The organism is Litoribacter ruber (assembly GCF_018449405.1).
In the GTDB taxonomy this organism is placed as follows: domain Bacteria; phylum Bacteroidota; class Bacteroidia; order Cytophagales; family Cyclobacteriaceae; genus Litoribacter; species Litoribacter ruber.
This window is the reverse complement of record NZ_JAHCMY010000007.1, coordinates 1-115,343: the sequence shown is the minus strand read 5'-3', so window position 1 is coordinate 115,343 and position 115,343 is coordinate 1. Positions and strand designations below refer to the sequence as shown.

Below are 115,343 nucleotides of genomic sequence, written 5' to 3'. Positions count from 1 at the left end.
GCCTTAATGGCCAGTTTGAATCCGAAACCGTAGTTTCAGAGCCTTTTAGGGTAGATGAACCCTATTACCTCAAACCGATATTCATCTTCTTGGTTCTGGTGCTCTTTTTGGCCTTAGGGTTCATTCTTAATACTTTGCTCAACCAATTTCGAAACGAGATGCTTTTGAGAAAAACCATTTCCCAAAAGATTTCTGAAATTCAGGTGGCAGAGGAGCAGTTCCGAAATGTTTGGACCAGTTCCAGGGATGGCCTTTGCCTTACTTTGGCTGGGGGGCAGATAGTAACCGTAAACCCGGCCATGGCCAAACTCTGCGGGGTTAGGGAGAAAGACCTGAAAGGTAAAAATATGTCTGTCATGTTTACAGACCTCAATTATTTTGATAAGCAGGGTGCTGAAATCTACCAGAAGTTGCAAGCTAATGGACAAAAAGGGTATTTGAAAGAATTGACCATACCTTTTGTCAGCGGTACCAAAACTATCGAGCTTTTCTCAACCCTCTTGGATATCAAGCACAAGCAGAAGCCGATGATCCTAAATGTGTTTAGGGACATCACCGAGAAGAAAAACAATGAATTGGCCCTACAGCATGCGAAGGACAGGGCGGAAGAAGCCAACAGGCTAAAGTCGAGGTTTTTGTCCAACATGAGCCATGAGATCCGCACGCCGTTAAACGGGATTTTGGGCAGTACCGAAAACATGATTTATACCCACAGAAATAACCCAGAGCTGCTTTCCCAGCTGGAGATAATCTTGGAAAGCGGGGAACGGTTGCTGAAGACCATCAACAGCATTTTGGACATGTCTAAAATTGAGGCAAACAAGCGGGAAATTCATTTTAAGGAAACCAACATCAATGACTTTATCTCCAAAGCCCTCATGCCGCATAAGGCCTTGGCCATGAAAAAGGGCTTATTGCTTACAGCCAAGTTTGAGACCAAATCCTTCATTGCCCCGATTGATAGGGAATCAATAGAATTGATTATCAACCACTTGGTGGGGAATGCAATTAAGTATTCGGAGACGGGCTTGATTCAGATAAAGGTAAAAAATATAGATAACTCGCTATTTATTAGGGTTCAGGATCAAGGGATTGGTATGAGTGAGGAATTTTTGCTGAAAGTTTTCCAGCCATTCCAGCAGGAAAGTGGGGGATATGCCCGTAAATTTGAGGGGACTGGACTGGGGCTTTCCATTACGAAAAGCTTGGTAGATTTGTTAAAAGGGCATATCTTACTGAAAAGTACCCAGGGTATAGGTACTATGGTGACGGTGGTGCTTCCTTTGGAGGCAGAAGTCGTCGTTCAAGACCCAACCGATAATTTTTCCTAAAATTTAATGATGAATCCTTTGAATATTTTAATAACTGAGGACGATACCGTCTCCGCATTACTGCTCAAAAAAGCGCTCGAGAAAAACAACCATAAGATATTAGCCATTGCGGATTCCGGTGAGGAGGCTTTGGAATTCCTGGAGCAGAATACCGCAGACATGGTGATGATGGATATCAACCTAGCCGGGGAGCTCGATGGGATCAGAACCACTGAGATCATCAATGAAAAATATGCCATTCCGGTAGTTTACCTCACAGCCAGCTCTGATGAGGAGACGCTCCAGAAAGTAGTAGGCACCAACCCAAGTGCCTATGTGATCAAGCCCTTTAATATCCGTGAATTAAATATGGTGATTGAACTTGCTATATTTAAGGACAGAAAAGAAAAAGAGCTCCAAAAACTGAATGAGCTTTTGGAGGAAAAGGTGAAAATAAGGACCGCTGAACTCAATGAAGCAAACAAGGAGCTTCAAAGAGCTCTTGAGAAGGAAAGGGAAATCAATGAGCTGAAATCCAGGATCGTTCTCAACGTGTCCCATGGTTTTAAGACCCCACTTACTTCCATCCTGAGTTCGGCCCAGTTGCTGCAAAAATATGCCCAAAAGGATCACCCTTTCAAAGCCAAAATGGCCAAGCATGCGGATAAGATCGAAGCCTCTGTAAGAACGCTCAACAGTCTTTTGACCAACGTACTCTTCTTTGGCAAAGCCGATGAAAACAAAATAGCTTACAAACCGGGCAAGCTTTATACTTCAGCGTTTTTCAATGAGGTGATCGATGTGGTACAGGCTGGGGTGGAAAACAAGGTCAACATTGTCACTAAAATCGAGAAGTTGCCCAAGACTATCTATTGTGATCAGGACCTGCTCTATCAAATCTTTGAAAATCTCTTAAGCAATGCTGCCAAATATTCCAAAGAGAATGGAGAGGTGCTTTTTAAAGTTTGGATGGAGGATAAGACCCTACACGCCTGCATTCAGGATGCTGGTATCGGAATTCCAGACAAGGAGCAGGCCCAACTGTTTGATAGGTTCTTTAGAGCCGGTAACGTGGGGATCATTGAGGGGTCTGGTCTAGGCTTGTCAATTGTCAAAAAGAGTGTGGATGTGCTCAAGGGAGAAGTTACTTTTAAGAGCGAGGTTAAAAAAGGCACTACCTTCTTTGTGAAAATTCCTTTAGAAAAATAAAATGCTGCATACCAAAAATATTCGCTTCCATTACGATACCAAGAATGCCTTCATTATCCCGGATGTGAATCTGGCCAGGGGTGAAAACCTGCTGGTGCTTGGACATTCGGGAAGCGGTAAAACCACCTTTTTGAATATTTTAGGAGGATTACTTGAACCCCATGGGGGCGATTTAAGGCTTGGCAACACTGAACTATATAAGCTCAAAGGGGCCGAGTTGGATAAGTTTAGGGGCAAAAATATCGGGATGATATTCCAGAAGCCTCACATTTTGGCGCCTTTAACGGTGAAGGAAAATCTTCAATTGGCCAATTACTTGTCCGGGGCTAAACCCTACGATATGGATGAAATCCTTTCAGACCTTAATATTTTGGATAAGAAAAACTCCAAAATCAGCCAATTGAGCGAAGGGGAGGCCCAGCGGGTTTCCATTGCCAGGGCCTTGGTAAACCATCCCAAGCTGATCCTCGCCGATGAGCCTACCGCATCACTAGACGATGCCAACGCCGAGCGGGTAATACAGCTCTTGAAAAAGCAGGCCGAAAAACTCAATTCAATCCTTATCGTGGTCACCCATGATCAAAGGGTGAAAAACCATTTCACTAACCAGATGACAGTAGGGAAACAATGAACATCTTCAAGTTAAGCTGGAAATACCTCATTTTCAAACCTCTCAATACAACCTTAAGCATCCTTTTGTTGGCCCTTGGCCTCTCTGTTATTACGGTGCTTTTACTAATGCAGAATCAGTTTGAGTCCAAAATGACGCGCGGAGCCGAGGGGGTGGACCTGGTAGTGGGAGCAAAAGGGAGCCCACTTCAACTGGTGCTCTCCAGCGTATATCATATAGATTTTCCTACAGGTAACATTCCCTTGAAAGATGCCCGTGGGCTTACCCGTAACAGGCTCGTCAAATCAGCCATTCCCATGGGTATGGGGGATAATTATCAGGGATTCCGAATCGTGGGCACTAATCACGATTATTTGGAGCTTTATAATGCAGGTCTTTCGGAGGGAGAATATTGGACTAAACCCTTTGAGGTGGTACTGGGTGCAGAAGTGGCCAAAAAGCTGAATTTAAGCTTGGGGAGTGAATTTGCCGGTTCACATGGGATCGCTACTGCCAGCCATGACCACGATGAACATGATTACGTGGTGGTTGGTATTCTGAAAGAAAGTGGGAATGTATTGGATAACCTGGTTTTGACCAGCTTGGAATCTGTTTGGTTCTCGCATGCGGAAGAGCATGACCATGTAGCTATGGGAGCCCCTGTGGTGACCAGTGGGTTGCCGGAAACGGATGAAGAAGGGGTTGAAATCACCACCCTACTGATCCAGTACAGAAACCCGATGGCCGCTGTACAGTTGCCAAGGTTTATAAATAGCCGGACCAGCATGCAGGCAGCCTCGCCGGCTTTTGAGCTAAACCGTTTGTTTGAATTGCTTGGAGTAGGGGTTACGCTCGTTCAGGGCTTGGCCATTGCCATTATTATCATAGCTGGCCTGAGTATTTTCATTGCCTTGTATAATTCCATGAAGGAGCGGAAATATGACCTCGCCGTCATGCGGACCCTGGGAGCCTCTCGCGGGCAGCTGTTCTTTCATATTGTACTTGAAGGGGTTATTTTAACGTTTATTAGTGCATGTGTGGGTGTATTGCTTGGGCACTTTTTTGTCCAGATCTTGGTTAGCCTCAACGAACAGGGGGCAATTGCCGGGATTTCGGCTTGGACCTTTATAGAAGAAGAGTTGTATATTTGGGCTTATGCAATCGGGGTGGGAATTGTAGCTTCCCTGATTCCAGCTTGGAATGCCTATAGGACAGACATTGCGACCCAATTGACGAAATAAATAATACCAAAATAATAGTATGATATTAGTAAAAAGATTTTTGTTGACATTCCTAGCCGTCGTGGCAGCGCAGGTAGCCTTTGCCCAAGATGTAAGTGTGTGGAGGGATCTTGCCAATGTGAGTTATAAGATTGGTGAAGATGATTTCGGCGAATTGTATGTGCCTGATTTTAGCGAGAAAATCAAAAGCTTGGAAGGGACTGAAGTGACCGCTGATGGCTATATCATCCCATTTGAAGGCATGTTTAAACCGGAGCATATCATACTTTCCTCACTTCCTTTGGCAGAATGTTTTTTCTGTGGGGCCGGTGGTCCTGAAACGGTGATGGAGGTGATGCTTAAAGATCCCATAAAATACACATCAAAGCGTGTCCAGGTGAAAGGTACCCTAGTTTTGAACGAGAAAGATCCTGAAAAGCTGATGTACATTCTCAAAGATGCCCAGCTGGTATCCAAATAAAATTGAGCTCCGAGAAATCGGAGCTTTTTTTATGTCGACCGCAGAATTGACGTGATGGAAAAGTCCTATGTTTTCATGGAAATTAGCAGAACAGGCGGGAATGTGTTAAGAATGTGGCCGACATCCTGCCTACATTCCTTAAGTATCCCTTGAGTATCCCTTGGATATCCCTTGGAAATCCTGCTCTTATCCTGCCTTTGTGATGCCTTTAGATCTAGAGTATATAGCGAGCTTCAGAGAAAAAGCCCCTTATGACATGGCAGGCATTGCCATAAGGGATAAATGATTTAAGGCAGTTTATTCCGAGCTGGTTTTTTCTAGGACACTAAACTTTTCCAGGAGCTGTTGGGTCATTTTGCCTGGTATGCCCTTGCCGATTTTTTGGTCATCTACCTGGGTCACGGGAAGGATTCGCTTCGTGGTGCTGCTCATGAATACTTCATCAGCCTCAAACATTTCCTCAAGGCTGATATCCCTAACCTGTGCCTCGGGAACCTGACTGAGGATGAATTTCCGGGTAACACCATGCAAAATGTTTTCTTTTGGGGTGACAAGGATGCCGTCTTTTACAATGAAAATGTTACTCCTGCTACTTTCTGAAATAATCCCTTTAAAATGATAAATCAGGTCTTCCACGTTGTTTTCCTTCCAGGTAAGGCTGGAATGCACCGCTTGGCTATAATTGGTGGTCTTCACTTCGGGAATGGGTCTCACATATTCTGAGGTGATGAGTTTTACACCATTTTCATATTTGGATGCGGCAGGCATCTGAAGGTCTTCACAAAAGATAAAGAAAGATCCTTCTGCCGGGCTAAAATGGTTGGGCGAAATTCCCCCTGACAAAACCATTCGGACTCCGCCCTCCTTTAGGTCGTTTTTTTCAATAAGCTCTGAAATGATCTCTTCAAGTTCTTTTTTGGAATAGTCCAGAGGAATTGCTGTGATCTTCGCTGATTTGGTAAACCTGTCCAGATAGTCGGAAAGCAAAATCGGCTCATGGTTGACAGTTCTGAAGAAATCAAAAATGGCATATCCTCTGATCAAGCCTATATCGGCAGGATGGAGGGTGGCCGACTGGCTAGGAATGATCTCATTTTTTGCAAAACAATAGGGTCTCATAGGCATGTTCAAGGAAGGGTGATCCATGTAATTTAAAGATTATCTAGACTTTAACTACAGAAAATTTTGTGGTTGAAAATTGATGTCTTATATTTGCAATCATGTTGCAGAAAGTGAAAGAAATAGCATTACTCAAATCCGACATCTTAGGGATGTCTGCTTCCTTCGTGTGCATGATCCACTGCATTTCTGCTCCAGTTATTATATCCATGGGTTATTTTTTCAATTTTTATACCCATAATCATACGTTTGATTTTGTCTTTTTCCTGTTGGCCTTGGTGGCTGTTTGGCTGACAAATAAAAGTACGCAATCTGTTTTAATTAAGGTAGCACTTTGGGCAACTGTTTGTCTTTTCGGTACCAGTTTGTTTTTGCATGACTTTATCCAATGGATGCAGTATGTTTCCCTGGTCTGTTCGGCTATTCTGGTATCGATTCATTACCTAAATTGGAAATATCAATTTAAGTAATGACCTAATGTGTTTTTATTGAGGTATTTTTTTAGGAATTTTGCCAATTCACTAGCCTATTAGCCATGCTTTGCAAATTTTCAACCCGAATCCTGCTTTTACTTCTAATCATTGGATGTTTTTCATGTGATGGAAAGACTTCCGTAAGTGAATCCGAGGATCATTCGGACCTGAAAGAGGAAGTTATCGCCATCCATGATGAGGTAATGCCTCAAATGGGCCGATTGAAAAACATGGAAAAACGCGTAACCTCCCAAAAAGATAGCCTTGTAGCTTTAGATTCTGCGGGCCATTCAGAGGAGATCGCTCACAAAGCCAGTATCGTCGATGAACTCAACCAGGCTTATGATGGAATGTTTGTTTGGATGAGACAATTCCGTCCAGATGATATAGAGTCTGAGGAAGAGGAAACCTACCTACTTGAGCAAAGAGAAAAAGTGCAGGAGGTAAATCGCCAGATAAAAGAAGCTTTGGCTAGGGCCGAGGCCGAAGTTGGGAGTTAATCCGCCAAAAATTTTTCCACATCTGAGGCGCTAACCAATCCCTCATCATTGCCCCATACATTGTAGATATAGGTCATGATCTGGGCAATTTCGATTGGAGTGAGCTGAGTGTTGGCTGGCATGTTTTGGTTATATTGCACACCGTTCACGGTGATTTCTCCTTTTATACCATATCGGATCAGCCGGGCAGTTCTGCCCTGATCTTCCAGCATGAAGTCAGCTTGGGCCAGTGGTGGGATAACCCTACCCAAACCAGTACCGTCGGATTGATGGCAATTTGAGCAGTTTTGCTCATACAGGGTTTTGCCCTCGATGGCATACTGCTTGGTTTTGGTGTCCTTGATGTGGGAAATGGATGAGGTGCTTTTTTCCGATTCGCAAGCGAGTGAAACCGTTCCCAAGAGAGCTAGGGCAATAATTTTTATTACATTCATGAATTGCTTAGCAATTTTGGGATGTCATTCATTAGTTTGTCTACCTGATCACTTTTGGTGCCGTCATACACCCCTCTGATATGGCCATTCTGATCCACCAATACAAAAGCGCCTGAGTGAAGAAATCCTCCTGGCTTCTCTTTATCTTCCATGGCGGTGGTCATGTAGCTGGTCTGTCCGATTTCAAAAATCTTTTCCTGATCACCAGTAAGAAAATGCCATGTGGAGGCGTCTTCCACACCAAGGCGGGCTGAGTAATCATTTAATAAGGCAACTGTATCAAATGTGGGATCGATGCTGTGGCTTAAAATCTTAAAACCAGGCTGGTCGCCAAACCTTTCATAAACTCTCAGCATTTCTGATTTCATCACAGGGCAAATGGTAGGGCAGCTGGTAAAGAAAAAGTCGGCTACGTAGACCTTGCCCTTCACCGTTTCGTTAGTGACGGTTTCGCCATCCTGGTTTTGAAATGAAAAATCAGCGATCTGGTGGTAAACCGTATCCGTTTTTGTTTCTCCATCCACCGTTCTTTCCTCAGCATAGCGGTGTCCCAAAATCGGAAGCTCGTCACTTTGACCATTCATGGGTCCGCAAGAGTTAAGAAAAGGGACCAGAATGATGGCCAGAGAACAGATATGACGTAATTTCATTGATTCAATATTTTTATAAGATACAAGGGGCGAAAGCTATTAGTTCCTCTCCCGAATCCTTTTGTAGATCCAGATTCCGGCCATAAGCAAGCCACTCAAAGCCACAAGGCCCACCAGTCCCCAAACCATATCCGTAAGATTTTTCAGCACAATCAGGAAAACAATTGCAAATAGCAAAACAGTTGCCGCTTCATTCCATAGCCTGAGCTGGTTGCTGGTCCATTTGACCACGCCATTCTGAAGCTGTTTATATATGCGGTGGCAAATGAGGTGATACATGTATAAAAGAGCCACAAAGGTGAGCTTGGCATGCATAAACGGTAATTGGGTATAGCCCCAGCGGTACGAGAGTACCCAGAAACCGAAGATCAAAGTTAGGATAGCAGAAGGCCAAGTAATGCCCATCCAAAGCCTTTTGGCCATCAGGTCCAATTGGGGCTTGAGGATGTTTCTTTCGACCTCAGGCTTTTCCAGGGCTTCCACTTGATAGATAAATAGGCGGACTATATAGAATAAACCTGCAAACCAGGTGACGATAAAAATTATATGAAGTGCCTTCAGGTACTCAAAAGCCATGTATACTGGGGTTGGGTAAATTGCAATGTTTTAATTGTCAACAAAGTTACTTCTCAAATTCCACTGGGCAAAACATTTTTGACGGGTTGGGTTTTTAACTTTATGAAATTGGCAACTTGTCAGGCTGAAGTTGCCAAAATCATATTTTTACTTTAAATCAAAACCTATAAGCGCATGAACCTATACAAACTGAAAAACTCCAACGGAATGGAAATACACGTCACCAATTACGGGGGGCGGGTGGTCAAATTACTGGCTCCTGATAAAGAAGGGCAGCTTTTGGACGTCGTGTTGGGGTTTGATGATTTGCAGGATTATAAAAAAAGCAGCGAAGCCTATTTTGGGGCGGTGATAGGACGATTTGCAAACAGGATTGCGAAGGGGAAGTTCACTCTGGATGGAGAAGAATTTACGTTGGACCAAAATAATGGGCCAAACTCCCTCCATGGTGGTGCGAAGGGGTTTCACCATGCCGATTGGGAAGTACTGAGTGCAGATACCGAGCATGTGGCGTTTCGGTATTTATCAGCGGATGGGGAAGAAGGTTTTCCTGGTAACCTTGAGGTCAACATGGTGTACACACTCACAGAGGAAGATGCCTTTCGGATTGATTATGAGGCCACCACTGACCAGAAAACTGTTGTCAACCTCAGTCACCATTCATTCTTTAACCTAAATGGAGCTGGCGAGGGAGATGTTTTGGATCACCAATTGGAAATCAATGCCAACGCCTTTACCCCAGTGGACGAAACCCAAATTCCAACTGGGGAGATTACATTGGTAAAAGACAGTCCTTTTGATTTTCATTCTCCCAGGGTCATAGGAGAGAGGATCAAGAATGACCATGTGCAACTTAAATTTGGGAAAGGCTACGACCACAATTGGGTGCTTAACAGGCCTGAGCCCGGCCTGTTGGAATATGCGGCAGGCATATGGTCGGAGAGATCTGGGATCAAAATGGAAGTGTTCACCACACAGCCCGGAATTCAGTTTTACACCTCCAATTTTTTGGATGGAAGAGTGAAGGGAAAAGGTGGGAAAACCTATCCCAAGCACAGTGCTTTCTGCTTGGAAACCCAACATTTTCCAGATAGCCCAAATCATTCCTACTTTCCAAGTACAGTATTGGAGAAAAGGGAGGTGTATAGGGAAACATGTGTTTATAAATTTTCGACTCTAGAATAGGTCAAAATCAAAAAAAGTCTCTGCATATTCATAACTTATAAAAGGTATTAAGGGATTTTTGAAGTTATTGTTTTAATTTCAGCCCTAATATTAAAACCTGTTTAACCTTTTGTTATGGAATTTTCATGGATTGACCAAGCTGTATTTATAATTTACGGTTTGGTTATCATAAGTATAGGACTTTATGTCTCCCGAGGAAAGGGGCAGACCTCCGAGGATTACTTTTTGGCGGGTAAAACCCTGCCTTGGTGGGCTATTGGAGCCTCCTTGATTGCCGCCAACATTTCTGCAGAGCAGTTTATCGGAATGTCAGGTTCCGGATTTGCCATAGGGCTGGCGATTGCCTCCTATGAGTGGATGGCCGCCCTAACTTTGATTATCGTGGGTAAGTTTTTCCTTCCCATTTTCATCAATAAAGGACTTTATACCATTCCAGAATTTATTGAAAAGCGCTATAGTACCAACTTAAAAACTATCTTGGCGATCTTCTGGATAGCCCTTTTCATTTTTGTCAACCTTACTTCCGTATTGTATTTGGGGGCCACAGCATTGGACACCATTATGGGTGCCGGTGACGGTGGTTTATTTTATTATAGTATAATAGGCTTAGCGCTTTTTGCTGCAGCCTATTCTCTTTATGGGGGACTTTCGGCAGTGGCTTGGACAGATGTGATCCAAGTTGTCCTGCTAGTGATTGGTGGTTTGATTACCACTGGTTTTGCGCTTCACTATTTGGCCGAGGGAGAAGGGATTTTTGCCGGGATGAAAATGGTCTATGAGCAAGTACCGCAGAAGTTTTCGATGATTCTTTCCAAAGGTGAAATCATCACCCCTGACGGCAGAGATGCCTGGTGGGATCTTCCGGGGCTGGCCGTCTTGCTAGGTGGAATGTGGGTTGCCAACCTTTATTATTGGGGTTTCAACCAATATATCATACAGCGAACTTTGGCTGCAAAAAGCCTTGGAGAAGCTCAAAAAGGGATTGTTTTAGCGGCCTTCTTAAAGCTTATCATTCCTATCATTGTTGTATTGCCTGGAATCATCGCCTTTGTGATGAATTCAGATGCTGCTGGCAACATCACCGCTGCTTCCGCTGACCCATCCTTTTTCAGTGCCACAGGCCGTGTGATCAATGACAACGCAGCCCCATGGCTGATCACCTCCTTTGTGCCAGTAGGATTAAAAGGTTTGGTGTTGGCAGCTCTAGCAGCAGCGATTGTATCTTCACTTGCCTCTATGTTGAACTCCACGGCGACCATTTTTACCATGGATATCTACAAGCCGTTTTTTGCAAAAAAAGGCGGTTCGGAGAAAAAACTGGTGACAGTGGGTAGACTTTCGGCGAGTTTGGCGCTTGTGATTGCCGTTATTTTGGCACCTCAGCTTCAGAATCTTGGCCAGGTATTCCAGTACATCCAGGAATATACTGGCATAGTCAGCCCGGGTATCTTGGCGGTATTCATGATGGGATTATTCTGGAAGAAATCCACCAACAACGCCGCAATCTGGGGGGTGCTAATTTCCATGCCGATTGCCGCTTACTTTAAAGTTGGACCAAATGAGTGGTCCGACAGCCCTTTGTTTGTGGTGTTGCCATTTATGAACCAAATGATGTGGACTTGGGTGCTTACCATGATTGTGATGGTGATTATCAGTTTGATCGAAAATAAGGGGCAAAACCACGAAAAAGGCATTCCTCTTACCAAGAGCCTTTTTGCCACCAGCCCTGCATTCAATATTTCATCCATAATAATATTGTTGCTGCTGACCATGCTGTATGGCTTGTTCTGGTAATTTGATTAAGATGTAAAAGGATTTGAATGGGCTTTCTGAAAGGAAGCCCATTTTTTCTAAATTTAGGGTTAGAATGAAGAAAACAATATTTGAGGAAAAAGTCGCACGTACTTTTAAGGAAAAATATATCACTACTCCCATCATGGTAAATGCTCCTGGAAGGATCAACCTGATAGGAGAGCATACCGACTACAATGAGGGCTTCGTCCTTCCGGCAGCAATAGACAAAGCCATGGTTTTGGCCATTGCTGAAAACGGTTTGCAGGAATGTAGGTTATACTCGCTGGATTTTGAAGAGGAATTTAGATTTAACCTAAATGATTTCGCTCCTCAGTCTTCCGGCTGGGCGAATTATTTGATGGGTGTTGTGGACCAGCTTCAGAAAAACGGCTTGGAGGTTAAGGGTTTCGATTGTGTTTTTGGAGGCAATATTCCGATTGGGGCTGGTCTTTCCAGCTCGGCAGCCTTGGAATGTGGTATAGCTTTGGGGTTGAATGAGCTCTTTGAGTTGGGCTTGAAAAAGGTCGACCTGGTCAAAATCGGTCAGCTTGCCGAGCATACCTTTGCCGGTGTACAATGCGGGATTATGGATCAATTTGCCTCAGTGTTGGGAAAAGAGGGTCATGTCATTCGCTTGGATTGCCGGTCTTTGGATTACAGCCTTTTCCCCCTCAAGCTGGATGAGCATGCTTTGATCCTTTGTGATACCCAAGTAAAGCATTCCCTGGCAGATTCTGCATACAATCAGCGAAGAAAAGAATGTGAAGAGGGTGTTGAGCTGTTGAAAAAGTATTTTCCAGCCATAAACAGTCTTCGGGATGTAGATTTGGATATGCTTGAAACCCATGAAGCTGAATTTGATCAAAAAGTTTATAAGAGGTGTAAATATGTGGTGATGGAGAACGCACGCGTTTTGAAGGCCTGCGAGGTTTTGGAACGGGATGATTTCAACCATCTTGGCCAATTGATGTATGCCTCCCATGAAGGGCTTTCCCAACTCTATGAAGTCAGCTGCCAAGAGTTGGATCTACTGGTAGAAGAGACAAAAAAGCTGGGTTATGTGCTGGGAAGCCGGATGATGGGAGGAGGCTTTGGAGGCTGTACGCTAAATTTGGTGGAAAAGGATAAGGTGGCTAAGTTTGAGGAAGAACTCAAAGTAGTATATGAAAACGCTTTTGGGATTACTTTGAAGACTTATGTGGTCAAAATTGATGAGGGGACACGCTTAATTTAAAACTGATGAAGACTAAATCTATATTTTACATTTTGATCTTGGTAGTCGGGGGGGTGGTTTTATGGATCGCCAAGGATACCTTTACTCAGCCTGGCGTTCAAGATCTCAGAGGGGATTACAAGGAAGTGGCGATGTACAGAAATGAAAACAACACTGGCCCAATTGTGAGGGTGTATGCTGTGGCAACTTCCGACACTCTATGGAATGAAATGGAGGATTACGGCAATTTCATGCCCCATACCAAGTATGGCAATACCAAGGTTTTTTTCTTCAACGCTACTGAAAATTACCCCAGTGAGTTGGCTCCTGCGGCACCTTATTTTCCCGAAGAATACCAGCAAGCCTGCATTGGCATGTATGAGAAAAGTGCCATGGGAGAAGTAAGCCTGAAAAGATACCCGTTTCGTCAAAGATAAATTTTTGGACATTGGTAAAAAGAAAGAACAGATTATCAGTTGAAGAATATGTGGAGGGGATCCTGGCTGGCAACAGGGTGGTTTTAAGCCGAGCGATCACGCTTGTGGAAAGCTCCCTAGCATCTGACCAGCATCTCGCCGAGGAGGTCGTCAACCGAATCATGCCCCATACGGGCAATTCCCTGCGGATAGGAATCACGGGAGTGCCGGGGGTGGGGAAAAGTACTTTTATTGAAAGCTTTGGGAAGTTGGTGGTGGATCAGGGAAACAAATTGGCGGTTTTGGCCATAGACCCCAGCAGCCAGAAGACGAAGGGGAGCATATTGGGTGATAAGACCCGTATGGAGGAGCTTTCACACAATTCAAATGCATTTATCCGCCCGACTCCTGCGGGGGCCGCCTTGGGTGGTGTAAGCGCCAAAACAAGGGAGTCCATGCTTCTTTGCGAAGCAGCAGGTTTCAATGTGATCTTCATCGAGACGGTGGGAGTGGGGCAGTCTGAAATCATGGTAAAAGGCATGGTGGACTTTTTCCTTCTTTTGATGCTTTCAGGGGCAGGCGATGAATTGCAGGGTATCAAAAAAGGCATTATTGAGATAGCAGATGCCATTGCCATTACCAAGGCCGATGGTGACAATATAGAAGCTTCCAAAAAAGCAAAAAGAGAATATAACAACGCCCTCCACCTTTTTCCTCTCAACGACAATGGGTGGCGGCCTCAGGTCAAGATATGTTCGGCTGTATCTAAAGATGGGCTGGCTGACATTTGGACCATGGTCCAAGAATACAAAACAGCCATGCAGGCCAATGGATTTTTTGAAGAAAACAGATCCAATCAGCGTGTCAGTTGGTTTGATGAGCATGTACGCTACCTGTTGGAAAGCCGATTTTTCCAGCAGAAAGAAGTAAAAGCAGGGCTAATAGATATGCTGCCCAAGATCAAAAACGGAGAAATGAGCTCCATATCTGTGGCAAGATACTTGGTGGATTATTTTCTAAAAGATATTCCGAATGATTAAATGCTTCAGAAATATTTCACTTATTTCTGTCATTTGTCTGTTTATAGCCTGTGAAGCGGCCAAAACCGAAGAGCAGACCGAATTACTCTATGAACTGACGCGTTATGATAAAGAGAACTGTGATGGGGATAAATGCGCCAAAGTATCCTTTTTATACCCATATTTTGACGAGTCTCACCCCCTCTCCCGCAATCTCAACGCCCACATTGAAGAACAATTGAAGATGTATTTGCAGTTTGGCGTTTTCGATGATTACGCTACTCTAGACGAGGCTGTAGAGCATTATTTTTCCCTCTTTGAACAGTCTGGGGATACCACCTTATGGTCTGTGGATGTGGAAGGGCAGGTTTCTTTCCAAAATGATAGGCTGCTCAGTATGGAGTTTGTCAATACCTCCCTGATTGGTCATGATCAGCCCAGCAATCACTTGATGTTTCTAAATTTTGATTTAGAAGACGGCACTTTGTTGTTAAGGGATGAAATAGTGCTGGATGAGGCTGTCTTGCTGGAAAAAGCCGAGCGAAAATTTAGGAGACACCATGCGGTGGCTGAGGAAGTTTCACTGGCTGAAGATGGCAGGTTTTTCCTAGAGGGAACAAGGTTTTTTCTACCTTTTTCCATGGGATATAGAGGAGCAGATTTCGTGCTTTTTTACAACTATTATGAAATCTGTCCTATTGAAATGGGAGCAACTGAAATCACTTTTCCTTTAGAAGATCTTGATGGAATAATTCTGACACAGAATTAATAAGATCTCATTTTAAATTTCTTCCTTTGGTCATTCACCGCATTTCTAAATGCTGTATCGGTTTCCATCAGGTCGTTGACCGTTTGCACGGCGTGAATTACCGTGCTATGATCCCTTCCACCAAAATGATAGCCAATTGACTTCAGGGAATGGTTGGTGAATTCTTTGGAGAAATACATGGCCACCTGTCTGGCTGTCACAATTTCTTTTTTTCGGGTTTTGGCCTTCAGGTCTTCCAATTTGATACCGTAATAATCTGATACGGTCTTTTGGATAAAATCAATCCCTACCTCAGTCTCAATATCTTTTACGATATTTTTCATGATGTTTTTGGCAAGGCCTAGATCAATGTCCACCCGGCTAAGGCTGGCATGCGCGATCAAGGAAATCAGCACGCCTTCAAGTTCACGTACGTTGGTATCTACGGTGTACGCCAAATATTCTATCACATCGTCAGGAATGAAAATCCCCTCAGACTGCATTTTTCTTTTGATAATGGCCACCCTGGTTTCAAAATCAGGCATGTGCAGGTCAGCCGTCAAGCCCCATTTAAATCTGGAAAGAAGTCTTTCCTCTAAGCCTTTCAGGTCTTTTGGAGGACAATCCGAGGTCATGATAATCTGCTTCTTGCTCTGGTGAAGGTGGTTGAAGATGTGGAAAAACATCTCCTGGGTTCTGTCTTTTCCAGCCAAAAACTGAATATCATCAATAATGAGCACGTCTACCTGCATGTAGAAATTGGTAAAACTCTTGACATTTCCATCCTTGATGGAGTCCATGAACTGGTTCACAAACTTTTCGGAAGAAACATAAAGCACAAACTTCTCTTCAGGGCCGTTCTTTATTTCGTTGCCGATGGCTTGCACCAAGTGAGTTTTTCCCAAACCTACACCGCCATACACCATCAGTGGGTTGAACGAAGTCACCCCTGGCTTGGTGGCTACAGCGTAGCCTGCAGATCTAGCAAGCCTATTACAGTCACCTTCTATATAAGTGTTGAACGTGTAATTTGGATTCAGGTGGGATTGGAGTAGTTGGTCACTGGCAAGGGAATCCATTTGAAATGGACTTTTGCTTTCCTCTTTTTCCGCCGTGGCCATGGCAGCCTTTTTCTTGGTCGCAGCCGCCACATTTCCTTGCGGATAGCTAACCACATAAGGCTGATTTTGCGAGTTGCCGCGGTCAACCACCACTGCGTATTCTAGTCTACCATTGGGTCCGAGGATGGTCTTGATGGCAAGCTTAAGCACTTGGACATAATTGTCCTCCAACCATTCGTAGAAGAATTGGCTGGGAACTTGTATAGTCAGGATTGAGCCATCCAACCTAACAGGGTTGATGGGCTTAAACCACGTAGAAAAGCTCTGCTCATTGACATGCTCTTCAATTACCCGCAAGCACTCATTCCAAACTGCTTTAGCCTCTGAACTCATTGATTATTAATTACTAGAAAACTTTTGTGTACTGCAATTCCCTATTCGAAGGGCATCAAATTTGGGAAAAATATATTTAAATAAAAAATCCAATTCATCTTGACTTTTCATTTAATTGCCGAATCTCATTCCTAAAGAGGGTTTCTTTGGCGAAGCGATATTTGAATCGTTATTTCCTTGGGATTTTACAGTTTTGATCACGGTAATAAAGTGAAATTTTTTTTAACCAAACGGATATCCTAACCTGGGTTTTAGGATTTAAGGGGTGAAAAAATGGATTGGAATAATATTGACCAATTTTTGGTGTAAAATATCAGTTATTTTAAAATATTTTTTTATCCATCAGATTTAATAAAGTAATTTGTTCGGCTACCAAGTTTGATTAAGGATTGTTGCTGGAAAAGTTTGCTTCCTACTAAATGGGTTTTGATGCGGGAAAGGGTTATTTTTGAGAACAGCGATTTTTGTCTAGCAATAAACCAAGATGACTAAATTATTTGAAGAATTTTCTCCTGTAAGCAAACAGGAATGGATTGAGCAAGCCACTAAAGACCTAAAGGGCGATGATTTTGAAAAGAAGCTGATTAGCCGCGCGATAGAGGGCTTTTCAGTTTTTCCTTTTTATACCCAGGAGGATCTCTCTGGCGTGGATTGGCTTAAAGGGTACCAGAATAAATTGAGTGCTCCTTCCGCCATACCAGGTGAGTCGCCCAGGATCTGGGGCAATGTGGCGGCCATCAAGACCTCTAATCTTCAGGAAGGCAATAAGGAAATCCAATCCGTGCTGGATAATGGCGTAGATGCATTGGTACTTGAAATTGGCGCCGATACGGATTTCAAGGCGTTGTTGAGAGATGTCCTGCCGCAATACATTCAGATCTGGTTGAAACTTTCCTCTTCTGTTAGCCCGAGCATAGTCTCGGCCTTCCTGGAATGGTTTGAAAGCAAAGGCCTTCGGGTGTCGGAACTTAATGGAGGGGTGATTTTTAATGATTTCCAAAAGGCCGTCTCCCTCCAACATGACAAAATTGAATACAGCTCATCACTTAAAAATATATTTGAAATCACAGCTGCATATCCCAATTTTAAAGGCGTGGGGATCGATGCTAGCTTATATCATAACAGTGGCGGACATGCGGTTCAGGAAATTGGTTTTGGGATAAGTCAAGCCATAGACCTGATCGATGAACTGACTGAGGCCGGTATTGAGGCTGAGACTGTTTTCCAAAATATGTTCCTGAGGGTTTCTGCGGGCGTCAATTATTTTACGGAAATAGCAAAATTCAGGGCCTTTAGAATTGCTTGGCATCGCTTGGCAGGATTGTACCAAGTGGAATTGGACCCAGCCTCAATTGTGGTTTTTGCCGAAACGAGTATGTGGGCGCAAAGCCCGATAGATCCTTATAACAACCTTTTGAGGAATACAACTGCGGCCATGTCTGCCATACTTGGTGGATGCAATGCTTTGCAGGTTTTTCCCCACAGCCAAACCTACCAGGAGGCAGACGGTTTTTCCAAACGGATGGCTAGGAACATCAGCAATATCCTAAAGGAGGAAAGCTATTTTGATAGGGTGATGGACCCAGTTGCTGGTTCCTATTATTTGGAGAATCTCACCTCGACCCTGCTGACGGAATCGATGAAGCTGGTCAAGCAAACTGAAGAAAACGGTGGCTGGTGGAGTAGCCTTGAAAAGGGAATCGTTCAAACAGCCATCAAGGAAACCCGTAAAACCCGATTTGCCTCCATGGCAACCCGCAAGGAGATAATGGTGGGCGTGAACCAATATGTTAATCAGGCTGAAAAAATCCAGATTGAATTCCAGGAGATTGAGGAGGGCCAAAAGGAATTGAAACCTCACTCATTCAGTTATCCAATGGTAAAGTTGAGGAAAAGAGTCCAAAGAGTCATTGAAAACCAAAATGCTCAGATCGAGGTGGTGATCCTGCCATTGGGAAACAACCCCAAGCAAAGAATAGGCTTTTCGCAGGGCTTTTTCCAAACTGCAGGTTTCGATACCCAGGTGGCTGAAGTAAGTATTGACGCAGCCAGTGCAATTGAAAAAGGAAAAAGCGCCAACTCCAAATTTGTGGTCCTTGCGGGAGCCGATGAGGATTATGAAGCCATGGCAGTGAAAATAGGTGAAGGCATGGCTGAGGAGGGCAAGATCTTGATCTTGGCAGGATACCCGGCTAACCAGATTGAAAACTTGGTTTCTGCGGGTGTTAAGCATTTCATACACCTCAAAACTGACTTGATCGCCACAATTGACCAATTATTAGAAGAAGCCCAATTATGAGACCTGATATAAATCAACTTTTAACTCCAAATAATATCCCGCAGTCCCAACCTAAGAAGGAAGGGGAGTGGATCACTGCTGAAAATATTCAAGTTAAGCCAATTTTTGAAGCGAGTGACATACAGTCCATAGAGCATTTGAGTTTTGCTGCCGGACTTCCGCCATATTTGAGGGGGCCGTATAGCACGATGTATGTGATGCGCCCCTGGACTATTCGGCAGTATGCGGGTTTTTCTACCGCTGAAGAATCCAACGCTTTTTACCGTAGAAACCTTGCTGCCGGCCAAAAAGGCCTTTCTGTGGCCTTTGATCTGGCCACCCACCGTGGATATGACTCCGATCATCCACGTGTGCAGGGGGATGTGGGCAAAGCCGGTGTAGCCATTGATTCCATTTTGGACATGAAGGTGCTTTTTGACCAGATTCCGCTGGACAAGATGTCTGTGTCCATGACCATGAACGGTGCGGTGGTGCCGATATTGGCATTCTACATTGTGGCCGCGGAAGAGCAGGGTGTGAAGCCCGAGCAGTTGTCTGGGACCATCCAAAATGATATTTTGAAGGAGTTTATGGTGCGAAACACTTATATCTATCCTCCTCAGCCGTCTATGCGGATCATCGGGGATATTTTTGAGTACACCAGCCAGAATATGCCCAAATTCAACTCCATTTCAATTTCTGGCTATCACATGCAGGAAGCCGGTGCCTCGGCAGATATTGAGTTGGCCTATACGTTGGCGGATGGGCTGGAATATTTGAAAACCGGGATAGGGGCCGGATTGGATATAGATAATTTTGCTCCCCGCCTGTCATTCTTTTGGGCAATCGGGATGAACCACTTCATGGAGATTGCCAAAATGCGGGCAGGAAGGCTGCTCTGGGCCAAGCTGGTAAAGCGTTTTAATCCCAAAAATCCAAAATCCCTAGCTCTTCGTACCCACTGCCAAACCTCCGGCTGGTCCCTTACCGAGCAGGATGCTTTTAACAATGTGGCTAGGACTACGGTTGAAGCTATGGGAGCTGTGCTTGGACATACGCAATCTCTGCACACCAATTCATTTGATGAGGCGATTGCGCTTCCGACAGACTTTTCCGCAAGGATAGCCAGAAACACGCAGTTGTATCTCCAGGATGAAACAGGTATCACCAAGGTGGTTGATCCATGGGGCGGGTCTTATTATGTGGAGTATTTGACCGATCAGTTGGTCAAAAAGGCTTGGGCGCTGATTGAGGAGGTGGAAAGTTTGGGCGGCATGGCCAAAGCGATCGAAGCGGGAGTACCCAAAATGAGAATCGAAGAAGCGGCTGCCAAAAAGCAGGCGAGGATCGACAGCGGTAAGGATGTGATCGTAGGCGTAAACCGATATCAGGCAGAAAATGATGCGGAATTTGATACGTTGGAGGTAGATAATGAGTCTGTGCGCTTGTCCCAGATTGAGCGTTTGAAGAAATTGAAATCTGAAAGAAACCAAGCTGAGGTAGATGTTGCTTTGGAAGCCATTACCGAGGCGGCTAGGTCTGGCGAGGGTAACCTTTTGGCACTTGCTGTAGATGCGGCTAGAAAAAGAGCTAGTTTGGGCGAAATATCAATGGCAATGGAAAAAGAATTTGGAAGGCATAAGGCCACCGTCAAAAGTATATCAGGGGTGTACTCTGGAGAGGCCAAGGATGATAGTTATTTCAAGGAAGCCCAGAAGCTGGCTGACCAGTTTGCTACACTTGAAGGCAGGCGGCCAAGAATCATGGTAGCCAAAATGGGCCAAGATGGTCATGATCGAGGAGCAAAAGTTATTGCCACTGGTTTTGCAGACCTTGGATTTGATGTGGATATCGGGCCCTTATTTCAGACGCCCGAGGAAGTCGCCCAACAAGCGGCAGAGAATGATGTTCATATTGTTGGAGCATCTTCATTGGCCGCAGGGCACAAGACTTTGATGCCTCAGTTGATCAAGGCCTTGAAGGATCTGGGGCGTGAAGATATCATGGTGGTAGCAGGGGGGGTCATTCCTCCAAAAGATTATGGTTTTCTCTTTGATTCAGGCGTAAAAGCTGTTTTCGGACCGGGAACGGTGCTGCCAAAAGCGGCGATTGAGATTCTGAATACTTTGATGGAGGAGTAAATTATAAAGATTTTATTGAGTAGGGTTGCTCAGTATTTGGTGTAAATAGCAATTTAAATACTTTTTAAATTGCTATTTTTATGTTTTAAAGAAGTTTTTTAATATGAAGAAAATCACGCTCTTATATGATGAATTAGAAAGTGAAACTGTTGAAGATAAAATTCTGCCCGCATTTGGGCATCATTTAAAACTTAAAATCCCTTTCAAGACCGATCTGAAGATTGAAATTGAAAGAGATGAACTGGTGGTAACTTATCTTTCAGATACACAGCTGAAGGAGTTTCTTCCCATTGCTATCGAAAAAGGATGGTGCTTGGGTTTTCTACCACATCCAGACATGCCTAACGCTCTTCAGGGAATGGGTGTAGACTCGAAGCTGTCAGAAGCCCTTGACCACATCTTAGAAAGTGAGACTACTATGAAGATTGATGTGTTGATGGCCAACGGGCTGCCGGTTTTCAACACCTTGGTAGCAGGTGAATCCATTAGCCTTATTTCTGGGGCTATGGAAGAGTCCCAATGGAGAGTGCGATGGGAGAAAGTAAAAAGCTTTTTTAGGCTTTTCAAAAATCTGCGGGCCCAAAATTATATCATCAGAGTAGAGGATGATAAAGAGGATAGGGAAGAAATTGATACAGCCGCCTTAGGGGTAATAACGGTTTTGCATAGAAAAAGCGCCTTGCTTACCCGAAAGGTTTTGGAGGAATCATTTATCAATGATGGCATGATGCATGTGCTGATTTTGGCGCCGAGGAGCCTTTTCGGCCTTATTGACTTCGGGATAAAAAGTTTTTTGAGGACCGCAAAGTCAAAAGTATTGCCTCCCCATGTGTCCCATATCAAAACAACCAAGGTCATCTTGGAAAGCCCAGAGCCCATCAACTATTCAGCAGATGATAAGCTGATGAGTGCCAAAGGGATTGAGCTGGAAGTGCTTCCCAAAATATTAAATATTGTCCCTGGTAAGCACTTGTTGGTAACTGACGAAGTCAAGAACAATGAAGTATTCAAGGTTCATAAGTTGCCCAAAGGGGAAATCAAGGAAGGTTTGTTGGCGCACCCCTTGCCATTAATCGACCACGCCAGTACGGAGGAATTTAAATGGCTTTTTACCATTTTGAGGGAAAATGCCAAAGCGAGTTCCAGTTACAAGGTGCTGATGGTGCTTTCCACACTAATTGCAACTTTTGGTCTTTTTGGAAACTCAAGTCCTGTTATTATCGGGGCGATGATCTTGGCCCCTCTCATGTCACCCATTATATCCCTTTCCATGGGAGTGTTGAGGCAGAATGAGCCCCTGATCAAGGAGAGCTTGAAAGCCATCATCATCGGGATGCTATTGGGATATCTATGTGCGCTGATTATTACCTGGATGACTCCGCTCAACGTTTACAACAATGAAATTACCTCCCGAATCAGGCCCAACCTTTTGGATCTGGGCATAGCCGTGGGCTCGGGGGTGGCTGGTGCCTACGCCCATGCCAAACGGGAAGTGGCCAAAACGCTTGCGGGCGTGGCGATTGCTGTGGCCTTGGTGCCGCCATTGGCCGTGTCGGGAATAGGTCTCGGCTGGATGGACCTCACTGTTTTTATTGGGGCATTTTTATTGTTGGTGACTAACTTGGCAGGAATGGTGTTGGCTGCTGCGCTTACCTTTTTGCTCTTGGGCTATAGCCCCGTAAAGCTTGCCCGGAAGGGGTTGTTGATTTCCCTGATTATTGTGATGACTATTAGTGCGCCACTGGCCTTTGGTTTTAACCAAATGGTGAAAGAAAACCGGATCATCCAGAAACTGAGCGGACATGAGATTGATGGGAAAGTGCTGAGGGAGGTAAATGTACGGTCGATCGATCCTTTAAAAATCAGTTTGAGGGTGGTATCCGATACTCCTTTGGATGAAGCAGAGCTGGCGCAATTGAAAGAAGATATTGAGAGATTCCTGGATGCAGAAGTGGAGCTTGAGGTCGCTGTGGGCATAATTCTTTAGCCGCAAGCATCAGAGTCTGAAATATAATGTATCTTTCGGCAGAATTTTGAACTTGATATTGATGAAATTGTCATATAAAATAAACCTGATACTTTTAACACTTCTTCTGGGAGCGGGAAACCTTGCTTTTGCCCAAGAGGATGAATACGAGCTCCGCTACAAGCTAAAATCTAAGCAGCAATACACCCTTAATGTAATCTCCCAGCAAGTAATAGAGCAGGATCTGGACGGTATGGCCCAGACTATTCATAACCTGTTTCAGAGCGATTTGGATATTTCGGTGGACAGGGTGATCAAAGATACCATTGGACTTTCTATTAAGTATAGAAATCTTCACTTAGAGGTGCAGGGGCCTATGGGAGAGGAAATGGTGCTCAGCAGTGAGGGTAACATGCAGGATCCTATCAATCAATTGATGCGTAAAATGATCAACCAGCCGGTGCAGGTGGTCATTAGTCCCCGCGGCGAGGTTTTAGATGTGGCTGGAGTAGATGAGATGATGGATAGCGTTATGATTGGGCTTGAGGAGCTGGATGAATCGCAGAAGCAAAGCCTGAAAGCAAGTTTGGACAATCAATTTGGGAAGGAAAATTTTAAGACATCCTTATTGTCAGGCCTGATTATTTATCCGGAAAATCCTGTGAAGGTAGGAGAGGAGTGGACATGCTCTAGGGAAGAGTTTGCCACAGTTCCGGTGGTGACGGAAACTTCTTGGACACTGAATAGGGTAAGAAGAGGGCTGGCTGAACTGACAGGGACTTCACAGCTCACTGGACTAGAAAAGAATGAAAATGATGAAGTCAAAATGGAAGGGACGCAAGAAATTACCGCCAGTGTCGACCTTTCTACAGGTCTAATGACGGAGTCGAATCAACAATCCGAAATTATTGGTGTAATGATCTTGCCACCTAATGAATATTTTGATGAGCCGGTTGAGATACCACTCTTGATCAAAACGGTGACCAGAACAAGATTAAACAAAAAATGAGGCTGGAAGGCCTCATTTTTTGTTTTAGTTAGATTCACCTCTAAGTTTGAATACCGCACCTTCCAATTCCTGGCTAATCCTTACCTGACAGGCAAGGCGGCTGGTTGGGGTAGGATTTGGCAGGTTATCAATTTGGTCAAGCTCTAGGTCAGAGGCATCACCCAAACCATCCTTGCCGTCCAAAACTTCCACATGGCAGGTGGCGCAGAGTGCCATTCCGCCACAGGTAGCCAACACAGGGTAATCAGAGGCTTTTAAAACCTCCATCAAACTCAAGCCCATGTCGTCTGGAGCTTCAATGGGGTGACGGGTGCCGTCTTCGTGTTCTACATGAAAAGTTACCATAGCTATATTAGAATGAGTTCACACCGTTTACGGTGGTGTATTTAAAGCTTAATTTTTGATCTGGGTAAACATATTTAAATGCGCTGTGCATCATGATGGCTGCTTCGTGGAACCCGCAAAGAATCAGCTTCAGCTTACCCTCATAAGTGTTGATATCGCCGATGGCATAAATTCTTTCCACACCAGTGGAATAATCGCGCGTATCCACCTCGATAGCATTTTTGTCGATAGTCAATCCCCAGTCTGCTATCGGGCCCAGCTTGGGGCTCAATCCAAACAATGGGATTAGGTAATCCGTGTTGAGTACTATTTCCTCTTTGGATTTATTTTCAAGGATGATGCTGTCTAATTTGCCATTACCGCCGAGCGACTTCAGGTTTGCGCTTAGGATAAGGTCAATTTTGCCGTTGTTGGCAAGGTCAAACACTTTGGAAGCTGAATCCGGAGCTCCTCTGAAGGTCTCGTTTCTGTGTACCAAGGTCACTCTTTCGGCAACGTCGGCAAGGAAAATAGTCCAATCCAAGGCAGAGTCTCCTCCACCTGCAAGCACTACTTTTTTGTCCCTGAACATCTCGGGATTCTTCACCATGTAAGTGATTCCTTTGCCCTCAAATTTTTCCAGGTTTTCCAATACTGGCTTTCTAGGCTCAAAGCAACCAAGACCGCCTGCGATCACAATTACTTGTGCATGTACCTTGGTCTTGTCATTGGTAGTCAACACATAGGAGCCATCTTCCTGCTTGGTAATGTGATCCACGCGTTCGCCTAGGGAAAAGGTAGGGTTGAACGGCTTGATCTGCTCCATCAGATTATCTACTAGCTCCTGGGCCTTCACTTCCGGATAACCCGGTATATCATAGATCGGCTTTTGGGGATATATTTCAGACAGCTGCCCACCTACCTGCGGCAGGGCGTCAATCAAATGACAACGCATCTTCAGCAATCCTGCCTCAAATACTGCAAAAAGACCCACCGGGCCAGCTCCTATTATGCAAATGTCAGTAGTAATCATGATGTTGATTTTTTTGAATAAACCCTAGCGGGCAAATTATGTTCGTACAAATATAGTTAGTATAACAACTATTTCCTCGGATAGGGTAAATTATCTATTCAAGGTTTTCATAAATAGTGTTGAGAATCCTCTTGAATTCCTGAAAATCCTTTTCGTCCAGGTTTTCCCAAGCCTTTTCTCTGATAGAAACGATCTGGGGTCTGAGTTCCGACACCTTTGCCTTACCATCCTCAGTGAGTAGAAGCTGAAAGCTTCGGCGGTCATTGGGGTGGGGAAGTCTTTCAACGTATCCTTTTTTACAGAGAATATCAATAATTCTGGTCAGGGTAGGGTGGTCTTTGAACACCAGCTGGGCCAGTTCGGTTTGGCTAAGCACGCCATTTTCAGAAAGGTTTTTGATGACCAGCCACTGATCTACGGTCACGTCAAAATTGCCGTTTTTAAACTTCTGCTGGGCATACTGCTTCACCCGGCGGGCCGTCCGGTCAAGGAGAAAGGAATATTTGCTAAATTGCTCGTATGTCATGCTAATAGTTAGTGTGACAAAGATAATTGGATTTTGATTTATTCACCGGGGTAAATCTGAAAATTATTGGAAATCATGGTCTTAATTGTAAACAAAACAGTTTGAAATCGTATATACTATTAGTATATTTGGATGTTATGAAAACACTTTCTCTCAAACTTGATGATGACGTATTTGAGGATGTAGAGTACATCACCAAGCGTAAGAAAATAGCACGCAACCGCTATATCAATGAAGCCTTGGAGTTTTATAATGCTTATCAAAAACGTCAAATTTTGGCCAAAAGAATTGCCTATGAGGCAGATTTGGTCAAAGAGGAGTCTATGAATGTTTTGAGGGATTTTGATAGCCTGATCGATGAGGATTAGGCAATTTGAAATCTGGATAGCTAATCTGAATCCACAAAAGGGCACCGAGCCGGGTAAGGTTCGGCCTGTCCTCGTGGTGCAAACCAACTTGCTCAACAGGATTGAATTCCCCTCCACTATTGTCTGCCCTATTACCAGTAATGTTTTAAAAAATTACGAAGGTATTCTACGAGTCAATATAAACCAGCCCATAGGCCGCCTTCAGAAGGAATCCGCTATACTGATTGACCAGGTACGGGCTATTGATAATGTAAGGTTGATAGAAAAACTTGGAGTACTGCCTGATAATTTGGCCTTGAAAGTTAAAGAAAACCTGAAAATCGTAATGGATTTGGAATAGGTTAGAGGCCTGATTTTTTTAATTTTTGGATCACTTCGGAAATACTATTGAGTTGGTAAATGTGTCCCTGATGATCAAGAGTAAAGTCCTTTTCGGAGTTAATGGTGATTTTTGTGAAGGAGTCTAGCCTTTCTAAATTTGCTTTTCTCAAAGCCAAGATCACCCACTTTCTCAATTCCATCACCCCGTCTATTACAACAGTTATCCTGTCAACGATTGGTTCAACTTTGCCCAGTTCTTTGCTGAATTGTAAAATGGCACTTGGTAGCAGAAGGTTGATCTTGTTTTTTAAAATTAAGTCCTCAGGACTTCCTGTAGACAATGGAGCGCCACACTGCATAATCCAAAATTGATCAGCTGTATCGATTGCTATGTCCAGATCATGGGTGACTACCAGGATTGCTTTGTTTTGGCGCTGGGCAATTTCCCTTAACAGGTGCATGACTTCATAGCGGTTTACCAGGTCCAGGTGAGCGGTGGGCTCATCTAGGATCATGAGCTCACCATCCTGGGCCAGCGCTCGGGCAATCATGACTTTTTGGAGCTGTCCATCACTAAGCTCGGAAAGCCTCCTGTCATGTAAATACTGGGTATTGGTGACAGATATGGCATTTTCTACGATCATTTTATCAGCGGGGTTCAGTCTACCCAGCCAGCCGGTATGTGGGGTTCGTCCCAGTCCCACCAGTTGCCCCACGGTTAAATTGGCGCTGCTTATCTTTTCCGTCAATACTACGGAAATCTTCCTTGCCAGACATCTTTGCTCAAAACTTGAAAGGGCTTTTCCCTCCAAAAGAACATCACCTTCCAATGGAGGGTTTTGTCCATGAATGGCTTTTAATAGCGTAGATTTTCCCACTCCATTGGGCCCCAACAGACAGGTCAGCTCCCCGGCTTTTAATTCAAAGGAGATATTTTCAGCCACCACTGTTTCTTTTGGGCCTTTTCTGTAACCCAATTTTAGGTTGTTGGCTTTCAATATGGTTTTTAAATCACTCAAAACTCCTTGCTAAAATTCCTTCTTAAAATTAACCAAATTACCATGGGTGCCCCAATCAAGGATGTCACCGAGTTGATGGGCAGGGTTTGGGCCGAAGAGGGCATCTGGCTGATGGCGTCACACAACAGCAAAACAGCAGCACCAATAATGGCTGAGGCGGGAAAAAGGATCCTGTGATCGCTAGTTTTGAAAACCAGCCTTGCCATATGCGGTACCGCAATGCCGATAAAAGCAATTGGCCCGCAGAAAGCGGTAGTCGCTCCAGCAAGGATTCCCGTGCTAATGATCATGGCCCATCGTAACCTGTGAATATTTACGCCCATGCTCTCTGCATAAGTTTCACCCAACAGCATGGCATTGTAGGATTTGAGAAAAATGAGGATGGGGATCGCCCCAAGTATTAAAGTGAGCAGGAATACCTTTAATTGGGCATAATCCATACTTCCAAGGCTGCCCATAGACCATATCGTAAAAGTCTTGAGCTGCTCGGCATCACTGAAATAGGCCAGTACACTTATAATTGCTGATGTGGCGCTTCCAAACATCAAACCCACGATCAGCAAAGTCATGCTGTCCTTTACTTTCCAGGCAGTCAAGCTCATCAGCAACAAAACAGAAATTGCTCCGACAGTAGCTGAAATGATGGTGGCCCAAACTCCCACGCCGCTTCCGAATAATGTCAAGCCGAAAGCGGAACCGGCCATTACCATGATTGCCACACCGAGCCCGGCCCCTGAGCTGATGCCCAATACAAAAGGTCCTGCCAGTGGGTTCCTGAAGAAAGTCTGCATCTGCAGCCCGCTGATAGACAATCCAATTCCCGCCAGTATGGCTGTAAAGGCCTTGGGAATCCTGTAGGTTTTGATGATGGTTTCCCAGCTGGATCTGCTGAATTCTCCGCTCCATATCCCTTTGAAAATCTCATCCATCGGAATAAAGACTGACCCGATACTGATATTCAGTAGGAAGAGAACTGCTATCAGAAGCAATCCTGATAAAATCAAGAGAGTGGAGGAGAGGCTTTTATCCATTTATTTTGGTATAAAAATACAACTGATAATCTGGCAAAAGTTCCGGGTGGAATATTTTGATCAGGTCTTTTAAAATCAAATCCGGACGCATATAGCCAAGTTCGAAATACTCCACCCCTCCGGTTTCCCCTTTTTTGCGCGTATAGGTGAAGACTTTTTTCTCCTGCACAGGCCTCAAGTTTGCATATCTTTTATCCGTATTGGTGATGTCGCTCAATGACTTGAAGTCGGCGGCACCGATCCAAAATTCCGCTTCTTCTGCTTTTTCCAAGACGTATTCATAACTCAGCTGCGCGCTGCCGGTTCCGGACTGGTCTTCAAAAATATATTGGCTGCCCGCTGCTTTCAAAAGTTTCGTGCCCCAAGAATCATTTCCTGGTGCATACCAGATGTCCTTGTACATTACCCCGCTCATCACCTTTGGAAATTCCGAACTGGGTAGGTTTTCGATGAGTTTTTCAGCCTCCAAATAATCCTTTTGAATAGACTGAAAAACCTCATTGGCTTTATCCAATTCACCCAAAAGGACTCCCGTGAACTTAATCCACTCCGCCCTACCCAAGGGGTTTTGTTCCACATACTCGCCGTTCAAAACAGCCGGGATGTTAGCAGATTGCAAAAGGTTGAGGTTTTTGATTTCATCACCCAGCGTGGAGATCATCACCCAGTCTGGCTCCAGATCAATAATCATTTCCACATTGCTCTGTGCCCCTCTACCCAAGTCGTTGACTTCCCCAGCTTTTATCTGCTTTCGTACATGGCTGGAGGAAATCAGGTCGAGGTTGGGAAAGCCGATGAGTTTTTGAGTGTGGCCAAGATAATCCAAATGTGGGATTTGGGTGGTGGAGGTCATCACTACCTTTTCAGCAGGCAGCCTCACGATACTGTTAAAGTTTCCCGAGGGTATATCCGCATTTTCATCTTCTTGGATCAGGTATAAGTAGGGCTGGTGCTTATCAGGAAATGCCTGTAAAACCTCAATAACTTTATACCCCTCACCCTGATAGATTTTGAACCCCTTGGCATAATCCAAGGTGATTTCTTCCAGCTCGTCTAATGAAAATCTTTCTTCTGAAGGTTGACAGGATTGCAATCCCCATAACATAATCAGGGCGGCCATGGTCAATAAATTTATCCTGTTCAGTATAATCATGAGTAAAAGTTTTGAGTGCGGAAGAAAGCTTGGATGAGCTTGAATTCAAAAACAAATCTTCAAAGAATATTTTTCCAAAGCAATTTTTGCCTTACTTTTACAAATGAAATTGGTTCACGGTTGTCGTTTCTAGGCAATCGAGATTAATAGGGAATCCGGTTAAATTCCGGAGCTGTCCCCGCAACTGTAATCCCGATCTGAGTACTCAGATCAAGCTTTTGTTCTACTATACCATTGTACGCCTCGGTGTATGAGAAGGTCGGCAAAAGTCGGGAAAGCCAGGAGACCTGCCTTTTTCAGACAATTCAAAGCTTTCGGGTGAAAGGCTGAGGTGGATACCATTTCAAAATTAACCGCAAAGGATGCTGAGTTTCACAAAGCGAAATCTTAAGGGTTATTTTGATTTTCAGTTAAATCTCAATTTTACAACTTGATATGGCTTTGGATTAAATATTTGGTTTTGTTCCATATTTAATTCAAAAGGCATTGTATTTCCAAACACTTACCAAGGTTGTATTGGCAGCCTGCTTTTTATTGCTGGCAAATGTCTCTCAGGTCAGGGCGCAGGATGCGTTGATGGATTTCTCCGCCGATACTGTTGCGTTGGAGGGGGTAGATGTGTTTGCCCCGGATTATCTTAAATATTCTCTGGGTCACACCGTCAAAAAATTGGCTAAGGACCACCTTCAGGAATTTCATGGGCAGGATTTGGGTGCCATGCTTCAAAAGCGGACGGGAATTTTTGTGCGGCAATATGGGCCGGGAATGCTGGCCTCCGTCACGATGCGTGGCGCCTCAGCTGGCCACATAGCCGTTTTTTGGAATGGCCTTCCCATCAATAGCCCTTCTTTGGGGCAAACCGATTTTTCCATCGTGCCGGTCAATGGAATCGACCAGGCTACCATTCATTTTGGAGGATCAGCGGCCCTTTATGGGACAGATGCCATCGGGGGATCCATACACCTGGACAGTGAACTCCAATTCAATCAAGGCCACCAAGTGGAGATCCAACAGGGGGCGGGGAGTTTTGGGAGATTTAACAGCCAAGTAAAGTATGGGTATTCCACAGAAAAACTGGCTCTTCGGACCTCTATTTATCGAAACTCCGCCAAAAATGATTTCCCTTTCAGAAACAGGTCCAGGATAGGCCAGCCCATGGAGCGGCAGGTCAATGCAGCAGTGGAACAATATGGGGTCAATCAGGATCTGGGATGGAACCTGGGTGCCAATTCTCAAATCAAAACCAGTCTTTGGTGGAACTTAACGGACAGGGAACTTCAACCCTTGATGGGGTCCAATGCACTAGAGGTTCAGAAAGACCAGAATCTGCGATGGGCACTGGATTATTTGCTTTATGGCGAAAAATCTCTTTTCAATGTGAAAGTAGGGGTTATCCATGATGAAATGATATTTGACCGGACTTCCAGAAATTTGGTGACCCAGTATCTTGTCTCCACGGATTATGAAAAAAAGGTTTCCGATAGCTGGGAATCCAAAAGTGGGTTAAGGTATACCTTAATTGATGGAAACCTGAGCAGTTACCATGCTATGGACAATAGGTTGGAGGCATATCATAGCTCCAGTTTTCGGATCACCGAGAGGTTGAGTTCTTCGGTGAATATGCGCCAACTTATCTATGAAGGCAACTGGGCACCCTTCACGCCCTCAGTAAGCGGGACCTATAGTTTTGTTCAAAGTGAAACCCACCACCTTGCAGCCAACACCGCTATTTCCAGGAATTTCAAAGTACCCACGCTCAACGACCGTTTTTGGCAGCCCGGCGGAAATCCGGATTTGTTGCCAGAGGATAGTTGGAGTAGTGAAGTTGGGTTGGTGCACAATTGGGAAGGTACTAGCACTCAGGTGGAAACCCGGGTGAATTATTACCGGATGAAGGTTGAAAATTGGATCATATGGTTGCCTACGGGTAATTTTTGGACGCCATCAAATATAAGAAATGTAAATAATCGGGGGGTGGAGGCTTTTTTTGAGGCAAATCAAAAAGTCGGACAGGGAACCGTCGGGCTTGACCTGAATTATGCCTATACCCGTGCCCAGATTTCCTCCGATGACAATGAGTCTACCATCGGCCGACAGTTACCCTACACCCCTCTTCACAAGGGAAATATACAATTGAGCTATAAATGGAAAGGTTTACGATTCTTTGCGGCTCAAACTTATGTAGACGAAAATTTTGTCACTACCGACAACAGTTTAGATATTCCTTCATACACTCTGTATGACCTCGGCGCTTCTTGGGAGGGACGGCTATTAGGACAGGCGCTTAGATTTCAGGCTCAAGTACACAACGTCCTTAATACAGAATACCAGGTGCTAAGGCAGCGGCCCATGCCAGGTAGAAATTATAATATTAATATCCATTTTAAATTTTAATTCATGAAAACCAATTTTAAAATCTCATTTGTCTTTTTGTGCAGTGCCCTAATTGCACTTGGTTCTTGTAACAACGATGCCGAAATCATCGAAAATGGCAATGTCCCATTTGGAGAAGGCATTTTTGTGGTGAATGAAGGCAACACCCAAACCAATACAGGCGAAATCACTTTTTTCAATCCCTCTACTGGAGATAAATCCCAAAATATTTTTTCCAAAGTGAATGACATGGATTTGGGTATCTATGTGCAGTCTATTCATGGGCATTTGAATAAAGGATACATTTCTGTTGACAACATGAACCGTCTATATGTGGTAAACCTGGATAATTTTGAACTGGAAGGAATAGTGGAGGAGATTGGGAAACCCCAAGGTTTTCTGGGACTGAATGAGCAAAAAGGGTATGTGTCGCTTTGGGGTGAGTCTGGAACCGGTACCGAAGTAGCGGTGATCAACCTTCAGGATTATACGGTCTCAAAAAGAATTACGGTAGGCACCGGCCCTAAAGAAATGCTTTTAAATGGCAATGATTTGATCGTATTGAATTCCGGTGGCTTCTCCAGCGCAAATAGCATCAGTATTATTAATACCCAAAACGATGAGGTGACCCAGACCATCACAGTGGGCGACAATCCAAACAGCTTAGTGTCTGATAGAAGCGGCAATATTTGGGTGCTCTGTGGGGGCAGGTACAAGTCAGATTGGAGCGGGCTGGAGACGCCTGGTCAGTTGCTTAAAATCAACGGATCCAATTATTCGATTGAAGAGGTTTTGGATTTTGAAAGCGAGTTTTCCCAACCGAGTAGGTTAAGAATAAATTCCGCGGGGGATGAATTGTATTTCACGTATGATGGACATGTCCGAAAACTGCAAATGGAAGGGGAACTAAGCCAGGGTGAAGTTCTCCTTAATAGAAGTTTTTATGGCTTTGCCTATAACCCTAACGATGGGATGCTTTACGGGACAGATCCTAGAGATTTCGCCTCATCGGGTTGGGTAATTCGATTTAGTCCCGAAGGAGTTTTGCAAGACTCCATCCAGGCAGGAATTATTCCGAGTCAATTGCTCTTCAATTATTGAGGTTCATTTGAGGAAATATCTAGGAATGCCTGGGTATTTCCATTATTTTCAATTAAGAATAAACATTTGTTTCCACGGTAAAACTTACCTAGGTTTAGACTTTCAAGTGAATAGAATTTAATGCCCTACACCCAAAACGATAAACCCATTAAAGTATCTTTAAGCTGGTCCGGCGGAAAGGACAGTGCATTTGCACTGTGGAAGCTTCTCCGGGACAAACGGTATGAGGTTGTAAGCCTGCATACCACATTTAATGATGAAACGAAAAGGGTGGGGCTGCATGGAACTTCTGAGGACCTCATAGAAGAGCAAGCCAAATCAATTGGTATTCCCCTGGAAAAAATATTCTTTTCCAGCAGTGCAAGCAATGATGCGTATGAAAATGCGATGCGGGCTTTTTATGATAAAATCAAATCGGAAGGGGTTCACCATGTTGCCTACGGAGATATCATGCTGCAGGACCTACGGGACTACCGGGAAGAGCAGTTATCAAAGGAATCTATCAAAGGGATATTTCCCTTGTGGAGAAGAAGCACCGACCGGATTATTCAGGACTTTTTATATCAAGGTTTTAAAACTATCATCTGTGCTGCTGATGGTGAAAAAGTGGAACTCGAATGGGTTGGCCGGACACTGGATAAAAGTTTTTTAACATCCCTGCCATCTTTTGTGGATCCCTGTGGGGAAAATGGAGAGTATCATTCCTTTTGCTATGAAGGTCCCATTTTTAATAATCCACTTGCTACGAAAGTTACATCAGTTGTTCCAAAGTCTTACTCAGTAAAACTTGAAAGCGGAAAAGTAGAGAAGAGGTGGGTTTGGTTTGCTGAAATGGAGCTCGAAAGTTAATTTGATTCCTCCTCGATTTTTTTCATCTTCCTCTCAAAGTTTTCCAAGTTGTTGATAAATTTCTTTGATGTCTTTTCCATTAAGGACTTGTTGACATCTTCATTGTAGAGAGGAGAGGCCTTGATCCTGTCGATGATCATCTCCAGCCAAGTTTCCCCATCATCGATCAAATCTGAATGAAACGCCTCAACAGTGAGATCCCTGGGCCCAGTAATTCCGGTGTGGCCGAGTTCCCTGAAATATTCCATCATGGTATTGAGGGCCATTTCATGGGTCAGTTCAAAAGATCGGATGATCTTATGCTCCAGCTTTTCCGAAAAACCCTTGCGCTTCAATTCATCCAGATAATCCTTCAGTTCTGTAAGGGCTTCTGAATAGTCTTGGAGTCTTTTATGCCAGTTTACCACGGGAGTTTTCATAGTCATTTAGGGTTTCAATAAAAATAGGGATTTATAAACAAGTCACCAAGAAAGTGCCTTTTTTAAAATAGGCACACCTCACCACATGGACAAGTAGCCCTTCAGTACAAGCTATATAAAGTAAGGAGTTGGTTCTGGTTCCATGGTGTTTGGCATTACAATACACCAGATATAAACGATTATTAAATATATCTATAGCCAAAGTTAAACCAATAACGGACTGTTTTAACACTGGTTTAGCACTGGTTTAACATTGGTGTAGGACTTGATTAGGTGTAAAAAAACCTTCGCTTGAGGGAGGCTCAACCGGAGGTTTTCAAGGACTAGATCACCGAACGTTGTAGGACTGCATGAAGCGCTGCCCATTAGGGGAAACACCTTCCAGAAGTAGGCGGCCACTGTATTTTTCCAGGAATTCCCCGATTTCGGTTGGATCTGTTGCAGGCTCCTTGTTGATATGGGTGATGATGAAACCATTGGCCAGACCCAGTTCACGCAGGTATCCCCTGGTCATACCAGTTATCTTGATGCCATGGTCAATATCAAGCCTGTCCCGTTCTATGGTATTGACTGCCTCCAGTCGCCCCCCTAGGATGTTGGAGCTGTAAAATTCCCTTTTGAGCACGCCGGTCCCGCCCTCAAGGTTCAGCAGGGTGACATTTGCAGAGTTTCTTCGGTTTTCGCGGATGTAATTGAATTTGATTTTGTCGCCAGGATAGAAATAGGAGATGGCCTCCTCAAAGCTGCCCTTTCCACTCACGTTGATGTCTTCGATCTGGAAAATGACATCATTTTTGCGCAGCCCGGCTCTTTCAGCGGCGCCGTTTCGCTGCACATGCGTCACGATCACCCCATCCATGGTCTGCAGGTTCATTTCCTCGGCAAGTTCAGGGGTGATTTCCACCACTTCCACTCCTGGCAGGGCTTTTTGTACTTCCCCAAACTTGATCAGGTCATTGGCCACTTTGATGGCAATGTCTACCGGAACTGCAAAGCCGTAGCCTGTGTAGGACCCCGTCCTAGAGAGGATGGCGGTATTGATACCCACAAGTTCTCCCTTGGTATTTACCAATGCCCCTCCGGAGTTGCCAGGGTTGATAGGAGCGTCGGTTTGGATAAAGGATTCCAGCGGGAAATCACCCCCTAGGATATTGATCTGCCTTTCTTTAGCGGAAACAATCCCCGCAGTTACGGTGGAAGTAAGGTTAAATGGGTTGCCAACGGCAATTACCCATTCCCCGATTCGGAGTTCCCGGCTGCTGCCCTGTGCAATTGCTGGCAGGTTTTCGGCTTCGATTTTAAGTACGGCGATGTCTGTGTTTTTATCGGTTCCGATAAGTTTAGCTTTATAAGTTCTTTTCTGGTGCACTACCTCGATGGTTTCTGCTCGGTCGATCACGTGGTTGTTGGTGACAATATAGCCATCACCGCTGATGATTACCCCCGATCCGGTGCTGACCCGCTGTGTGGGGCCGGTACCGAAAAAGTAATCGAACATACTGTTTCGACGTGGGTCTGAGCCCGAAAAGTTTTTGATAAAAACAACCGAGTTTTTGCTTCTTTCAGAAGCTTCCACAAAGGATACGGGAGGGTTGTAGTTAGCCGGTTCGTATAGTTCTGTTTTGCTTACCTGCTGGGAATAGTTTTCTGCAATGGGGTGATTGATCTGCAATTCTGCTTGAGGGGAAACTTGGCTGAAAAACCAGGCGCCCCCGATGCCGGAAAGAAAGGATACCACAACTATTTTGATGCTTTTCATAAACGGACTCGATAAATATTATACCTTATGTTGCCTTCATATACGCTAAAAGAAAAAGCCTTGGCTATCTTTTTGGAAAAAGAGTTTTAGGCCTGTTTTCGGTTTCAAATATAAATTACTAATCGGTGTCCTGCCGTTAAAAAGTGTCAAAAAACACAGGAAAAGTCTTTTAACCTTGTAAATTTGTTGGCATATTGGAAAACTTTTAGCTGGCAAATGCCATTTTAACTGCAATCAACTGAGTCCGAGAGATTAAGAATTACATGTCAGAAAAGAAAAGAGTAGCCATATTGGGCTCAACGGGAAGTATAGGAACTCAAGCGTTGGATGTGATTGAAAGCCATCCGGATAAATTTGAGGTAGAAGTCCTAACTGCCCAAAACAATGCAACACTCCTAATTGAACAAGCGATAAAATTCCAGCCAAATGCCGTGGTGATTGCCAATGAGCAGTTGTATGATGAGGTAAAGGAGGCTTTGTTCAGTCATGATATAAAAGTTTACGCAGGTAACGGTGCCCTGGCTCAAGTGGTGGAAATGGACAGCATCGATGTAGTACTTACCGCGCTGGTGGGATATTCAGGTCTGATGCCAACCATCAAGGCTATAGAAGCCGGGAAGAACATTGCCTTGGCCAACAAGGAGACCTTGGTGGTGGCAGGAGAGATGATCACCAAAATGGCTATGGAGAAAGGGGTGAATATCTACCCTGTGGATTCCGAGCACAGCGCCATTTTCCAATGCCTGGTTGGTGAATTTCACAACCCTATAGAAAAAATCATCTTAACGGCCTCAGGCGGGCCTTTTAGGGGAAGAGATAGGGAGTTTCTCAAGTATGTGACCAAGGAACAGGCGCTCAAGCATCCCAATTGGGACATGGGCGCCAAAATCACGATTGACTCGGCTTCCATGATGAACAAGGGGCTGGAAGTGATCGAAGCCAAGTGGCTTTTTGGGCTCAAGGCCGAGCAGATTGAAGTAGTCGTACACCCGCAATCTATAGTACATTCTTTGGTCCAATTTCGGGATGGATCAATAAAAGCGCAACTCGGGCTGCCCGATATGCGTATCCCCATACAATTCGCATTGAGTTACCCCGATAGATTTGACTCTACATTTCCGAGGTTTGATTTTCTGCAATATCCAAACCTTACGTTTGAGCAACCGGACTTGAAGACATTCAGGAACTTACAGCTTGCCTACGACGCCATGGAAAAGGGCGGAAACGCTCCCTGTGTGCTGAATGCCGCCAATGAGATTGTGGTTGCAGCTTTTTTGAAAAACGAAGTGGGCTTTTTGGAAATGTCGGATTTGATTGAGGAAACTTTACATGCGGTGGACTTTGTTAAAAATCCAACTTTGGAAGATTTTGTCGCCACTGACAAAACGTCAAGAATAAAAACTGAAGAATTAATCAAGAGTAAAGTATAAATAATGGATACATTGATCATGGCGGCCCAGTTATTACTGGGGCTGTCTATTTTGGTAGGATTGCATGAGTTGGGTCACTTGCTCACGGCAAAGATGTTTGGGATGCGGGTTGAGAAATTCTCCATTGGCTTTCCCCCAAAGATCATAGGTTTTAAGTACGGCGAAACTGAGTATTCCATCGGAGCAATCCCACTTGGGGGCTTTGTGAAGATCTCAGGGATGGTCGATGAATCCATGGATACCGATCAACTTGATTCCGAACCCCAACCTTGGGAGTTTCGTGCCAAGCCAGCCTGGCAGCGGCTTATCGTGATGCTGGGTGGTATCATTGTGAATGTGATTACGGGTATTGTGATCTTTACTTTCCTGATTTATGATCGAGGAGACACCTTCTATTCCCGCGACCAGGTTTTGGAGCACGGTATAGAGGCCCGTGCCATTGGTGAGGAAATCGGTTTCCAAGATGGCGATATTGTATTGGACATCAACGGACAGCCATATAAGCGATTTGATGATCTGAGCAGTGGAGAGGCTTTGTTGAGCAGCGGGGGATATTATACTGTTTTGCGTGATGGGCAGGAAGTGCGAGTAGAGATCCCAAGAGGTTTCATCAATTCCTTCTCTAATGAAGATGCACTCTCCAACTTTATCTCCTTGCGTTATCCAATGGAAGTCGGAGATGTGGTCAAAGGAAGCCCAGCCGACCAAATGGGTGTCAAACCAAAGGATAGAATAGTTGCGATTAATGATCAAGAAGTCGTTTATTTCAATGAAATTTCCAGTGCTCTCCAAAATCTTTCTTCAGGAGAGGCGAATTTCACAATCGATCGTGGAGGAGAGCTGATTACATTAAGTGGCTCGGTAAAATCTGATGGCACTATTGGCGTATATTTTAATCCACTATTGGAGCCAGTCAGAGAAAAGTATTCGTTTTTGGAATCCATCCCTAAAGGCACCGAAAGAGCATTTAGCGCGGTAATCATCAACGCGAAAGCTTTAGGTAGGATGTTTACCGGAGAGGTTTCTGCAAGAAACGTGAGCGGACCTATCGGGATGGCCAAAATTTACGGCAATACTTGGGATTGGGGTAAGTTTTGGGGTATCACTGGATTGATTTCCATGATTTTGGCCTTTATGAATCTCCTGCCGATTCCTGCCTTAGATGGCGGGCACGTCGTATTCCTTTTGTATGAAATGATCTCCGGTCAATCACCCTCTGAAAGGTTTCTGGAAAATGCGCAGAAAGTGGGAATGGTGCTGCTTTTGGCCCTGATGGTTTTCGCTATTGGAAACGATATTCTGAAGATTTTTACCGGTTGGTAAATTCCTATAAACTTTGAAAAATAAAAATGAGTTGAAGCCTTACTTCAGCTCATTTTTTTTATATAATTATTTTTTTGAAGCAGCTCTTGAGTCAGTATTTTGGCCATTTACTGCCAATTTGTGTTTATTATAACATTGGCATATCCATTGAGTTTTATAGGGGAAATGCCCTAATCGGGAATTACATAGCATTTACACATTATACATGGCAGTAAAAACTGTCAGTTTGTCTTTTATATGAATAAATTCGAAAACCAATTTTACCGATCGCTTATGTTAGGAGATTTTGCCGGAGAGGGAGATTTGATTCAGCTTATCACGGATGATGAGTCCGAAGAACTGGTCTCTCAGGAAGATTTCTCTGATGAGATTCCTATCCTGTCGGTTAGAAATACAGTACTTTTTCCTGGCGTAGTTATTCCCATTACTGTGGGAAGGCAGCGGTCCATCAAATTAGTCAAAAAGGCCCAAAAGGGAGATAAATTAATAGGTGTTTGTGCCCAAATCAACCCCAATGTGGATGATCCTTCTTGGGAGGATATTTATCAGGTGGGGACCCTGGCCAAGATCATCAAAATGATCGTGTTGCCGGATGGGAATACCACCATCATCATTCAGGGTAAAAAGAGGTTTGAGATCACCGAACAGGTGACCGAGGATCCTTATTTCATGGCCAAAGTAAATTACCTGGAGGAGACTTTTCCGGAGGGTAATAAAAAAATTGAGGCCCTCGAGGAATCCCTGAAGGATGCTGCGGCTAAAATTTTGGACTTAAACCCGGAGATCCCAAGAGAAGCCCAGGTGGCGCTTGAAAATATTGACAACACCCCGTTCCTTACCCATTTCCTATCTTCCAACATCAACGCTGCCGTGGAGTCCAAGCAGCGACTGCTGGAAATCAACGATGGCATAGAGCGGGCTACCCTGCTGTTGGAGTTTATGATGAAGGACATCCAGATGCTGGAGCTCAAAAGTGAGATCCACAAAAAGGTGCATACCGACATTGACCAGCAGCAGCGGGACTATTTCCTGCGTCAGCAGATGAAGGTGCTTCAGACTGAGCTGGGAGAAGAGGGACCTGAAAAGGAAGTGGAGGAGCTTCGCCTGAAAGGCAAAAAGAAAAAATGGCCTAAAGAAGTGGCCAAACATTTCGAAAAGGAGCTGGACAAGATTCTCCGCATCAACCCACAGGCTGCTGAATATCCCATTGCTTTGAATTATGCAGAACTGATGGTAGAGCTGCCTTGGAACGAGTTTACGGAGGATAATTTTGACCTCAAGAGGGCTAGGACTATATTGGATAAGGACCACCATGGCTTGGAAAAGGTCAAGGAAAGAATCATCGAGTACTTAGCTGTATTGAAACTAAAAAATGACCTCAAGGGACCCATTCTTTGCCTTTACGGACCTCCAGGCGTGGGTAAAACCTCATTAGGCAAGTCAATAGCAAAGGCATTGGGCAGAAAATATATCCGAATGTCACTGGGCGGTCTGCACGATGAAGCCGAAATCCGTGGGCATAGGAAAACCTATGTCGGCGCCATGCCCGGCAAGATCATCCAGAACATGAAGAAGGCCAAGTCTTCCAATCCCGTGTATGTATTGGATGAGATCGACAAGCTTTCCTCCGACTTTAGGGGAGATCCATCCTCGGCATTTTTGGAGGTCTTGGATCCGGAGCAGAACAACGCTTTCACCGACAACTACCTGGAAGTGGATTATGACCTCAGCAAGGTTCTCTTCATCGCCACAGCCAACTCATTGGATTCAATTCAGCCGGCACTTAGGGACCGGATGGAAATCATTGAGGTGACGGGTTATACCCTTGAAGAAAAAGTGGAGATAGCCAAAAAACACCTGATCCCAAAGCAGAGAAAAGAGCATGGGTTGAAAGGAAAGGACATCACCTTTGATAATAAGGCCGTGATCAAAATTGTTGAGGATTATACCCGTGAATCCGGGGTAAGGAACCTGGAAAGAAATATCGGCAAGGTGGTTAGGAATGTAGCCAAATCCATTGCTATGGAGGAGGAGTATTCCAAGCGAATTACACCTGCCTTGGTAAGGGAGATACTCGGCGGTGAGATTTTTGATAAGGAAATCTACCAAGACAACAGCGTCGCCGGTGTGGTGACGGGCTTGGCCTGGACTTCTGTAGGTGGTGAGATCTTGTTTATCGAAAGCTCCTTGAGCAAAGGAAAGGGCAAGCTTACCCTTTCCGGTCAGCTGGGAGATGTGATGAAGGAGTCTGCCATGACGGCTATTTCATATTTGAAATCAAAAGCTGAAAAGCTGGGGATCGACCACAGGATTTTTGATCAATATGATCTACACATCCACGTGCCTGCCGGAGCAGTGCCGAAGGATGGCCCTTCCGCAGGTATCACCATGATGACGGCCCTTGCTTCCCTTTACACCCAAAGAAAAGTGAAGGCAAAAGTTGCCATGACTGGAGAGATTACCCTAAGAGGTAAAGTGATGCCGGTAGGTGGCATAAAGGAAAAGATCCTTGCTGCCAAAAGATCAGGGATTACGGAGATTATCCTTTGCAAGAAAAACCAAAGGGATATTGATGAAATAGACAAAAACTATCTCGAAGGGCTTCAGTTTCACTTTGTCGACAATGTGGATGAGGTATTGAAAGTGGCGCTATTGGAGGAAAAGGTGAAGGACCAGATCGTTTTTTCTTTTGACAAGGAAAGAGAAACCCTGGAAACCAGAGTTTAAGTGAGTTTTAAAGGGAAGCCTTAGGATATCCCTTTGTACATACCTCATGGAGGTGAAAAAATGAACCCAATATTATGGATAAAATAAAGGATTTAACGCCAAGACAGATTGTTGCGGAATTAGATAAATATATTATTGGCCAGCAAAATGCCAAAAGGAATGTTGCGATTGCCTTAAGAAATAGGATCAGACGGCTTATGGTCAAGTCTGACCTTCAGAAGGACATTGTGCCGAACAACATTCTGATGATTGGCTCTACTGGTGTGGGTAAGACTGAGATTGCCCGAAGGTTGGCAAAGATCGCCAACGCACCATTTACAAAAGTGGAGGCCTCCAAGTTTACAGAAGTGGGCTATGTGGGCCGAGACGTGGAGAGCATGGTCCGTGATGTGGTGGAGCAGGCGGTTCACTTGGTGAAAACCAAAAAGAATGAGGAAGTGAAGGAGAAGGCCTCAGTGATCGTAGAGGACATTATTTTGGATATCCTGATCCCTCCAGTGAAAAGTCCTTCATTGGCCAAGTCATCCAGCAGCGAAAATGATTTCAATCCTGACACAGCTTCTGAAAATGAGCTGAATGAAAAAACAAGGGAGAGATTTAGAGAAAAGCTCAAAAACGGCGAACTTGAAGAAAGAAAGATTGAAATCAATGTCAAGCAATCCTCTCCCGTAGGAGTGGGGATGATTGGCAATGGTATGATGGATGATGCCAGCATGGCCGGTCTGCAGGACATGATCAGCGGCATGATGCCTAAGAAGACCAAGAAAAGAAAGCTGACCATTGCCGAAGCCAGAAAAGTGCTGATGGAGGAGGAAGCTTCCAAGTTGATCGACTTTGATGAGGTGAAGGAAGAGGCTATCCAATTGGCTGAAAACAACGGAATCATCTTTATTGATGAGATCGATAAGATTGCCTCCAAAAGTGGAAAAGGTAGCGGTGGGCCGGATGTAAGCCGAGAAGGGGTGCAGCGTGACCTTTTGCCAATTGTGGAGGGAAGCTCCGTTTCCACCAAGTATGGGGTGATCAACACAGACCATATCCTTTTCATCGCTGCGGGCGCCTTTCATGTGAGCAAACCCTCGGATTTGATTCCTGAATTGCAGGGCCGATTTCCAATCAGGGTGGAATTGAACAGCCTGACCCAGGGAGATTTCCAGATGATATTGAAGGAGCCAAAAAATGCCTTGACAAAGCAGTATAAAGCCTTGTTTGAAGCTGAAGAGGTTTATTTGGACTTTGCGGATGAAGCCATTGATGAGATTGCCCGATTGGCCTTTAAAATCAACGAAGAGGTTGAAAATATTGGAGCAAGGAGGTTACATACCGTGATGAGCCATTTGCTTAACGATTTCCTTTTTGATGTGCCGGACACTATCGAGGCAAATTCAAAAATCATGATCACCAAGGATATGGTCACCGACAGATTGAGCCAGCTGGTTCAAAACAGGGACCTTTCACAGTATATACTTTAAAACTAATCTCGCCTGCCCTTTTAACGGGCAGGCTTTTTTAATTATGGAAAATCTCATCATCATTACCGGTTGCAGCCAAGGGCTGGGAAAAGCGTTGACAGCGCTGTATTGTCAGGATGGCCGAAATAGGGTTGTTGGGGTTTCCAGAACTGGGCTGACCTTGGGTTTTGCCAACTTTGAAAATCTCAAAATTGACCTGTCTGACTTGCAAATGGTTAAAAGTAACTTGGATAAGATCTTTCCAAGAGGGGATTTTGACAATTTAGTTTTAGTCAACAATGCGGGATGGATAGGGGAGATAAGGCATTTTGGGAATTTATCTGCTGATGCCATTTCCCAAATTCACCAGATCAATACCGTAGCTCCTGCAATCTTAATGAATGAATTTGTCAAGCGTTATAAAGATTCTCCTTCAAGGAAGACAGTGGTGAATATTAGCTCAGGAGCCGCAGCCAAAAACATAGATGGCTGGTCGGGATACTCGAGCAGTAAGGCGGCTTTGAACCGCTATACGGAGATCGCCGAGGAAGAAAGTGAGATGAGCAATTGGGGGATCAAATTTTACGCCCTTTCACCCGGCATTATCGATACTGGTATGCAACAGGATATCCGCAGTGCCAAAGCCGAGGAGTTCAGCCGTGTGGAGGCATTTAGAGGTTTCAAGGAGAATGAAGAACTAGCCAGTCCGGAGGAGGTTGCGGAAAAGGTCAAATACCTAATTGATAATCGGGATAACTTTAAAGAAGTGTTGCAGGATGTCCGTCAATTTTGAGCTTCCGGGTTTTTGGGATAATCGTGCATCCAGAATTTAGCATTTTTTTTACCGACATCTCCCCAGTCTTCCACGTTGAAAGTGAAACCGAAGACCCCTGTCGTAGGTAGGTTTTCCAGGTCCTCGCCCAGCTCCACCACCAAATCGGTCAACCCTGGGTTGTGGCCAAAGATGAAAAGTGTATCCACAGTGTTGGGTGTTTTCCTGATATATTTGAGGATTTCCGTGGGGGAAGCATGATAGAGCTCGGAGGTCAGCTTAAAGTGATTTTTACCAATCCCAAGTATATCGGCAAATATCTCTGCGGTGTGCTTAGCCCGCTCGGCATCGGAGGAAATTATCATATCTGGGAAAATTTTTTTCGCTACCAGTTTTTGGGCCATGTCTTTGGCATTTCTTAAGCCTCTAGGCGCGAGAGGCCGTTTATGGTCCGCCAAAAAGGGTTTGTCCCAAGAGGATTTGGCGTGTCGGCAGATTAAAAATCGCTTCATAAAAGTTTTTCTTATATATTTTTTTGCATAATTTAACATAAATTTTTACATTTATTATTCATTTAACCACATATTTTAAAATTACATTATGCTTACTGGAACAATTAAATTTTACAACGATTCAAAGGGGTTCGGTTTTATCATTGATGACCAATCTCAAAGTGACATTTTCGTGCACGCGACTGGGCTTGTAGACAAGATCGCTCAGAATGACAAAGTATCTTTTGACCTCAAAGAAGGTAAAAAAGGTCCTAATGCCATCAATGTGAAAAAAGTCTGATTTTTTGAGCATTAGAGAGAAAAGAAAGAGTCTTGGATAAGGCTCTTTTTTTTTGCCCATAAAAAAAGGCAACCCGGAAGGATTGCCTTTCTAATTTATATTGTGGACTAAAATAGCCTGTACCTGATTCCAAAATTCATCCCGATACTGTTGAAAAACGTGGTAGTGACCAGCTCATCCATGGGTCTGTTTTGGTCCACGTTTGGATTGAAATCAGCATTATTGCTGGAGGAATTCAGTTCGGTGACGTAATTGGTTTCTCTTGAATAAGTGGGAAGGGCATCCAAACCATCTTGGCCTCCAACCCTAAAGGTGGTTGTTTCGGAGATCCTTCTTGGTACAGCTAAATGTATAGCTTCCAATTCCCCAAATAACTTCAGCCTGTCGTAGACTTCGTATTCAGCACCTAGAGTACCTGAGAAGCCTACAGTGAACTGGCCTCTGACCTCTTCCACCTCCAATATGGAGTTGCCACTGGTGGATAAGGATGCTGGAACGCGGTATTCCAGAGAAGTGACACCGCCGACTGGTAAAACCAAGCCAAGTCTTGAGTAAGCACTCAATATCTGATCGCTGCCTGTTGAAAATACAATTGCTGGATTGATCCTAGCCTGGCGTGTATGCCCCGATACAGCTAAGATATCATTTCCAGCCCTTAATTCTGATATCGAGACTTTATTTCCTATTAAATAGTTGAAGCCGATGTCGGCCCCCACATTTGGTGTGATCATATAACCAGCTCTAACCGTAATGGGTATTCCTCCCCCCAATTTGTTGTTTACAGCTTCAATACTTGTGATACTACCGTCTGGTCCAAGAGTAGTGAAATCACCGATTGCGCTACTGGAGGTGGGAAGTGCAAAACCACCCCCAATTTGGAGATAGGTGTCCTGAGCCATCAATTTTGAGCTGGCAAATACCATGGCTGCCATGGCAAGCATTTTCAATTTAAATCTCATATTTACTGAAATTGGTTTATTTCAGTAACTATGCAAAAACGATACAAAATTTGTTAAAATATTGAAAATCCGTGGCCTTGGGGTCTTTGATTAAAACTCATGGACTATCCGGATGGCTGGGTCAAGGGACATGCCGCCGGGGTTGAGGCCCAGCTCACCCTCCGGTATTTCCATGCCCAAATCCTGAAAATATTTCTCCCAAATTCCAAAAGTTTCCCCCGTATCTGGATCCTTGAAGGTCATGGGTTGGATTTCAAAAATTGGAGTTCCGAGGTTAGCTTTTTGGAAGGACATATGGATCAGCTCAGAACAATAATAAGCGTCATTGTTAAGGTCAAAGGCAGAATCATAGGGTTTGCCAATCAAGGTACTGGCGACATTGATGGCAGTGGGGATGAGGTATTTATATTCATCAATTACCCGCCCAACGACCACCCTTGGTTGTCCGGCCTCATCGGTGTGGCGGTCGAGGAATTCAAACAGGGGAGTCTTGGAAACCCCTTGTGAAATGGCCTCGATCACATACCAGTCTCCATTTTCAAGGATGAGAAGGCCATTATGGGAAAAATCCCTTCCATCATATCCATTGGTGACTTTTCGAATCGCTTCGCAGAAATCCCCGCAATCCCCATCTTGAAATAGAATATCACCCTCTTTCCAAGTGAATTCATAATTCTTTTGACATCCAGAAAGAAAAGAAATTAGGAGGGCGGAAATAAATAGTATTTTATTCATCAGACGGCTAAAATGAAAAACATGATCGATACAGCCAGGATTAAAGTCATCTTTTGGGCTTTCTCTTTCACACTGGTTTCAATTTTTCTTTTGCGCAGCACCAATACGGCGATACTCAATGCAAACATTTGAGCGGCAAGTCCTACCCCATGAACAATGTTGATGAGGTTGTTGGATGCGAATGGGCTGTAGTTTTGGTACAGGGGCACTAAACAAAGCACTATCCCAACCAGGCCAATAGCAAAAGACCTTTTTAAAAGTAGCGTTTCGTTTTTATCAAAATATCTCATTTACTCTCGGATAGGGTGATTATTGTTTGATTTTGGATTTCCTGTTTTCAAAATAGGCTTCCATCTCCTCTTTATTCAGGGCGTTTAAGGTCATATCCTTTGAAAGGCCACCTTTTCTACCTACCAACACGCCATAGTGCATATGGTTGTAGGTGTTTTTGTCGTGGGAATCTGGATTGATGGCAATTTTCACGTTTTGCGTCAGCGCATAGTGGACCCATCTCCAATCCAAGTCGAGCCGCCAGGGGTTGGCATTGATCTCAATGGCTACGTTGTATTTTGCGCAGGCATCAATGATGGTTTTATGGTCTATAGGATAGCCGTCCCTTCTGAGCAGGAGTCTCCCCGTAGGATGACCCAAAATCGTGGTGTATGGGTTTTGAATCGCTTTCAGCAAGCGGGCTGTAGCCTTTTTGGTGTCCATGTTAAGGACGCTGTGGATAGAGGAAACAATGAAATCAAACTTGGCTAATACCTCATCTGGGTAATCCAGGCTACCATCTCCCAGGATGTCACTTTCAATGCCTTTAAAAATCTTGAAGGGAGCCAATTCCTTATTCAATTCGTCGATTTCTTGGTGTTGCCTCTCAATTTTGGCCACATCCAATCCGCCTGCATACACAGCTGTCTGACTGTGGTCGGAGATGCCAAGATACTCATAGCCGAGGTCACGGCATTGTTCAGCCATTTCCCGAAGTGAGTGCTTGCCATCACTGTAGCTACTGTGGTTGTGGAGAATTCCTTTGAGGTCGCCATTTTCGACCAGCTTGGGCAGTTTGTTTTCCTTGGCTGCTTCTACTTCGAAGTATCCCTCACGGAGCTCTGTGGGAATATATTGCATTCCCGCTTCCTCATACGCCTCTTGTGGAGAGGAATAAGGTTTCTTCCTATAAAGGTGCGCCATGGTCTCCGTGTCGGTAATCGGCAGGTTAAGATGCTCTGGGCTGGAAGTTCTGATCAGGAATTCAGAAACCAAGGCGTTTTCAGTGCAGAGTCGGAACCTTAAGGTGATTTCGGGACTGGTTAGTTGGCCTACCCAGGTGTAAGGGGAGGAGAGTTTTCGGTTTTGGACAAGCCCTTCTATACTGTTTATTTGCTTATGCGTAGCCGGTCTATCTTCGCTAATTATTAACCACTCCAGATCACTGATGATTTCATGGTTTCTGGCATATTCCCCCACTTGAACCACATTGTTTTCTCCAAATCTTTCCTTGAGCAATTTATCCAAACCGGCCGAAGTTTCCTCAATTTCGGCGTAGAGAAATTTTCCCACATTTGAAGCTTGGAATTCCAATGCAGCGATGATGGTATCCTGCGTTTTCTGTCCAAAACCTTTGAGACCTGCCACTTGACCGGATTGGCAGGCCTCCATCAGTTCATGGGTGGAAGTGATGCCAAGCTCTTTCCAAAGCGTTTTGATTTTTTTAGGCCCCAACCCTTTGAGCTGCATTACTTCCAAAAGCCCTTCTGGAGTGTTGGATAATAATTCCTCCAACAAGGGGAAAGTGCCGCTTTTGATTAGGGAACGGATGACCTCGGCGATGCTCTTGCCGATTCCGTTGATCTTTTGCAGTTCATCCTGATCCAGCTCCACCAGGCTGATCTCCCCCCGGTCTATGGTGTTGACTGCCGACTGATAGCTCCTGATTTTGAATGGGTTTTCTTCGTGAAGTTCCATCAACTGAATGGTCAACTTCAGTTTTTTGATAATGCTCTTGTTGTCCAATTTTAAGCGGGTTTCTTTTGAAGGATAAGGCAAATGTCCACAATAAAAGTTTTAAATTAAAATCCTAAGATGTATCTTAATAGCTAGAAGCATAAAAATGTCGCAATGAAGCACTGGCTGGTTAAAACTGAGCCCGAAACCTATGGATGGGCAGACCTGGTATCCAAAAAGGAAGATATCTGGGATGGAGTGAGGAATTATCAGGCCAGGAATTTTTTGAAAGACATGGCAGAGGGCGATCTGGTGATGGTGTACCATAGTGGCAAGCATCGGGAGGTAGTGGGATTGGCAAAGGTCAGTGAAGAGTCATTTCCCGATCCTGCGGATGAAGAGGGGAAAGGCTGGGTTGCGGTGCGGTTGGCTGCGGAGAATGAGTTGAAGAGGCCTGTGACCCTGCAAGAAATAAAGGGTCAGGAAGAGTTGTCTGAGATGCTATTGTTGAAACAGTCGCGCTTATCAGTGATGCCATTAACAGCGAATGAGTTTGATTTTATCTTACAATTGGCGGAAAAATGAAGTATTTGTGTACAGTATTGATTTTGATTTTTTTATCTGTCGAAGGTTTTGCACAAATCCAGTTTGTGGAAAGGCTCGAAATTGAGACCAAACCGAATGAGGAGAATTTCATGATTTTTCCTTACAAAAGCGGGGTTTTGGGTTTTAGAGTACACGGAGACCGAGGGTTGGTGTTGAAGAGGAAGTTCCAATATTTTCTGGGATCAAACAATTTGGAAAAAAAGGATCTCCGCGAGGTTGAATTACCTGACTACCATGATCTGATTGCCTATGATTTTGAAGGGGAGTTTTTATATGTGCTTATTGGCCGGACCTCCATTGGTAAAGACCGAAAAATATACCGAATCAATCTGGAAAACTCCTCTCTTGAAAAGTTTGACGTCAGCAAAATCCTGCAATTTGACTTACAGGATTTTCAGGTGCTCGACGAAAGGGCCATCATGATGGGTTTGCTCGATGGAAGGCCCGTCGTGCAGGTTTTTGACATCGAGGAGGAAAGCGTTTTTACCCTACAGGGAATTTACGCCAATGATGCCAAAATAATCCAACTCCAAAAGCAACCCGAAACAGGGGTTTTTGATGTGGTGATGAGCCGTAGGGACATGTATAAAAACAAGCTGATTTCTGTACTCACATTTGACCTAGATGGGCAAAAACTCCGTGAAGTGAAGATTGACAAGCTTGATGATCCCAAGTATGAAATCTTGGAAGCTGTGCTAACGGAGCCAAGCGCCTATCGACAGGCTATGTTTGGGCCATTTGGGTTACGAAAAAAGGATGCCTTCCAAGGCATTTATTTTGCCAACATCAATGAGTTTGGTGAATATTTCAACCATTATTACACCATCGAAGATTTTCCCAACTTCTACAATTACCTTCCCGAACGGGCACGTAAGAGGAGGAACAAAAGTGTGGAGCGGGCGATTGAGCGGGAAAAAAGCATCACTATACCCAATGTGCTGGCCACCCGGGAGGTCATGGCGTTTGGCGACGGCTATTTGATTTACAACGATTACTTTTCTCCTTCCTCAAGCAGGTATATGTACAACCGGAATTTTTACCCAGGTTCTGAGGCTTACTTTAACCAGCATCAGCGGATGTATCCAGCTTTGGGTACAGGGATGACGGCTGGGGGAATGGGCAGGCCGATAAATTACCAATTCAAATATATGGCAGCCCAATTTATGTTTGTCGACAGCCAGGGAAAACTGCTGTGGGAAAACTCCCTGCCATTAGGCAACAAGATTACCCATTCGGATCAGAAATTCGGTCAGGTGAGCTTTGACGGACGGGATCTATATTTCCTTTATCTAGATAAAGCCGACCTGGTATTGAGCCATGTCAGGGAAGGGGAGGTTTTGATGGAAAATGAAAAGTTCGAAATTGAGCTTATCAACGACAAAGAAAGAATACGCGACACGCCGGAAAATTCTTTGTCCCTCACATGGTGGTACGATAATTATTATTTGCTCACGGGGACCCAAAAGGTCCGGTATCAGACAGAAAGTGGGAGGGAGGCCAACCGGCACGTGTTTTTTGTGACCAAAATAAAAGTGGACAACCAGCAGATGCAGTTTGCCGAAGACCGGTAAGCGCTCAATTGGTGGAGGCCCTTTTGAGTAAGGTGGCCGGCAATTCTTTTTTGACGATGTCCATATTGCCCTTTAACTGGGGCAGGATGATTTCCATTAAGTTTTTGGACAGATCCTCGATAGGTTGCACCAAAGCCGTAATTGGCGGGTCAAAGAGGCTGAAAAGCACATTGTCGTCAAAGGCAACTATGGCCAGATCTTCGGGTATGCTTCTCTTCAATCTTTTGATTGCTTTCAGCCCGCTGATGGTTAAATAATTGGTGGTAAAAAAAATGGCGTCCAGCTGGTCGTTGGTGACGATAAACTTCTCAATATCCCGGATTATGCCATCAGAATTAAAATTGTCATAATCTACCTCTTTGACTACCGGGCGGAGATCACTTTCAATCAATGCATCCAAGTAGCCGTCCATTCTGTCGGTCATCTGGGTTTGGGCACTTTTCAAAGTCACCAGCCCAATGTTTTTGTAGCCTTTGCCGATCAGGTAATTATTGGCGTCTTTGGCTGCCTGGTAATTGTTGATGCCCACGTAGCTGGTTTCCACCTCGGGAAAATATCTATCAAAGAGAACCACTGGGATTTTCTCACTGAGCAGCATATTAATATCCTCCTCCATGCCCTCCGTGGGCGTGATAATATACCCATCCACATGGCGGCCCTTAAACAGCCGAATCAACTCCTGCGCCTTTTCCTTTTTATTGTCCGTGCTGCAGTAGATAATCTTATAATCATTCTCGTGGGCTTTGCTTTCAATGTTTCTGGCAATATTGGAAAAGAAAGGATTGGAGATATCCTCCACCATAAACACAATGATTTTGCTTTTTCCGGTCCTCAAACTCTGGGCAAGCTGATTTGGCTTGTATCCGACCTTTTTTACATAATCAAGGACCTTCTTGGTAAGCTTCTCACTAATCCGGTTTTCTTTGGCTTTTCCGTTTAGGATAAACGAAACAGTTGTAATTGAAATGTTGAGTTCATTTGCAATGTCCTTGATTGAGTATTTCTTTTTTGCCATAGTGTTGGCAAATTAATTAATTATTTGCTTCAAAGGCCTGTTTTGTCGTAAAATCAGTCTGTTTTTCTGATTTTGTAACCATTCATTCCGAAAAACATGATGTACAAATAACAAAGCAAAGGGACAATGAAAGACCATTGCACGCTTCCCAAATAGTCAGCCACAACACCTTGAAGGGGTGTGATAATGGCACCTCCCACGATGGCCATCACCAACACAGAAGAACCCTGTGAGGTCGCGCTTCCCAATCCTGCGATGGAAAGGGTGAAAATGGTTGGAAACATGATGGAATTAAAGAGACCAACGGCTACCAATGTCCAAAGGGCCAGGTACCCCTCTGTAAAAATGGTAACAGAAAGCAGGCCTACGATCACCAAAGCAAATAGCCAAAGAGTCCTCTGAGGAATAAACCGGCCAATTGCTAGCACCAGCATGTTGAGCATAATAAACAGGCCGACATACAGGGCTGTTTGGGCTCCGTAAAGTGAAAATACCACCAGTACGGAGAGTGTCAAAATTCCCGCAATGAGGGTGTAATGTCTTTGTTGCAGGCTTTTTCCTGCCAATGCGATGGCTCCAAAGAACCTCCCTATCATCGCTCCACCCCAGAAAAGGGCCAAGAAATGACTCGCTTCAGCCTCATCCAAACCTGCAATATGTGGCAACCGGGCAAAGTTGATGATATTGCTGCCAATAGCCACCTCAGCACCAACATATGCAAATATGGCCAATACCCCCAAAACCAAATGCCGGTTTTGGGTTAGGGATGAACTGGTGTCCAAACTTGCGTCTGGTTTGATCTCGGGAAGCGGAAACCTTTTAATCAGTACGGCAAGAAGAACTAACAAGCCAGCTAGTGACAGGTAGGGGATTTTGACAGAGTCGGCACCGAGATTACCTTCTCCCACCGCTTGAAATATCAAATAACCCCCGATCACCGGGGCCAAGGTGGTGCCAAGGGAATTAAACGCCTGGGTCATGTTGAGTCGGCTGGAAGCACCTTTGGGAGGACCAAGGATGGCCACGTAAGGGTTTGCTGCAATCTGGATCAGCGTGATGCCGCAGGCCAGTACGAATAGGGCGAATAGGAAGAAGTTGTAATTGACCATTGAGGCTGCTGGAAGAAACAGGGCACAACCTGCCGCAGCGACCAACAAGCCAAGTACAATCCCATTTTTATACCCTATCCGGCCAATGGGGTCAAATTTCCAAACCGAAAAGAGGTAATATCCCAACGATACAAAAAAGTATGCACCGAAGAAGGCGGTCTGGATCAGCATGGCCTGCCAGTTCTTCAAAGTAAACACTTCCTGTAAATGCGGGATCAATATATCGTTCATGCAGGTAATGAACCCCCACATGAAGAAGAGCAGTGTTACCACTGCCAGTGGAGCGGAATAGGAGCCTGCTTTGTTTTTGGCTAGGGTAGTTTGACTCATTGGGTTTGGCAGTTATGGCTAAAGGTTGCTGCACCTACTATGGTGGCCCATTCTCCAAGTTCAGTGATTTTGATGGAAGTTTCGATTTTATTTTGCTTTAACACGGCCTGTGTGGCTGGCAAAAACAATTTATGGGCTTTGGAAATATTGCCGCCCAAGACGATGGTTTCGGGTTTGTGCTCTTCTATTTGCGGGATTAGAAATTCAGCCAGGTTTTTGCCGAATTCTTCAAAAAGAGCCCTTAAAACGGGATTTCTATCCGCCTTAAATGCCAATTCTTTTACTCCTTCAGCTTCAAAACCGGTGAGTTTTATATACCTGCCCAGAAACCAGGCGGTGGAGAAATAATCTTCAGCCATTCCCTCTTTAAAAGGGCTTTCCCACAAAGCCGCATCTGCGGCCTTTCCATCTAAAAAGAATGCGGAACCCAAACCAGTGCCCAAAGTAAGCCCAATGGCGGATTTGCTCCCTTTGGCTACACCACTGATCACCTCCCCTTGGAGAAAGCAGGCCGCATCATTGATGAATTTGATCTGGTATGCTCCAATATTCAATTGATCCGCTAGAAGGTTTTTGATGTTGAGGTTATAAAGGTGCTGGAATTTCCCCTGGTCTTTGATTTTGCTTATCCCGTTGGGATAGTCAAACGGTCCTGGGAAGGCAATTCCGATACAGCCGTCAAAGCCCTCTTCGCCGAGACTGGGCATGATGGCATTTGCCCAGGCGGAAATTATACCTTCAACCGAGCCGTTCGATTTCAAATCGACTCGGTTGAAGGTATGGGGGATGATGGCCAGGTTATGCAGGTTCACAAACCCGGAGGTGAAATGTGAACCTCCGATATCTATCCCCATCGTTTTCAGGTTACTCATTTAATAGGTTTTTATTCGTTGGCAGTGGATAAAGAATAGGGCAGGTCTTTTTGGCTTTTTTGGATATTTTCCTGCGGCTTGTCAGTCATTTCAAATTCAATATTCGCTCCATCCATTAGGTCAAAATAATTGAAGAACAATGGGGAATAAGCTTCTCCGTTGAAATTGACATTATGAACATATAGGTTTTCCCGCCCATTTTTAGGTGCGGAAATGACTACCTCATTACCGTTTTGTAAATGTAAAGTCATTTTCCTGAAAAGGGGAGCGCCCATTACATATTCATCGGTACCCGGGGCTACAGGATAGAAACCCATGGCGGAGAAAACATACCAAGCCGAAGTCTGGCCATTGTCCTCATCCCCACAGTATCCATCAGGGGTAGGTCTGTACATTCGGTTCATGGTTTCCCGAAGCCACTTTTGGGCTTTCCAGGGTTCTTCTGCATAGTTGTATAGGTAAATCATATGCTGGATAGGCTGGTTGCCGTGTGCATATTGGCCCATGTCGGCAATCTGCATCTCCCTGATTTCGTGGATCACACTGCTGTAGTAGCTCTCATCAAAGATCGGGGGCAGTTCAAAAACCTTATCCAGTTGGGAAACAAAACCCTCTTTTCCCCCCATGAGATCGATCAGCCCCGCTACATCGTGAAAGACCGACCAGGTGTAGTGCCAGCTGTTTCCTTCTGTAAACGCGTCCCCCCACTTGAAGGGATTGAAGGGAGACTGGAAGGTTCCGTCTTCATTTTTGCCACGCATCAGGTTGGTTTCAGGATCAAAAAGATTTTTGTAATTCAAGCTTCTCTTTTTATAAAGCTCAATTTCCTCCTTGGGTTTATTCAAGGCTTTGGCCAATTGGTAAATAGTAAAGTCATTGTAGGCATACTCCAAGGTTCGGGCAGCGTTTTCATTGATGCCCACATCGTACGGCACATAGCCCAAGTTATTGTAATATTCTACACCGGCTCTTCCTACGGCAGTCAACGGTCCGGCGTTGTTTGCCCCATGCAGCAGTGCTTCATAAAGGGTTTCGATATCGTAGGAATGTTCCTGACCGATTTTCAGGTAGGCATCCGATACAACAGATGCCGAATTATTTCCAATCATCACATTCCGCAATCCGGGGCTGGCCCATTCTGGGAGCCATCCACTTTCCTTATAGGCGTTTGCCAGACCTTCCTGCATTTGGGCGTTTAGCTCAGGATACATGAGGTTCAGGAATGGAAATAATGATCTAAAGGTATCCCAGAATCCCGTGTCGGTAAACATATATCCTGGCAAAACCTCACCATTGTATGGGCTGTAATGCACTACATTGCCTTCCTCGTCGTATTCAAAAAACTTTCTAGGGAAAAGCAAAGATCTATAAAGACAGCTGTAGAAGGTTTTAATTTGGTCCACTTCTCCGCCTTCTACCTCAATTCTGCTTAGTTCTTTGTTCCATATATCCCGGCCTTCCTTTTTCAGGTCGTCAAATCCTTTATCTGCTATTTCTGTTGTCAGGTTTCTTTCAGCCTGCTCATAGCTGATAAAGGATGATGCGACCCTTGCTTCCACGGTTTTGCCATCTTTGGAATCAAAGGTAATAACAGCTTTGGCATGCTCTCCTTCATTTTCATTACCCGACTTGGCGTCATTTCCTTCATAAACTTGAGCAGATGAAATTGGGGCATCAAAATAAATGACAAAGTAATTTCTAAAGTTTTCCGGCACTCCGCCGCTGTTTTTAGTCGTATAGCCAATGACTTTGTTTTCTTCAGGAATTACCTTGACATAGCTCCCGTCATCAAATGCATCAATGACCAAATGTGCCCCATCCGTTGCCGGGTAGGCGATTCTGAATCTTGCCGCTCTCTGGGTAGGCACTAATTCCGTGGTGACATCATGGTCTGCCAAGTAAACACGGTAGTAATATGGGCTGACCTCCTCCGATTTGTGGGAAAACCAGCTGGCTCGCTCGTCCTCATCAACTTTGATGTCCCCGGTGATGGGCATCAAAGAAAATTGCCCATAATCATTCATCCAAGGGGAAGGTTGGTGGGTTTGCTTGAAACCTCTGATTTTGTCGGCACTGTACTGGTAGGCCCAGCCGCTTCCCATCTTGCCCGTTTGGGGAGTCCAAAAATTCATGCCCCAGGGCAAAGCTATGGCTGGATATACATTGCCGTGCGATAGACTGGGCTTCGAGTCTGTGCCCATCAATGGATTTACCCAATCGATCGGGTCTTTGACCTCGTCCACTATTACCTTTTGCGAAAAGGCAGGGGAGACTATGATAAAACAGATGAAAAGAATTAAATGCCTCATATGGATAGTTTTCATTTTTTAAAGATATAAAAAAGACATAGCCCAAGGGACTATATCTTTTTTTTAGGTTTAGTCGGTTTATATAGGTTTAGTATCCTGGATTCTGCGTCAAGGCAGGGTTTCTCTGTAGTTCTGTTTCTGGTATAGGGAAAAGCAAATTGTTTTCAGTAAATGACCTGCCCCATCCGTTAGGCTGACCGATTACGTCCACATAATTGATTACGCCCCCTTCCTGGGTAATAGGGTATTGCCTGGTTCTCTGAATATCCGCCCAAAGGTGGAACTCAAAAACTTGTTCTCTAAACCTTTCTTTCCACACTTCCTGAATAAATTCGCCAGCGGAAAGTGCTCTCAAATCCGCTTCTATTTCCTCTCTGGTTTGGGTAAAATATGCTCTTGATCTCACATCAGCCAAATATCTCACGGCTTCATCCGTCACTCCTTCCGACTGGGCAATGGCTTCCGCACCCGTTAATAATACATCTGCATAGCGATATACGGCTACATCTTTTCCCGAGGCGGCTGTCTCTCTGATAGCCGTTTCATCATGCCACATATACGGGGCGGTTCCAAAGGTGAAAGTGTTTCCCTGATTGTTGGTAAATGAAGAGTGGAAATACTGTTTTTCCTGAACCCTCAAATCCTGTTGTGGGTCATAGCCGTTCAGGAACCTGCTCAATGGCTGGTAGGCACCGTTCGTGACACCATAGGCCGCTTCTGAAGTCACCGAAACCGGCATGGTGTACACCGGGTAGGTGTTGTTTGCTATACCTACCGTGTATTCTATAAAATAAATATATTCGGAAGGGGACACGCTTGCCCTTCTGATTTTGTTGTAGGCACTGTTTTCAGGGATTACATTTCCATCACCATCTCTATCGTGGTCCACTAGGGCATAGCTGCCACTGTTCACCACGCTTCTAGCCATCGCCGCAGCATTTTGATAATTGTCCTGCTGCAAAGGATAACCGCTCATTGTCAAATAGACATCCGCAAGCAAGGCCTGTGCTGTACCCTGAGCAATCCTGTTCCCGTTATTGGCCATGCTAGACTGTGAAAGCCCGCCTTCGTTGATCGCAAATTCGAGATCGGAAACGATCAATCCATAAATTTGCTCCAAAGGAGCTCTTTCCATATACAGGTTTTCCAAAGATTCATATGGGTCTACGATCAACGGGACAGGCCCAAACATTTTGGCCAAATAGAAGTAGGAAAAGGCTCTGAAGAACCGGGCTTCTGCCAACAGCATGGATGCCTCATTGGCAGGGAGGGCTTCTATAGTAGGAATATACTTGATCGCGTTATTGGCTCTAGCTATTCCTCTGTAAAGATCAGCCCAGGTATTGCCAAGATAGGTGGCAAGGTTTACCCCGTTTAGCGTCAGTTGTTGGGTGTGCTGGACATGCGGTTCCTGACCTCGGTATTCGTTGTCAAAATACCCGGACATATAATTTCCCAACATGGCTCTTGACCCCCCATAGGAGGCAGCTGAATTGATGATCTGCGGCGCTCCGTTTCGGTAAAGGGAGTTAACTGCATCATGCGCATGTTGTGGTATGGTAAAAAACTGTTCTGAAGACATTTCATCCCTGGGCTCCTCCTGTAGGAAGTCGGCGCAGGAAGAGCAAATGCCCGCTATAAGTATGGTATATATATACTTTTTCATGATTGTCTAAATTTAGAATTGTACACTTACCCCTAGGGTGAAGGTTCTAGGTCTCGGGTACTGGAAGAAGAAAATATTTTGCCCCCATTGGTTTCCAGCCCATGAAGAGGATTCTGGGTCAAATCCCTGGAACTCGTTGCTGGTAAGTAGGAAAGCATTTTGCACACTGGTATATACCCGAAGATGATTCATGTTCCATCTTGAGATCAATTCTCTGTCGAAAGTGTATCCAAGTGATATCACATTGCCTCGGATGTATGAGCCGTCCACTACCCAGTGGTCATCTATTTCACTATTTTGTCCGGAATATGCTGCGTTTCTAATTTGCTGAACATGGGTGTTTTGATTTTCTGGAGTCCAGCTGTTGTAAAGGGAGGTCCTTAGGGTGTTGGCAATGCCCGTTCTGTCCTCGATAGAGTGGAGGTACTGCTGAAGTACGTCTACTCCATATACAAACTGCAATTCAAGGCTGAAGTCCCAATTCTTGTAACGCAGGTTGTTGATCCAGCTTCCTGTCCAGTCCGGAAGACCATTGCCTATGATTGTGGGGTCTTCGGAACGCTTGGCCTCACCGGGCACTCGGCCCACTGCCGCAGCCTCTGCCGCCTCATGGGTGCCCCATGTGCCCAATCTTTGGAAGCCCCAGAAAGAACTTAGTGGCTCGCCTACTCTCAGAATGGTTTGCGAACCGGAAACCCAGTTTGGGCCAGGGAAAATATCTTCGTCATTTTCGCCGAGTGATTCAATTCTATTGACATTGTAATTAAAATTTAGAGTTGTTTCCCAATGGAAATCAGGTCTGTTGATAGGGTAGGCAGTAGCCAAAAACTCTATACCTTGATTTGAAATCGAGCCTATGTTATCCCTTACTGCCGAAAACCCCGTGTGGTAAGGAACCGGTCTGTCAAGTAGCAGGTCGGTGGTAAGCTTGTAGTAATAATCAAATCCTAAAGTCAAGCGACGGTTGAACAGTCCCATGTCAAATCCAACATCGAACTGGTTGGTTCTTTCCCAGCCCAGGTCTGGATTTGGCAGGCGGTTTATAAAGCTGTGGGAAGCTCTTGATCCATTGATTAAAACCGTTCCCGAGCTCACCGTGCCTAGGGATTGATACATGGGGATTTCGGTGTTGCCTGTAATACCAAAGCTTGATCTTAGTTTTAGCTCATCTACGCCCGTGGCATTCTCCATGAAAGGTTCATTGCTCAAAATCCAGCCTAAACCCGCAGAAGGGAATACCCCATATTTGTTGTTTTCCCCAAATCTTGATGAACCGTCAATTCTTCCCGTCAAGGTTACCAAATACCTGTCTTTGAGAGTATAGCTACCTCTCAAGAAATAGGAGTTCATAGTCCAGTTATTCCAGTTAGACTGTGGAGCTTCCGGCTGACTTGCCGCCTGAATTCGGTTGAACCTGAAGAAGTCATCTGAAAAGCCTCTGGCTTCCACGAAATTACCTTCAAAAGTTCTTCCTTGCCAGCTAAGACCTAGCACGGCGTTGATTCTATGATCACCCATTTCCTTGTTATATGTCAAATAGGTTTCTTCCTGCCAATAGGTGCTTCGTTGATTATTGATCGAAGCATAGCCCAATGGAGCTGATATGTTGATCAGATCGGTTGGCCCATAATCCTGGAATTTCCGCTCGTGGATGTCAAAACCAAATTGCGTTCTCAAATCCAAGCCTGGAGCCAAGTGGAAAGTCAGATAAGTGTTACCAAATATCTGGGTTCTGTCTCTTAATCTATCTTGAGTGGTCAAAACATGGACAGGGTTGGCCATTGGTTCAATATTGTAGGGATCACTGATCATGGCGGAGTTGCTCCAAGTGCCATCAGGGAAGCGTACGGGGAAGATTGGGGGCATTTCCAGCATGGTCCTTCTAGGAACCTGGCCACCGCCGCCCTCTTCCACTTCGTTTTCTTTGGTGTGGTTGACCATGAGGTTCATCCCGACGGATATCCAGTCTTTTGGAGTGGCATCATAGGTGATCTTACCGTTGATTCTTTCCATCCAGCTATTGAGCATGATGCCCTCCATTCTGGAATAGTTGACAAATGCACCAACGGAACTTCTTTCGCCACCTTGCTGGATTGAAATTTGGTGGTTATGGGATAGCGCTGTTCTGGTGGCTTCTCTTTGCCAATCCGTGTCATAAAGTGGATTTCCGTTGCTGTCAAACAGTCGGGGATCTTCCCTGCTGAATACCGGCGGCGTGCTGCCCGAATACTGCGAGTGGTTGGCAAAACCTCTCTCCACCACTTCCAGATACTCCTCGGAGTTCATCATGTCCATCCTGTTTGGCAGGACGCCCACATTGACAAAACCTTCATAGCCTACCACTATGCCGTCGGTTTTGGTGCCTCTTTTTGTGGTGATGAGGATCACACCATTAGCACCACGAGAACCGTATATGGCTGTCGCGGAGGCGTCTTTTAATACTTCAAGGCTTTCGATATCATTGGGATTCATAAACCTGATGTCTTCCATTACCACCCCATCCACTACGTATAGCGGGTCAGATGATGCGTTTACCGTGCCCAGACCCCGAATAATTACTCTTGGACTACTGGTAGGCGATCCGGAGTTGAGGCTCACATTCACCCCGGCAACTTTCCCTTTCAAGCCCTGAAGAACATTCCCTACAGGCTCACGGAGCAAGTCTTCAGACCCAACCGTTCCCACGGAACCGGTCAGGTCGGATTTTCTTTGGCTACCATACCCCACAACAACAACTTCATCCAAAGCGCTTGTGCCCTGATTCAGCACAACCTCAATGTTGGTTTCATTACCTATCTGGATTTCCTTGGTTTCAAGGCCAACGAAGCTAAAAACCAGGATAGCGGTTTCCGAAGGCACTTCTAAGGTAAATGCCCCGTCAATATCTGTCACCGTTCCAATTGAGGTTCCTTTAATCATAATAGAAACCCCCGGTAGAGTTTCACCAAATTCATCCCTAACAACTCCGGAAACCTGAATGTCATTTTGTTCTACATTCATTGTAGACGAAACATCCAAGCTCACCGCAGATGAGGTTGCCAATGCTTGTTGTAAAGGCACAAGAGTAATTCCTATAGCAAGGAATTTTCTCAGATGCCGCCAGCCAGCGGATTTCTGCTGGTCGGGTGATGTTAGTAGTTGTGTGTTCATGTCATTGTACTTTGGGTTTTACTAAAATGTTTTAGCACTGAATTATTAAAATTAAGATTTTGATGGGGTGCAATCGATTTCCTTTTCAGATCTAAAAAAATGTAGAATGTAACTGAAAGGTTTTAGCTCTATCATAGAATTTGATTGTTTCTTCATGTTTGCTATTGGGTTTTAAGGGATTAAATGGTTTTGAGACAGCTATACTACATAATATTTTTAAAAATTCACAAACCATTTGTCAAAAATTGTTAAAAATAAATTTTTAGAAAATGGGCTGTTCTATTATAAAGACCTGATCAAACGCCTCATAAACCGATTATCATGGGTTTTGAGAAAATTTTAGAATTTATGTTTGATTTACCTGATTGATTAAACATATTTGTTGTAAATAAAACGTTTTAGTATTTAGAAACTGATGGTCGATCGTCTGACCAGCCCAAAATAAACAATTATAGAGTATGAGTTTTGAGATAAAGGAAGGATCCCAGGAGTATGATGCAATTATAGTGGGATCCGGTGCGGGAGGCGGAATGGCCTCTAAAATACTATCAGAAGCCGGCTTTAGGGTCGCGGTAGTGGAAGCTGGAGGTGATTTTGATCCTGCAAAGGAAGAGCACCGAACACAGTTGCGGTTTCCTTGGGAGTCTCCAAGGAGAGGTGCCGGGACTATCCGGCCCTTCGGTGACTTTGATGCGGCTATTGGCGGCTGGCTGATTGATGGCGAGCCCTATACCAAAAGTGCAGGGACCCGTTTTGATTGGTTCAGGTCAAGGATGCTGGGGGGAAGGACCAATCACTGGGGGAGGATTTCCTTGCGGTTTGGGCCAAACGATTTCAAAAGAAGTAGTATTGACGGATTGGGTCATGACTGGCCGATTGGTTATGATGATCTAAAGCCTTATTATGATAGGGTTGATAAATTAATTGGAGTATTTGGTACAAAAGAAGGGATTTACAATGAGCCGGATGGCTTTTTCTTGCCTCCACCAAAGCCAAGGTTGCATGAACTTTTGATTAAAAAGAGCGCCGATAAGGCCAATATCCCCGTGATCCCTTCCAGGCTTTCAATCCTTACCAGGCCGATCAACAATGAAAGAGGGGTGTGCTTTTTTTGTAACCAATGTAACAGAGCGTGCCAGGCATATGCGGATTTTTCCTCAGGAACATGCTTGGTAAAGCCTGCGATGCAGAAAGGAAAAGTGGACTTGTATACTAACTCCATGGTTAGAAAAGTGACTACTAATGATAGGGGTGAGGCCACGGGAGTTTCTTATGTCAGCAAAGAGGACATGAGGGAATATAAGCTGAAATCACGTGTAGTGGTGCTAGGAGCCTCTGCTTGTGAATCGGCTAGGATTATGTTGAACTCAAAATCCAAAACCCATCCAGACGGATTGGGAAATCATAGCGGAATGGTGGGCCGATATCTGCATGATTCTACAGGAGCCGATAGAATGGCAGTAATCCCTGATTTGGTCGATCGCGACAGGTATAATGAGGACGGCACCGGAGGGATGCATGTGTATACGCCATGGTGGTTGGACAATAAAAAGCTTGATTTTGCCAGAGGTTACCATATTGAGTTTTGGGGTGGGATGGGCATGCCATCCTACGGTTTCGGGACCGGAATGGATACCCTGAGAAGCCACATCAAAGATGAGTTTGGTACGCCTAGCCCGAATGGTGGGTATGGGGCAGGTCTCAAAAAGGATATCAAGAGGTTTTTTGGAACCACCGTAGGGATGTCAGGACGTGGGGAGAGTATTCCGCGTTATGAAAACTACTGCGAAATTGATCCTTTGACGGTAGATAAATATGGTATTCCGGTATTGAAGTTCAATTACAACTGGACCGATCAGGAGCTTAATCAAGCCAAGCATATGCATGATACCTTTGAGGAGCTGCTTACGGGTATGGGCGGAAAGCTTCTAGGAACCAAGCCGGGTAAGGAAAACGAATACGGGCTGCATGCTCCTGGGCGAATAATCCATGAAGTGGGTACCACGCGAATGGGGAATGATCCGTCGAATTCTGTCTTAAACAGCAACTGTCAGTCTCATGATTGCAAAAACCTGTTTGTAGTGGATGGAGGGCCGTTCGTTTCTCAGGCGGACAAAAACCCGACTTGGACTATCCTTGCATTGGCCTGGAGAACTTCCGACTATATTGTGGATCAAATGAAAAAGCAAAATATTTAAGTAATATCGATATGAACAGACGTGAAAATTTGAAATTACTTTTTACTGGGGCCTCGGGCTTTTTGCTGGCGGGCTGCAGCGTGGAGGAGAGTTCGGTAGAAGAAGTTCCGGCCCCGTCGGGTTTTTCCACAGCCGGCAGAAGTCCCGAGGAAATAGCTATTGACAAGAAGTTGTTGTCGGAGACATTTTTTACTGAGAAGGAAGTGGAAAAGCTGAATTATCTGGTGGAGGTAATCATACCTGCTGATGAAGATTCAGGAAGTGCTCTGGATGCAGGTGTGCCGGATTTTATTGAGTTTATGGTCAAAGACATCCCGTCTTATCAAACGCATATGCGTGGAGGCCTGCGCTGGCTTGACAATCGGGCCTTGGATAGGTTTGATCAGGAATTTATGGATCTCTCCAATGATCAACGAATTTCGATCATTGATGAAATAGCTTATCCTGACAAGGCTGGTCCGGAAGTTGGAAATGGCGTGCGGTTTTTCAATATCTTGAGGGATTTGACTTCCACAGGCTATTTCACCTCCAAAATGGGTTTTGATGACTTAGGGTATGTGGGCAACCGGCCAAATGTATGGGATGGAGTGCCCGAGCATGTTTTGGAAAAATATGGGGTGGCATATGATCCCAGGTTGGAAGATGTATATCTAAAACCCGATCAGCGGGGAGTGGTAGCCCAATGGGATGACCAAGGGAACCTGATAGGGTAAAAATAAGCAGCATATTTAAGATGCATACTTGAGTTTTGGGTTTATTGAACAAAAATGGCTTAAGCTGTACTTAGGCCTTTTTTTATGCCCTTTAGTCAGCAAACTTTATTTAATGCCATCAAACCTGACGGCTGGTTTGTATCCTGAAAAAAAGCAGGATATATTTGTAGCCAAATTGAAATTATGCAAAAAAGACTTGTCCTTGACCATAATCAGATTGCAATCATTTTAAGGCGTTTTTGCCATCAACTGATTGAAAATCACGATGATTTTAAGAATACTGTTTTTTTGGGTCTCCAGCCCCGTGGTCCTATTGTTTTGGATAAGTTAGTTGCCCTGTTGGAAGAGATAAGTGGGGTGAAGGTGCCATTTGGCTACTTGGATGCCACTTTTCATAGAGATGATTTCAGAAGGAGGGATCTGCCCCTCACTGCTAACGAGACCAAAATCAATTTTTTAATAGAAGGAAAGAAAGTAGTTCTTGTAGATGACGTGCTCTACAAGGGACGATCGGTAAGAGCTGCCATGGATGCCATGATTGCCTTTGGCAGACCTCAGAAAGTAGAATTAATGATCCTTATCGACCGCAAATACACCCGAGACTATCCCATCAAACCCGATTATTTTGGACGACAGGTCAATACCCTGGAAACCCAGCATGTGAGCGTGGAGTGGAAGGATAAGGGGTTTGAACAGGACGCCATATGGATCACAGAAAAAGATAAAAGCTAAACATGTCACAGCTGAGTACCAGACACCTGTTAGGAATTAAGGATATCACTGAGCAAGATATCCATACCATCTTTGACACCGCTCAAAACTTTAAAGAAGTCATCAATAGACCCATCAAAAAAGTACCTTCTCTCAGGGACATCACCATTGCCAATATCTTTTTTGAAAACTCTACCAGAACCAAGCTGTCTTTTGAGCTGGCGGAAAAGAGGCTTTCTGCCGATGTAGTCAATTTTTCCTCCAGCAACTCCAGTGTCAAAAAAGGGGAAACGCTTATCGATACGGTCAATAACATCCTTTCCATGAAAGTGGACATGGTGGTGATGAGGCACAGCAGTCCGGGGGCGGCACATTTTCTTTCCCGAAATATCAAGGCCAACATAGTAAATGCCGGTGACGGAACCCATGAGCATCCTACCCAAGCACTTTTGGATGCTTATTCCATCAGGGAGAAATTAGGTGATGTGGCTGGAAAGAAAGTGGCGATCATTGGCGATATCCTGCATTCAAGGGTGGCGCTTTCCAATATTTTCTGTCTCCAAAAACTTGGGGCTGAAGTGATGGTTTGCGGACCCATTACCCTGTTGCCCAAGCATATTGCCAGTCTAGGTGTGAAAGTTGAATATGATGTGCAAAAAGCACTCGAGTGGTGTGATGTGGCCAACGTGCTAAGAATCCAGCTTGAACGGCAGCAGATTAAATATTTTCCATCCCTGCGCGAATACAGCCTCTACTACGGTATCAACAGAAAAATGCTGGACAGACTTGACAAGGAGATCGTGATTATGCACCCAGGACCAATCAACAGGGGGGTGGAATTGAATTCGGATGTGGCAGATAGCGAGCATTCCATCATCCTCCATCAAGTGGAAAATGGCGTGGCAGTAAGAATGGCCGTTCTGTATCTTTTGGCAGGAGCAAAATAAGCTGTAGTAAGCAAACTTGTTTTGAATAAGCGTTGTTGTAAATTCTGCAGATCAAGATAAATCATTGATTGTACGGAATATTATTTTTTAATTATCGAAATATTTAAATTGCAAATAAGGTAAAATAGAACATAATGATCTACAATTCCATCATCGAAACCATCGGCAATACGCCCATGGTCAGACTTAATAAGGTAAATGCCGGAATCAAGGGTGAAATCTTGGTGAAAGTCGAATACTTTAACCCTGGTAACTCCATGAAGGACCGTATGGCCATCAAAATGGTGGAGGATGCCGAAAAGGAGGGGCTTTTGAAGCCAGGAGGGACTATAATCGAAGGAACTAGCGGCAATACCGGGATGGGACTTGCTTTGGCGGCAATCGCCAAAGGCTATAAGTGTATTTTTACCATGGCCGATAAGCAATCTAAGGAGAAAATCGATATCCTTAAGGCTGTTGGCGCAGAGGTGATCGTTTGCCCTACTAACGTGGCTCCTGAAGATCCAAGATCTTATTATTCTGTAGCCAAAAAGCTTAATGAGGATATCCCCAATTCTTTCTACCCAAACCAGTATGACAACCTATCGAATTGGAAAGCTCATTATGAGACTACTGGGCCGGAAATCTGGAACGACACAGAAGGCAAAATTACCCATTATGCAGCCGGTGTAGGTACCGGAGGGTCAATGTCTGGTACCGCCAAATACCTTAAAGAGCAAAACCCTAATATTGTAACTGTTGGAATCGACACGTATGGGTCGGTATTCAAAAAATATAAAGAAACTGGGATTTTTGATGAGAAAGAAGTCTATCCTTACCTTACAGAAGGCATAGGTGAAGACATCCTTCCCAAAAACGTTGATTTTTCGGTTATCGATCACTTTGTGAAAGTTACCGATAAGGATTCAGCCGTGATGACCAGAAGGCTTTCCAGAGAAGAAGGTTTGTTTGTAGGCTGGTCTTGTGGCTCGGCCGTTCATGGAGCTCTCGAATATGCCAAAGAAAACCTCAAAGAAGGCGACAGAATGGTAATTATCCTTCCAGATCATGGTACCCGATATTTAGGTAAAGTTTACAATGACGACTGGATGCGTAACCATGGTTTCTTGGAGGACAAGAGCTATTCGACCGCCAGAGACATCATAGGTGGAAGAAACGGCTCCTTCGAGCTTGCAGTAGCCCAGAAAAGTGATAGTGTTCGCTCCGCCATTCATTTGATGAACCAAAAAGGTGTATCCCAGATTCCAGTTGTGGAAGATGGAAATGTGGTGGGAAGTCTCACAGACAGCAAATTGCTTAATAAACTGATAGAAAATCCGCAATTGAAAGATGCCCAGGTTTCTGATGTGATGGAAAATGCGATGAAGTTTGTTGCATTGGACAGCACGTTGGATGTATTATCATCTTTAGTTGAAAAGGAAAAGGCAGTTTTGGTGAGAGACCACCTAGACCAAATCCATATCATCACCAAGCATGATATTTTGGAGGCAGCTACCAAATAATTTTAATTAAACTTATGATATTCAAATGCACAGGAAAGTTTTCTGTGCATTTGTCATTTTCGATATATGGAAAAGAAGAACATAGAGAAACTCTTGGAAAGAGGGTACGATTTTGATATAAGGGCTGCATTTGAGAAAGCTTTTGAGATGTTTTCTCAAAATGCGATCAATTGTGTTGCCTATAGCATGCTGATCCTTTCTGTGCAGCTTTTGGTGGCCACATATGTGCCAGAGCTGACGCTCGTGTACAGCATATTCCTGTTTCCGGCCCTGGTTGGCGGGTTTTTCTTAGTCGCCAACAAGATCAGCCAAGGAGACGCTATTGTTTACCCGGATTTTTTCAAAGGATTCCAATATTACATTGTCCTTATCCTGATCAATCTGGTTGGGCAGGTTTTGGTGGCATTAGGCATTATGGCTTTGATCGTGCCTGGGGTGTATCTAATGGTGGGGTATATGTTCTCCTTCCTGTTTGCCATTTTTGCAGGAACGGATTTTTGGCAGTCTTTGGAATTGAGCCGAAAAGTAGTTCATAAGCGATGGGGGAAATTTTTTATACTGTTTTTGTTGTTGTTGGTTTTGAATATACTAGCTGCTCTGCCTGCCCTGCTGGGCTTGCTGGTCTCGCTTCCCGTCAGTGCCTTTGTTATATATAATGTATTTGAAACCGTAACAGAAGGCGCATATGAGGAAGAGGAGTAGCACTGGTATAAATATTGGGATATAAACTCTAAACGAGCGACTTGGATACTTCACACAATTCCTATAAAACTAGGGCAAGGGTAATTGCCGGATTTGTTTTGGCACTGGTACTGATCGTGGGTGTCAGCATGGTAACCTATTTTTCTGTCCGAAAGCTGCTGGATACCGTGGAGGCCCTAGCAGAACCAAGTGAAAGATTAAGGCACCTGAATGGCCTGCTGGCTGATATTTACCAGCTTGACAGGGCACAGGGCCGTGTGGATCAGGATACCCAAAATGGGAGCAATTATCTGCAAAAAATAGAAGAAAGGCTGCTACAGCTTCAAGAGTATGCCTCGGATAGCACCGAAATCGACCAGCTCAAGAAAATCAGTTACAATGTCAATGAGCTCTTACTAGTCCATAATGGCCTGGATGAGGTCAAGTTCAACCTGATTAACAGGAATTTCAGCTCTGAGGCTCTCAAGAACATTGAAACCAAGATCCGCCGGCAAGAGGAATTGAACAGGTTGCAAACCATTGGCCGGATAAAGCTTAACCAACCTACCACCCGAAGAGCGCTTCCGGATACCACCCGGAGGCCGGAGGGGGACACCTTACCCCCAAGAAGAATCCGAAGGGATACCACTGCTGGGATCAATGAATTACTCTCTTCGGAAGAACGCGCAAATCTGAGACAATTGCTTTCTACTCTAAATATCAACCCGGCCAGGGGGGATACTACCCGTGCGAGACTAAACCAGTCCCAGTCCGATTCCATCCTTTATGCCGTAAGAAGCACCATCCTTGATATTAATACCGAAGAGCAGCGGCTCAGGTCACAGCTTGCTGCCCTGGAATTTGATTTGGTGGAAAAAAATAAGATTATTATTGCCGATATACAGACGGTAATCTCCACCCTACAGCAGGAAGTGTTGGCAGAGGCAAGGTCCCAAAACGATGATGCCTACGAATTGACTTTTAAGGTTTCGATTTTGTTGATAATTCTTATCGTCATAGGCGTGATCGGTTCCACAGCCTTTATATATAGTATTCTTTCGGAAATCAACAAGGCGCAGGATTACAGGCTGCGGCTGGAAGAGGCGAAAAAGCGGTCTGATAATTTGGCGAAAGCCAAACAGTATTTCCTCGCCAACATGAGCCATGAAATACGGAATCCTCTTCATGCCATCCAGGGATACAACGAGGCCTTGAAGAAAACTCCTTTGGACGATGATCAGCAGAGTTATGTCAAGATGGTTGGCTTTGCCTCGCAGACGCTTTCTTCCATTGTTAATGACATTTTGGATCTTTCCAAGCTTGAGGCAGGCAAAATCACTTTCCACCCGGAGCCATTTAATCCCCATCTGCTATTCCGCAATATCAAGGACTTCTTCGAGTTAAAAATCAAGGAAAAGGGTTTAGAGTTTGTGTGGGATGTGGATTTGCCCCAAGATAAATGGCTGGTAGGCGATGAACTTCGGATCAACCAGATCATGAACAATCTGATCAGCAACGCTTATAAATTCACCGATAAAGGCATAATCAAGGTCGATGTGAGCTATGATGCGGGCAATTTGAGGCTTGCGGTCATTGACAGCGGAATGGGGATGACCAAAGAGGTGAGGGAGAACATATTCACAGAATTCAACCAGGGCGACAGTTCCATTACAAGGAAATTTGGCGGTACTGGCCTTGGGCTTTCCATAGTGAAAAAGATGGTGGACCTGCAGGAGGGAGAAATTACTTTCGAAAGTGAACTGGGAAGCGGAACGGCATTTTATGTAGAACTCCCCGTGCCTTTGACTGATGCTATAGAAGACAGTCGGGATCTGAATGCGCAGCTCACTTACTCAATCGAAGGCGTCCGGGTACTGCTTGTCGATGATGATCCCATTGGGATAAAGTTTGCCAAACTACTTTTGGAAAGCAATGGCGCCAAGGTTTCCAGCTATCTGGGTGGAGTGGATTTTCGGGATAATTTCCAGAAGGAACCTTTTGATATTGCCTTGCTGGATATCCAAATGCCGGAGGTGAGTGGCTATCAGGTACTGAACTTGCTGAAGGAAAATTATCATTACGACCAATTACCGATCCTGGCCGTGACAGCCAATGTATTTGCCGACGAAAGGGATAAGCTTAGCAATCATGGATTTGACGGTATTTTGCTTAAGCCGTTTAAAGAGAACAAACTGGTGGAAACCATTGCTTCATATCTTAACTTAGAGCCAACGAAAATGGAGGAAAAAATATCAAACAACGATCATTCAAATAGCAAGTACTCTTTGAGCGACTTGGAGAAATTCTGTATGGGCGATGAAGAGCTGCTGCAGGAAGTAGTGCAGGAGTTTTATGAAGAAACTGTGAGCAACCTGAGGGATATTCAACAGTTGGCAGATAAGGAGGATTATCAAGCAGTGATGGAAATTGCCCACAAACTTTCTAGCAGGCTTGGCCAATTAAGGATTGACACTGCTGAGCTGGCCAAGAATATTGAGATAAATGTAAAGCAGGATGATACTTCGGAAGTGCGTGCGATGGTAAAAGGGCTAGTCGAGCGGACCCATGTGGTGCTTGAGGAAATCCAGAAAAAAGAAAATATCTCTTCCGCTGGTTAGGAAGAGATATTGTACTTTTCAATTTTGTTGTAGAGCGTTTTTCGGTCCATATTGAGGATTTTGGCGGCTTTGGACTTGTTGAACTTTACCTCTTCAAGGGTTTGGATAATCAAACTCTTTTCTTTTTCCTCAAAACTGCTTTTCAGATCTTTGGCAGCTCCCGTTTCTTGGGTTGAGTTTTCAGGCAACAAAAGCTGAATCGGCAATACCTCCTTTTCCACCAATCCTTTTCCAGTCAATAAAACCGCTCTTTTTACGATATTCTTGAGCTCTCTCAAATTACCCGGCCAACTGTAAGTTTTAAATATTTCTTTTACCTCACTTGAAAAGCCGGTTACTGATTTGTTTAAATAGTTATTGCTTTCTTCCAGAAAATTGTTGGCAAAATCAAAAAGCTCCTCGCCACGGTCCCTCAAAGGAATCGCCTGAATGCTGAATTCATTGAGTCGGTGGTACAAATCTTCCCTGAATTCGCCGCGTCTGGAAGCCTCTATCAAATCTTCATTGGTAGCCACAATGATCCTTACATCAATGTCAATATCACTGTTGCCGCCTACTTTTCGGATTTTTCTTTCTTGTATAGCTCTCAACAGCTTGATCTGAACATCATAGCTCAGGTTCCCGATTTCGTCCAAGAAAATCGTTCCTCCTTTGGCACTTTCAAAGTTTCCAACTTTGTGGTCAAAAGCGCCCGTAAAAGCCCCCTTCATGTGTCCAAAGAGTTCACTGGCCGCCAATTCCTTTGAAAGAGCACCGCAGTCGATAGCTACAAATGGGCCGTCTTTTCTACTGGATTTTTGGTGGATTCTTTTCGAAATGTATTCCTTTCCCGTCCCACTTTCCCCGAGCACAATCACGCTCATATCAGTAGGGGCCACCAAGTCTATGTACTCTTCGAGTTTTCTGGAGGCTTCCGTTGTGCCGGCTACATAATGGTCGCCATGGGCCAATTGGGTTTTAGGGGAGGAGGGGGCTTCGGTAGGGGCTTTCTTTTTGTTTTTCTGCTTAAAGGCCTCCTTGACAGTAGCCAATAGCTCATCTGGATTCACGGGCTTGGTAATGTACTCGAAAGCTCCCATTTTCATGGTTTTCACCGCCGTGCGTATATCAGAATAATTGGTAATCAAGATCACCGGAACGGCCAGCTGTGAGTCAATGATTTTTTCCAAAATCTCCATTCCCGTACCATCTGGTAACCGATAATCGGTAATGATCAGATGGGGGGTGTTTTTCTCTATGGCATGCAGTGCCTCGGAGACTTTTTGAATGGACTGTACAGCATATTGATTTCGCTCTAAAAAATTTTTAATGATTTTTGAATAGGTGAGGTCATCTTCTATCAAAAGGATTCTTTTCATAAGTGCGTATTCGGGTGGTCTTCTTACTATTTCATGAATTTAGTAAAAATAAAATGGCATCAGTATTCCTACCGATGCCAATTTAAACAGAAATTGTGAGTATTTGGTTTAGTCTTCTCTTACTTCGTTGCCTTGGGCGTCATATTTTTTAGTCACCGCCTCACCTGCTTTATCAAAATGTACCTCATAATGAAGTTCGCCCTCCATATTGGTTACTTGATAAGCTTCAGTGATTCTTAGATCCCTCACATCATCTTTTTCGCTAATGGAGTTTCTAACTGCCTGGGGAAGATCATCTGGTGCGATCTTTACCCTGTCCTGATTGATCTCCGTCTGTGGCTCAGTGGGAGGTGTTGTGGTTTGGGCCTGTACACCGACAAAGGCAAATCCACAAAGGGCGAGTACTAACAATCCTTTTTTCATAGTTATGGTATTATAATAAGTGGTTAATGATAAATTTTATTTCCTTTTTGGTCGAATTTCACTGATTTGGTCCTGTTGCCTCCATAGCTGATGAAGGTCAGGTCATAAACCTGGGTATCCTGAACCTTGTATTTTATAATGTTGTTCAATTCCATATAGCGCAACCGCCTGTCGTTTTCAATTTTATCAACAATGGAGGCGGGCAACTGAATTAATAGCTTGTCCTCATACATATCGTTCGAGTCCACCTGCTTGACTGAATCCGAATCCGCACCGAAACCTGCTTTTACAAAATCAGGGTTAGATATATTCCCCTGACAGGAACCTAAGGCTATAAGCCAAATAATGGGTACATAAAACAGTTTTTTCATAATCGGTGTTGGTTTAAGGGTCGCTATCTATTCATATTCCATAGTTTGCTTTAATGTATATAGAGCACTATCCGAATCTTGATTTTGAAAGTTATTGTGTTCGAAATTCTCAAATTTTAAATAGGTCAGGAGAATCATAAAGACGAAACCAATAGCCATAAATAATATAACAATTAGCTTTTTCATACTTTTTAGCCGTTTCGTTATATTGTTCACCAATTGTGCCAGAAAAAAATATGCCGTTTTTAAGAAAAATTCAGAACTTAATGATAAAAAAATGGGTATGCCTTCTACAGGTTGGGGAAAATACTAGGTACAGATTATTCGTGGGTTAAAATCATCGCTTCGAGCCTATTATAAGATTTCTCTTTTAAATGTGCAATTTCCCCCTCATGGTTCCCGATTGGGACAATAGGCTTGGAGAAATACACATCTATGGTGCCCGGGCTCATCAAAAGGGAATCCCGTCCCATTAGTTTCCCAGCTCCAATGATGGCCATCGGCATGATTGGGACGCCAGTTTCCACCGAGAGCCGAAAAGCCCCATTTTGAAAAGGCATCAGCGAATCGCTTGGGTTTCGGGTCCCCTCCGGAGCTACCACCACGCTCACTCCTGAGTGTAGCACCTTTCTCAACCTTATGATGCTTTCTTTTCTTGATTCGGGGCTTTGCCTGTCTACCCATACGGCGATTTTGCTGATCATAAATCCAAACAAGGGGATCTTGGAAAGCTCTTTTTTGCCCAATGCGCGGATTTCCTGCGGTACGGCCATCGGAATGGCCGGTGCGTCGAGGTAGGAAGTGTGGTTGAAAATGTAAATATAGGGCTTGCCTTCTTCAATATGTTCCAGCCCGTGAATGTTGAATTTTACGCCAATAGAGAAAGACCACACCTTGGCCCAACAGCGGATGAAAAAAAAGGTCACATAGCCCCATTTGCTTGAGAGTAAGAGCGGGATGAAAATGAACGGGGCGAAAATTATCATGAAAATCCAAAACAGCAACAAGGCGTAAATGGTGTAAATCGTTTTGAGTATTTTCATTTTGGTCTAATATTTGGTACTTTTGGGTTATTAATTAAATTTCACTCTTTGCTTGCAAATAGCCCTTGGACGCGTGAGTTCAAGGGTTTCTTTTTTGCAAAAATATAAATTTCGCCCAAAATTCTCTCCCCAAACCCGGTTTGCCCCTCACGGCTAGTTAAAATTCTTAAATGAGCGACATAGTTGAATTATAATCGACAAATATAAGTTACCATATCGCCTGATCGGTATCAGGTTTACGGCAAAATCATTTACATTTGCAACTTCTTGTATAAAATCTAGCTACACCTAATGAGTGACCAGATCAAACACGAATGCGGGATAGCCATGCTAAGGCTTCGCAAACCTCTCCAATATTACATTGATAAATACGGCTCACCCATGTATGCCGCCAACCGGCTCTATGTGTTGATGCAAAAGCAGATCAACCGTGGACAAGATGGTGCCGGGCTTGCCAATATTAAAATTGACACTGCTCCGGGAACACGCTATATCAGCCGTTACCGCTCCATACAGCCCCAGGCAGTGAATGAGATTTTCGGAAAGATTTCCAAAAAATTCAAAAAAGCATACAAAGCCAATGGCGACCACGTGGCCAAAGACGGGGATTGGCTTAAAAACAATGTTGCTTTCAGCGGGGAAGTTTGGCTGGGCCACCTGCGCTACGGCACCCATGGTGAAAACAGCATCGAGACCTGCCACCCTTTCCTGAGGCAAAACAACTGGAGAAGCCGTAACCTGGTGATGGCCGGCAACTTCAACATGACCAATGTGGAGGAGCTTTTCAGCAAATTGGTGGAGCTGGGTCAGCACCCCAAAGAAAAGACTGATACAGTCACTGTAATGGAAAAAATCGGCCACTTTGTGGACGAGGAAAACCAAAGGATCTTTGATAAGTATAAGAAGGATTACACCAACCAGGAAATCACCGGAGTAATCGAGCGAGAGTTGGATGTAGCTCGGATCCTTCGAAGATCCTGCAGGGATTTTGACGGGGGATATGCCATGGCCGGAATCATCGGGAACGGTGCCAGCTTCGTGGTTCGCGATCCATCGGGCATTAGACCTGCCTATTATTATGCAGATGATGAGATTGTGGTAATCGCTTCCGAAAAGCCTGCGATAAAAACAGCTTTCAACATTGATTATAAAGAAATAAAAGAGATCCAGCCTGGCCATGCTTTGATCATAAACAAAGATGGTTCTTACGGTGAATATGAAATTACCCCGCCCCGAAAGAAAACCTCCTGTTCATTTGAACGCATTTATTTCTCTAGAGGAACTGATCCGGATATTTACTCTGAGCGGAAAAACCTTGGGAAACTCCTTATACCCCAGATACTCAAAGCCATTGATTTTGATTTGAAGAACACGGTTTTTAGCTATATTCCAAACACCGCCGAAACAGCCTTTTTGGGTATGATCGAGGGACTGGAAGATTATTTGAGTGCCAAGAGGAGGGAAGTGCTTTTGGAAGGAAAACCGCACCTGGGAGATATCGAAGACCTGTTGCACTTCCGTCCTAGGGTGGAAAAGCTGGTAAGTAAGGATGTGAAGTTGCGGACTTTCATTACCAACGATAGCGACCGGGATGAGATGGTTTCCAATGTATATGACACCACTTATGGAGTAATCCGCTCAGGAATTGATACTATTGTGGTAATCGATGACTCTATTGTGAGAGGAACTACCTTGGAGAAGAGCATTTTGACGACGCTAGATAGACTACAGCCCAAAAGGATCATCATTGTCTCCTCCGCGCCCCAGATCCGCTTCCCGGATTGTTACGGTATAGACATGTCCAAAATGCGGGAGTTCATCGCATTTAGGGCCACCTTAGAGCTATTGAGGGATCATGGTAAATCCCACATCCTGGATCAGGTTTACGAAAAATGTGTAGCCGAGCCGAATTCCCCCCACAACTTTGTGAAGGAGGTTTATGCACCGTTTACGGATGAGCAGGTTTCGGACAAAATCGGCGAGATTATCACTTCACCATCCATCAATGCCGAGGTAAAAGTTATTTACCAAACTGTTGAAAACCTGAATAAGGCCTGCCCTGAGCATTTGGGCGACTGGTACTTTACCGGTGATTTCCCAACTGAAGGTGGCATGAGAGTAGTGAATAAGTCCTTTGCCAACTTCATGGAAGGAAAAGTGGTGAGAGCTTACTAAATTTTAACCTTTAAGTATTTTGTTATGAAAAGAATCGCAAGCGTATTTTTATTGTTTTTGATCTCCTCAGGGGCTTTTGCCCAAGGCGAAGTGTTGATGTTTTTGGAAAACCTGCAGCCCTTGTGCGGCAAAACCTTTGAAGGAAAGCTGGTGTATCCTGAGGAAGGCCGTGAGCCCTTTTCCAGCAATCCACTTTCCATGACCGTGGCCGCATGTACAGAGGATACCGTTAAGATTCCTTTTATAGTAGGCACGGATCGGTCCAGAACCTGGGTTTTAACGCTCATGGAAGAAGGTTTGCAGCTAAAGCATGATCACCGACATGAAGATGGTACACCGGATGACATAACCAATTATGGTGGGGTAGCTTCTGATGAGAGCAATGCTTGGGAGGTTCATTTTCCAGCAGATGAAGAAACAGGCGAAATGCTGCCGAGATCAAAAAACGCGACTTGGTCCATGGTGATTAATAGAGATGCGAAAATTTTCAGCTATATCCTTTCCGTAGACGGTGAAAGATCTGTTCAGGTAGACTTTGACATCGATATGGGCATCGAAAGTGGATTATAAAAAGAAAGAGCGGCAATTGGCCGCTCTTTCTTTTTATAAGTTTTATAAATTTTGAATTACATTTAGCAATTCATCCGGGTTTATCGGTTTGCTTACATAAGCATCAGCCCCCAAGTCGATTGCCTTGTTGGCCACTTCTTGGTCTCCATATCGGGTGATCAAGATTACTTTGCTTACTTTATCTCCTTCTTTAATGCTCTCTAGAATGCTCAAGCCGTTGTCATCCGGAAGCCTATAATCCAATATAGCCAGGTCAAATGTTTGTTCTTTCAAAAGTTCAAATGCCTGCTTAGCAGATTGGGCATCCTTGGTTGTGTAGCTATTTTTCGTCAAAAACCTCGTCAGGAGTTTGCAGAACACCACGTCGTCCTCAACAATTAATATATTTTTTATCATGTTCATGTTAATTGATCGGTTAAATTAAACAATACTGGCTTCCTTATCAAATGTATGGATAGCATTTTGATCAATGGCATATACAGCCATAATACTCTGTATAAATCCTCGGATGAGTTCATCTATTCCAAGGCCCAAAAGTGCAAAGTTTCTCACATCAAATAGAATCAGGCGCTCGTCTGCGTATGTCCAGCCATCATCGCCTTTGATGGATAGGTTGGTGCCATATACTTCCCATGAATTCATGTCTTCTGGTAGGGGCTGGTTCAGGGGAAAGCCTGATTTTCGGCTGTAGATCGCCAGAGGCCTCATTCCGTCCTCCGTGGCATGCATCATCATTCTCAGGTCGAAAGCAAAACTTCTTCCCTTACTGTCCGGAATAGTGCCCAAGTGGTACCAGGTGTCTGCCGGGTCTTTACCTTCAGTGTAATTACTATGGATCAATTCCTGAATGATGAAAACCTCATCCGGATCATGGGCCAGTTCAGCAAGTGCAAAATCCATTTCTTTTTGGTTCACCACGGTGTATACGCCTTGACCTGCATTGGAATCAGGGACTTTGATTACCATGCTTCCTCCCATTTTTTCAAAATAGGATTGAAGCTCCCCGTAAGGCACATTTCTATAGGTTTTAGGAGTAAATATGCTGATACCTTTTGATTCAAACTCTTCATTAAAACGGTCATAGGCCTCACTGGCCACTTCTTTGTTGCGGCCACCTGCGAGGCAAGCCTCAATGGGGTTGAGCAAAAGTGTTTTGGAATGCTTGGGGATTCTGGTCCAAGGCTCCTGGGTGACATACCTAAAGGCAGCCTTAATCTCCACCCATTCTTCCTTTTCACCTCTGACAAACATTTTTCCATCCCGAAACTCTACAGGGGCGTCTTTATCACCCAGTTTGTATTGGGCCAAGTAAACGTTTTGTCCAAAAACTTCCGCAATAGTGGCGGCGTAGCCCACGTTTTCCATCGGGTTTTTGTCATAGATGACCGCCAAGGCACCTTCCTCCTGATGTTTTTCCACCATCGGCTTGAAAGTCTTTTCAATGAGCCTTCTGTAACCGCCATGCTCAAAACTGAAATCGAGTAAGGGCATGGACTTCTGCCCGCTTGGGCAGCTGTTTGTTTCAATTAGGGTAAGTTTTCTCAGGCCTTGATTGTTGGTCACGTGCATCAGGTCGGTGCCGGACCACCTGAAATATTTTGGCTGGTATTTCAATAGCTTCATGACCGTCTCATGGTCTGCTCTTGGGTTTAGCCTACAGAAGCGGGCAGCCATCTGGTCATGGTTCAGATTCAAAAATGCAGCCACCAAGGGGTGGATCTGGGAATTTAGTGCCCGGGGATACCAGTGGTCTGCCGGTTCAAAATCGCCGGGTTCAACTAGATGGACATTGGAAGATATGGAAAGCTTCATGTTTAAGGATATTTGATTCGTTAAGAAAATATATTTTGGGATTAGGCTCTATAAATAAGCTCTGCGATAAACTCTTTGTTTTGCCAAAGCATCAATACGCCACTGACTACCATGCTGGCCACCACTATTTTACGAAACAATTCATCTGACATTTTACCCAAAATCAGTTTCCCCACATAAATGGCTGACATGGATACTACACCAATCATGATTCCGTATTTGAGTACCTCGCCGTTGACATACCCCAAGTAAGCGTAAGAAATTATCTTGGTGAGGTGGAGTAGAATGGCATTTGCTGAACGGGTGCCTAAAAGGGACTCTTTGGAAATCCCGTAGCTCAGATAAGCGGAGTTCATCAAGGGGCCCACACCTCCGATCAGGCCGGATAAAAAGGAAACCCCCAAGCCCATGGGTGCAAAATGCCATGCTTTGATGCGGAATTTGCTCGGCTTGTCTTTTTTCTTGAACTGCATCACCGTGGAGACCAAAAGCAGTCCGATTAATATTTGCAGGTAGTCAGAAGAAAGCTCTGCAAACATTCTTGCCCCGATGATGGATCCGATGATGGTGGACGGGAAGAGCCACATGAATAATTTCCAGTCGATGTCTCTCCAAAAAAAGAAAACCTTGGAGGTACTGCTCATGCCGATGCTGATGGTCATTACTGGGGCCACGGCTTTCACTCCTACCACAACGGCTACCAGGGGCATCAAAAGAAGACTGGCGCCCCCGCCGCTCAGGGTGCTTAAGATGAAGATGATGAAAGCCCCAATAAGGACTAAAATGATTTGAATCATTGATTATGGCCTACAATAATTTGATAACTTTGATTTTGAAATACACTTGAAAAATATATGCCAGTTTCCCCACAAGGGCGTCATTATTGTAAATAGTTAACAAAAAAAATTACATCATTTTTTACCAAAAACTAGCTTAAATGAATATAGAACTATTAAAAAACGTATGTGAGAAGCCTGGAGCCCCGGGGTTTGAGGCACCGATAAGAAATTACATTTTAGAAGTTTTGGAAAACTTAGCCGATGAGGTCAAAGTGGACAATATGGGGAGTGTCATCGCCATAAAAAGGGGTAAAAATAACCCGGAAAACAAAAAAGTGATGGTGGCTGCCCACATGGATGAGATAGGCTTTATAGTTACCCATATCGATGATCAGGGATTCGTTCGGTTTCACCCCCTTGGAGGGTTTGATCCGAAGACCTTGACCGCCCAGCGGGTGATCATACACGGCAAGCAAGATATCATCGGGGTGATGGGTAGTAAGCCTATCCACGTGATGAGCCAAGAGGAGCGTGGCAAGCTCCCCAAGCTGACTGATTATTTTATCGATCTGGGCATGAGCAAGGAGAAGGCTGAAAAAGTAATCAAAGTTGGCGACCCCATCACAAGGGAAAGGCAACTTATCGAAATGGGTGATTGTGTGAACTGCAAGTCTATTGATAATAGAGTAGCAGTCTTTATCCTGCTTGAAACTCTCCGTACCGTTGGGGAAATGCCGTTTGATTTATATGCTACTTTCACAGTACAGGAGGAAGTGGGACTGCGGGGTGCCAATGTAGCCGCCCACCATATCAATCCAGATTTTGGAATTGCCCTGGACACTACGATTGCTTATGACGTACCTGGGGCCCAAGGACACGAGAAGATCACGGAACTGGGAAAGGGTACCGCCATCAAAATTATGGATGCCATGACCATCTGCGATTATAGAATGGTGGATTATATGAAAAAGACAGCGGATGAAAAAGCCATCTCCTGGCAGCCGGAAATCTTGACCGCAGGGGGGACAGACACAGCAGGACTGCAGCGAATGGGCAAGCAAGGCGCCATCGCCGGAGCTATCTCTATCCCGACCCGACATCTGCACCAGGTGATTGAAATGGCCCACAAAAAAGATATACAAGGCAGCATAGATTTATTGAATGCCTGCTTGGAAAATATGGACCAATACGACTGGACGCATTGATTTATGCGGTAGCTAGTATATTTGCACTAAATGGGCTGTCTGTATGGAAGAGACAGCCTTTTTATTTCAATTTCTTTCTCGGAATCTTTTTCCCCAAGTAGGAAGAAAGTTGGTCGTAATTGGTGTGCTCGTGATTGCTAAGACTGAAGGAAGTTTGATCGGCAAAAACAATGGTCATCTGCTTAAATTCGCGCTTGTTGGTCACGATCACCTCTTCCTGCCAAGCCAAAACCTCTTGAAGCTTATAACCTTTCTTAAGGCCTCTCAAGGGCAACCGGACTTGCAAACTTTCCTTTCCGGCAGAAATAAACCGGAAGCCGGCCATCATTTTCACCAAAATGATTAAGAGAACTACTGTAAGTAGGGATGCGCTGAATAAATAAAAAACGAAGCCGTATGTCTGCTTTTGGGCAAAATCAATAAGGATGTAGACCAAGCCTGAAAACAGGATGAGTACTACAATCGATAAAGAGAAATAAGTTCCGGTTTTGGGTTTGCAGTCAATCATACTTTTTCTTTCAGCTCTTCCAGGTGTTGCTTGGAGAATTCCACCAACTGGGGGAAAAACCTGTGGAAGGGAGCTTTGATTTCTTCATAATGTTCTTGTAGAAAAATATGGGAGGTCTCCATTTTGCTTTCAAAAGTCGTTCTGTTGGCCATTCCTTTCATCGCCTGCTTCATTCCCTCAATGGTGGTGTAGGACATCAGCCAGTCATTTTTGACCATCAGATCAAAAGCGATGTTAAACTTTTCGGGAAGGGGAAAAGGGTGGTCAATGGTGAATTGTGTCATAATCCTGTACACCTCTTGGGAAAATTCCTTGATAGGGGTGTCATGGTATTGGTCCCAACTTACAGCCAGGAAATGGTCGAAAAACATGTCCGAAATCACAGAGGAATAACGGGCGTAGGTGGGCTTTAAAAGTTCCTGGACGGCTTTTACCTCAGGGTGACTGTCGGTGTAGGCATCGATTGCCCTGTGCAGTTTCACTCCTGTAATCACTTCGGCATCGTAGGTTTTGGTCAGGTCTCCCCTTACAAAATCCGCTATGAAGTTGCCGATCAGCACCTTAGGTTCTCCAAAAGACAAGTATGCGTGAGCTAGAAAATTCAAAATTTACAAACTTAAGGTGTTGGTTATACTTTAGACAACCTAAATATATTAGTTTTCAAGACTAAAGTTACATTTTTATAAGAAATATGCTTGCAATTATTGTCTTGCCCCTCAGCTTTTTTTAAACTGCTTTTCTAATCAAGGTTGATTTTTGTTTGAGCTAGCTTTGAAACAGCGTTTCAAATCCTCATTCTTATGTGTCTTCAAAAATTTTGCTGTTCTTTACTTTTTCGAAAAAATAAATACTGATCCTTGAGCCGGAACAGGGCTTTGGATTCTACAAAGAAGCTTCAATGACATTACAAGAGGAATTGGAAAAATGTCTTGGTCTCCTCCAGATGGAGTGGGATGAGGACTACAAACAGTTTATCAAAAAGTCCCAAAACAAGTCCTTGCAGGAGAAAAAACAGGAAGGGGTGTGTCTTTATCCCCTGCAGCTCAAAAGCCAGCGATTTTTGATTGGTGAAAGGCTCATGCTGACCTTTGAAGGGGAGGGGTTGAGAGATGCCAACCAGTTCCAATCCGGCAAATCCGTTTCTTTATTTTGCCTCCAGGATTTTGTGACTGCTGATGAAGGCAGAATCGGGGGAGTGGTGAACTCTGCCAACAAAAATACCATCACAGTAACTTTTAATACATCCTATTTCCCAGATTGGCTTAAGGGAGGGAAACTGGGGATGGATCTACTTTTTGATCAAACTTCCTATAAAGAAATGCAGGCGGCCATGAAGGCGTTGCAAAAAGCAGAAAAGGGTAGGACTGCCGAGTTGCGGGATATTCTTTTGGGCCATAAAAAACCTTCTTTTTCATCGGAAACCATCTTCCCTGATCCCCATCTGAACAGCTCCCAGATAGAGGCCTTGCAGAAAATGGCCGACGCCCAGGATGTGGCCATCATTCACGGACCTCCCGGCACAGGCAAAACCACCACCTTGGTAGGGGCTGTAGAGGAAAATCTCAAGGTGAATTCCCAGGTTTTGGTGTGTGCTCCCAGCAATGCTGCGGTGGACCTGCTCGTGGAAAAGTTGCTCGACAGAAACATCCAAGTTGTACGCTTGGGGCATCCAGCCAGAATTGAGGATCGGATAATTGAGCATACACTTGATTACCAGATTGCCTCGCACCCCAGTTATAAAGACCTCAAAAAATTAAAAAGGGATGCGGGTGAATTCAAAAGTGTGGCCAGAAAGTACAAGCGGAATTTCGGCCATGATGAAAGGATGCAGCGTAAAAGAATGTTTGAGGCGGCGACCCGGTTGAGGGAAGAGGCATCTATGCTGGAAGACTATATCCTGCAGGATGTCTTGCAATCAGCCCAAGTGGTTGCCACTACCCTGGTAGGTGCCAACCATACAGTTTTGAAGGATAGGAGTTTTCCCGTAGCCTTCATCGACGAGGCAGGGCAGGGTCTGGAACCTGCTACCTGGATTCCCGTGCTCAAAACAAGAAAGGTGGTTATGGCGGGGGATCATTGCCAACTGCCACCAACTGTAAAAAGCTTTGAAGCCGGAGAAGCGGGGTTTAAGGTTACTCTTTTTGAAAAAACCATACAGCGGCAACCCGAAGTGGCCACCATGCTCACCCTTCAATATCGAATGCCCAATATTATCATGGGTTTTTCCAATGATGAGTTTTACAAGGGGCGCTTGATTGCCGAAAATTCCATTGCGGAAAGGACGCTTGAGGATGGAGAGCCAGCCATGCTGTTCATTGACACAGCAGGAAGCGGATTTGGAGAGCAGATAGAAAAAGACAGTCAAAGTAAGTTAAATGCTGATGAGGCCCACTTTACACTTTCTCAGCTGGAGAAAACCATTGAGAAGGTCAAACCTGAAAAAGTCAACCATCACCAATGGACAATCGGTGTAATCTCCCCCTATCGGGCGCAGGTGGCTAAATTGAAGGAGCTATTTGAGGATGAAGGCACCTTTCCTTATTTGAATGCGGTGAAGGAGAATATTACGATTGATTCTATTGATGGCTTTCAAGGGCAGGAGAGGGATATTATTTTCATCAGCTTGGTCAGGTCCAATTCTGAGGGGGAAATTGGCTTTCTTGCCGATACACGTCGCATGAATGTGGCCTTGACGCGGGCAAAAAGAAAGCTGGTCGTAGTGGGGGACAGTTCCACGATAGGAAACCACCCCTTTTACCAGAAATTTCTTAACTACACTGAACAGCACGGAATTTACAGGAGTATTTACGAATATGGTATTTTTGATTAGATACTTCCCCGCTTTTGGATTATTTCATCCACCAGCATCCTATTGCCGGCTGCAATGAAATCGTATTGTCCCTCCAATTCAAAGGTCATGTCAGTCAAATCCTGTCCGTTCAGGTCAGTCACTACGCCACCGGCGGCCTTCAGGATCGGAAATGCCAACAGGTTATAAAAATCCGAAAGTTTGCGGCACTCAATGGAAAAATCAGCTGCTCCCCGGGCGATTTCACACAGGTCCATACCACTGTTGTCAATGGCCCGGATGTCCTTTACCAAAGGATAAATCGGCCAGCAGTAATCAAAATGGGCTTTTGTTGCTGTATAACCCGGTTTTAGGTAGGCATGTGCGTCACCCAACTTGGCAGCGGCATTCTTGGTGTTGATCTCTATCTGCTTTTGCAGCAAATGGGAATCGAAAATAGCCTTTCCATTTTGGATATAATACCGGTCATGGGAATGGTAGCCACCGATGAAACTAAAGGAAAGATCACCAAATCTTAGCGACTCCTTCACTGGACTTACAGCTAGGCAAAATGATGGGTCTCCCACTCCTCGGTCCCAGTTTCTGCTCCCATCCACGGGGTCGATGTAAATATTAAATTCAGCGCTTTCTGTTTTGATTGCAGGAAAGCCTTCCATATAAATATTGACCGGTAGCTCCAAAAGCTCTTTCCTAATGACTTCGAAGGCCACCTCGTCAATTAAATGGGTTGCTTTCACCTCTTTGTCCGCAACACTGTTCAGCCCAAACAGGCCTTTCTCCCGCCTGTGCAGGTTGAGGTTTTCTTGGAGGGAAGAAAACAGGGTTTTGCTGATCTGAATAAAATCCATGGGTTATTTTATCGTTTGGAGCAGTCCGATCAGGGTTTTTGCATCATTAAATTCCTGAGCGGCCAGCCTCCTTTTTACATCTTCTTTGCTGAGAAAAACCAGCTCAATATGCTCGTTTTCCTCTTCTGCCCCTCCGCCCTGTTCTTTTTGGCGGTCCGAGCTGGTGTTGCAAAGATAAAGATGTATTCTTTCTGAGGTGCCTCCCGGGCTGACAAAAAAGGTGCTTAGATGAACCGGTTCGTCAGTCTCAAAGCCTGCCTCCTCCATGATTTCCCTTTTGAGCGTCTCGATTGGCTCCTCACCCTCCTCCACGGATCCGGCAACCAGTTCCAAAATCCAGCCGTTGTCAGTTTGATATGTAGGGTAGCGAAACTGCCTGGTGAAAAGGTATTCATCCTTATCCTGAATGTAAATTACCGCCGCCACCGAGTCACCCCTTTCAAAATTCATCCTTTCCATCTCCTCACTCCATTCTCCATTGGGGTTAGTGATCTGCAGGGTGGCTTTTTTGATTTTAAAGTGGTTGTCGAATACCGTTTCTTCCTTTATGATTTTGGCCTGATTGTCTTTCATCTTGTTTAAAGTTAGGTTGGGAAAATGGAACAAAATAGGGAGGTGTATGTTATGTTTTCATCAACTAACTAACCTAGAATCATGACCCAGACTAAAAATGAGGAGCTCAAAAGACTCCGTGAACTTATAGAAAAAATTGAATTGGCAATGATGGTGACTCAGGACGGTGAAGAGCTGCGGGCACGCCCGATGACCACCAGCCAAATGGATGAATCCGGACACCTCTGGTTTTTTACCAATGAGTTTTCCTCCAAAACGGGAGAAATTCTCGAACAGGACGAGGTAAATCTCAGCTATGCCGACAAGGAGTCCAATTCTTATGTATCTATCGGTGGGAAAGCATCCTTGGTACATGATCAAAATAAAGTAAACGAGCTTTGGAATCCTATATTAAAAGCATGGTTTCCGGAAGGAAAAGAAGATCCGGATTTGGCACTCATCAGAGTAATCCCCCATAGCGCTGAATTTTGGGACAGTAATTCCAGTAAAATGGTGCAGCTGTTCAAGATCTCTAAAGCCATTCTGAAAGGAGAATCTTACCAGCAACAGGCTGGAGATGATGAGAATGCGAAGTTGGATCTTTGAATGTACTAAGAGTATGATATATGAAAAAAAAGCCTTTCAGGTACACTGAAAGGCTTTTTTGTTCCCTTTGGGAAAATGATTTTTGGCAATGGTTTTATTTTTCCATGTAGACAAAATTCAAGTAGCCGAGTACGGCTCCGAAGGCCGATGTGGCTTTTTCGATCTCTTCGCTCACCGTTTTGCCGGTTAGCCTGGCCAAAAGCAGTCCGTAAATGCCGTTAAGGCAGATTTGTACCTCATGTCCGATATCCTGGCCATTTGAGGAAGAGATAAAATCAAGGATATGCGGTTTGGCTTGGTCATAGATCTGAAAATATTCTTTGTCTGTCTTCAAAAGCTCCCAGTGAAGCTCCGCAAGGGCCTTGACATAGGCCTGCACATCTGAAAGATGACCGGATTCTGCTACCCCCTCATCCTGCATCTTGTCTCCCAAATCCGAAAACCATTCGTAAATCTCTTCCTTTTTATCCTCCTGCACCGGATAGTGTGACACCACATATTTCTGGATATCCTCCATGTTAAACTGGTACGACCTGATTAGGTCCTCCATTTGGTACATGTATATAATGTATTCACCTATATTGGTACTCTTCTTCTTTTCCGCAATATCTTTCATAAATGTGTGATTTTTTTGATTATCTGCAATATTATGCCAGTAGCCTATTTTCCATTGATTGGCAGGACGGAAGACCGAAGACCGAATAAAGCGCCATCCTAGCATCAGGCCTAGAATCTTTCGGTCTCCCATCTTCCAAAACTACAAATTCCTACCTAGAAAGCTCCTTTTCAAAGAAATTGTCCCATTCTTTTTGCCTTTCCAGATCCCGCGGGTTGGTCGTTTCATAGTCATAGGCTCCCTCCATCTCCCTCCAATATTTATAATGTTCTTGCACCAGACTGTCAAATTGGTCCTGATACCTGCTTTTGTCAAATTCAAATGCTTCTATGGCATTTAGGATTTGCTTGCCTATGAGCTGGGCAATTTTGAAATGGCCGTTTTCATGGTTGAGTACAGCGTCTTTGGTGGCCTTGTCGGAGCGGGAGAGAAATCCCAGCGACACTTGTGTATGGTCCGGGTCAATGCCGATTTCCACACTGGGGTATATGCGGATTACTCCATTTTTTCCTGAGGTGGAATTGATCTTAGGCTGAATGTAAGTTGCAGTTCGGGCATTGATGGAGGGTTTGTTGCGTATGGTTTTTACCTGTTTGAAATCCCGCCAAACTAAATTTCGGTCCGGGGATAAGGTGATTCTGGACTTTTCCCGAAATGCCTGTGCGCCAAACGCCGCCAGAAAAACCAGCAGCAGGCCTGCAATAATATAAATGGTATGTTGCCGATTAAAACGCATTGAAGGTGGATTTACAGTTTTAAAACCTTCCAAAGCCTATGAAGTTAGAAATTAAGGGGAGAAATCAATGTAAAACCCTAACTATTTACTAATTTTGCCCTCAGAATGGATATGCAAAAAATAAGAAATTTCTGTATCATAGCCCATATTGATCATGGGAAGAGTACGTTAGCAGATCGCCTATTGGAGTTTACCCACACGGTGACCGATAGGGAGATGCAAAATCAGCTGTTGGATAACATGGATTTGGAGCGTGAGCGAGGCATTACGATTAAGTCTCATGCGATCCAGATGAAATATACATATAAAGGTGAGGAGTACACCCTCAACCTTATCGATACTCCGGGCCACGTAGATTTTAGCTACGAGGTTTCCCGTTCCATAGCCGCCTGCGAAGGTGCACTTTTGATCGTGGATGCTTCCCAGGGGATCGAAGCCCAAACCATTTCCAATCTCTATCTTGCCATGGGGCATGACCTGGAGATCATTCCTGTTTTAAATAAGATAGATCTCCCAGGTGCTGAGCCTGAAGTGGTGGCTGATGAGGTGATAGACCTGATCGGTTGTGACAGAGAGGATATCGTGTTGGCTTCAGGCAAAGAAGGACTAGGCATCGAGGATATTCTCAATGCAGTGGTTGAAAAAATCCCGGCTCCAAAAGGTGATCCGGAAGCGCCTTTGCAGGCCATGATTTTTGACTCAGTCTACAATCCATTCAGAGGAGTAGAAGTATTGTTCCGTGTATTCAACGGGACGATTAATAAGGGAGATAAGATCAAGTTTGTCAATACGGGTAAGGAATATGATGCCGATGAGATCGGGATATTGGGCATTCAGCAAAAGCCTCAAAAATCCCTTTCTGCAGGTAATGTAGGTTACCTGATTTCAGGTATCAAAGTAGCCAAAGAGGTAAAGGTTGGTGATACCATCACCCATATCAAGCGCCCTTGTACCACATCCATTAAAGGTTTTGAAAACGTAAAGCCGATGGTTTTCGCAGGTATTTATCCAGTGGATACCACGGAATTTGAAGAGTTGAGAGCTTCTATGGAGAAGCTGCAGCTAAATGATGCATCCTTGGTGTGGGAACCTGAAACCTCCGCCGCATTGGGCTTTGGTTTTCGTTGTGGTTTCTTGGGCATGCTCCACATGGAGATCATCCAAGAAAGACTGGAAAGGGAATTTGACATGACCGTGATTACCACGGTTCCATCCGTTCAGTTCCGCGCCATGATGAATGATGGGAATTATAAGGTTGTAAACGCCCCTTCCGATATGCCGGAGCCAAACATGTTTAAGCATATTGAGGAGCCATTTGTAAAGGCTTCGATCATCACCGCTGCTGATTATGTAGGTCCGGTGATCCAGCTGTGTATGGAGAAAAGAGGCCAAATCAAAAACCAGGTTTACCTAACCGCTGAGAGAGTTGAATTGACTTTTGACATGCCTTTGGCTGAAATTGTATTTGACTTCTTCGATAAATTAAAAACCATCTCCAGAGGATACGCTTCTTTGGATTATGAATTGAAAGGTTTCCAGCAATCCCATATGGTGAGGTTGGACGTGATGTTGAACGGTGAGGTGGTGGATGCCCTTTCTGCGATTGTACACAGAGACAAGGCTTACGAATGGGGTAAGAGACTGTGTGAAAAACTGAAAGAACTGGTGCCAAGACAGATGTTTGAAATCGCCATCCAGGCCGCAATTGGAACCAAGATCATTGCCCGCGAAACGGTCAAGGCTCTCCGCAAAAACGTACTTGCCAAGTGTTACGGTGGGGACATTTCCCGTAAGCGCAAGCTCCTTGAAAAGCAGAAAAAAGGCAAGAAGCGAATGAGACAAGTCGGCAACGTGGAGGTCCCTCAGGAGGCATTTATGGCCGTGCTCAAGTTGGATTGATAATCTTCATCATTCATCATTCGACGTTCATTATTCATTATTAAATGATGAACCCCGAATGATGAATAATGAATAATGAAGTTTAGAAAATGTGGGGCTTCCCACCTTTTTTATTCTCATACATTTTTTTATCCATTTACCTTAATTTTTTTATGAATCGAACATACGATCTGGAGGAACGGCTGATAAATTTTGCGGTTTTGGTTATTGACCTGACCGAAAATATTGAGCAAAGCAAAGCTGGGAATCATTTGGCTGGGCAACTCTTGAGGTCAGGAACCTCACCTGCTCTGAATTATGGAGAAGCGCAAAGCGGAGAGTCCAAAAGGGATTTTCTTCATAAGATAAAAATTGTTTTAAAGGAACTTAGGGAGACTTTGGTTTGCTTAAAACTAATTTTCAGGTCGAAGCTTTTTAAAGATGAAGCTTTGGTTACCAATACAATGAAAGAATGCAATGAACTAGTTTCTATTTTTGTAAAAAGCGTAGCAACTACTTCTAAAAACTTGACATAAAAAACATAAGTGTGAGGCAATCAAAAGGTTTCATTTCTCTGAGACCTCCGTGCCTCTGCGGTTATTTAATCCTTACAAATCAATCAAACCATGCCTACCATCATAGACGGAAAAAAGACTTCAGAAACGATCAAAAATGAAATTGCTGCACGTGTGGCGGAGATAAAGCAGGAGGGAGGAAAGGTCCCGCATCTGGCTGCCGTGCTGGTAGGGGATGATGGAGCTAGCCAAACCTATGTCAATGCCAAAGTAAAGGCCTGCGAGCAGATCGGATTTGAATCAACCTTGGTCCGTTTGGAAGATAATATTAGTGAAGAGGAACTGCTACAAGTGGTCGAGGATATCAATGAAAACCCAGCCATTGATGGCTTGATCGTCCAACTGCCGCTCCCAAAACACATCTCAGTGGAGAAAGTCACCGAGAAAATTAAACCCGAAAAGGATGTGGACGGCTTCACTCCCGCCAACGTAGGCCGCATGGCTCTAAACTGGCCAACTTATGTTTCCGCCACCCCAAATGGAATAATGGAGCTCCTGAAACGCTACGATATAGAAACTTCAGGCAAAAACTGTGTAGTAATAGGCCGAAGCCACATCGTTGGTTCCCCGATGAGCATCCTGATGGCCCGCAATGGAAATCCAGGAAATGCCACAGTTACCCTAACCCATAGTCGAACCAAAAACCTGCCCGAGATCGCAAAATCGGCTGACATACTGATCGTAGCTCTTGGAAAAGCTGGGTTTGTAACAGCTGATATGGTAAAGGAAGGTGCTGTGGTAATTGATGTAGGAATCCACCGAATTGAAGATTCAAGTAAGAAAAGCGGTTTCAGATTGGTAGGAGATGTCAATTTTGAAGAGGTTGCAGAAAAAGCTTCCGCTATCACGCCAGTTCCGGGTGGAGTTGGTCCGATGACTATTGCCTCCTTGCTGAGCAACACGCTGCTGGCAGCTGAGAAAAAGATTTATAAGTAAAAAGTAAGCGGTAAGAAGCTAGAAAAAGCTGCTTTATATCAGGGTTAATTTAGGTTAAACACGGGTTAAACACGTGTTAAACATGGGATAAACACGGGTAGGAGTTTACCAGATATAAACCTGATGAGGTTTTAAATACAGGATCCATGCAGTTGGAATTGGATAGGCTTACGGACCGAGAGTTCGACGCTTTATATCCCCTAAAGATTAATAAATTATCCTCTACCCATTGGACACCCATGGAAATTGCCAAAAAGGCCATTGGTTTTATGGTGAGAGACTCTGAGACAAGAGTTTTGGATATTGGCTCTGGGTCGGGGAAATTTTGCCTAGTAGCGGCAGGCTGTTCAACCGGTCAGATCTATGGGGTGGAAAAAAGGGAAAGTCTAATTCGCCTATCTCGAAAAATGGCTGCTCAGCTGGGCCTTCGCGTGAATTTCATTCATGCTGACATCAAAAGCATTAGCTTCAAAGAATTCGATTCTTTCTACTTTTTCAATTCTTTTGGTGAAAACCTTGATTTAACTGACAGTCTGGATCGCGAAAATTCTATCGATGAAAACGCGTATCAAGAAAATTGCAGATTTCTCCATGGTCTATGGGAAGAAGTCCCAAATGGGACGAGGGTGGTAACCTATTGTGAAGAGGAGAAAATAGTGCCAGATCAATTTATATTAATCAAGTCGGAGGCAAAAGGAAAACTCAAGTTCTGGGAAAAGAGATTTTAGGAAAAGTTTCACGCGACGGCGCTGCCTGTTGCTGCGATCGCCCCGTGAAATTTTCATTTGAAAGCTTTACCATGCCACCTTTTTCAAAAATGCTGGTGTGTTAAGCTTTACCTGCCGAGTTATTTTCTCTGTAAGGGTTTTGGGTTTTGACTCCATACTAGACTTCACCATCATATAGGCGCTAGCGACCAGGCCGGCAACCACCAAACCCCAGCCTAATGTGACACCGTCGTCTTTTTTCGAATTATTTTCAGGGAGCCAGCCCCCGCTGATCGTCGCCCTGCCATTTGTAGTGTACAGATTTCCGGTGGACTTTCCTGTTGAGGATTTTTTGAAGTGATCCTTAAGGATTTTCTTTCTGATCTGATGATCAAATTTAGGTGAGGAAGCATTCTTCAAAAGTTTGGCAACCTTACCCTGATATCCTACGACTACTTCTTTTTGAGGGTGGAGGACAAGATCAATAATTGATTCGGCAACTTTTTGTGCAGATATCACCGGTTCGGGGGCTTTGATCTCCTTGCCCATATAGTTGGCGGCGGATTGAAATAGTGGGGTATCAATCACGGATGGCAATACAGAGCATACATGGATGTCCTTCACATCAGAATATTCCTGCTCTAGGCTAAAGCTCAATCCTCGGATTGCAAATTTGCTTACGGTATAGGCTGCGGAGAAAGGCTGCCCTGTCAGTGCCACCATGGAAGAAACATTGATCAGGTTGCCAAAGCCCTGCTTTTTAAAAATGGGCATGACCGCATGTGCGCTGTTCATATATCCCATGACATTTGTTTCTATAACCTGCTTGCTGTCCTTAAGGGGTGTTTTTTCAAAGGGGCCGAGCAATGTGATCGCTGCATTATTTACCCACACATCAATTTTCCCATATTTATCAATAGCTTTTTTTACCACTTCAGCAAGTTCCTTTTCCCGGCATACATCGGCAGGGGCTGCCATTGCTTTTCCTCCATAGGATTCGCATTCATGGGCCAATTCTTCCAGAACGGTTTTTCTTCGGCTAACCAAAACGACAGTACCTCCTTGTCTGGCTATTTCCAGGGCGGTGGCTCTTCCGATTCCGCTTGAGGCTCCGGTAATTACGATTACTTTATCTTGGATGTTTTTCATGGTTGGACAGTTTTTGATATTATTGCTTCTTAAGTAAAAATCCCCTTTAAGAATTCAAACCCCGTTCCTTAATTTTTAGATAAAATTATAAAGGACAATAATCGCTAATGATTTTAAAATTGTATTATAATATTTTGTCAAAAATCTATATGCGGAAAATATGTTTGAGAGCTTGGGAGAAAAGGCAATGGGGAGATTATTTCAATATTTGGCAATGTGACGGGAAAGAAACAGATTGAGAGGGAATTAAGCATTTGTGGATTTAAGAAAAGGAATATTAATCGTACCTTTGCAGGCTTAATTATTCTAAAACCAGCGGTTCAATCACCCGCTTAATCAAAAATTGATATGCAGATCAAAGAAGCCGTGTCCAGCGGCACCATGCTTCCCGTGATGGAAGCTTTTTATACTATTCAGGGGGAAGGTTCATTTACCGGCCATGCCGCCTATTTCATCCGCTTGGGCGGGTGCGATGTGGGTTGCGTGTGGTGCGATGTGAAAGAATCCTGGGAAGCGGAAAAATGGCCAGTAAAATCCATTGAGGAAATTGTGGCGGAGGCAGAGCAGCATCCTGGCAGACTGGTGGTCATCACCGGGGGGGAGCCGCTGATGTATAACCTTGACCCACTTACCGAGCTATTGAAATCGAGAGGTTTCCAGACGAATATCGAAACCTCGGGAGCCCATCCTTTTTCCGGACAGTTTGATTGGGTTTGTTTTTCACCCAAAAAATTCAAGGAACCCCATCCAAGCATCTATCAGGTAGCCGATGAGTTGAAGGTAGTGGTTTTTCACAAAAGTGATTTTGACTTTGCTGAAAAACACGTTTCCAAAGTCAGGGAGGGCTGTGTTAAGCTGTTGCAGCCGGAATGGAGCAAAGCCTCAACCTTTACTGAGCAGATAGTAAATTATGTAAAAAGTAACCCAAATTGGAAAATATCGCTACAAACTCATAAATTTATGGATATTCCATAAATTATGAAGAAGTTACTTTTGCTTTTGGTGTTTATTTTTTCGGCCTTTTTTGTGCAGGCGCAAGATTATTCCGTAATCGATAGGCGCGCAATCAAACTGCATGAGGAGGGTGAAGAACTGGTATTGAAGCGAAGGTATGACGAGGCCATACAGAAGTTTGAGGCCTCTATTAATAGAAGTAGCAATTTTTTTGAATCTTACATCCGTTGGTCCCAGTTGCTATTGATGAAAGGGGATCCCGACCAGGCCATGGCTGTTGCTGAAAAAGGTGCCGCCCGGGTAAAGGACAACCCAAAGATCAAAGGTGATTTCGGCTGGCTGAAAGCCAACATCCTGATGAGAGTAGGGAAGTTTGAGCAAGCAGTCAATGTGTTTGATGAAAGTGAGCCCTTATTTACAGATCGGTTTAGGACAACTTCTCATTATAAGGAGTTTGTGGAGCAGCTCAATTTTATCAAAAAGCATATCGCTTCGCCTTTGGACATCACCAAAGAGAAGCTTCCCGCTCCCTTAAACGGTTTCAATCTTCAGTACTTTCCCGTGCTGACTGCCGATAGCCGCAAGATCCTCTTCACCAAAAGGGACGGTCTTTCCTTCCATGACAATGAAGATATATTTGTGAGCTACTATGAGGAAGACGGCTGGACGGAGCCGAGCCCTATCTCTACTACGGTGAACACCAACTATAATGAGGGTACCTGCACCATTTCCGCTGACGGCAATATCCTGATCTATACGAGTTGTGACGCTCCGGACTCCTTTGGCAGTTGTGATCTGTACGTGACATATAAAGTAAACGGCAAATGGCAAAGGCCCACCAACATGGGCAAAAATGTGAATTCCCGCCAATGGGACTCCCAACCCTCACTTTCGGCGGATGGGAGTATTTTGTTTTTCTCCAGCAATAGGAGAGGAGGGTACGGGGGGAATGATATCTGGTACTCTGTCCGTCAAATAGACGGCAGCTGGGGAGAGGCCAAAAACCTGGGTGAAGGGGTGAATACTCCGAAAGATGAGGTGAGTCCATTCATTTACTTTAACAATGAATTGTTATTCTTTGCTTCCAATGGCCATCTGGGTTTTGGGGGGATGGATATTTTTATGTCTAGGATGGAAAACGGTGTCTTTAGCGAGCCGGAAAACCTGGGCTACCCCATCAACGATCACCAAGATCAGCTTGCTTTATTCATTACCGCCCAGCGGGATTTTGCCTATTATACTGAGAACTCCTTTAAGGATGGAAGACTTGACGCCTCTTATCTGTATAGGTTTCCTTTCCCGCAGGAAATAGACCTAGGTGAGAAAATTCTTGTCACCGAGGGCAGAGTGCTGGATAGCAAGACTGGAAAACCAATTGATGCAAGGCTATCTTTGGTAAGCTTGTCCAATGACAGTACTATTTATCAGTTCCGCTCAGATGGGGAGTCGGGCAAGTTTATGATGCTGTACCCCAACAAGACCTTCTCAGGCTTATATGTGGAGAAGAAGGGTTTTCTGCCAAAGATCTATAATGTGGAAAAGGACAACCTGATGGACCGTTCTGGAATGGAGATAGAACTTACACCAGTGGCATCGGGCGAACAGTTTCTTTTTGAAAATGTATTTTTTGATTTTGACAAGGCCGACCTCAGGCCGGAATCCAAAAGCTCTATCGGTAGGTTACGGAATTTTCTACAGGAAAATCCTGAAGTCAATATCCTGATAGAAGGCCATACGGATAACGTGGGGAATCCGGGCTACAACCAGCAACTTAGTGAAAAAAGAGCCCTCTCCGTCAAGCAGGAGTTAATTTCGTTGGGGATAGCGGAAGCAAGAATTTCTACCAAGGGGTATGGAGATCAAAATCCTGTAGTGCCCAATGATACTTCCTCAAACCGCTCCAAAAACAGAAGAATCGAAATTGTAGTAGAATAGGTAATTTTTTAGACTTTACACAATAAATCCCGCCAAATACAAGCTTTTCTATTTATGCAATCGGTGTAATAGTACAATTTGGGTAATATGTTTAATTAAATTTATTTGACGTTGTGTTTAAGCAAAATTAAGCAATTTGCTTTGATGAGCGGTAGAACCTGTTAAAATGATTATATAATTTATATATTCTAATTTAATATCTGTAAAGTTATATTTGTAATGATTTTTTAATATTTTTTAATAGATAATAAGGGTATAGTATGAAATACGCTTATTAGTTAAATACAATTTGGATTTAACAGATTTTAACTTTCTTAAAGATTTCTTAAAAAAAAATTTTATTCTGATTATAAGGTTGTATTTCGTTTGATTTTTTTAACAAAGGAAATATGGTTTGATCTTTTGGTAGAATATTCTGATTTTTTCTACAATGGTTATTTTGTTTAGAAGTAAAAATAGTAGCGATATTGATTTAATTTTCCTCAGCTATTGGATTATTATAAGAGATGCGCTAAAATTGGGAATCGTTAAACCAAAAAAAATATTTTATGAGGAAAGTTTTACTTCTAGGACTTGTGCTCTTAATGGCAGCAGCTACGGCTTTTGCACAGGAGCGTCGAGTTACTGGGACAGTGACCTCGGCTGAGGATGGTTATCCCATTCCCGGGGCGTCTGTTGTTGTAAGGGGAACCACCGTCGGTACTGCTACTGACTTGGATGGTAATTTCTCCCTATCGGTACCACAAGGCAACAATGTGCTTGTGGTAAGCTTTATTGGTAATGTTAGCCAAGAAGTAACAATTGGTAACAGAACCAATTTTGAAATCGTAATGCAGCCAGACATTACAAGCTTAAGTGAAGTAATCGTAACTGGTTACGGCACGCAGCAGAAAAGAGAAGTAACAGGTGCTGTATCTTCTGTAAAAGGTGAATTGATCGAAAACCTGCCAATGCAGTCTTTCGACAGAGCCCTTCAAGGTAGAGCTTCTGGTGTTCAGGTAAGATCTGCAAACGGTCTTCCAGGTGGTGCGGTAAACATCCGTATTAGAGGTGTTGGTTCTGTTAACGCAGGTAACGAGCCTCTTTATATTGTGGATGGAGTTCAGATGAACAGTCAGGATAACGCTTCCATGACACAGGCTAACCCGCTTGCGTTCTTGAACCCTAACGATATCGAGTCTATGGAGATCTTGAAAGATGCTGCTTCTGCTGCTATTTACGGTTCTCAGGCTGCTAATGGTGTTGTGATCATCACAACCAAAAAAGGTAAGCAAGGTAAAGCAAGATTCGAATTCAATGCTTTCACGGGTGTGACTCAGCCGATGAAATACCTAGACGTATTGAATGGTCCAGAGTGGTATGAAATGAGAAGAGACTCATTCATTAACAGTGGAGTAGGTAACCCAGAGGCAAATGCCTTGAATAACATGGCTCGTCTTCCAGGCAACTGGCAGTCTCTTTCTAGAGAAGAGTTGGATGCTATCGGACAAGGACTACCTTCTACTGATTGGCAAAGAGAATTGATGGGGCAGGGCCGTCTTCAAAATTATGAGCTTTCTGCCACAGGTGGTGATAAGCAAACTCAATTTTATGTGTCAGGTTCTTACAACTATCAGGAATCTACTTTCCGTCCAGTTGACTTTGAAAGAGGTACATTCCGTGCTAGCTTGAAGCATCAGGCAAATGAGAGACTTAACATTGAGACAAATGTTAACTTAGCAACAGTTAATCAGACTATTCCTTTCTCCGTGGATGGTGCGTTCTTGGGTAATCCTGCCTTCTCAGCGTCTGCAATTCTTCCTCACAACCCAGTGAGAAACGAAGATGGTACCTATAATCAAGCAATTGGTGGTGTATTGGGTCAAAATATTGCCATGGTAAATGAATATAACAGTGGTAACAATAGAACCAATACTTTGGTAGGTAACGTAGTTGCAACTTATAAGCTTGCTGACAACTTGACTTGGAGATCATTGGCGGGTATTAATTATCGTACAATTCAGGGGGAAAGCTATAGAGATCCACGTACTCCTGATGGAGCGGGTGTTCAAGGAAGAGCTTCTCAAATGACTGACTTCAGAACTAATTTCATTACGACCCATACTCTAAACTGGAATAAGACTTACGCTAACGTTCACAACGTATCTGCAATCGGTGGTTTGGAATTCGTAAACGAGTCAAGAGAAGGATTCTCTGGAGCTGGTATCGGCTTCCCAACTTTCCAATTCAGAACAATCCAATCAGCTGCTACTCCTGAGAGTATCACAGGTTTCTGGACAGGTTACAGAAGATTCGGTGGTTTTGGTTCTGTAAACTATGACTACAACAAGAAATATCTATTGACATTGACTGCCCGTTATGACGGTTCTTCCCGATTCGGTGCCAATACTAGATATGGTTTGTTCCCTTCTATCCGAGGTGGATGGTATTTGAAAGAAGAGAATTTCTTGAGAGAAAGCTCTACGGTATCTGATTTGAAAATTAGAGCTTCTTGGGGTAGAACTGGTAACGACCAGATCGGTAACTTCGACGCAAGAGGTCTTTATGGTGGTGCAGGTAACTATGGTGGAGCAGCAGGTATCAGACCTTCTTCTCTAGCTAACTTAAACCTAGGATGGGAAACCAACGAAACCATTAACTTGGGTATTGACTACGGGTTATTCAATAATAGAGTTTCTGGTAGTGTGGATGTGTTTGATAGAAGAACCAAAGACCTTCTTTTGAGCCAGCCAATCCTTTGGACAAACGGATTCGGTTCTATTGCCAACAACGTAGGTGAGCTTCAAAACAGAGGTATCGAGGTTGAAATTTCAACTGTAAATATTGATAGAGGTGGTTTCAGATGGAATACAAGCTTCAACTTCACTTATATCAAAAACGAGATCGTATCTCTTTATGATGATCTAGACTTCATCCAAGGTGCTGGTGTCCTTAACAGACTTGCTGTGGGACAGCCTGTAGGTAACCCTGCATTCCCAGGTCAGTCTGCTCCAGGTGCTCACTTCAGAGAAGAGTATGCTGGTGTAAACCCTGCAACTGGTCGTCCGATGTGGTTGGATGCTAACGGCAACAGAACTTATATGCCAATAGCTGCCGACAGACAATACTTTGGAAGTAACTTGGCTCCTTATTATGGTGGTTTCAACAATACCATTTCATATAAAGGATTTGAATTGACTGCCTTCTTCACTTATGAGTATGGTGCAGTAGTAACAGACGGTCAGTATGGTTTCCTTTACGAAAACGGAACACGTTTGACGATTAATGCTTTAAGAGAGGTTAATGACAGATCATGGAGAGAGCCAGGTCAAATCACAGATGTTCCTAGAAATATTTCTGCGAATGGTGGTAATGAAGTAAGGTCTCTTAGCAGAAATACAGGTACTGCTCAATTGCTTAGCGCTGACTTCGTAAGACTTGCTCAATTGATGGTAGCTTATAACATTCCTACTACTGCAGTAAGAAGACTAGGCTTGAACAGAGCTAGAGTATATGCTCAGGGTGTAAACCTTTGGACTTATGCAGACTATCCAGGTTATGATCCTGAATTCGTAGGTGCTGGTACAGGCCAATTGCCAATGACCAGAAACTTCATCATGGGTGTTCAGCTTGGTTTCTAAAATATTAAAAGAAGATAAATATGAAATTTGTATATAGACTGGCTTTAGCGGCAATGTTAGGAGGTAGCGCAATGATGACTACCGGCTGCGAAGGCATTTTGGATGTAGATCCACGCCAATCTATCGATGCTGATGGAGCACTAAGCTCTCCTCAAGCGATGAATGCGGCGATGAATTCTGTCTATGCTAGATTAAGAGGTGTTACAAATTACGGTCGTGATTTGTTAGCGCTTTCTGATGCATTGGCAGATGTTGGGGTGACTACCAACAATTCTGGGCGATTGATCCAGGAAAATAACAACCAGCCAAGAGCCCACTTTAACTTATGGCAAAATAGCTATTATGCTATTAATGAAGCTAACCTTATTCTTGATGCGTTAGCCCAGGGAGTGGAAGGAGCTACTGCGAATCAAATTTCGGCATGGGAAGGTGAAGCGAAGTTTTTGAGAGCTTTGTATTTCTTTGACCTTGTAAGAGCCTACAGCTACATCCCGACTTATATTTACGAGCCAGGTTTAGTTGATAATGGCGGTATTCCTATGCCACTTGAAGGATCTATCACTTCTGAGGTTGCTCAGAATAGATTCTCTCCAAGAACTCCAGTTAATGAAGTGTACGCACAGATTTATACAGACTTGGAAGATGCAATCAGGCTTCTAAGTGCAGGCGGAAGAGGTCCAACTTACGCCTCTGGAAGTGCAGCCCACGCTTTGCTTTCTAGAGTGGCACTTTATAATGGAGATTATACCAAAGCCATCGCTGAAGCAACTGCTGCGCTGGAATCTCCTGTTGGAACCGTCATGAGCGGGATGGGTTATGTGGATGGCTGGAGATCGGAGCAGAACCCTGAGTCCATGTTTGAAGTAAGATTTCAAATTGCAGCTGAATCAATCGGTGTGAACGAATCTCTTCAGACAACCTACACTACTTTGCTAGATCTTACAGGTAGCAAAAACAGACAAGGTGGATGGGGTGATTTTGTACCTAACGCAACTGTCCGTGGATTCTTCGGTCTTTCTGCAGTTCAAATAGGAGATGATCCTGCTGATAACGATGACTGGGATGTAACCAGAAATGAAGATTACAGAGGTTATCTTTATACAACCGGTAACACGGTAAGAAACGCTGGCCGTCAAATCGAAAGTATCAAATTTGCTTCTAAAAGTGGATTTGCTTACGGTGATAACGTACCAGTAATCAGAAAGTCTGAAATGTTGTTGAACAGAGCTGAGGCTTATTACTTCAATAATAATCCAGGTGCTGCTTTGGCTGATCTTAATGAACTTAAGGCTGCTAGAGGTTTGACTGCTGTGGATTTGAGCGGAGAAGCTCTTTTTGATGAGATCCTTTTGGAAAGGTTCAAGGAGTTTGCTTTCGAAGGTCACAGGTTCTTCGATCTTAAGAGACATGGTAGAGCCATCGACAAGAGAAGCTACTTAGGAGCAAATGCTTTTGTTCCTGCGGATGACTTCAGAATCTTGCCTCCATTCCCTCAAAGAGAAGTGGACATCAACACCAACCTTAACCAAAACAGAGGATATTAATAAATAAGAATATGAAAAAATTAGTTTCTATATTTTCCCTCCTGTTGGTAGTGCTTCTAGGTTCTTGTATAGAGCAGGAATATGCCATCTGGAGAGGGTCAGAGGTAGAATTCCAATATGCGGTGGTTAACGCACCTGCTTCTGGAGTTACTTACCCTAGAATGGCTGTATCCAATACAGTCGGAACAGTGAGTCTACAGGTTAACCTTGTAGCTGAGCAGAGAACAAATGATGAAACCATCACGTATACCGTAGTAAGTGAGGGAACTACCGCAGTAGCTGGTACTCATTACAACGCATCTGGTTCTTTCGTAATCCCTGCTAATTCAAGCTTCGGCGAATTGCAGGTTGAGATCTTGGATACCGGTGCAGGTACTGAGGTAGTTGATCTTCTTTTGGAGCTTGAAGGAAACGCGACTATCGAGGCTAGCGAAAACTACAAGAGAGTTCAGATTAGAATCTCTCAGCCTGCTCCACCGGCTGAATAATCTAAGTATATGTTAAATATAAAGGTCGGCATTCTTTGCCGGCCTTTTTTAAAGTCCTGTTTATGAAAAAGATTCTTTTAGGTTTATTATTGTGTTTAGTAGGTAATTTGAGTTTTGCCCAACTGAGAGTCTACAACGATATGGCCTCAGGTGCTCCGGTAATGAAGGATGCCTTCACAGGCATTAATGGCGACCATTTTTTCCATGATTTTGCCGAAGGCATCATCATCCATAGTAAAAAAGATTCTGCCCAAAACATGCAGGTAAGGCTTAATGCTCACGACCATAGATTAGAATATCTTAAGCAAGGTGAGGTGTTTTCTTATGGAGCAAAAGATATTAGAGGGTTTATTGTAAATGAAAACGGTAGAAATACCTACTACACATCCGAGTATGTCATTCCCCACCTAAAAGACAAAGCCTTTACAAAAGTGCTTGCCGAAGGAGATGAGTACAAGCTTATCGAGTTCAAGCATAAGGTGATAGTAGATGATCCAAATGCAACGTATGGCGCTGCAGCCAAAAAGGCCTTCTCTGATAGGGTATCACACTACATAGTCAAAGATGAGGAGGTAAAACAGCTGAGCAACCGCAACAAGCAATTGAAGGAAGTATTTGGGGATGATTACGATCGGGTAAAGGAAATCCAAAAGAATTCTGGACTCAACCTAAAAGACCCTGACCACCTTCGTGTGGTAGTTAATTTCCTAAATGATGAGAAATGATAAAGGCAATTACAACTAGGTTGTAAACTTGTGTTTTTGCAAGGTTATAAAGGGTATAGAAGTTTTCTATACCTTTTTTTTTTGAGACGGAAGACAGAAGACCGGAGACGGAAGACGGGAGAGACTCTGGTTTTCTTTCCAATATTTTTCTTAACTTCATCTAATAAGCAGTATCCCCAAAACAACCCCCTCCATTCGGAGTTTATTTTGTGATTTCTATCAAACCTACATTTTGTCAGCATGGGAAAAACAATAATTGTTTCAAATAGGCTGCCCATCAGCCTGGATTATAAGGATGGGAAACCCGATTTTAAGACCAGTGCCGGCGGCTTGGCCACAGGGCTGGGATCCATATTTGAAGAGGCGGATAACATTTGGATCGGCTGGCCCGGAAATTATGTGGAGGATCCCGAGCAGCGTGCCGAGATTTTCCTGGAACTTCATGAGCATAAAATGGCCCCCGTATTTCTTACCCAAGAGGATATAGAGGAGTTCTATGAAGGATTCAGCAATGAAACCCTTTGGCCTGCCTTTCACTACTTCACCCAATACATTGCCTATGAGCGCCGCTTCTGGGAAGCATATGTGCGGGTCAATGAAAAGTTTTGTGAGGCCATTTTGAAAAAAGCCGATCCGGATGACACCATCTGGGTGCATGATTATCAATTACTCTTGTTGCCAAAAATGCTGAGGGACAAGCTACCCAATGCTACTATTGCCTTTTTCCAGCATATTCCATTTCCTTCCTACGAGATCATCCGGATGCTTCCTTGGAGAAGGCCCATCCTGGAAGGAATGTGTGGGGCTGACCTGATTGGTTTTCATACCTACGACGACATGCGTCACTTTCTGAGCTCTGTGGGGAGAATCCTCGGGCTTTCCAATGAAAGTGGTTACATTCAAGCAGAAAACAGGCTGATCAACGTGGATGCATTCCCTATGGGCATAGATTACACGAAGTACTCTGAATCAGCTGACAGCGAAACTACCATGGCTGTCGTAGAAAAATTCAAGAAACAGTTGGGAAGCCAAAAATTGCTTTTATCCATTGACAGGCTCGATTATTCCAAAGGGATTCCCCAGCGCCTCAAGGCATTTGATCAGCTATTTAAGCTTTATCCAGAGTATAAGGAAAAGGTTTCTCTTATCATGGTGGTGGTGCCCTCCAGGGACACCGTGAAAGAATACCGTGAACTGAAAGAAGAAATTGACACGCTGGTGGGCCGGATTAACAGTGCCTATAGTACCCTTAACTGGGTGCCAGTTCATTATTTCTATAGGGCCTTTCCGTTTGAGGAGCTCAGTGCCTTCTATAAGATGTCTAATATTGGGTTGGTGACCCCATTAAGGGATGGTATGAACCTGGTCTGCAAGGAATTTGTGGCCAGCAAAACCGACCAGCAGGGGGTGCTTATCCTTTCCGAGATGGCAGGTGCCAGCAAGGAGCTTCAGGATGCCATTTTGGTCAATCCCAATAATATGGACAAAGTGACCGAGGCACTGCACATGGCCTTGAACATGTCGGAAGAAGAACAGAAAACGCGTCTGGTATCCATGCAGGAAACCATCAAACGCTACGATATCCACAAATGGGTAAAAGTGTTTATGGACAGGCTGAAAGTTGTAAAAGATAAGCAGGAGGAGTTTCAGTCCAAAGAAATGGATGAAGAGACTATCCAGGAATTGATCGGATACTTCAAAAGTTCAAAGAAACCTATACTGTTTTTGGATTATGACGGGACTTTGGTTGGGTTTAAAAACAAACCACAAGATGCTTATCCGGATAGCGAATTGAAAGAGATTATAGAAAAGCTCTCAAAAAATGCGCAAGTGGTGATCATCAGCGGCCGGGATAAGGATACTTTGGGCAGGTGGTTTGAGGGACTTGATGTGGACATGATTGCAGAGCATGGCGTTTGGGTGAAAAACCGAAATACGGAGGTAGAGTGGGATGTGTTTTCCGATGTCGATAATTCCTGGAAAGAGGATATCCGAAGCGTGATGGATTATTATGTGCAAAGGACACCAGGTGCCTTTATCGAAGAAAAACATCATTCTTTGGTTTGGCATTACCGCAAAGTGGAAAGTGGCCTGGGCGTATTGAGGATGCGTGAACTTTTCAGTCACCTCAAATACATGGCAAGTGGCCACAATCTACAGGTGCTGGAGGGCAACATGGTGCTTGAAATCAAGCGTCCCGATATCAACAAGGGCCGGGCCGCTATGGCTTTTATGAAGGATAAGGATTATGACTTCATCCTGGCCATTGGCGATGACTGGACTGATGAGGATACTTTCAAAGCAATGCCCAAAAATGCCTACACGATACGCGTGGGGTATAACTATACCAAGGCTAATTATAACATCAAATCATCCAGTCAGGTGAGGGATTTGTTGAAGAGGCTTTTTTAAGGAGACGGAAGAACCCTTTGGGGAAAGAAAAGGGACACAGAGTTCCGCTGAGTTCTAATAGAGTTTCTCAGAGTTCCCTCATCGCGGAGAAATATGAAATGCTTGGAAAGAGTGTTAAGTAGGATTAGTCCGTAACAGGGAATTGTAAACCGCCAGAGGCGCAGCGGGCACAGAGAAAAATTTTCTCTGTGCCCGCTGCGCCTCTGCGGTTATTTATTGTTTGGTAACTACTTTTCGGTCTCCCGTCTCCCGTCTCCCGTCTTTTTCACAAAAAGCTCGGCCTATCAAGCTTGATGCCTATACGGTAGGCAGCGTTCATCAGTCCCACGTGGCTGTAGGCCTGGGGGAAGTTGCCCCATTGGGAACCGCTTTTTTGGTCCACATCCTCGGAGAAGAGTTTGAGGTGGTTGCAATATTTAATTAACGTCTCAAATCCTTCGATGGCTTCGTCCAGCCTATTTACACAAGCCAGGGCCTCGATGTACCAGAAAGCGCAGATCAGGAAGGTGGTCTCAGGCTTGCCGAAGTCGTCCTCATGCTTGTATCGATAAAAGAGGAAGTCCTTTGCCAAAAGCTCTTTTTCCAATTGCTTAAGATGGTTATTAGCCCTTTCTATGTCATTGCCAAAATAACCCATGTTAATCATCTTGAGCGTACTGGCATCCATATGCTTTACACCCACCGCCTGGGCGTAGGCCTTTAGTTCAGGGACATAGCAAGACTCTATTTTTTTGATGGCCCTGTCACGAAGTGATTCAGCTTGCTTTCTCAAACTCACATCCTCCAGTCTGTTGGCAATTTTGATTCCCGCACTTGCCCCGGCCCAGTGGAAGAGAAAGGTATAGCAGTGCTCCTGCTTGAGGTTTCTGAATTCCCACAGCCCAGCATCCGGCTCATCCATGGTCTCATCGATGCGGTCAAGGAGGGTTTTGATCATCGGCCTGGAGTGGCTTTTCTCTGATTCAATAAACCGTTTGTCAGCATAAAGCGGCAGCAAACTAACTAGGACTTGCCCATATAAATCGTTTTGAATGTGGGTGTAAGCCTGATTTCCGAATCTTACAGGCTGGTTTCCTTTATAGCCTTCCAGGTCATGGATGATCTCTGTGAGTTTGGCTTCCCCGGTTACCGAATACAGGGGTTGATACCTGCCGTTGGAGTTGGTAGCCAGGTTTTGGATGTATTCAAAGTATTTTTCAAGCTCCTCAAAGTGGCCGATATTGTTGAAGGCATTTAAGGTATAATAACTGTCCCTAATCCAGCAATAGCGGTAATCCCAGTTTCGGGTACTGCCTGGCGATTCGGGAAGACTCGTGGTGGAGGCAGCAATAATAGCCCCCGTGTCCTCAAACTGATGGATTTTAAGAATCAACAAGGAGCGAAGGACGTAGTCTTGGTGAAAATTTGTGATGCTGGTAGATTTCAGCCATTCCCTCCAATAGGCGGTGGTGGACTGGAGAAAATCTTCAGCGGTAACCTCAATTGGGGCTTCCAAGGGTCTTCCATAGGTAAAAACCAGATAGATTGGACGCTGGAGCATGAAGCTTTTTTCCTCAACCACATAATTGAGAGAGGCATTGGTGGTCAGCCTGATCTCCTGTTCCACGCCCATATAGCGGATATGGTTGCTCCCGAGGGTGGGAACGAGTTTCTTTTTTCCGTGTTCGGCCCTGGGCTGACATTTGATTTTTACTTTTGGTTCGCCTCTTACCCTTTCCACTTTTCTTACTACCATCAGGGGTTTGTAGTAGCGTCCATAGTTTCTGAATCGCGGAGCAAAGTCAGTCACCTTATAGGCATGTTCACCGTTGTATGAAATGGTTGTTTCTAATATATTGGTATTTTCTCGGTATCGTTGTTCGGAAGAGTATTCTTCCGATTCGGGAAGGATGCTGAATTCGCCACCTTTTTCCTTATCCAGCATGGAGCCGAATACAAAATCGCTATCAAATCGGGGAAAGCATAGCCAGCTGATATTGGTGTTTTTTTCGATATGGGCTAAATAGGCGCAGTTTCCGATCAGGCCACTGCCATAGGTGTGTTTGTCCATAAAACTAGTCTTAAATAGGTTTTAGGTTCGAGCAAATTTTGGGCATGGTTCTTAATCTGGGTGAAAATAGAATGTAGTACCACACTTTAATAATCAAAATCAAGGGTATGTGTTCAAAAAACAAACCATTTTTGATGTGAGGGGTGTGAAGTAAGCAGTTATTGAGAAGCCGAAGAGGTGCAGTGGGCACAAGATTTAATTTTCACCGCAAAGGTCGCTGAGGGACGCAAAGATGGAGTTAAAAGTGATAGGTACACTTTACGATAGCAATGGGCTTCAGTCTTTCATTTACCAATTATTCCAAGGCTATATAATAATTTAGAAGTTATGGCTATATTTACTAAGTTTCGGGACTATTTGGAATAAAATCCCGGGAATACTATTCAAACTAATACAGTATAACTATGAAAAAATCTAACATTCTGTTTATTGCCTTAATGCTCTTGGGCTCCAGCCTTGTAGTAAGTTGCGGGGAGAGAAGCAATGAGACCGAAAGGGATGGTGAAGAGGAGATTGTGGAAGATAGAAGGGAAGAAAGAGCCAGTCCATTGAGAACGGCCGAGGGTACGGTGAACAACCGGGAGATCCGCGTGCAATATGGTGCTCCGTCTGTGAAAAACAGAACGATCTGGGGAGATATCGCCCCGTATGATGAGGTGTGGCGTACGGGTGCCAACGAAGCCACGCATGTTGAATTCAAAGAAGAGGTTCAAGTGGAGGGTAAAAGCCTTCCAGCTGGCAAGTATTCTATTTTTACCATCCCTAAGCAACAGGGCCCATGGACAGTGATTTTTAATTCTGAATGGGATTTGGAGCACGGCCACTTCCAGTATAAGGAAGAAAATGACGTGTTGCGGGTACAGGTAAGTCCCCAGTGGGAGGATGACTCCCAGGAGCAGCTTGTCATCAAGGTAGAGGAACCGGGAATTGTCATCAGATGGGAAAAGCTGAGACTTCCAATCAAGGTAAGTTAAACCAAAGAGGCTTCGGCCTCTTTTTTCATTTTTGCACGCTCCTTATTGAAATTATCATTTAATACCTTAAATTGGTTCCTGCATCCAATATAGGATGAAAAATGGTCACGAAGGTCACAAAGTTTTAATGAGGTAGCACAAAGTGGACCGAAAAAAAGGACTTCTTTGAAACAAAAACAGGTAAAATAAGGCGTGAAGACATCGGTCATCCGACATCCGACATCGGACATCAGTCTTCCGACATCCGTCACCCAAACATCGTAAACACTATTTAATGAAATACATAGCTTTTTTAATTTCACTGATCATCACCCTGGTTTTGGCCGTGGCTTTGGCCATCAGTATCGGGCAGACACCGCCCCTGGGCAGACTTTTAGATCCCTACCACGGAGTGTGGCAGAATACTTATTCCGAGGATTATAGCAAAGACAATGAATTTAAAATTGCCGGGCTTTCTGCCCAAGTAGAGATAAAGTACGATACCAATCTAATCCCGCACATTTTTGCCCAAAATGAAGAGGACCTCTTCAGGGCTCAAGGTTTTGTAACGGCCCAGCATCGCCTTTGGCAAATGGAGTTTCAGACCATGGCTGCTGCAGGAAGGGTATCTGAAATTGTGGGCAGTGCAGCCCTGGATTTTGACAGGATGCAGCGGAGAAAAGGGCTGGGCTTTGGTGCCGAGGAAGGCCTGCAATACATCAGGGAAACTGATCCTGAAACTTTCAGCCTAATGGAAGCCTATGCTGATGGGGTAAATCAATACATCAATAGCCTTTCTTATCGAAATTTGCCTGTTGAGTACAAGATCCTCAATTATAGACCCGAGCCTTGGACTGTCTACAAAACTGCCTTATTTCTTAAATATATGGCGGATATGCTGGTGGGAGATAAGGATTTGGAATACACCAACCTACGCAAGCTCATAGGAGAAGAGCTGATGGCAGAACTTTATCCTGACTTTCCGGAGGATAATGACCCGGTAATCGAGCCTAATCGAAGATGGGATTTTACACCTATGCCAATAAATAGACCGGACAATATAATATACCCCGATGAAGAAATCTTGATTGACCCCATGCCAGCGCCTGAAGAGGGCGTGGGATCCAACAATTGGGCTGTGGCCGGATCAAAAACCCAAAACGGACATCCGATCCTTGCCAATGATCCCCACCTAAATCTAAATTTGCCATCTTTATGGTATATCATTCAATTGTCCACGCCGGAGTATTCGGTGAAGGGCGCCTCTCTGCCAGGTGCCTTGGGGGTGATTTCAGGATTTAATGAAAATATTGCCTGGGGTGTGACCAACGCCACCCGGGATGTAAGAGATTGGTATAGTATAAATTTCAGAAATGAGGACCGTACCGAATACCTATATAACGATCAATGGATCAACAGCAGCCTCCGGTTGGAAGAAATCAAGATCAAAGGGGAATCATCTTTTATTGACTCGGTGGTGTATACGCATTACGGTCCTGTGGTGTACGATCCAAGCTTCCGCGGAGAGAGCCAGCTGAAAAACTTCGCACTCAAATGGACAGCCCACTTGGGTTCCAACGAGCAAAGCACCTTCTTAAACCTCAATAGAGCCAAAAACCACGAGGATTATTTAGCCGCTTTGGAGACATTTGTTGCTCCGGCACAAAACTTTGTATTTGCCAGCAAAACGGGTGACATCGCGCTGAAAGTTCAGGGTAGCTTCCCTTTGAAATGGGATCAGCAAGGAAAGTATCTTATGGACGGGAGTGACCCTATTTATGAGTGGCATGACTTTATTCCATCCGAACAAAACCCAGCCACCAAAAACCCTTCACGTGGATTTGTGAGCTCGGCCAACCAACATTCGGTAGATCCTTCCTACCCTTACTTTGTATTTGATGACAGCTTCGAACATTTCCGAAACCGCAGGCTCAACAGCAGGCTGTCAGAGATGTCCAAGATCACGGTGGAGGATATGATGGATCTTCAATTTGACAATTTCTATTTGCACGCCTCAGAGGCTTTACCGTTGATGTTGGACTATTTGCTGGAAGATACCTTGATTTTGGAAGATGGCAATGTGCGGAGGATTGTGCAGGATTTGCAGAGTTGGAGTTTTCACACCCATCCTGAATTGACTGCGCCACCTATTTTTGAAATGTGGTGGAAGAATCTGGAAGAGAAAGTATGGGGCAAGTGGAGAAAGCCACAGGTGCCGATCGTAATTCCCAATAAATACCAAACCACTAAGTTACTGACAAACTCCCCTGACCACGAGGTTTTCGACAAACCCAATTCTGCAGTAGTGGAGACCGCCCGTGAACTGGTCAGGGAGAGTTTTGAGGCCATGTTGCAGGATTATGAAGAGTGGAAGTCCAGAGAGGATGAGCTCACTTGGGGCAATTACAAGCGGACGACCATCCAGCACTTGGTGCCTAACTTCAGGTCCTTTAGTGTGGAGAATGTGAGCACCGGAGGAGGCCGAGGCATACTCAATGCCACGAGTGAGCGCCACGGGGCATCTTGGAGGATGGTGGTGGAAATGGGTGAGCAGCCCAATGCTTTTGGGATCTATCCCGGAGGTCAATCGGGGAATCCTGGCAGCCGGTATTACACCAACTTGATAGGCAAATGGGCTAGGGGTGAGTACCTGGATGTTTCCCTTCGTCCTCAAAGCGAAGAACGGGATCTTTTATACACAGTAACTTTGAAGCAGAACTGATGTGAATGAGGCCACAAAGGCGCGAGGGCGCAAAGGAATGGCTAAGAAATTTATAATTTTGATTTAGAACTGATGAAATTTTTATTACTCTTTGTATTTTCAGTAGTGCTAGCGCTGATTTTGGGTCCATTTCTGCCATTTTATGGGTTGATGATTGCTATTGCCTTAATGGCAGCCCTAGTAGGAGGGAAGAGGATTGTGGCATTTGCCGCTAGTGGCTTGGGCGTTGGTTTGGTTTGGATTGCGGTGCCCATGTGGGTAACCCTGCAGACCGAGTCCGAACTTCCAGCCAAAATAGGCCAGATAATGGGACTTGAGAACCCAATTATTTTGGTTTTGGCTACCGGTCTGCTTGGTTTTTTGATAGCAGGATTTAGCGCTTTGACCGGGAACAGCTTCCGGAAGATCTTTGAGCAAACCGGTTCACCATATTATCGTTAAAAATCCGCCTATCTTTCTACATTAAAAATGGGCAAAAGGAATAGATAAATTCTTTTTACTAAATTTGCACCTTCAATTAGAAGGAGTATGATTTACGTTTGTAGGAAGGAACATTTCAATGCAGCTCACAAGCTGTGGAACCCCAATTGGAGCGAGCAGAAAAACAAGGAAGTTTTTGGACCTTGCGCCAACATCAATTGGCATGGACATAACTTTGAGTTGATCGTGACGGTGAAGGGCAAACCCGATGCCGATACCGGATTTGTGGTTGACCTAAAGCAACTCAGCAATGTGATCCGAGAACATGTCATCGATAAGGTGGACCACAAAAACCTCAACATGGATGTGGATTTCATGGCCGGCAAGATGGCCAGCTGCGAAAACCTCATCATGGAATTCTGGAAAATCCTCGAACCCAAAGTCCACCAAATTACCCCGCATGGGGGGTTGTATAAGTTGACGTTGTATGAAACGCCGAGGAATTTTGTGGAGTATTTCGGTGAGTAAGTTTTGAAAAAAAAATAACCGCAGAGGCGCAGAGGGGGATGAAATATTTAACCGCAAAGATTTTTAAGTTTCGCAAAGTTTTTATTCTGAGGGTCTATTTTTTATAGCGGTAAAATTGTAAATTGATTTATCATTTTTTTGATTTTTTTTAATTTAATATGGATTCATTCATGGATGAAAACCTCCTCTCAAATAAGATTATAGGACTGGCTATTGAAGTACATAAATCTTTAGGGCCAGGTTTGCTGAGAGCACCTATCAAGAATGCCTTTTTTATAAAATAACTCAAGCTGGGTTTAAAGTTGAAAAAGAAAAAAACTATGCCTGTCATTTTTGAGGGCATAAAAATTGACTGCGGATATAGGATTGATCTACTAATTGAAGATAAACTTATATTGGAACTGAAAAGTATTAAAGCCTTTGAGGAAATTCATCTGGCGCAGGTGTTAACATATTTAAAATTAAGTAACTTGAAACTTGGACTGCTAATCAATTTTAATGTGCCCTGGCTCAAGGACGGAATCAAAAGAGTTGCAAATGGAATGTGAGGTGTCTCCTTTAACAATATGGCTTTGCGCTACTTCTTATCTTTGCGGTTTATTATTGATTCATTAAGTAAATAATTAATTGTGGTTTTGAGGTATTATTTAATTGCCGGGGAACGGTCGGGGGATTTGCACGCGGCAAATTTGATCCACGAAATAAAAAAACTTGATCCGGCCTCTGAGTTCAGGGGTATGGCAGGGGATTATGCTGCCCGGGAGGGAGTGGAGTTAAGTGCGCATTATAAAGAAATGGCTCTGATGGGCTTTGTGGAAGTGGTGCTGGGATTCCGGAAAGTTTTCAAATACCTCAATCTGATCAAAAAAGACCTCCTCGAGTTCAAGCCTGATGCTTTGATATTGGTGGACTTTGGTGGGTTCAACATGCGGATTGCAAAATTTGCCAAGGAGAACAACATACTTGTACATTACTATATTCCTCCTAAAGTGTGGGCCTGGAATCAAAAAAGGGCACTGAAGCTTAAGAAATATACAGATCGAATCTATACCATACTGCCTTTTGAGCAGGAGTTTTTCAGCAAATTTGATATGAGTGTGCATTATGTGGGAAACCCGCTTTTTGATGAAATCAAGAAGTTTAAACCCCATGACTTTTTTCACCAGAAAAACCAGCTCAACTATCAGCCCATCATAGCCTTGCTGCCCGGCAGCCGTAAGCAGGAAGTGACAAATATGCTTTCCACCATGATGGGCGTGATCCCCAAGTTTCCCAATGCCCAATTTGTGATCGCAGGGGTGAAAAATCTAGATGGTGGGGTTTACCAACCGGCCTTGGATTTAGGAGTCAAAATAGTTTTTGACCAAACCTACGACCTGCTGCATCACGCCACCGCCGCAGTGGTCACTTCCGGAACAGCAACCCTGGAAACGGCGCTCTTCCGCGTGCCTCAAGTAGTGGTGTATAAAACCAGCAACATTAGCTACGCCATAGCCAAAAGGCTCATTAAAGTCCCATATATTTCATTGGTAAACCTTATAGCTGAAAAAGAAGTTGTAAAGGAGCTGATCCAGGGCGATATGAATGTTGACCAGGTGAGTAATGAACTGAATGCCATATTGGCATCGATTCCGAGAAAAGCGGAGATTTTGGACGGGTATACGCTAGTGAAGGATCGAATAGGAGGGAGAAATGCCTCTGAAGAAACTGCCAGACTAATTCTCTCAAAATAACCTATTAACCTCAATCCATAAACTATTCCCCCGTGCCTCCCCCGTATCAGTTACGGATCACCTACGGATCACCTACGGATCACTTACGGATCAGTTACGGATATTTCCGAAAATTGACTAGAAAATGGGCCGTAGGAGCTCGGAAACATCGAAAACGCTGGAATTCCGATGGGGCTTTCCGTAACTTTTCTTGGAATAGTTATATTTTTTTTTAAGCCTATTGAGAAAAATAGAGATCATGTTAAATGATTAGGTTGAATTAGTTATTATTTGTTTTGTTTTTAAAAAGAAAGTAATAAATTGATACCGTTATTTTAGTTGGTTTCGATTGCTTACTTGTTGTTTAATGAAACAAAAATTACTTTTCCTTCTATTTGTTTTAATTTTTCCAAAGCTCCTTTCTGCCCAAAAAATTGATCAAGATCGAATTTCAGGGACATTTTTCGGGTATTCCTTTGACAGGTTTGTGGATAAAATTGAAAGAGAAACCTCCTATGTTTTTTATTATGACCAAGAGCAGCTAGCCCAAATCAAGGTGAGTCTGGTAGCTGATGAGCACACTGTAGAGCAGTTGCTTAGAAGTGTTTTTCAGGATACTGACTTCAAATTTGCCATTGATTCCCAAAAAAGAATTTTCATCACCCAAGGTAAAGCCATGCGGGTGAGATTTCCTGCCTTGGCAGTTTCCAAAGATACCTTGAGTCCTGTCGCCGATACCTTAAGCCCAAGAGCTGAAGAGGTGGATAGCAGGGGTGATTATGCTGAAAACAGGATATGGACAGTAGGACAACGGGCCTCAGGAGCGGGGGATGTGAAGATTGAAGGTAGAGTTTTGCTGGAAGGAAAAAATGAAGCAGTTCAGGGTATGAGTGTGGTGGAGCCGGTGACTGGCAAGGTGACCATGACGGATGAAAATGGCTATTACACCCTGGCTCTACCGCGTGGATTACAGCATATCCGGTTGCAAAGGTTTGGACTTCCTGTAGTCCAAAGGCATGTAAATATTCTAGGACCCGGGACTTTAAACATTTATCTGGAGGAAGATTACCTGTCACTAGGTGAGGTAGTGGTCACGTCCGAGCAACCCAAAAACATCAGCCAGGTAAATATGGGTTCAGTCGAACTTGATATAAATACCATCAAAAAGCTTCCCGCAGTATTAGGTGAAGTAGATGTAATCCGAGCAATTCTGTCCACGCCAGGTGTGAAAACAGTAGGAGAGGCCAGTGTGGGGTTCAATGTTCGGGGTGGAGCTGCAGATCAAAACCTGATTATGTACAATGACGCCACCATCTTTAACCCAGCACATATGTTCGGGATTTTCTCGGCTTTTAATTCTGATTTGGTGGAAGGTGTGGAGCTGTATAAGGCCGGAGCCCCCATGGAATATGGCGGCCGTCTATCTTCGGTGCTCGAAGTGAAAGGCAAGTATGGAAACCAAGAGAAAATTCAGGGTAGTGGGGGGATTGGGTTGCTGACTAGCCGTTTTTCTATTGATGGGCCTGTTTCATCCAAAACGACTTTTGCCGCGGGCATCAGGGCCACATATTCTGACTGGCTGTTGGGCTTCTTGGAGGAAGGATCGGGATTCAATAATGGTCGGGCTTCTTTTTATGACGCCAACTTAAGTATTCAGCATGAGATAGATTCGAAAAATTCTCTTCGCCTAAATGCCTACCAAAGTGGAGACAGCTTTAGGTTTGAGAGGGATACTACATTTTCATACAGCAACCAGAATTTTAATGTAGGCTGGACCCACAGATTTAATGAGGACTTTACAGGAGACTTTGTGATTGGTCAGGACCTGTACTCATTTGGTATTGAAAGTAACTTAATGCCTGAAAACGCATTTGATTTTGGGTTTAACTTAGGACAAATTCACGCTAAGGGGAAATTTGATTATAGGCTTTCCGACTCCCACCAATTTACTTTCGGAATAGGGGCAGTACATTTTGACTTGGAACCGGGATTTATCAGGCCTGGCACAGAGGAATCCACCATTGCCAGATCGGATGTGAGCAGAGAAAGAGCGTTGGAAACAGCCTTATTCTTTGGAGATAAGTGGGAGGTCAACAATAGGCTTTCAGTTGACTTGGGGGTTAGGTATGTTATGTATCAGTTTTTGGGGCCCACTACTGTAAACTTATATCCAGAGGGAGTCCTCAAAACCGCGGAAACCCAGACAGGTACCGAGGTTTTTGAAGGAGGGCAGATTGCCCAAAATTACCATGGTCCTGAATTCAGGGTTTTCGGTAGGTACATTTTGAATAATTCCACTTCCTTAAAAGCAGGATTTAATAATTCGCGTCAGCATCTCCATATGGTGACCAACACTGCCGCCATTTCTCCCACCGATACTTGGAAGTTAAGTGATCCCCATCTCAGGCCTCAATTGGGACAGCAGGTGACTTTGGGGCTTTTCAAAAATCTTAAGAAAAACACGCTGGAAGTATCCACGGAAGTATATTACCGAACCATGGAAAATTTGCTTGATTACCGAAGCGGAGCAAGCCTGATTTTGAATGACAACATAGAGCGGGACGTGATCCGATCAGAAGGGAAAGCTTATGGGATGGAATTTATGATAAAAAAGGATGTGGGTAGGCTGAATGGCTGGTTGAGCTATACGTATTCACGATCATTGATTCGTTCGGCTCCAGATGAGATTGGCCAGAAAATCAATAATGGAAATTGGTACGCAAATAATTTTGATCAGCCCCATGATGCGCTTTTGTTTTTAACTTATGAATTGACCAAGAGAGTTTCACCGTCTATAAATGCAAACTACAGCACTGGAAGGCCCATTACCTTACCAATAGCCAAGTTCAGCTACCAAGGGGCGGAAAGGATTTTCTTCTCAGACAGGAATGCCCACCGCATACCCGATTATTTCCGAGTAGATTTTTCGGTGAATATCGAAGGAAATCATAAAAGTAAAAAGCTGGCCCATTCTTCCTGGTCATTGGGGATTTACAATGTGTTGGGAAGAAGTAATCCTTACTCAGCTTATTTTGTCCCGGTAAACAGTGTATTGCAAGGCTATCAGCTATCCATTTTTGCACAGCCTATTCCATTTGTGACATATAATTTTAAGTTTTAAAAACATGAATAGACTGGTCTCTAGAATTTTTGTATCCAAGTATCTATCAATAATAGTTCTTCTTCTGGCTTCTTGCCGGGAGTTTTATGAACCTGAGATAATCACCCAGGATTTTGGGTTTTTAGTTGCCGAAGGATATGTGGAATTGGAAGGGAAGTCGACCTTGAAGTTGGGCAGGACGGTAACCGTGTATTCAGAGCAGTCCATTAATCCAATCAATAATGCCACCGTATTTCTTACTGGGTCGGAATCAGGAAGCTGGCAATTTGCTTTGGAGGAGGATGGAAC

At 44.2% G+C, this 115,343-nt stretch carries 99 protein-coding genes, 1 pseudogene and 1 riboswitch (1 of these 101 running past the window's edge); of the genes and pseudogenes, 61 read left to right on the top strand and 39 right to left on the bottom strand.

Features of this window, described 5'->3' with window-relative positions:
* The 5 genes in view from KI659_RS13105 to KI659_RS13085 are tightly spaced (at most 19 nt apart) and all read left to right on the top strand, a layout consistent with a single transcriptional unit that may run on beyond the window.
* Window positions 1–1,331 carry the 3' end of a sensor histidine kinase gene (locus KI659_RS13105; RefSeq protein ID WP_213945810.1) on the top strand. Its footprint begins 2,149 nt before the window's first position, so 1,331 of the gene's 3,480 nt are visible here — the last part of the coding sequence; its start codon lies off the left edge, out of view; its stop codon occupies window positions 1,329–1,331.
* A 9-nt stretch (window positions 1,332–1,340) separates the two neighbouring features.
* Complete coding sequence (locus KI659_RS13100; protein ID WP_213945890.1) at window positions 1,341–2,519, top strand: hybrid sensor histidine kinase/response regulator; 1,179 nt, start codon at window positions 1,341–1,343, stop codon at window positions 2,517–2,519.
* 1 nt (window position 2,520) lies between these two features.
* Window positions 2,521–3,150, top strand: a complete 630-nt coding sequence (locus KI659_RS13095; protein ID WP_213945809.1) for an ABC transporter ATP-binding protein — start codon at window positions 2,521–2,523, stop codon at window positions 3,148–3,150.
* A complete protein-coding gene (locus tag KI659_RS13090) occupies window positions 3,147–4,370 on the top strand; it encodes an ABC transporter permease (RefSeq protein WP_213945808.1) in 1,224 nt (407 codons plus the stop codon). The genes KI659_RS13095 and KI659_RS13090 overlap by 4 nt, the downstream gene beginning before the upstream one ends.
* 19 nt (window positions 4,371–4,389) lie before the next feature.
* Window positions 4,390–4,830, top strand: a complete 441-nt coding sequence (locus tag KI659_RS13085) for a hypothetical protein (protein ID WP_213945807.1) — start codon at window positions 4,390–4,392, stop codon at window positions 4,828–4,830.
* A 297-nt stretch (window positions 4,831–5,127) separates the two neighbouring features.
* Here KI659_RS13085 and KI659_RS13080 read toward each other — a convergent pair whose 3' ends face one another.
* The gene (locus KI659_RS13080) at window positions 5,128–5,976 is read right to left on the bottom strand and encodes an aminotransferase class IV (RefSeq protein WP_246535407.1); all 849 of its coding nucleotides are present in this window, start codon (window positions 5,974–5,976) and stop codon (window positions 5,128–5,130) included.
* A 74-nt stretch (window positions 5,977–6,050) separates the two neighbouring features.
* Here KI659_RS13080 and KI659_RS13075 point away from each other — a divergent pair, with 74 nt between their 5' ends.
* Both KI659_RS13075 and KI659_RS13070 read left to right on the top strand, forming a co-directional pair.
* Window positions 6,051–6,419: a MerC domain-containing protein gene (locus KI659_RS13075; RefSeq protein WP_213945806.1), complete on the top strand. Its 369-nt coding sequence runs from the start codon at window positions 6,051–6,053 to the stop codon at window positions 6,417–6,419.
* A gap of 65 nt (window positions 6,420–6,484) precedes the next feature.
* Window positions 6,485–6,922 (top strand): SPFH domain-containing protein, encoded by a 438-nt coding sequence (locus tag KI659_RS13070; protein ID WP_213945805.1) that lies wholly within the window; start codon window positions 6,485–6,487, stop codon window positions 6,920–6,922.
* Here the strand turns inward: KI659_RS13070 and KI659_RS13065 are convergent.
* The 3 genes from KI659_RS13065 to KI659_RS13055 are packed head-to-tail and all read right to left on the bottom strand — an operon-like array spanning window position 6,919 to window position 8,582.
* On the bottom strand, window positions 6,919–7,356 hold the full coding sequence (locus tag KI659_RS13065) for a c-type cytochrome (RefSeq protein WP_213945804.1): 438 nt from the start codon (window positions 7,354–7,356) through the stop codon (window positions 6,919–6,921). The genes KI659_RS13070 and KI659_RS13065 overlap by 4 nt on opposite strands.
* Window positions 7,353–8,006 carry an SCO family protein gene (locus KI659_RS13060; RefSeq protein ID WP_213945803.1) on the bottom strand — a complete coding sequence of 218 codons (654 nt, stop codon included), beginning with the start codon at window positions 8,004–8,006 and terminating at the stop codon, window positions 7,353–7,355. Before KI659_RS13060 ends, KI659_RS13065 begins: the two co-directional genes overlap by 4 nt.
* Before the next feature lie 39 nt (window positions 8,007–8,045).
* A complete protein-coding gene (locus tag KI659_RS13055) occupies window positions 8,046–8,582 on the bottom strand; it encodes a CopD family protein (protein ID WP_213945802.1) in 537 nt (178 codons plus the stop codon).
* A gap of 174 nt (window positions 8,583–8,756) precedes the next feature.
* On the opposite strand from KI659_RS13055, the gene KI659_RS13050 reads away from it, so the two are divergent.
* From KI659_RS13050 to KI659_RS13025, 6 genes are all read left to right on the top strand, one after another.
* Window positions 8,757–9,767: an aldose epimerase family protein gene (locus KI659_RS13050; protein ID WP_213945801.1), complete on the top strand. Its 1,011-nt coding sequence runs from the start codon at window positions 8,757–8,759 to the stop codon at window positions 9,765–9,767.
* 114 nt (window positions 9,768–9,881) lie between these two features.
* Entirely contained in the window at window positions 9,882–11,561 is a 1,680-nt protein-coding gene (locus tag KI659_RS13045) for a sodium/sugar symporter (RefSeq protein ID WP_213945800.1), read from the top strand.
* 73 nt (window positions 11,562–11,634) lie between these two features.
* Window positions 11,635–12,795, top strand: coding sequence for a galactokinase (locus KI659_RS13040; protein ID WP_213945799.1), 1,161 nt, complete (start codon window positions 11,635–11,637; stop codon window positions 12,793–12,795).
* 5 nt (window positions 12,796–12,800) lie between these two features.
* Window positions 12,801–13,211: a hypothetical protein gene (locus KI659_RS13035; protein ID WP_213945798.1), complete on the top strand. Its 411-nt coding sequence runs from the start codon at window positions 12,801–12,803 to the stop codon at window positions 13,209–13,211.
* 11 nt (window positions 13,212–13,222) lie between these two features.
* Complete coding sequence (gene meaB, locus KI659_RS13030) at window positions 13,223–14,230, top strand: methylmalonyl Co-A mutase-associated GTPase MeaB (protein WP_213945797.1); 1,008 nt, start codon at window positions 13,223–13,225, stop codon at window positions 14,228–14,230.
* Window positions 14,223–14,978, top strand: coding sequence for a hypothetical protein (locus KI659_RS13025; protein ID WP_213945796.1), 756 nt, complete (start codon window positions 14,223–14,225; stop codon window positions 14,976–14,978). The genes meaB and KI659_RS13025 overlap by 8 nt, the downstream gene beginning before the upstream one ends.
* On the opposite strand, the gene dnaA is transcribed toward KI659_RS13025, so the two are convergent.
* Window positions 14,975–16,411 carry a chromosomal replication initiator protein DnaA gene (gene dnaA, locus KI659_RS13020; RefSeq protein ID WP_213945795.1) on the bottom strand — a complete coding sequence of 479 codons (1,437 nt, stop codon included), beginning with the start codon at window positions 16,409–16,411 and terminating at the stop codon, window positions 14,975–14,977. The genes KI659_RS13025 and dnaA overlap by 4 nt on opposite strands.
* Window positions 16,412–16,895: 484 nt before the next feature.
* On the opposite strand from dnaA, the gene KI659_RS13015 reads away from it, so the two are divergent.
* The 4 genes from KI659_RS13015 (at window position 16,896) to KI659_RS13000 (ending at window position 23,805) form a co-directional block, all read left to right on the top strand.
* Entirely contained in the window at window positions 16,896–18,710 is a 1,815-nt protein-coding gene (locus KI659_RS13015) for a methylmalonyl-CoA mutase family protein (protein ID WP_213945794.1), read from the top strand.
* Entirely contained in the window at window positions 18,707–20,830 is a 2,124-nt protein-coding gene (gene scpA / locus KI659_RS13010; RefSeq protein WP_213945793.1) for a methylmalonyl-CoA mutase, read from the top strand. Before KI659_RS13015 ends, scpA begins: the two co-directional genes overlap by 4 nt.
* 103 nt (window positions 20,831–20,933) lie before the next feature.
* Entirely contained in the window at window positions 20,934–22,817 is a 1,884-nt protein-coding gene (locus tag KI659_RS13005; protein ID WP_213945792.1) for a DUF389 domain-containing protein, read from the top strand.
* A 61-nt stretch (window positions 22,818–22,878) separates the two neighbouring features.
* The gene (locus tag KI659_RS13000; RefSeq protein ID WP_213945791.1) at window positions 22,879–23,805 is read left to right on the top strand and encodes a DUF6263 family protein; all 927 of its coding nucleotides are present in this window, start codon (window positions 22,879–22,881) and stop codon (window positions 23,803–23,805) included.
* A 24-nt stretch (window positions 23,806–23,829) separates the two neighbouring features.
* Here the strand turns inward: KI659_RS13000 and KI659_RS12995 are convergent, their stop codons facing one another.
* The 3 genes from KI659_RS12995 to KI659_RS12985 all read right to left on the bottom strand — a co-directional run bounded on the left by KI659_RS12995 (window position 23,830) and on the right by KI659_RS12985 (window position 25,688).
* On the bottom strand, window positions 23,830–24,150 hold the full coding sequence (locus KI659_RS12995) for a 2Fe-2S iron-sulfur cluster-binding protein (protein WP_213945790.1): 321 nt from the start codon (window positions 24,148–24,150) through the stop codon (window positions 23,830–23,832).
* A 7-nt stretch (window positions 24,151–24,157) separates the two neighbouring features.
* Window positions 24,158–25,162 carry an NAD(P)/FAD-dependent oxidoreductase gene (locus KI659_RS12990; RefSeq protein WP_213945789.1) on the bottom strand — a complete coding sequence of 335 codons (1,005 nt, stop codon included), beginning with the start codon at window positions 25,160–25,162 and terminating at the stop codon, window positions 24,158–24,160.
* 94 nt (window positions 25,163–25,256) lie between these two features.
* Window positions 25,257–25,688 (bottom strand): MarR family winged helix-turn-helix transcriptional regulator, encoded by a 432-nt coding sequence (locus KI659_RS12985; RefSeq protein WP_213945788.1) that lies wholly within the window; start codon window positions 25,686–25,688, stop codon window positions 25,257–25,259.
* Between the two features lie 137 nt (window positions 25,689–25,825).
* Between KI659_RS12985 and KI659_RS12980 the strand changes: the two genes are divergently transcribed.
* Window positions 25,826–26,056, top strand: coding sequence for a hypothetical protein (locus KI659_RS12980; protein WP_213945787.1), 231 nt, complete (start codon window positions 25,826–25,828; stop codon window positions 26,054–26,056).
* The gene (locus KI659_RS12975) at window positions 26,046–26,396 is read left to right on the top strand and encodes a type II toxin-antitoxin system PemK/MazF family toxin (RefSeq protein WP_213945786.1); all 351 of its coding nucleotides are present in this window, start codon (window positions 26,046–26,048) and stop codon (window positions 26,394–26,396) included. The genes KI659_RS12980 and KI659_RS12975 overlap by 11 nt, the downstream gene beginning before the upstream one ends.
* A 1-nt stretch (window position 26,397) precedes the next feature.
* Here KI659_RS12975 and KI659_RS12970 read toward each other — a convergent pair whose 3' ends face one another.
* The 3 genes from KI659_RS12970 to KI659_RS12960 are packed head-to-tail and all read right to left on the bottom strand — an operon-like array spanning window position 26,398 to window position 29,580.
* Entirely contained in the window at window positions 26,398–27,396 is a 999-nt protein-coding gene (locus KI659_RS12970) for an ABC transporter ATP-binding protein (protein WP_213945785.1), read from the bottom strand.
* Complete coding sequence (locus KI659_RS12965; protein WP_213945784.1) at window positions 27,393–28,427, bottom strand: iron ABC transporter permease; 1,035 nt, start codon at window positions 28,425–28,427, stop codon at window positions 27,393–27,395. The genes KI659_RS12970 and KI659_RS12965 overlap by 4 nt, the downstream gene beginning before the upstream one ends.
* Window positions 28,420–29,580: an ABC transporter substrate-binding protein gene (locus tag KI659_RS12960; protein WP_246535406.1), complete on the bottom strand. Its 1,161-nt coding sequence runs from the start codon at window positions 29,578–29,580 to the stop codon at window positions 28,420–28,422. Before KI659_RS12960 ends, KI659_RS12965 begins: the two co-directional genes overlap by 8 nt.
* 93 nt (window positions 29,581–29,673) lie before the next feature.
* A riboswitch (cobalamin riboswitch) is annotated at window positions 29,674–29,889 on the top strand.
* A gap of 177 nt (window positions 29,890–30,066) precedes the next feature.
* Between KI659_RS12960 and KI659_RS12955 the strand changes: the two genes are divergently transcribed.
* The 3 genes from KI659_RS12955 (at window position 30,067) to KI659_RS12945 (ending at window position 33,903) form a co-directional block, all read left to right on the top strand.
* Window positions 30,067–31,974 carry a TonB-dependent receptor gene (locus KI659_RS12955; RefSeq protein WP_246535405.1) on the top strand — a complete coding sequence of 636 codons (1,908 nt, stop codon included), beginning with the start codon at window positions 30,067–30,069 and terminating at the stop codon, window positions 31,972–31,974.
* Window positions 31,975–31,977: 3 nt separating this feature from the next.
* Entirely contained in the window at window positions 31,978–33,054 is a 1,077-nt protein-coding gene (locus KI659_RS12950; protein WP_213945783.1) for a DUF5074 domain-containing protein, read from the top strand.
* A gap of 120 nt (window positions 33,055–33,174) precedes the next feature.
* Window positions 33,175–33,903, top strand: a complete 729-nt coding sequence (locus KI659_RS12945; RefSeq protein ID WP_213945782.1) for a Dph6-related ATP pyrophosphatase — start codon at window positions 33,175–33,177, stop codon at window positions 33,901–33,903.
* Here KI659_RS12945 and KI659_RS12940 read toward each other — a convergent pair.
* Both KI659_RS12940 and KI659_RS12935 read right to left on the bottom strand, forming a co-directional pair.
* Complete coding sequence (locus tag KI659_RS12940; RefSeq protein WP_213945781.1) at window positions 33,900–34,322, bottom strand: HI0074 family nucleotidyltransferase substrate-binding subunit; 423 nt, start codon at window positions 34,320–34,322, stop codon at window positions 33,900–33,902. The two genes, KI659_RS12945 and KI659_RS12940, sit on opposite strands and share 4 nt — an antisense overlap.
* A gap of 328 nt (window positions 34,323–34,650) precedes the next feature.
* Window positions 34,651–36,081, bottom strand: a complete 1,431-nt coding sequence (locus KI659_RS12935; protein WP_213945780.1) for a S1C family serine protease — start codon at window positions 36,079–36,081, stop codon at window positions 34,651–34,653.
* A gap of 263 nt (window positions 36,082–36,344) precedes the next feature.
* On the opposite strand from KI659_RS12935, the gene KI659_RS12930 reads away from it, so the two are divergent.
* The 5 genes from KI659_RS12930 to KI659_RS12910 all read left to right on the top strand — a co-directional run bounded on the left by KI659_RS12930 (window position 36,345) and on the right by KI659_RS12910 (window position 43,805).
* Window positions 36,345–37,511 carry a 1-deoxy-D-xylulose-5-phosphate reductoisomerase gene (locus KI659_RS12930; RefSeq protein WP_213945779.1) on the top strand — a complete coding sequence of 389 codons (1,167 nt, stop codon included), beginning with the start codon at window positions 36,345–36,347 and terminating at the stop codon, window positions 37,509–37,511.
* Window positions 37,512–37,514: 3 nt separating this feature from the next.
* Complete coding sequence (gene rseP, locus KI659_RS12925; protein WP_213945778.1) at window positions 37,515–38,834, top strand: RIP metalloprotease RseP; 1,320 nt, start codon at window positions 37,515–37,517, stop codon at window positions 38,832–38,834.
* 237 nt (window positions 38,835–39,071) lie between these two features.
* Window positions 39,072–41,561, top strand: a complete 2,490-nt coding sequence (lon, locus tag KI659_RS12920; RefSeq protein ID WP_213945777.1) for an endopeptidase La — start codon at window positions 39,072–39,074, stop codon at window positions 41,559–41,561.
* Between the two features lie 74 nt (window positions 41,562–41,635).
* Entirely contained in the window at window positions 41,636–43,033 is a 1,398-nt protein-coding gene (gene hslU, locus KI659_RS12915; RefSeq protein ID WP_213945776.1) for an ATP-dependent protease ATPase subunit HslU, read from the top strand.
* A 43-nt stretch (window positions 43,034–43,076) separates the two neighbouring features.
* A complete protein-coding gene (locus KI659_RS12910) occupies window positions 43,077–43,805 on the top strand; it encodes an SDR family NAD(P)-dependent oxidoreductase (RefSeq protein ID WP_213945775.1) in 729 nt (242 codons plus the stop codon).
* Here the strand turns inward: KI659_RS12910 and KI659_RS12905 are convergent.
* On the bottom strand, window positions 43,796–44,296 hold the full coding sequence (locus KI659_RS12905) for a SixA phosphatase family protein (RefSeq protein ID WP_213945774.1): 501 nt from the start codon (window positions 44,294–44,296) through the stop codon (window positions 43,796–43,798). The genes KI659_RS12910 and KI659_RS12905 overlap by 10 nt on opposite strands.
* Before the next feature lie 88 nt (window positions 44,297–44,384).
* On the opposite strand from KI659_RS12905, the gene KI659_RS12900 reads away from it, so the two are divergent.
* Complete coding sequence (locus KI659_RS12900) at window positions 44,385–44,576, top strand: cold-shock protein (RefSeq protein WP_213945773.1); 192 nt, start codon at window positions 44,385–44,387, stop codon at window positions 44,574–44,576.
* Between the two features lie 107 nt (window positions 44,577–44,683).
* On the opposite strand, the gene KI659_RS12895 is transcribed toward KI659_RS12900, so the two are convergent.
* From KI659_RS12895 to polX, 4 genes are all read right to left on the bottom strand, one after another.
* Window positions 44,684–45,535 (bottom strand): outer membrane beta-barrel protein, encoded by an 852-nt coding sequence (locus KI659_RS12895; RefSeq protein WP_213945772.1) that lies wholly within the window; start codon window positions 45,533–45,535, stop codon window positions 44,684–44,686.
* A gap of 90 nt (window positions 45,536–45,625) precedes the next feature.
* The gene (locus tag KI659_RS12890) at window positions 45,626–46,270 is read right to left on the bottom strand and encodes a YiiX/YebB-like N1pC/P60 family cysteine hydrolase (RefSeq protein WP_213945771.1); all 645 of its coding nucleotides are present in this window, start codon (window positions 46,268–46,270) and stop codon (window positions 45,626–45,628) included.
* The gene (locus KI659_RS12885; RefSeq protein WP_213945770.1) at window positions 46,270–46,560 is read right to left on the bottom strand and encodes a hypothetical protein; all 291 of its coding nucleotides are present in this window, start codon (window positions 46,558–46,560) and stop codon (window positions 46,270–46,272) included. Before KI659_RS12885 ends, KI659_RS12890 begins: the two co-directional genes overlap by 1 nt.
* A gap of 19 nt (window positions 46,561–46,579) precedes the next feature.
* Window positions 46,580–48,286, bottom strand: a complete 1,707-nt coding sequence (polX, locus tag KI659_RS12880; protein WP_213945769.1) for a DNA polymerase/3'-5' exonuclease PolX — start codon at window positions 48,284–48,286, stop codon at window positions 46,580–46,582.
* A gap of 105 nt (window positions 48,287–48,391) precedes the next feature.
* Between polX and KI659_RS12875 the strand changes: the two genes are divergently transcribed.
* Together KI659_RS12875 and KI659_RS12870 are read left to right on the top strand one after the other, a co-directional pair.
* Complete coding sequence (locus KI659_RS12875; RefSeq protein WP_213945768.1) at window positions 48,392–48,802, top strand: EVE domain-containing protein; 411 nt, start codon at window positions 48,392–48,394, stop codon at window positions 48,800–48,802.
* The gene (locus tag KI659_RS12870; RefSeq protein ID WP_213945767.1) at window positions 48,799–50,394 is read left to right on the top strand and encodes a transcriptional regulator; all 1,596 of its coding nucleotides are present in this window, start codon (window positions 48,799–48,801) and stop codon (window positions 50,392–50,394) included. Before KI659_RS12875 ends, KI659_RS12870 begins: the two co-directional genes overlap by 4 nt.
* Before the next feature lie 4 nt (window positions 50,395–50,398).
* Here the strand turns inward: KI659_RS12870 and KI659_RS12865 are convergent, their stop codons facing one another.
* The 6 genes from KI659_RS12865 to KI659_RS12840 form a co-directional block, all read right to left on the bottom strand.
* The gene (locus KI659_RS12865; RefSeq protein WP_213945766.1) at window positions 50,399–51,409 is read right to left on the bottom strand and encodes a LacI family DNA-binding transcriptional regulator; all 1,011 of its coding nucleotides are present in this window, start codon (window positions 51,407–51,409) and stop codon (window positions 50,399–50,401) included.
* Between the two features lie 53 nt (window positions 51,410–51,462).
* A complete protein-coding gene (locus tag KI659_RS12860; protein WP_213945765.1) occupies window positions 51,463–52,848 on the bottom strand; it encodes a sugar MFS transporter in 1,386 nt (461 codons plus the stop codon).
* Window positions 52,845–53,720: an ROK family protein gene (locus KI659_RS12855; protein ID WP_213945764.1), complete on the bottom strand. Its 876-nt coding sequence runs from the start codon at window positions 53,718–53,720 to the stop codon at window positions 52,845–52,847. Before KI659_RS12855 ends, KI659_RS12860 begins: the two co-directional genes overlap by 4 nt.
* Window positions 53,721–53,731: 11 nt before the next feature.
* The gene (locus tag KI659_RS12850) at window positions 53,732–56,044 is read right to left on the bottom strand and encodes a GH92 family glycosyl hydrolase (protein ID WP_246535404.1); all 2,313 of its coding nucleotides are present in this window, start codon (window positions 56,042–56,044) and stop codon (window positions 53,732–53,734) included.
* A 73-nt stretch (window positions 56,045–56,117) separates the two neighbouring features.
* On the bottom strand, window positions 56,118–57,695 hold the full coding sequence (locus KI659_RS12845) for a RagB/SusD family nutrient uptake outer membrane protein (RefSeq protein ID WP_213945763.1): 1,578 nt from the start codon (window positions 57,693–57,695) through the stop codon (window positions 56,118–56,120).
* Between the two features lie 12 nt (window positions 57,696–57,707).
* Entirely contained in the window at window positions 57,708–60,845 is a 3,138-nt protein-coding gene (locus tag KI659_RS12840) for a SusC/RagA family TonB-linked outer membrane protein (RefSeq protein ID WP_213945762.1), read from the bottom strand.
* A gap of 458 nt (window positions 60,846–61,303) precedes the next feature.
* Between KI659_RS12840 and KI659_RS12835 the strand changes: the two genes are divergently transcribed.
* From KI659_RS12835 to KI659_RS12805, 7 genes are all read left to right on the top strand, one after another.
* Complete coding sequence (locus KI659_RS12835; RefSeq protein WP_213945761.1) at window positions 61,304–63,043, top strand: GMC oxidoreductase; 1,740 nt, start codon at window positions 61,304–61,306, stop codon at window positions 63,041–63,043.
* A gap of 11 nt (window positions 63,044–63,054) precedes the next feature.
* Entirely contained in the window at window positions 63,055–63,756 is a 702-nt protein-coding gene (locus tag KI659_RS12830) for a gluconate 2-dehydrogenase subunit 3 family protein (RefSeq protein ID WP_213945760.1), read from the top strand.
* A gap of 183 nt (window positions 63,757–63,939) precedes the next feature.
* Window positions 63,940–64,488: a bifunctional pyr operon transcriptional regulator/uracil phosphoribosyltransferase PyrR gene (pyrR, locus tag KI659_RS12825; protein WP_213945759.1), complete on the top strand. Its 549-nt coding sequence runs from the start codon at window positions 63,940–63,942 to the stop codon at window positions 64,486–64,488.
* Between the two features lie 2 nt (window positions 64,489–64,490).
* Window positions 64,491–65,414 carry an aspartate carbamoyltransferase catalytic subunit gene (locus tag KI659_RS12820; protein ID WP_213945758.1) on the top strand — a complete coding sequence of 308 codons (924 nt, stop codon included), beginning with the start codon at window positions 64,491–64,493 and terminating at the stop codon, window positions 65,412–65,414.
* A gap of 134 nt (window positions 65,415–65,548) precedes the next feature.
* Window positions 65,549–66,916, top strand: a complete 1,368-nt coding sequence (locus KI659_RS12815; RefSeq protein ID WP_213945757.1) for a cystathionine beta-synthase — start codon at window positions 65,549–65,551, stop codon at window positions 66,914–66,916.
* A 66-nt stretch (window positions 66,917–66,982) separates the two neighbouring features.
* A complete protein-coding gene (locus tag KI659_RS12810; protein WP_213945756.1) occupies window positions 66,983–67,618 on the top strand; it encodes a hypothetical protein in 636 nt (211 codons plus the stop codon).
* A gap of 41 nt (window positions 67,619–67,659) precedes the next feature.
* Complete coding sequence (locus KI659_RS12805; RefSeq protein WP_213945755.1) at window positions 67,660–70,215, top strand: ATP-binding protein; 2,556 nt, start codon at window positions 67,660–67,662, stop codon at window positions 70,213–70,215.
* Here KI659_RS12805 and KI659_RS12800 read toward each other — a convergent pair.
* The 4 genes from KI659_RS12800 to KI659_RS12785 all read right to left on the bottom strand — a co-directional run bounded on the left by KI659_RS12800 (window position 70,212) and on the right by KI659_RS12785 (window position 73,410).
* Window positions 70,212–71,573 (bottom strand): sigma-54-dependent transcriptional regulator, encoded by a 1,362-nt coding sequence (locus KI659_RS12800; RefSeq protein ID WP_213945754.1) that lies wholly within the window; start codon window positions 71,571–71,573, stop codon window positions 70,212–70,214. The two genes, KI659_RS12805 and KI659_RS12800, sit on opposite strands and share 4 nt — an antisense overlap.
* 108 nt (window positions 71,574–71,681) lie before the next feature.
* On the bottom strand, window positions 71,682–71,996 hold the full coding sequence (locus tag KI659_RS12795; protein WP_213945753.1) for a hypothetical protein: 315 nt from the start codon (window positions 71,994–71,996) through the stop codon (window positions 71,682–71,684).
* Between the two features lie 23 nt (window positions 71,997–72,019).
* Window positions 72,020–72,367, bottom strand: a complete 348-nt coding sequence (locus tag KI659_RS12790; RefSeq protein WP_213945752.1) for a hypothetical protein — start codon at window positions 72,365–72,367, stop codon at window positions 72,020–72,022.
* Window positions 72,368–72,687: 320 nt separating this feature from the next.
* Window positions 72,688–73,410, bottom strand: coding sequence for a lysophospholipid acyltransferase family protein (locus KI659_RS12785; RefSeq protein WP_213945751.1), 723 nt, complete (start codon window positions 73,408–73,410; stop codon window positions 72,688–72,690).
* Between the two features lie 291 nt (window positions 73,411–73,701).
* On the opposite strand from KI659_RS12785, the gene KI659_RS12780 reads away from it, so the two are divergent.
* On the top strand, window positions 73,702–75,585 hold the full coding sequence (locus tag KI659_RS12780; RefSeq protein WP_213945750.1) for an amidophosphoribosyltransferase: 1,884 nt from the start codon (window positions 73,702–73,704) through the stop codon (window positions 75,583–75,585).
* Window positions 75,586–75,609: 24 nt separating this feature from the next.
* The gene (locus KI659_RS12775) at window positions 75,610–76,155 is read left to right on the top strand and encodes a hypothetical protein (protein WP_213945749.1); all 546 of its coding nucleotides are present in this window, start codon (window positions 75,610–75,612) and stop codon (window positions 76,153–76,155) included.
* 42 nt (window positions 76,156–76,197) lie between these two features.
* On the opposite strand, the gene KI659_RS12770 is transcribed toward KI659_RS12775, so the two are convergent.
* Genes KI659_RS12770 through KI659_RS12760 form a run of 3 tightly spaced genes read right to left on the bottom strand, consistent with a single transcriptional unit; the run spans window position 76,198 to window position 78,764 of the window.
* Window positions 76,198–76,557, bottom strand: a complete 360-nt coding sequence (locus KI659_RS12770; RefSeq protein ID WP_246535403.1) for a response regulator — start codon at window positions 76,555–76,557, stop codon at window positions 76,198–76,200.
* A gap of 18 nt (window positions 76,558–76,575) precedes the next feature.
* Window positions 76,576–77,967, bottom strand: a complete 1,392-nt coding sequence (locus tag KI659_RS12765; protein WP_213945748.1) for an ATP-grasp domain-containing protein — start codon at window positions 77,965–77,967, stop codon at window positions 76,576–76,578.
* A gap of 41 nt (window positions 77,968–78,008) precedes the next feature.
* The gene (locus KI659_RS12760; RefSeq protein WP_246535402.1) at window positions 78,009–78,764 is read right to left on the bottom strand and encodes a sulfite exporter TauE/SafE family protein; all 756 of its coding nucleotides are present in this window, start codon (window positions 78,762–78,764) and stop codon (window positions 78,009–78,011) included.
* A gap of 140 nt (window positions 78,765–78,904) precedes the next feature.
* On the opposite strand from KI659_RS12760, the gene KI659_RS12755 reads away from it, so the two are divergent.
* Window positions 78,905–79,951, top strand: a complete 1,047-nt coding sequence (locus KI659_RS12755; RefSeq protein WP_213945747.1) for a M42 family metallopeptidase — start codon at window positions 78,905–78,907, stop codon at window positions 79,949–79,951.
* A gap of 61 nt (window positions 79,952–80,012) precedes the next feature.
* On the opposite strand, the gene KI659_RS12750 is transcribed toward KI659_RS12755, so the two are convergent.
* Window positions 80,013–80,459, bottom strand: a complete 447-nt coding sequence (locus tag KI659_RS12750; RefSeq protein WP_213945746.1) for a hypothetical protein — start codon at window positions 80,457–80,459, stop codon at window positions 80,013–80,015.
* Window positions 80,456–81,064 carry an acyl carrier protein phosphodiesterase gene (locus KI659_RS12745; RefSeq protein ID WP_213945745.1) on the bottom strand — a complete coding sequence of 203 codons (609 nt, stop codon included), beginning with the start codon at window positions 81,062–81,064 and terminating at the stop codon, window positions 80,456–80,458. Before KI659_RS12745 ends, KI659_RS12750 begins: the two co-directional genes overlap by 4 nt.
* Before the next feature lie 293 nt (window positions 81,065–81,357).
* On the opposite strand from KI659_RS12745, the gene KI659_RS12740 reads away from it, so the two are divergent.
* Complete coding sequence (locus KI659_RS12740) at window positions 81,358–83,289, top strand: AAA domain-containing protein (protein WP_213945744.1); 1,932 nt, start codon at window positions 81,358–81,360, stop codon at window positions 83,287–83,289.
* Here KI659_RS12740 and KI659_RS12735 read toward each other — a convergent pair.
* Both KI659_RS12735 and KI659_RS12730 read right to left on the bottom strand, forming a co-directional pair.
* On the bottom strand, window positions 83,286–84,116 hold the full coding sequence (locus tag KI659_RS12735) for an inositol monophosphatase family protein (RefSeq protein ID WP_213945743.1): 831 nt from the start codon (window positions 84,114–84,116) through the stop codon (window positions 83,286–83,288). The genes KI659_RS12740 and KI659_RS12735 overlap by 4 nt on opposite strands.
* Before the next feature lie 3 nt (window positions 84,117–84,119).
* The gene (locus tag KI659_RS12730) at window positions 84,120–84,689 is read right to left on the bottom strand and encodes an NUDIX domain-containing protein (protein WP_213945742.1); all 570 of its coding nucleotides are present in this window, start codon (window positions 84,687–84,689) and stop codon (window positions 84,120–84,122) included.
* Window positions 84,690–84,770: 81 nt separating this feature from the next.
* Here KI659_RS12730 and KI659_RS12725 point away from each other — a divergent pair, with 81 nt between their 5' ends.
* Window positions 84,771–85,274: a pyridoxamine 5'-phosphate oxidase family protein gene (locus KI659_RS12725; RefSeq protein ID WP_213945741.1), complete on the top strand. Its 504-nt coding sequence runs from the start codon at window positions 84,771–84,773 to the stop codon at window positions 85,272–85,274.
* Window positions 85,275–85,368: 94 nt separating this feature from the next.
* Here KI659_RS12725 and KI659_RS12720 read toward each other — a convergent pair whose 3' ends face one another.
* Both KI659_RS12720 and KI659_RS12715 read right to left on the bottom strand, forming a co-directional pair.
* Window positions 85,369–85,890 (bottom strand): DUF4924 family protein, encoded by a 522-nt coding sequence (locus tag KI659_RS12720; RefSeq protein WP_213945740.1) that lies wholly within the window; start codon window positions 85,888–85,890, stop codon window positions 85,369–85,371.
* 151 nt (window positions 85,891–86,041) lie between these two features.
* A complete protein-coding gene (locus KI659_RS12715) occupies window positions 86,042–86,626 on the bottom strand; it encodes a DUF922 domain-containing protein (RefSeq protein WP_213945739.1) in 585 nt (194 codons plus the stop codon).
* Window positions 86,627–86,731: 105 nt separating this feature from the next.
* On the opposite strand from KI659_RS12715, the gene lepA reads away from it, so the two are divergent.
* The 4 genes from lepA (at window position 86,732) to KI659_RS12695 (ending at window position 90,743) form a co-directional block, all read left to right on the top strand.
* A complete protein-coding gene (lepA, locus tag KI659_RS12710) occupies window positions 86,732–88,525 on the top strand; it encodes a translation elongation factor 4 (RefSeq protein ID WP_213945738.1) in 1,794 nt (597 codons plus the stop codon).
* 152 nt (window positions 88,526–88,677) lie between these two features.
* A complete protein-coding gene (locus tag KI659_RS12705; RefSeq protein ID WP_213945737.1) occupies window positions 88,678–89,040 on the top strand; it encodes a four helix bundle protein in 363 nt (120 codons plus the stop codon).
* Between the two features lie 90 nt (window positions 89,041–89,130).
* Window positions 89,131–90,015 carry a bifunctional methylenetetrahydrofolate dehydrogenase/methenyltetrahydrofolate cyclohydrolase FolD gene (folD, locus tag KI659_RS12700; protein ID WP_213945736.1) on the top strand — a complete coding sequence of 295 codons (885 nt, stop codon included), beginning with the start codon at window positions 89,131–89,133 and terminating at the stop codon, window positions 90,013–90,015.
* Window positions 90,016–90,161: 146 nt separating this feature from the next.
* Complete coding sequence (locus tag KI659_RS12695; protein WP_246535400.1) at window positions 90,162–90,743, top strand: class I SAM-dependent methyltransferase; 582 nt, start codon at window positions 90,162–90,164, stop codon at window positions 90,741–90,743.
* A 66-nt stretch (window positions 90,744–90,809) separates the two neighbouring features.
* Here the strand turns inward: KI659_RS12695 and KI659_RS12690 are convergent, their stop codons facing one another.
* Window positions 90,810–91,871: an SDR family NAD(P)-dependent oxidoreductase gene (locus KI659_RS12690; protein ID WP_213945735.1), complete on the bottom strand. Its 1,062-nt coding sequence runs from the start codon at window positions 91,869–91,871 to the stop codon at window positions 90,810–90,812.
* Window positions 91,872–92,219: 348 nt separating this feature from the next.
* Here KI659_RS12690 and KI659_RS12685 point away from each other — a divergent pair, with 348 nt between their 5' ends.
* From KI659_RS12685 to KI659_RS12655, 7 genes are all read left to right on the top strand, one after another.
* On the top strand, window positions 92,220–92,846 hold the full coding sequence (locus KI659_RS12685) for a 7-carboxy-7-deazaguanine synthase QueE (RefSeq protein WP_213945734.1): 627 nt from the start codon (window positions 92,220–92,222) through the stop codon (window positions 92,844–92,846).
* Between the two features lie 3 nt (window positions 92,847–92,849).
* Complete coding sequence (locus KI659_RS12680) at window positions 92,850–94,760, top strand: OmpA family protein (protein ID WP_213945733.1); 1,911 nt, start codon at window positions 92,850–92,852, stop codon at window positions 94,758–94,760.
* Between the two features lie 548 nt (window positions 94,761–95,308).
* Window positions 95,309–98,380 carry a SusC/RagA family TonB-linked outer membrane protein gene (locus tag KI659_RS12675; RefSeq protein WP_213945732.1) on the top strand — a complete coding sequence of 1,024 codons (3,072 nt, stop codon included), beginning with the start codon at window positions 95,309–95,311 and terminating at the stop codon, window positions 98,378–98,380.
* Window positions 98,381–98,400: 20 nt separating this feature from the next.
* A complete protein-coding gene (locus tag KI659_RS12670; protein ID WP_213945731.1) occupies window positions 98,401–99,924 on the top strand; it encodes a RagB/SusD family nutrient uptake outer membrane protein in 1,524 nt (507 codons plus the stop codon).
* Window positions 99,925–99,935: 11 nt separating this feature from the next.
* Complete coding sequence (locus tag KI659_RS12665) at window positions 99,936–100,412, top strand: DUF4843 domain-containing protein (protein WP_213945730.1); 477 nt, start codon at window positions 99,936–99,938, stop codon at window positions 100,410–100,412.
* A gap of 62 nt (window positions 100,413–100,474) precedes the next feature.
* Window positions 100,475–101,137 (top strand): hypothetical protein, encoded by a 663-nt coding sequence (locus KI659_RS12660; protein WP_213945729.1) that lies wholly within the window; start codon window positions 100,475–100,477, stop codon window positions 101,135–101,137.
* 240 nt (window positions 101,138–101,377) lie between these two features.
* On the top strand, window positions 101,378–103,549 hold the full coding sequence (locus KI659_RS12655) for a bifunctional alpha,alpha-trehalose-phosphate synthase (UDP-forming)/trehalose-phosphatase (RefSeq protein ID WP_213945728.1): 2,172 nt from the start codon (window positions 101,378–101,380) through the stop codon (window positions 103,547–103,549).
* Between the two features lie 265 nt (window positions 103,550–103,814).
* Here the strand turns inward: KI659_RS12655 and KI659_RS12650 are convergent, their stop codons facing one another.
* The gene (locus tag KI659_RS12650; RefSeq protein WP_213945727.1) at window positions 103,815–105,599 is read right to left on the bottom strand and encodes a glycoside hydrolase family 15 protein; all 1,785 of its coding nucleotides are present in this window, start codon (window positions 105,597–105,599) and stop codon (window positions 103,815–103,817) included.
* Window positions 105,600–106,003: 404 nt separating this feature from the next.
* On the opposite strand from KI659_RS12650, the gene KI659_RS12645 reads away from it, so the two are divergent.
* From KI659_RS12645 to KI659_RS12610, 8 genes and pseudogenes are all read left to right on the top strand, one after another.
* A complete protein-coding gene (locus KI659_RS12645) occupies window positions 106,004–106,573 on the top strand; it encodes a DUF2911 domain-containing protein (RefSeq protein ID WP_213945726.1) in 570 nt (189 codons plus the stop codon).
* 274 nt (window positions 106,574–106,847) lie between these two features.
* A complete protein-coding gene (locus KI659_RS12640; protein WP_213945725.1) occupies window positions 106,848–109,274 on the top strand; it encodes a penicillin acylase family protein in 2,427 nt (808 codons plus the stop codon).
* Window positions 109,275–109,346: 72 nt separating this feature from the next.
* On the top strand, window positions 109,347–109,715 hold the full coding sequence (locus tag KI659_RS12635; protein ID WP_213945724.1) for a hypothetical protein: 369 nt from the start codon (window positions 109,347–109,349) through the stop codon (window positions 109,713–109,715).
* 87 nt (window positions 109,716–109,802) lie between these two features.
* A complete protein-coding gene (locus KI659_RS12630) occupies window positions 109,803–110,222 on the top strand; it encodes a 6-pyruvoyl trahydropterin synthase family protein (protein ID WP_213945723.1) in 420 nt (139 codons plus the stop codon).
* 302 nt (window positions 110,223–110,524) lie between these two features.
* Window positions 110,525–110,770: a GxxExxY protein gene (locus tag KI659_RS12625; RefSeq protein ID WP_317195973.1), complete on the top strand. Its 246-nt coding sequence runs from the start codon at window positions 110,525–110,527 to the stop codon at window positions 110,768–110,770.
* 87 nt (window positions 110,771–110,857) lie between these two features.
* A complete protein-coding gene (lpxB, locus tag KI659_RS12620) occupies window positions 110,858–111,955 on the top strand; it encodes a lipid-A-disaccharide synthase (protein ID WP_213945722.1) in 1,098 nt (365 codons plus the stop codon).
* 346 nt (window positions 111,956–112,301) lie between these two features.
* A complete protein-coding gene (locus KI659_RS12615; protein ID WP_213945721.1) occupies window positions 112,302–115,055 on the top strand; it encodes a TonB-dependent receptor in 2,754 nt (917 codons plus the stop codon).
* 4 nt (window positions 115,056–115,059) lie between these two features.
* A pseudogene (locus KI659_RS12610) lies at window positions 115,060–115,343 on the top strand (DUF4249 family protein); the annotation flags it as partial.

Coding starts and splice junctions, on each gene's coding strand:
- KI659_RS13100 (WP_213945890.1), top strand. CDS start 1,341: ATGAATCCTTTGAATATTTTAATAACTGAGGACGATACCGTCTCCGCA.
- KI659_RS13095 (WP_213945809.1), top strand. CDS start 2,521: ATGCTGCATACCAAAAATATTCGCTTCCATTACGATACCAAGAATGCC.
- KI659_RS13090 (WP_213945808.1), top strand. CDS start 3,147: ATGAACATCTTCAAGTTAAGCTGGAAATACCTCATTTTCAAACCTCTC.
- KI659_RS13085 (WP_213945807.1), top strand. CDS start 4,390: ATGATATTAGTAAAAAGATTTTTGTTGACATTCCTAGCCGTCGTGGCA.
- KI659_RS13080 (WP_246535407.1), bottom strand. CDS start 5,976: ATGGATCACCCTTCCTTGAACATGCCTATGAGACCCTATTGTTTTGCA.
- KI659_RS13075 (WP_213945806.1), top strand. CDS start 6,051: ATGTTGCAGAAAGTGAAAGAAATAGCATTACTCAAATCCGACATCTTA.
- KI659_RS13070 (WP_213945805.1), top strand. CDS start 6,485: ATGCTTTGCAAATTTTCAACCCGAATCCTGCTTTTACTTCTAATCATT.
- KI659_RS13065 (WP_213945804.1), bottom strand. CDS start 7,356: ATGAATGTAATAAAAATTATTGCCCTAGCTCTCTTGGGAACGGTTTCA.
- KI659_RS13060 (WP_213945803.1), bottom strand. CDS start 8,006: ATGAAATTACGTCATATCTGTTCTCTGGCCATCATTCTGGTCCCTTTT.
- KI659_RS13055 (WP_213945802.1), bottom strand. CDS start 8,582: ATGGCTTTTGAGTACCTGAAGGCACTTCATATAATTTTTATCGTCACC.
- KI659_RS13050 (WP_213945801.1), top strand. CDS start 8,757: ATGAACCTATACAAACTGAAAAACTCCAACGGAATGGAAATACACGTC.
- KI659_RS13045 (WP_213945800.1), top strand. CDS start 9,882: ATGGAATTTTCATGGATTGACCAAGCTGTATTTATAATTTACGGTTTG.
- KI659_RS13040 (WP_213945799.1), top strand. CDS start 11,635: ATGAAGAAAACAATATTTGAGGAAAAAGTCGCACGTACTTTTAAGGAA.
- KI659_RS13035 (WP_213945798.1), top strand. CDS start 12,801: ATGAAGACTAAATCTATATTTTACATTTTGATCTTGGTAGTCGGGGGG.
- KI659_RS13025 (WP_213945796.1), top strand. CDS start 14,223: ATGATTAAATGCTTCAGAAATATTTCACTTATTTCTGTCATTTGTCTG.
- dnaA (WP_213945795.1), bottom strand. CDS start 16,411: ATGAGTTCAGAGGCTAAAGCAGTTTGGAATGAGTGCTTGCGGGTAATT.
- KI659_RS13015 (WP_213945794.1), top strand. CDS start 16,896: ATGACTAAATTATTTGAAGAATTTTCTCCTGTAAGCAAACAGGAATGG.
- scpA (WP_213945793.1), top strand. CDS start 18,707: ATGAGACCTGATATAAATCAACTTTTAACTCCAAATAATATCCCGCAG.
- KI659_RS13005 (WP_213945792.1), top strand. CDS start 20,934: ATGAAGAAAATCACGCTCTTATATGATGAATTAGAAAGTGAAACTGTT.
- KI659_RS13000 (WP_213945791.1), top strand. CDS start 22,879: ATGAAATTGTCATATAAAATAAACCTGATACTTTTAACACTTCTTCTG.
- KI659_RS12995 (WP_213945790.1), bottom strand. CDS start 24,150: ATGGTAACTTTTCATGTAGAACACGAAGACGGCACCCGTCACCCCATT.
- KI659_RS12990 (WP_213945789.1), bottom strand. CDS start 25,162: ATGATTACTACTGACATTTGCATAATAGGAGCTGGCCCGGTGGGTCTT.
- KI659_RS12985 (WP_213945788.1), bottom strand. CDS start 25,688: ATGACATACGAGCAATTTAGCAAATATTCCTTTCTCCTTGACCGGACG.
- KI659_RS12980 (WP_213945787.1), top strand. CDS start 25,826: ATGAAAACACTTTCTCTCAAACTTGATGATGACGTATTTGAGGATGTA.
- KI659_RS12975 (WP_213945786.1), top strand. CDS start 26,046: ATGAGGATTAGGCAATTTGAAATCTGGATAGCTAATCTGAATCCACAA.
- KI659_RS12965 (WP_213945784.1), bottom strand. CDS start 28,427: ATGGATAAAAGCCTCTCCTCCACTCTCTTGATTTTATCAGGATTGCTT.
- KI659_RS12960 (WP_246535406.1), bottom strand. CDS start 29,580: ATGATTATACTGAACAGGATAAATTTATTGACCATGGCCGCCCTGATT.
- KI659_RS12950 (WP_213945783.1), top strand. CDS start 31,978: ATGAAAACCAATTTTAAAATCTCATTTGTCTTTTTGTGCAGTGCCCTA.
- KI659_RS12945 (WP_213945782.1), top strand. CDS start 33,175: ATGCCCTACACCCAAAACGATAAACCCATTAAAGTATCTTTAAGCTGG.
- KI659_RS12940 (WP_213945781.1), bottom strand. CDS start 34,322: ATGAAAACTCCCGTGGTAAACTGGCATAAAAGACTCCAAGACTATTCA.
- KI659_RS12935 (WP_213945780.1), bottom strand. CDS start 36,081: ATGAAAAGCATCAAAATAGTTGTGGTATCCTTTCTTTCCGGCATCGGG.
- KI659_RS12930 (WP_213945779.1), top strand. CDS start 36,345: ATGTCAGAAAAGAAAAGAGTAGCCATATTGGGCTCAACGGGAAGTATA.
- rseP (WP_213945778.1), top strand. CDS start 37,515: ATGGATACATTGATCATGGCGGCCCAGTTATTACTGGGGCTGTCTATT.
- lon (WP_213945777.1), top strand. CDS start 39,072: ATGAATAAATTCGAAAACCAATTTTACCGATCGCTTATGTTAGGAGAT.
- hslU (WP_213945776.1), top strand. CDS start 41,636: ATGGATAAAATAAAGGATTTAACGCCAAGACAGATTGTTGCGGAATTA.
- KI659_RS12910 (WP_213945775.1), top strand. CDS start 43,077: ATGGAAAATCTCATCATCATTACCGGTTGCAGCCAAGGGCTGGGAAAA.
- KI659_RS12905 (WP_213945774.1), bottom strand. CDS start 44,296: ATGAAGCGATTTTTAATCTGCCGACACGCCAAATCCTCTTGGGACAAA.
- KI659_RS12900 (WP_213945773.1), top strand. CDS start 44,385: ATGCTTACTGGAACAATTAAATTTTACAACGATTCAAAGGGGTTCGGT.
- KI659_RS12895 (WP_213945772.1), bottom strand. CDS start 45,535: ATGAGATTTAAATTGAAAATGCTTGCCATGGCAGCCATGGTATTTGCC.
- KI659_RS12890 (WP_213945771.1), bottom strand. CDS start 46,270: ATGAATAAAATACTATTTATTTCCGCCCTCCTAATTTCTTTTCTTTCT.
- KI659_RS12885 (WP_213945770.1), bottom strand. CDS start 46,560: ATGAGATATTTTGATAAAAACGAAACGCTACTTTTAAAAAGGTCTTTT.
- KI659_RS12875 (WP_213945768.1), top strand. CDS start 48,392: ATGAAGCACTGGCTGGTTAAAACTGAGCCCGAAACCTATGGATGGGCA.
- KI659_RS12870 (WP_213945767.1), top strand. CDS start 48,799: ATGAAGTATTTGTGTACAGTATTGATTTTGATTTTTTTATCTGTCGAA.
- KI659_RS12865 (WP_213945766.1), bottom strand. CDS start 51,409: ATGGCAAAAAAGAAATACTCAATCAAGGACATTGCAAATGAACTCAAC.
- KI659_RS12860 (WP_213945765.1), bottom strand. CDS start 52,848: ATGAGTCAAACTACCCTAGCCAAAAACAAAGCAGGCTCCTATTCCGCT.
- KI659_RS12855 (WP_213945764.1), bottom strand. CDS start 53,720: ATGAGTAACCTGAAAACGATGGGGATAGATATCGGAGGTTCACATTTC.
- KI659_RS12850 (WP_246535404.1), bottom strand. CDS start 56,044: ATGAAAACTATCCATATGAGGCATTTAATTCTTTTCATCTGTTTTATC.
- KI659_RS12845 (WP_213945763.1), bottom strand. CDS start 57,695: ATGAAAAAGTATATATATACCATACTTATAGCGGGCATTTGCTCTTCC.
- KI659_RS12840 (WP_213945762.1), bottom strand. CDS start 60,845: ATGAACACACAACTACTAACATCACCCGACCAGCAGAAATCCGCTGGC.
- KI659_RS12835 (WP_213945761.1), top strand. CDS start 61,304: ATGAGTTTTGAGATAAAGGAAGGATCCCAGGAGTATGATGCAATTATA.
- KI659_RS12830 (WP_213945760.1), top strand. CDS start 63,055: ATGAACAGACGTGAAAATTTGAAATTACTTTTTACTGGGGCCTCGGGC.
- pyrR (WP_213945759.1), top strand. CDS start 63,940: ATGCAAAAAAGACTTGTCCTTGACCATAATCAGATTGCAATCATTTTA.
- KI659_RS12820 (WP_213945758.1), top strand. CDS start 64,491: ATGTCACAGCTGAGTACCAGACACCTGTTAGGAATTAAGGATATCACT.
- KI659_RS12815 (WP_213945757.1), top strand. CDS start 65,549: ATGATCTACAATTCCATCATCGAAACCATCGGCAATACGCCCATGGTC.
- KI659_RS12810 (WP_213945756.1), top strand. CDS start 66,983: ATGGAAAAGAAGAACATAGAGAAACTCTTGGAAAGAGGGTACGATTTT.
- KI659_RS12800 (WP_213945754.1), bottom strand. CDS start 71,573: ATGAAAAGAATCCTTTTGATAGAAGATGACCTCACCTATTCAAAAATC.
- KI659_RS12795 (WP_213945753.1), bottom strand. CDS start 71,996: ATGAAAAAAGGATTGTTAGTACTCGCCCTTTGTGGATTTGCCTTTGTC.
- KI659_RS12790 (WP_213945752.1), bottom strand. CDS start 72,367: ATGAAAAAACTGTTTTATGTACCCATTATTTGGCTTATAGCCTTAGGT.
- KI659_RS12785 (WP_213945751.1), bottom strand. CDS start 73,410: ATGAAAATACTCAAAACGATTTACACCATTTACGCCTTGTTGCTGTTT.
- KI659_RS12780 (WP_213945750.1), top strand. CDS start 73,702: ATGAGTGACCAGATCAAACACGAATGCGGGATAGCCATGCTAAGGCTT.
- KI659_RS12775 (WP_213945749.1), top strand. CDS start 75,610: ATGAAAAGAATCGCAAGCGTATTTTTATTGTTTTTGATCTCCTCAGGG.
- KI659_RS12770 (WP_246535403.1), bottom strand. CDS start 76,557: ATGAACATGATAAAAAATATATTAATTGTTGAGGACGACGTGGTGTTC.
- KI659_RS12765 (WP_213945748.1), bottom strand. CDS start 77,967: ATGAAGCTTTCCATATCTTCCAATGTCCATCTAGTTGAACCCGGCGAT.
- KI659_RS12760 (WP_246535402.1), bottom strand. CDS start 78,764: ATGATTCAAATCATTTTAGTCCTTATTGGGGCTTTCATCATCTTCATC.
- KI659_RS12755 (WP_213945747.1), top strand. CDS start 78,905: ATGAATATAGAACTATTAAAAAACGTATGTGAGAAGCCTGGAGCCCCG.
- KI659_RS12750 (WP_213945746.1), bottom strand. CDS start 80,459: ATGATTGACTGCAAACCCAAAACCGGAACTTATTTCTCTTTATCGATT.
- KI659_RS12740 (WP_213945744.1), top strand. CDS start 81,358: ATGACATTACAAGAGGAATTGGAAAAATGTCTTGGTCTCCTCCAGATG.
- KI659_RS12735 (WP_213945743.1), bottom strand. CDS start 84,116: ATGGATTTTATTCAGATCAGCAAAACCCTGTTTTCTTCCCTCCAAGAA.
- KI659_RS12730 (WP_213945742.1), bottom strand. CDS start 84,689: ATGAAAGACAATCAGGCCAAAATCATAAAGGAAGAAACGGTATTCGAC.
- KI659_RS12725 (WP_213945741.1), top strand. CDS start 84,771: ATGACCCAGACTAAAAATGAGGAGCTCAAAAGACTCCGTGAACTTATA.
- KI659_RS12720 (WP_213945740.1), bottom strand. CDS start 85,890: ATGAAAGATATTGCGGAAAAGAAGAAGAGTACCAATATAGGTGAATAC.
- KI659_RS12715 (WP_213945739.1), bottom strand. CDS start 86,626: ATGCGTTTTAATCGGCAACATACCATTTATATTATTGCAGGCCTGCTG.
- lepA (WP_213945738.1), top strand. CDS start 86,732: ATGGATATGCAAAAAATAAGAAATTTCTGTATCATAGCCCATATTGAT.
- KI659_RS12705 (WP_213945737.1), top strand. CDS start 88,678: ATGAATCGAACATACGATCTGGAGGAACGGCTGATAAATTTTGCGGTT.
- folD (WP_213945736.1), top strand. CDS start 89,131: ATGCCTACCATCATAGACGGAAAAAAGACTTCAGAAACGATCAAAAAT.
- KI659_RS12695 (WP_246535400.1), top strand. CDS start 90,162: ATGCAGTTGGAATTGGATAGGCTTACGGACCGAGAGTTCGACGCTTTA.
- KI659_RS12690 (WP_213945735.1), bottom strand. CDS start 91,871: ATGAAAAACATCCAAGATAAAGTAATCGTAATTACCGGAGCCTCAAGC.
- KI659_RS12685 (WP_213945734.1), top strand. CDS start 92,220: ATGCAGATCAAAGAAGCCGTGTCCAGCGGCACCATGCTTCCCGTGATG.
- KI659_RS12680 (WP_213945733.1), top strand. CDS start 92,850: ATGAAGAAGTTACTTTTGCTTTTGGTGTTTATTTTTTCGGCCTTTTTT.
- KI659_RS12675 (WP_213945732.1), top strand. CDS start 95,309: ATGAGGAAAGTTTTACTTCTAGGACTTGTGCTCTTAATGGCAGCAGCT.
- KI659_RS12670 (WP_213945731.1), top strand. CDS start 98,401: ATGAAATTTGTATATAGACTGGCTTTAGCGGCAATGTTAGGAGGTAGC.
- KI659_RS12665 (WP_213945730.1), top strand. CDS start 99,936: ATGAAAAAATTAGTTTCTATATTTTCCCTCCTGTTGGTAGTGCTTCTA.
- KI659_RS12660 (WP_213945729.1), top strand. CDS start 100,475: ATGAAAAAGATTCTTTTAGGTTTATTATTGTGTTTAGTAGGTAATTTG.
- KI659_RS12655 (WP_213945728.1), top strand. CDS start 101,378: ATGGGAAAAACAATAATTGTTTCAAATAGGCTGCCCATCAGCCTGGAT.
- KI659_RS12650 (WP_213945727.1), bottom strand. CDS start 105,599: ATGGACAAACACACCTATGGCAGTGGCCTGATCGGAAACTGCGCCTAT.
- KI659_RS12645 (WP_213945726.1), top strand. CDS start 106,004: ATGAAAAAATCTAACATTCTGTTTATTGCCTTAATGCTCTTGGGCTCC.
- KI659_RS12640 (WP_213945725.1), top strand. CDS start 106,848: ATGAAATACATAGCTTTTTTAATTTCACTGATCATCACCCTGGTTTTG.
- KI659_RS12635 (WP_213945724.1), top strand. CDS start 109,347: ATGAAATTTTTATTACTCTTTGTATTTTCAGTAGTGCTAGCGCTGATT.
- KI659_RS12630 (WP_213945723.1), top strand. CDS start 109,803: ATGATTTACGTTTGTAGGAAGGAACATTTCAATGCAGCTCACAAGCTG.
- KI659_RS12615 (WP_213945721.1), top strand. CDS start 112,302: ATGAAACAAAAATTACTTTTCCTTCTATTTGTTTTAATTTTTCCAAAG.